Origin of the sequence: Fusicatenibacter saccharivorans (assembly GCF_015557635.1) — a bacterium.
Lineage (GTDB): Bacteria > Bacillota > Clostridia > Lachnospirales > Lachnospiraceae > Fusicatenibacter > Fusicatenibacter saccharivorans.
Window position 1 is genome coordinate 161,582 of sequence record NZ_JADNOP010000001.1, and the last position, 115,343, is coordinate 276,924.

The window sequence follows — 115,343 nt, forward strand, 5'->3', positions numbered from 1 at the left end:
ACTATTTTTGCAACCTTCTTAAAGATCTTCGGCTTGCATTGATCCTGCTACGGACAGTTGGCACACTGCTCATGCAGAGAGGAAACGGCACACTGATTGCTTGGTTTCATATAAGAACAGCTTTTCGGTGCATGGCCGGCTGGACATCGGAGGACTTTTGTTCCCTCTTCGTTGAATTCAAAATCAGCAAGGATATCCGGAGCCGGTTTCCCCGTCAGACTTGTGGTAATCAGTTCTACGTTTTTATGAGCTGCAAGTTGTGTGTTTTCTGTTCCACTATATGCTCCATCCGTGACTATAACAGTCCGTTCTTCCTGGTTATCCATCTGCGCAAGGTGCTCCTGGATAAACTGACTGTCACTATGGTTGTTTTGCTCATACTGGTACTCTGTTACAACAGAACCATTGGCTCCAACGGATTCTTCAAGATTAGCAGCATATCCTCGATGCTCTTTTCCTGCTTTATTCCGGAATGTCGCTTCAGGGTCAGAAGGATTCTGCAGCATGGTTGATTTCATGCCGCCGTCTTCTTTCGTGCGGAGTCTTCGGTTTTCATTTTCAACAATGGTCTGTTCTGACAGGCATCTGACAAACAGATCATACTCTGTTGAATCATTGTAATCAGACTCACACAGGGCAAGAAGTTTATCCGCATCCGTTAAGAGCTGCTTCATGCGCTCATCTGCATCGGTACTGCGCTGATGATAAATCACTCTGTTAAAATCGTTAGGATCGATATAATGTTTTAAATCGTCAGACAGAGCGGAACCATTGATTTTATTCACATACATCGCCAGCTTTGCAATGCAGGTGTATATCAGTTCCATTCGGCTGAGCCTGCGGACGTTGGATTCGATCATCATGGAATCCATACGCCTGACTTTACCGCTGATTCCCACCAGTTTTGCAATGGAAGCACTTAAATCTTTCACACAATCATGATAAAGATCCTTGTTGTGAAGTGTTTCATAATCATAGCACCTCTTGGGGAAACGGCTTAAGGTCTTGTCACTCAAAGACTGTTCTTCAAAACTTGTTGTGTGCAGTGCGTACTGAATTCGAAAATCCAGCATAAGATTTTCGACCATCTCGTCATCGGAATAATCAAAAAGCTCTTTGATAATGAGCGCACCAACAATCACGTTGACCGGAGTATTCGGTCTGGATGCCTTATCGCTGTATAAGACAGAAAAACGCTTTTCATCAATGGCAGGAAATATTTCATCGGCAAAGACTTTTGCCCAGGATTTTTCCAATGCTTTTTGTTCTCTGGCAGTTAATCCAGAAAAACTATCTGTAAATGACATTTGCTGGTAAGTATTTTCTTTGAATGACATAGAGATTGCCTTCTTTCCTACTAAGATATCTCTATTATACAGCAAGTAAACCATTTAGGCTTGTATTTACTACAAAATATATGAACTTTTCAAGGTACTATAGAGGGGCTTTTGACCCCAACATCATAGTTTTAAAATAATATAAAGCAAACGGATAAAAATATTTTCTCCGTCATAAACTTCAAAAAGAGAGGGAAAAACTTATGATTTTTTATTTTACCGGAACTGGTAATTCGCTTTGGGCTGCAAAAGAAATTGGAAAAGAGCTGAATCAGCCTGTTGAGAATATTATAAAACAGAAAACAGAAAGCAATTTTTTCTGCAAAGACGATATAATCGGTTTTGTCTTTCCTACCTACATGAGCGATCTGCCATGGATTGTAAAAGAATTTTTATTGAAGTTAACGGTCAATCCTGACTGCTATACTTTTGTCGTCATGACTTCTAACAATGGAAAAAGCGGAAATTCTTTTGTCAGCCTAAGTCAGGCACTTTCCCGCAGCGGTGCAAACCTGTCGGCTGTCTTTGATCTGCAGATGCCAGGCAACTGTTTAATCAGCTCAGAGCAGGAAAATCTGGAACGACTGAAAAAAGCACCGGAACGGTTAAAATCTATCATATCTTTTATAAAAGAACGAAAAACAAACTTTACATCTGACGGAAGTCTGCCAAAAGAAGATTTTGTTACTGCATCGTATTTTTATGGAGGACATTCCTGTGCAGCCTGTTATGCCTGTCTTCACTGGTGTCCCAAGAATGCTACCCTGCTTAAAGTTCCATTTTTGAAACATCGTCCGCAGTATCATCATCCAGATGTAATGCTGGCGGAAATCAAAGAATAAGTCTGTAAACGGCGCCCCGGTCCTGCATCCAAATGATCTGCAGGGCCGGGGCGCTTTGCAATTTATGTGCGTGTAAGATGTTGGCTTTTTATTTTCGCTCCGTCTCGCATACGATGATATGTTTGCTCTTCTCATACCCGGGAACTTTCCGGTCCGTGATAAAAATCGGTTTTTCAAAGTCTGCGAAGGTAACGGAACTGATGCTGTTAAATTTGCTTGCGTCACAGAGGACGTAGCACTGGCGGCACTGCTCCATGGCGGTCTTTTTGATTACTGCTTCATTGACATCCGGCGTTGTGCAGCCGCTTCTTCTTGTGACACCGTTAGTGCCGAAAAAGCCTTTGGTGAAGTGGTATTCTTGAATCGTGCGGATCGCCTGGTTTCCCACAACGGCTTCGGTGGAGCTTTTCAGCTCGCCGCCGACCAGAATGACTTTATAGCCGCGGGATGCCAGCCGCTGTGCATGGGCAACTGCGTTGGTCACGAAAACGGCGGAGGTTGTTCCGATAAAATCGATCATATGCGCTGTCGTCGTTCCCGCATCGAGAAAGACGAAATCATCCGGTTCAATCAGGGATGCCGCATACTCTGCAATTTTCCGCTTGGCGTCGCAGTTCAGCTCATTTTTCTGTGCAACGGTGTACTCATGCGCCGTCACTTTCTGACCGGCCTCCACGGCACCGCCGAATACCTTTTCCAGCTTGCCCTCCTTATCGAGCGCCGTGATATCGCGGCGTACCGTAGATTCCGAAGTGTCGAGAAGATCCCGGACTTCCGTCACGGTGATGCTTCCCTTTTCTTTTAACAGTTTCAAGATAATTTCATGTCTCTGCTGTGTTAACATTTCTTTCCTGCCTTATATTCTGCCACATTGGTTTCCAGAATGATTTTGCGGAGCGGAAGGATGTTTCCCGGGGATACGGAGAGTTCATCCACGCCCATGGCAAGGAACTCTTTTGTCAGCTCCTGATCTGCGCCGAGCTCGCCGCAGATACCTGCCCAGATGCCTGCTTTGTGTGCATTCTCCACAACCATCCGGATCATGCGCAGAATCGCCGGGTGGTGCGGATCAAAGAATGGATCCAGTTTGGTGTTCTGGCGGTCGATCGCGAGGGTGTACTGACTGAGGTCGTTCGTTCCGATACTGAAGAAATCAACCTCTTTTGCCAGCTCATCGCTGATGATGGCAGCCGCCGGGGTCTCGATCATGATACCCTGCTCTGGATTTCCGTACTCAATGCCCTGCTCAGCAAGAGAAGCTTTTACTTCCTCCACAATCGCTTTGATCTGGCGAACCTCGCCGACACTTGTGATCATTGGATACATAATGGCAATTTTTCCATATGCGCTTGCGCGGAACAGCGCGCGAAGCTGTGTCTTGAAGATCTCCGGCCGCGTCAGGCAGATGCGGATCGCACGGCAGCCAAGTGCCGGATTCTCCTCTTTTTCCATCTCGAAATAATCGCACTGTTTGTCAGCACCGATATCGAGGGTACGGATGATGACGCGTTTTCCCGCCATCGTCTCTGCTGCCTGTTTGTAGATACGGAACTGCTCCTCCTCTGTTGGATAGTGATCCTGCTCCAGATAGATAAACTCGCTTCGGAACAGGCCGATGCCGCCCGCGTCGTTCTGCATGACAGCCGCAAGGTCTTTGATGTTTCCAATATTAGCATACAGCAGAATTTTCTGTCCGTCCAGTGTAATATTTTCTTTTCCCTTTAAGGTGAGGAGCAGTTTTTTCTTTTCCTCCTCCTCGGTGCGGCGCTTCTGCATGGCAGCAAGAGTCTCCTCGTCCGGATCAACATAGATGGTTCCATCCGATCCGTCTACGATGCCGAGCTTTCCGTCTACGCTCTCATCCAGCGGAAGCGGTGTTCCGACCAGTGCCGGAATCGCCATGGTTCTTGCAAGGATAGCGGTGTGGGAATTTAAAGAACCGTGTACGGTAACAAAAGAAAGAACTTTGTCCTTATCCATCTGTACCGTCTCAGACGGCGCAAGGTCATCTGCCACGATGATCGCCGGTTCGTCGTTTAAGGATGCGTCGGTGTCGTCTCCGTTTAAGATGGAGATCAGACGCTCGGAAATATCCTTTACGTCTGCCGCGCGCTCTCTCATGTAATCATCGTCCATGGCAGAAAACATCTGCGCAAAGTTGTCGCCTGTCGTTGCAACGGCATACTCAGCGTTGACGCCCTGGCTCTTGATAATATTCTCGACGGACTCGTTGTAGCCGTCGTCCTCCATCATCATCTGATGTACCTCGAAGATCGCTGCATTGGCCTCGCCAACCTCTTTGCATGCTTTTTCATACAGAACGCCAAGCTGTGCGATTCCTTTTGCCTTTGCTTCCTCAAACCGTGCCATCTCCGCATCCGGATTTTCTACTTTCACACGTTTTACCTGACGCTCATTCTTTTTGTATACGCGGATCTTTCCGATCGCAATGCCGGAAAATACGCTTTTTCCCTGATAAATCTGCATAAGTTTTCTCCACCTTTGTTCTCGATATCCGAATTTTCTGTCCAGACAGCCGGAGCGTGTTTAAAAAGGATTTCTTAGTTTCAGAAAGTTTTTCAAACACGCTCCTGCCGATTACTATATTGTAATTCTCCAGAGCCCCATCTCAATTCCGCTTACGCTCCATTTCGATGTGGCTTCTCGCCATATGGAATTCCAGAAAAAAGCACTCATTCATGCAAGCATGATTCGCACTTTTTTCTTCCATTCCGCATGGCTCTGTAGAATTACAAGTTCTCTTTCATGAAATTGCTGATTGCTTCGTATGCAGCATCTTCATCTGCTCCATCGAAGGTCAGGGTAACTTCTTCGCCCTGTTTTACAGCCAGTCCCATGATGCCGAAGATGGCTTTGCAGTTCATGGCTTTTCCGTCTTTTGCGATCTTGATATCACAGGAAAATTCTTTGACTGCTTTTACCAGCATTCCTGCCGGACGAGCGTGGATTCCTTCTGGATCTGTTACAACATACTTAAATTCTTTCATGATTTTTTCCTCCCATAGGATCTTTGATATTTTTATTTTACTTTGTTTTCTGTCTTTTTTCTACTCTTTTATGCAACTTTTTTCTTTAAAACTCCAAGCAGAACTGCGGATACCACTGTTCCGATGACAACTGCCACCAGATAAAGCAGCGCATTTCCCATAACCGGTACAACGAAGATGCCGCCGTGCGGTGCCATTAAGGTACAGCCAAATGCCATGGAGAGCGCACCTGCGAGGCCAGAGCCGATGATGCAGGCCGGAAGAACGTGGATCGGGTCTGCTGCTGCGAATGGAATCGCACCCTCGGTGATGAAGGCGAGTCCCATGATGAAGTTGGTCGGACCGGATTCTCTTTCTTCTTTTGTAAATTTATCTTTGAACAGCAGGGTTGCAAGTGCAATCGCACACGGAGGAACCATACCGCCGATCATAACGGATGCCATAATGTCGTAGTTTCCTGCTGCGATGGCTGCTGTTCCGAATACGTAAGCTGCTTTGTTGAACGGGCCGCCCATGTCGATGGCCATCATGCCGCCGAGGATCATGCCAAGGATCAGCTTGCTGGATCCGCCCATGGAAGCAAGACCATTGTTCAGTACCGTGTTGACGGTTCCCATGATCGGCTCTACAATGAAGAGCATCAGAAGTCCCATCGCAAGGATGCCGACTACCGGGTAAATCAGAACCGGCGCAATCTTTTCGAGTGCTTCCGGAAGTTTCTCACATGCTTTGCGGAGGCCAAGGATAATGTAGCCTGCTGCAAAACCGGCAACGAGTGCTCCAAGGAAACCGGAGGTTCCGCTCGATGCCATCATACCGCCGACAAAACCAAGGGCAAGTGCCGGCCGGTCGCCGATTGCCATGGCGATGTAGCCTGCAAGAACCGGGAGCATGAAGCCGAATGCCACGCCGCCGATCTGTTTGAACATCGCTGCAGCCGGGGTAATCGTACCGAAGTTTGATCTGGCTGCGGCATCAAGGGAGTTCATATCAACAAGAAGTCCGTCGATCAGGAATGCGATTGCGATCAGAATACCGCCGCCGACAACGAACGGAAGCATATGGGAAACACCATTCATCAGCTGGGTGTACAGCTGGTGGCCGATACCGCCGCTGTTCTTCTTCGTGCTTGCTGCGGCTGTCTGCGCATTGCCGCTCTTGTAAACCGGTGCGTTTCCGGACATCGCAAGCTCGATCAGCTCATCTGCTTTGCTGATACCGTCGGATACCTGGCGCTGAATGACTTTCTTTCCGTCGAAACGATCCATCGGAACCTGTGCGTCGGCTGCAACGATGATGCAGTCCGCATCGGCGATTTCCTGTGCAGTCAGCACGTTTTTCGCTCCGCCGGAGCCTCGTGTCTCGACTTTTACGAAGCATCCTTTTGCTTTCGCTGCTTTCTCGATTCCCTCGGCTGCCATGTAAGTGTGGGCAATACCGGTCGGGCAGGAAGTAACGGCGAGAATCTTCACCTGATTTTCTTTTGCTTCCACCGGCTCTGCAAGACGCTCATCTACGCTCTTTTTCTCTTCATCGGCGCGGTCGATAATGGCAAGGAACTCTTCCGGTGTCCTTGCGTTTCGAAGGCTCTTGGTGAACTCTTCATCCATCAGCATCATGGAAAGTTTACTTAAGACATCGAGGTGAACGTTGTCTTTTGTGTTCGGCGCTGCGATGAGGAACAGCAGGGTGACCGGCTCTCCATCGAGAGAATCAAAATCAACACCGTTCGGGATAACCATGGCTGCAAGGCCCGGTTTGTTTACTGCATCACATTTTCCGTGCGGAATCGCAATTCCCTCTCCGATTCCTGTGGTGCTCTCTTCTTCTCTTGCGTAAACCTGTGCGCGGTACGCATCTTCGTCTGTGATCTTTCCGCTTTTGACCATCAGCGCTACGGCTGCGTCAAGCGTTTCCTGTTTGCTTTTCGGTGCGGCATCCAGCGCAATACTGCGGATGTCCAGCAAATCTGTGATTCTCATGAGACGTCCTCCCTTTTATTTTGTAATCTGTTCGTAGACAGATGCAATTTCCTCCCGGGTTGCAAGGTTTTCAGAAAAAGCACTTGCACTTCCCGCTGCGATTCCCATATGGAACGCATGGAGGTAATCTTCTTTTTCCATGTAGCCTGCCATGAATCCGGCTACCATCGAGTCTCCTGCGCCGACGCCGTTGATAAGCTTTCCTTTCGGGGCCGGAGCTTCAAAGACCTCACCGGATGCGGCAACGAGAACGGCTCCTTCGCCTGCCATGGAAACCAGAACGTTCTGTGCGCCCTTTTTCTGCAGCTGTTTTGCATACGGAACAACCGACTCTCTTGTCTTTAATTCCACACCGAAAATCTCGCCGAGTTCGTGATTGTTCGGTTTGATGAGGAACGGGTGGTACGGCAGAACCTTCATCAGCAGATCACGGGTCGCGTCTACGACGATGCGGATGCCCTTGCCGTCGAGCATTTCCATAATTTTCTGATAGGCATCATCTGCCATGGATGACGGGATGCTGCCTGCGAGGAAGAGAACGTCGCCCTCGCCGAGTGCGGAAAGCTGTTTCATCAGCTCTTCCACTTTTTTCTCCGGGATTTCGGGTCCCTGTCCGTTGATCTCAGTTCCGTCAATGCTCTTTAATTTGACGTTGATGCGGGAATATCCTTCTTCCAGCCAGATGCAGCCGTTTTTAATTCCCATCTGGTCGAGCCGTCCGGCGATTTCTTTTCCGGTAAAGCCTGCCAGAAATCCGAGCGCTGTGCTCTCAATTCCAAGGTTTCCAAGTACGGTCGATACGTTGATTCCTTTTCCGCCCGGAAGCATCAGCTCGGAGCTTGTGCGGTTGGTAAGGCCGAGCTTGAAGTCTTCCACCGATACAATGTAGTCCAGAGACGGATTGAATGTCACTGTGTAAATCATATTTCCCTCCTGCTTTATTTTGATCGTGTTTGCTTTGATAAGATTATCATATCGTCATATTCATTCAAAATCAATCATTAATATTTCATGAATTTTCCCTTCTCTTTTTGTCACATTTGCATAAGTTTAGAGTTTTGTGACGGATTTTCCCGGTTTATCGCCCTGTTTTGACCGACTTTGACTGATCGTCATCTTTTCTTCCCTGTCACGCATTGATCACTTTATTCTCTCCATTTCGGTCATTTTTTATCAGACACTTTCTTTCTGTTCTCATTTTTGTACTTTACTTTTTCCGGATTTGGTACTAAAGTGAAGAGAAATCAAAAAAAGAATTTCCAGAAGAGGTGATTTTATTTGAAACGATACTATATTCTTCACTATTTTGATCCCGCCAATGTGGGCAGTTTTCTGCTTGTCTCACTGCTCGGCCTGATTCTGGTGCTTGCCCTTGTGCTTCTGATTGCAAAATTGCAGATTCAGCGGCAGCTAAAAGAGGAGACAGAGGAAAAAGCGAAAAAAATACGCCGGAAGAAACACCAGCGCAGGCAGTATCAGATTGTGGAAAGCTTTTATGAGCTGGTTTTCTCCGGCACTTCGATTCTTCTCTTCCTCTCCCTCTATTACATTATCGATGAGCGTCTGCCGCAGATTTCGATGTACTGGGAGAAATATCAGGATGTGGTGCTTCTTGTCTTTATCGTGCTCTCCGTCTTTCTGACGAGCTGGCTCGATGTGGTTCTGGTAAAGCTCACGCACCTTGACCCGGAGCAGAAGGCGTCGGTGCGGCTGATTTCGGTCTTCTATATTGTACTGATTCTTCTGTACATCCGCTTTATCTACGAGGACACGAATTACGACGGCCTGATTCTCTATTTCCTGACACTGACGGTCGGCCGCTTCCTGTATTTCGACTTTACGGTCAAGAGTTTTCTTGAAACGATGCGGGGCGTGTTGGAAAATCTACCGCTTCTTGTCATCATGAGCGCCTACTCCGGTTTCGTGTGCTGGTATGGGTTCCATGTCGGCTTTCTGCTGAAATCAAATGGCGTCATTTTGAGCACCTTTCTTGCCCATCTGTTTATGGACTGCTCGATCTTTCTGCTCCACAAGACAAGAATTTTAAAGCATGTGATACGAAAAATTTAAAACCGGCATTTTTTTACCAGCCATATATCAAAAGCTCTGCAGATCAGAATTTTGCATTTTCTGTTCTGCAGAGCTTTTCTTATTTAACATTCTTTTTTACATGCCAAACAGCAGTGCAAAGCCATGTACGACAAAAGCTGCCAGCCAGGCGATCACACACTGTGAAACGACAACACCGGCTGCCCATCTGCCGCCAAGCTCCCGCTTGATGGAAGCGACTGCCGCCACACACGGCGTATAGAGGAGGCAGAAAACCAGAAGGCTTAATGCGGAAACCGGTGTCAGGATTTCGGTCAGCTGTGCGGTCGTGCCGAACAGTACGGAAAGTGTGGAGACGACACTCTCCTTTGCCATAAATCCGGTTAGAAGGGCGGTCGATACTCTCCAGTCTCCAAATCCAAGCGGCCGAAAAAACGGGGCGAGACGGCCGGAGACAACGGCGAGAATGCTGTCCTTGGAGTCCTCCACGACATTGAGATGCGTTCCAAAGGTCTGTAAAAACCAGATCACAATCGTGGCAACAAAAATGACGGTGAATGCCCGCTGCAGGAAGTCTTTTGCCTTATCCCACAAAAGCTGTCCGACATTTTTTGCCCCCGGCATGCGGTAGTTTGGAAGCTCCATGACAAACGGAACGGCTTCTCCCTGGAATAAAGTTCCCTGCATCAGCATCGCCATCAGGACAGCCATGAAGATACCACCGAAATACAGAAGAACCATCACAAGGGCACTGTATTTCGGGAAGAATGCGGCGGTAAAGAACGCGTAAATCGGAAGTTTTGCCGAACAGCTCATAAACGGAGTTAATAGGATCGTCATTTTCCGGTCACGCTCGGAAGGCAGGGTGCGGCTCGCCATGACGCCCGGCACGGTACAGCCAAAACCGACCAGCATCGGCACGATACTGCGGCCGGAGAGGCCGATTTTCCGGAGCAGCTTATCCATCACAAATGCCACGCGCGCCATATAGCCGCTGTCTTCCAGAATGGACAGGAAGAAAAACAGGGTGACGATGATCGGAAGGAAGCTTAAGACACTTCCGACGCCGTTAAAAATACCGTCAATCACAAGGGAATGAAGCACCGGATTGACGCCCCATGCTTTCATGGCGCTGTCCACGAGCTCGGTCAGTTTTCCGATCAGAACCTCCAGCACACTCTGCAGCGATGCTCCGATCACATGGAAGGTCAGGAAAAAGACAGCCGCCATAATCCCGGCAAAACATGGCAGAGCCGTATATTTTCCGGTCAGCACACGGTCAATTTCTGTGCTCCGCACATGCTCGCGGCTCTCTTTTGGTTTTACCACGGTCTCACGGCAGACTTTTTCAATAAAATTAAAACGCATATCCGCAATCGCCGCCGCGCGGTCCAGGCCGCGCTCCGTCTCCATCTGACAGACGATATGCTCGAGCATCTCTTTCTCGTTTTCATCGAGGGCCAGCTGCTCCAGGACCAGCGCATCGCCCTCTGCCAGCTTGCTCGCCGCAAACCGCACCGGAATATCCGCCCTTGTGGCGTGATCCTCGATCAGATGCATGATCGCATGCAACGCACGGTGGACGGCACCGCCGTGGTCATTCGCCTCACAGAAGTCCTTTCTGCCCGGTTTTTCCTGGTATTTGGCCACATGGACAGCATGGGCAACCAGTTCCTCGATTCCCTCGTTTTTTGCAGCGGAAATCGGGATAACCGGGATGCCAAGTCTCTCTTCCATCTGGTTCACGAGCACAGAACCGCCGTTTTCGCGTACCTCATCCATCATGTTGAGGGCCAGTACCATCGGAACGTCGAGTTCCATCAGCTGCATCGTCAGATACAGGTTTCGTTCGATATTTGTCGCATCTACAATATTGATGATGCCGCGCGGATGCTCGTTCAGAACGAAATTCCGGGTGACGATCTCTTCGCTTGAATACGGAGACATCGAATAAATGCCGGGAAGATCGGTGACCAGCGTGTTTTTCTGGCCGCGGATTTCACCGTCCTTCCGGTCTACGGTCACGCCGGGGAAGTTTCCGACGTGCTGGTTGGATCCCGTTAATTGGTTGAACAGGGTGGTCTTGCCGCAGTTCTGGTTTCCGGCCAGCGCAAAGGACAACAGCTCTCCTTCCGGCAGCGGATGCTCCTCTGCCTTATTGTGGTACTTTCCGCCCTCTCCAAAGCCGGGATGCGGAATTGCTTTCGCATCCGGCTGCTCTTTTTCTTTTACAGCGTCCCGCATCTCATCAATGGCAATCCGTCCGGCATCGGCGAGGCGGAGTGTCAGTTCATAGCTGTGAATCCGCACTTCCACAGGGTCTCCCATCGGTGCATACTTTACCATCGTCACTTCCGCCCCCGGAATGATTCCCATATCGAGGAAGTGCTGCCGCAGCGCGCCCTCTCCTCCTACCGTGCGGATGGTCGCTGTTTTGCCGATCGGCAGTTCTTTCAGTGTCATATATTTCACTCCTTATTGATTCTCATTATCAATAGTAAGTATATGACACGATTCGACTGCGGTCAAGCAATTGTCATTATTTCTCTTTTTGTTTTTCTTCGAGCTTCTTCTGTACACTCGGAAACAACTCCAGATCCGTGTGTGGGATTGCCTGGGCCGCTTTCATCATAGAGATGAAAGCGGCGACCTGGCCGAACTGGATGTAGACCATCTCGTCCAGAATGCGGTCAATATCGTCGATGCAGGTCCGATCCAGCAGGATTTTTTCTGCTCCCGCAAGCGACGTATTTCCGGCGCAGATCAGGCGGCTGCGGTCCATATCCGGGTACATGCCGATCGTGATGGCGGATTCCTTTGAAACGTGCTTTCCAAATGCACCAGCCGCGTAAAACCGGTCAATTTCTTCCATGGAAATGCCGGATTCACGCATCATGTACTCAACCATCGTGTAGGCCGCTGACTTTGTACGAAGGAATTCGGCGATATCACTCTGATAGAAGCACAGCCCTTCACTATATTCAACGCACCACTCTCCCGTCTCCGGGTCTTCCTTGATCTTTTCAGACCGCTCCGGCTGCAGGGTGCCGAACAGGTTGATCCATCCATTTAGGAATAATTCCGCGAGCAGATCGATAATGCCGGAACCGCAGATGCCCTTTGGCTTACCCTCTCCGATTACATGGCACTGGATTTTCCCGTCTTCTATTTTTACCGTATCAACAGCGCCTTCTGCCGCTCGCATGCCGGTTTTGACCACGCCGCCCTCGAGCGCCGGACCGGCAGCGCCTGCGCCGCAGAGCAGAAATTCCCGGTTTCCGACGACAAGCTCGCCGTTCGTTCCGATATCAAAAAAGACGCTGATCGTTTCTTTTTTATAGAGTTCCGTTGCGATCATGCCGCTTAATATATCACCGCCCAGGTAATTGGATTTTCCCGGCACGCAGTAGACACATCCCTTCATGGGAAATCCCATCTCTTTCGCCGGAAGGAATCCGACGCGGTCCGCGCGCACGGCGTACGGGGATGAAAAGACGCAGAACGGATCCAGTCCCAGCAGGAAATGGATCATCGTTGTGTTGCCGGATACGACCATTGAGAGAACATCCGATGGCGCAATTCCTGTCTTTTGGCGAAGTTTTTCAAAGAGCAGTGTAAATGTCTCCATCGTACACGCACGGATGTCCTGCAGTACCTCCGGTTTATCCTTACAGGCAAAGATTCTCGTCAGAATATCGGTTCCATAGGCAGTCTGGCGGTTGTATTCGCTCTCCTCGGCAAGCACGGTACCGTCGCTGCAGTTTACCAGGCGCACAACGACGGTCGTACTTCCAAGATCAGCGGCATAACCGTAATGCTCTGCTGCTGTATCGCCCGCTTCCAGATCAACCGCCTGCCAGATGCTTCCATTCCATGCGAGGGAAACCGTTATGTTATAGTCTGCCTCATCGCAGATGGGATACAGTTTCTGCAGCGCTGGAAGGGTAAATGATGCGGTGATTCCTTTCTCTTTTAATGCATCCAGTATCCGCATCTGGCTGGAGCGGGCGTCCTCCTCCGTCGGCGGGACCAACTCCAGATACTGTTTCTGTGTTATTCCTCTATTCATTATTACTTCCTCATTTCCTGATCATTTTTCTGTTTCTTATTGTAGCACTTTTCTCTTTTCCAGAGAACTTATTTTTTTCACATTTTTACTACATTTCCATCACAGATTCCCATTATACTGCAAAGCATAGAAACAAAAAAAGGAAGCAAACAAAACCGGAAGCCGGTTCCGGAACACAGTTTAAAATACAGATACCAGAAAGGAAGTATTTATTATGATGGACTACAGAAACAACTACAATAACGAAAACGAAACCAATAATGAGAACATGATGGCAGCAGAGCAGAACAGCTTCAACGGAAAGAAACCTTCTTCCAAAAATAAAAAAGCTGCTAAGCTTGCAAAGAAAATCGGAGCCATCGCCTTAAGCGCAGTTCTGTTCGGCGGTGTTGCCGGCGGTACCTTCCAGGCAGTCAACCACTTTGCCGGAAGCACGACAGCCACTGCAACAACAACCACTGCACAGCAGACGACTTCCAACAGCAGCCTCTTAAAAGCCGCTGCCACATCCTCAAGCTCCACTTCCACCGGAACGATGGATGTTTCCACGATTGCGAAAAACGCAATGCCGTCGATCGTCTCCATCACAAACCAGTCCGTACAGGAAGTACAGAACTACTTCAGCATGTTCGGTTACGGTGCCCAGACTCCGCAGACCGAGGAGACCACAAGCTGCGGTTCCGGTATCATCATCGGAAAGAATGACACCGAGCTTCTGATCGTCACCAATAACCATGTAGTAGAAGATGCCGATACTCTTTCTGTCAGTTTTGTAAACAATCAGGTCTGCAAGGCAAATATCAAAGGTACCGATGCCGATAACGATCTTGCCGTCATCGCCGTTCCGCTCTCCGAGATCCCGGATGACACGATGAGCAGCATCGCTGTTGCCACGATGGGCGATTCTGATTCCGTTGAGGTCGGCGAGCAGGTCGTTGCGATCGGCAACGCACTCGGCTACGGCCAGTCCGTTACGACCGGTATCATCAGTGCTGCAAACCGTGTGATCGACAGCGATTCCTCTTCTGACGGAAGCTCCGATGGAACAACGGCAGATACTTCTTCCACCGATACAACCGGAAAGACCTACTTACAGACCGATGCAGCCATCAACCCTGGCAACAGCGGCGGCGCTCTTCTGAACATGAACGGAGAGGTCATCGGTATCAACTCCGCAAAACTTGCTTCTACAGAGGTAGAGGGCATGGGCTATGCAATCCCGATCTCCCGTGTTTCCGATATTATTGAAAATCTGATGAATGAGCAGACCAGAACAAAGGTTGCCGCAGAAGATCAGGGAACGATCGGCATCAAATGCCTCGATGTCAGCAGCCAGATCCAGCAGGCATACAATATGCCGGCCGGCATCTATATCTCCGAAGTAACCTCCGGCGGTGCCGCTGAAAATGCAGGTCTGAAATCCGGATACGTTCTGACCAGCTTTGACGGACATTCCATCACCTCTACCAGCGAGCTGAAATCCCTGCTGCAGTATTACTCTGCCGGCGAAACCGTCGAGGTGGAAGTACAGGTTCCAGACAACGGATCCTATGAGACAAAGACCTTCTCCCTGACCCTCGGAACGAGCACCAGCTCTTCAGATGATCAGCAGAGCGATTCCCAGCAGAATGCGGGTTCATCCCGCTCTGCAGAGGGAGGAAATACCCTGACCTCCGCTACTCCTTCGATCTGACTGCCCGCTCTCCCGTGAAAGAAATCCATAAATAAAAAACATCATAAGCATGAAAGAAAGGCCTCGAAACATAACTCCAATGTTTCGGGGCCTTTCTCCTATTCTCTTAATCCATTTCTTATTTTTCTGCTCCTGCAACTGCCTCGCGGGCTGCTTTCTCTTCCGGATCTTCATCCAGAATGGAGAATGCAATATTGGTTGCATGGTCCGCGACACGCTCGAGTCCGGATACAAGATCGGAGAAGATCATGCCGGCTTCCGGCGTACATTCGTTGCGGGTCAGACGCTCTACATGCTTCTGCTGCAGATCCCGCTCCTCCTGATCAATGGAATTTTCAATATCAATGATCTCCTGCAGGTGCTGCAGATCATTCTTTGCAAACATTTCGATCGACTCATCGAGAATTTTTAATACCATATCCAGCATCTCGGAAAGATCCAGTTCGCCCTGTTTGCTGAAGGTCACATTGTCATTCGTCATCTGCACAGCAGAATCTGCGACATTCTCGGCATGATCACCAATCCGCTCGATATCATTGACCACATGGAACAGCGCACCGATGCGCATAACGTCTGATGTCGGCAGCGATGCCTGATTTAAGTGAACCAGATAGTTCGTAATCTCTTTATTCAGGAAATTAATATTTTCCTCGACACGGTAGACCTCGTCGATTTCTTTCTGATCGCGGGTCACCAGCGTATTCATCGCGCGAATCAGGTTGGTCTCTGCCATCTGTGCCATACGCTCCATCTCACGGACAACCTGCAGAACTGCAGTCGTCGGGGACATCGCATGTTTCGAGCTGATGTAGGCAAGCTCGAACTTTTTGTCTTCCTCGTCATTTCCGCGGATGATAAAGTACGTTGCCTTCACCAGAAGCGGGGTAAACGGCAGCATCAGGAGTACCTGGCATACTTTGATGATCGAGTTTGCATTTGCGATCATACGGCCTGCTTCGTTTCCGGAAATACCCATAAAGAAGTCAACTACCTGATTTCCAAACAGCAGGAAAATAATGGAGCAGACAATCGTTCCGGAGATGTTGAACAACAGGTGGACACATGCCGCACGTTTTGCATCTTTTTTGCAGCCGAAGCTGGCAAGAATAGCGGACATCGTACATCCGATGTTGCATCCAAGCATCATAAACAGACAGATCGGAAGTCCCATCAAGCCCTCTCTTGCAAGAAGCATGATGATTCCGACCGTTGCAGAGTTACTCTGCAGAATCGCGGTAGCCACCCAGCCGACTAAGAACGCAAGAAACGGATTCGTCAGGGATCCGAGGGCGTTGACGACTGCCGGGATCTCTTTTGCTTCGTTCAGGGCTCCTGAGATACCGGAGATACCCATAAACAGAATACCAAATCCCAAGATAACCTCGCCGAGACGGCTGATCGTCAGATTGTTCTTTACGAACATAACCATCAGAACACCGATGATGACAAACAGCGGCGCGATATCCGCAAGGTCAAACGCAATCAGCTGTCCGGTAACTGTCGTACCGATGTTTGCTCCGAGGATAATTCCAGGAGCCTGTGCCAGTTTCATCAGACCGGAGTTTACGAAGCTGACCACCATAACGGTTGTAGCGTTGGAGGACTGAATCAGCGCGGTAAAGAAAATACCGACCAGAAGACCGATCACACGGTTCTTCGTAAATACCTCCAGAATGCTTCTCATCTTGGATCCGGCAACCTTCTGCAGTCCTTCACTCATCAGCTTCATTCCATATAAGAAGAAGCCCAGACCGCCCATCAAAGACACTATTACACTCATATTCTTTTTTCTTCCTTGTCTTTTTCTGATGTCTTTTCAAAATCCCTGTCAAAGTATTTTCGTGTTTTGGTCTCAATATTTTACATTTACTTAACGCAGATTTTACAAGACACCTTTTTTATCATAAAAGAAATCATGACATTTGTCTATAGAAAAATTAAAAATTTCGACAAGAAATTTTCAGATTCTTTTCGTTTCTTTCTTGCATTCTACTTGATAATATTGTAACATTTAGGATGTTTCCATATTATGAGGCGACATTTCCGCCTACAAAATTCAAAAGGAGAGAAAACTATGGAAAAGTTTAGCAAGCTGATGGAAAACACATTCAAGCTGCGGGAAAATGGAACAACGGTCAAAACCGAGATCATCGCCGGTGTCACCACGTTCATGACGATGGCGTACATTCTTGCCGTCAACCCGAACATCCTTTCCTCCACCGGCATGGACCACGGCGCTGTCTTTACCGCAACGGCTCTGGCAGCCTTCCTTGGCACCCTGCTCATGGCACTTTTCGCCAATTATCCATTCGCTCTGGCACCAGGAATGGGCCTCAACGCCTATTTCGCCTACACCGTTGTTCTCGGCTACGGATATAGCTGGCAGGCAGCCCTGACCGCCGTTTTTGCAGAAGGTATCATCTTTATTGTACTTTCTCTGACCAACGTCCGTGAGGCAATCTTCAACTCCATTCCAGTCAGCCTGAAATCTGCAGTCAGCGTCGGCATCGGTCTGTTCATCGCATTCATCGGACTTCAGAATGCAAAAATTGTACTGCCGAACTCTTCAACCGTGGCAGGTCTCTATTCCCTGTCTTCCTACAATGCCAACCTGCAGTCTGCAGCCACATTAAACGGAACAGAGTATGTGGCAGGAACGTTTAACGATGTCGGAATCACCGTTCTGCTCGCAGTCATCGGTGTTATCCTCACCGCCGTTCTTGTCGTACGCAATGTAAAAGGAAACATCCTCTGGGGAATTCTTGCAACCTGGATCCTCGGCATGATCTGCCAGGCATGCGGTCTCTACGTTCCGAACCCGGCAAACGGCTTCTACAGCCTGTTCCCGGATTTTTCCAACGGACTTTCCATTCCAAGCCTTGCCCCGATTTTCGGAAAACTGGATTTCTCCATTCTGAAAACAGGCGAGTTCTTCGTGATCATGTTTGCATTCCTGTTTGTCGATATGTTTGATACCATCGGAACTCTGATCGGTGTATCTTCCAAGGCAAACATGCTCGACAAAAGCGGAAAACTTCCGCGCATCAAGGGCGCGCTGATGGCAGATGCTGTTGCTACCTGCGCAGGTGCTGTTCTTGGTACTTCTACCACAACGACTTTCGTTGAGAGTGCTTCCGGCGTTTCCGAAGGCGGCCGTACCGGTCTTACCGCTGTTACCACTGCAATCCTCTTCGGCCTCGCTCTGTTCCTCTCCCCGATCTTCCTTGCCATCCCGTCCTTTGCAACGGCTCCGGCACTGATCGTGGTAGGCTTCTACATGCTGACCAACGTAGTCAACATTGATTTCAGCGATCTTTCCGAGGCGATTCCGTGCTACATCTGCATCGGAGCTATGCCGTTCTTCTACAGCATTTCCGAAGGTATTGCCATGGGAGTTATCTCCTACGTTGCAATCCAGATCCTGAGCGGAAAAGCAAAAGAAAAAAAGATCAGCGTGATCATGTACATCCTGGCTGTTCTGTTTATCTTAAAATACCTTCTTCTGTAATGGCTTTTAACGATACAGAACCGCATAAAAAGGCTCCTGTCCCACAGATTTTATTCTGTGAAACAGGAGCTCTTTTTATGCTCTGAATCAAAAATTTCTATTCTGCCAGGGTCCGGTAAAAGCAGGTGCGGTTTCCGGTGTGGCACGCTGCGCCGACCTGTTCTACTTTGGCAAGGATTGTATCGTTGTCGCAGTCGATCAGAAGCTGTTTTACATACTGCACATGGCCGGAGCTCAGTCCCTTTATCCAGAGCTCATTGCGGCTTCTGCTCCAGTACGTCATTTTTCCAAGGCGCAGTGTCGTCTCAAACGCTTCTTCATTCATGTAGGCGAGCATCAGCACTTCGTCATTTTCCGCATCCTGTACAACAACCGGAACCATGCCGTCGCTGTTTGTCTTAAAATCCGCCCAGGTAAAATCACATTTTAATGCTTGTTTCATCTCTTGTTCTCCTCTTTTTCTGCTCTTACAGGCTGCCCTTGGTCGAGAGCACGCCGGCAATTCTCGGATCGAAGGAAGTTGCCTCATCGAGTGCCTTCGCAAATGCTTTGAACATCGCCTCGATGATGTGGTGGTTATTTCCGCCGTCAAGCACTTTGATATGCAGATTCATCTGCGCCGCATAGGAAACGGCGTAGAAGAATTCTTTTACCATCTCGGTCTCCATCTCTCCTACTTTCTCCCGCGTAAATTCTGCCTGGAAAGAGAGATACGGTCTGCCGCAGAGGTCAACGGCCGAGAGCACCAGTGTCTCGTCCATCGGAAGGATTCTGTCGCCGTAGCGGCGGATGCCCTGTTTGTCGCCGACTGCCTCGCGGATTGCAGTTCCGAGCACGATACCGGTGTCCTCGATCGTGTGGTGGCCGTCTACATCAAGATCTCCGTCTACAGAAACGGAAAGGTCGAAAAGACCGTGGCGGGCAAAGCCGTCGAGCATATGGTCAAAAAAGCCGATGCCGGTGTGGATGTCGCTCTTTCCCGTTCCATCCAGATTTAATGTCATGCGGATCTTTGTTTCTTTTGTCACGCGTTCTACGCTGGCTGTTCTGTTCTCCACTTACTCTTCCCCCTCAAAACGGACGGCAATCGAATTGGCGTGTGCCGTCAAGCTCTCTGATTTTGCAAAGCTCTCGATATCCTCGTGGATCTCGGAAAGGGCTTCTCTGGAATAATAGATGATGCTGGATTTCTTCACGAAATCGTCTACGGACAGCGGGGAGAAGAATTTTGCGGTTCCGTTCGTCGGCAGGATATGGTTCGGGCCGGCAAAATAGTCACCGAGAGGCTCGCTGGAGTTCTCGCCGAGGAAAATAGCACCGGCGTTATGTACCTTCATCATATCCTCAAACGGGTTCTTCGTCACGATCTCGAGGTGCTCCGGTGCGATGGCATCTACGGTGTCGATCGCTTCCTGATGCGAATCGGTGACAAGGATGTAGCCGAAGTTGTCCAGTGATTTGGAGATGATGTCGCTTCTGGAGAGGACTTTTAAGAAACCGTCTACCTCTTCACTTACCTTCTCTGCCAGTTCCTGGGAGGTGGTAATGAGGATCGCACTTGCAAGCTCATCATGCTCAGCCTGGCTTAAGAGATCGGCTGCCACGAACCGCGGATTTGCAGTCTCATCAGCAAGGACAAGAATCTCACTTGGGCCTGCGATGGAGTCGATGCTGACATTTCCGTATACGGCTTTCTTTGCAAGGGCAACGTAGATGTTTCCAGGTCCTACGATTTTATCGACTTTCGGAATGCTCTCGGTTCCGTAAGCAAAGGCTGCAATTGCCTGTGCACCGCCGATTTTAAAGACGCGGTCCGCACCGGCTTCTTTTGCTGCCGCAAGGACAACCGGGTTGACTTTTCCGTTTCTGCCGCACGGCGTTGTCATGCAGATTTCTTTGACCCCTGCCACTTTTGCCGGAAGAATGTTCATCAGAACGGAGGACGGATACGCTGCCTTTCCTCCCGGAACGTATACACCGACACGGTTCAGGGCGGTCAGCTTCTGGCCAAGCATCGTTCCGTTCTCGGTGGAGGTGAACCAGCTGTTCTGTTTCTGTTTTTCGTGGAACTCACGGATATTTTTCATGGATCTGCGGATGACACCGATCAGCTCTGGATCTACGATGTTGTACGCTTCATCAATCTCTTCCTGTGTTACTTCTACGGTAGAAGCATCGAGTACCGCGTGGTCGAATTTCTCGGTATATTCGAAAACAGCTGCGTCTTTTCTTGTTTTTACATTCTCAATGATCTCCTGCACGGAAGCCTCGTACGTTCCGTACTGTGTCGGGCTTCGTTTCAGCATATTCTCCAGAATATTTTCTGTGGTCTCTTTTGTCAGTTTTACGATTCTCATACCAGTGCTCCTTTCAGATCCTGAATTAATTTGGTAATTCTCTCATTTTCCATCCGCATGCTCACCTGGTTGACAACCATACGCGCAGACAGCGGGCAGACCTCCTCGAGAACGGTCAGGCCGTTTTCCCGTAAAGTGCTTCCTGTCTCTACAATATCCACAATCACTTCGGAAAGTCCGACAATCGGTGCCAGCTCGATCGAGCCGTTCAGCTTGATCATCTCAACGGTCTGGTGCTTGCGGTTGTAGAAGTAATCCTTGGCAATGTTTGGGTACTTCGTTGCCACACGGATCTGCTGGTTGTGCTGCAGCAGCTCACGCGCGGATTCCGGTCCGCAGACACACATGCGGCACTTGCCGTAGCCAAGGTCCAATACCTCGTAGAGGCGTCTTCCTTCCTCCAGAATCGTGTCCTTTCCGACGATTCCGATATCCGCTGCGCCGTACTCCACATAGGTCGGCACATCCGGACCTTTGGCGAGGAAGAAACGGAGCTTATGCTCTTCGTCCGTGAAAATCAGCTTTCTCGTATCTTTATTTTTCATTTCATCGCAGGTGATGCCGACTTTTTCCAGCAGCTCCAGCGTCTGGTACGCCAGGCGTCCTTTTGTCAGTGCAATGGTCAAATATCTCATCTTTTTCGTACCCTTCCTCTCCTACAGCTCCACCGGCTGTACTTCTCCTGTCGACAAATTGATGGCAAGCACCGAATCGCTCTTCTGAATATAGACAATGCCGCCGAACTGGTTCTTTCTGCCGTATTCTTCATAATCTGCAAGAACCTTGTCCCTTGCAAAGCAGACCAGCGCGACATCCATGCCTTTGCTTCTGTGCTCGTTGGCAAGTTTTACGGCCAGCGGCTGAAGGAAATCCGGGTAGAGCAGCATCGTTTTCGTATTGACAATCGGAAGAGAAATTTTCTGGCGCTCCAGTGCATTCATCAGAGATTCCATGACAGTACAGAATCCGATCGCCGGCGCCTTCTTTCCGAAGTGCTGCAGCAGTGCATCGTAGCGGCCGCCTTTTACGATCGGCTCGCCGGTGCCGTAGGTGTAGGCCTGGAAAATAATACCGGTGTAGTAATGGAATTTGCTTAAAAGACCGAGATCGAAGAAGACGTATTTTTCATAGCCGTAATCTTTAACGATCTCATAGATCGTAGCCAGACGATCGAGTGCCTCTCTTGCCGCCGGATTTCTTGTAAGGCCTTTTGCCTTTTCGAGAATCTCTGCATTTCCGAACAGCTGCGGAACATCACGGAGTGCTTCAAACAGATCACTTCGAAGGTTCTGTTTTGCCAGCAGCTCCTCGGCGCCAAAATGATTTTTAATGGAAATCAGTTCTTTTAATTCGTTCAGAACATCCTCGGAGAGAGCAGCTTCCTCGGCGAGCGCCTGGAAGAAACCTACGTGGCCGATGCTGATCTGGAAATCGGTAAGACCGGCATCCAGCATAACTTTTACGGTCATCGCAATGATCTCTGCGTCTGCCATTGCGGAATCATCGTTTAAGAGCTCGACGCCCATCTGGGTGGACTCTTTTAAGCGGCCCTGATAGCTGCTGCTGTTGACGAAGCTGCTTCCTCTGTAGCAAAGGCGGATCGGCATCGTCTCTTCCATGAAATACATGGAGGCTGCACGTGCAATCGACGGGGTAAAGTCCGGACGGAGCACAAGGGTGTTGCCGTCGCGGTCAAAGAATTTGTAGAGCTCGCGGGACGGTGTTGTTCCCACTTCTCTTCCGAATACATCAAAAAACTCGAACGTCGGTGTTTCAATATCCTGATATCCAAACGCATGAAATACCTGCTCAATCTGATTCTCCAGGTATAATTTTTTCGTACATTCCTGATTGTAGACATCCCGGACGCCTTCCGGTGTATGAATTAATCGATCCATGTTTTGTTGTCCTCACTTTTTCGCTTTAGTTCGCTACCATATTACCATATTAAATTTAAAACTATGGTTAGTATATCGGAAAACATTTTCCCTGTCAACCCAAAATTTTAATCCGCTTTCGAATCCCGTATCTCCAGATCCTTCTGGATTCCGTTCAGGTACGGGACGAGAACGCTGCTTCCCGTTCTGGGAAGGAAGAATGACGTTTCAAGCTCGGTGTAGGAAAAATGCTTCTTTCCGCCGTTCTGTCCGCGGTCCCAGAAGGTTTTCATCGTCTCATACCGCAGGTAATAATATTCGTCCCGCGCCGTAAAATACAGCAGCAGGAAGGAAATCCCCCCCTGCTGCTCGAAATCTTTCATAAACGTGACCTGGTGCTCGTGGATGTTTGCGAGCGGAAAGGAATCCGTTTTGCACTCTTTGGCATCGAAGCAGACGGGAATGCCCTGTACAGCGCCGATATAATCAACGGTACTCTTCTTTTCAAAATAAGCCAGCGTGATGTGTCTGCTCTCCTTATCTATTTTGATCGGGGTGATCGGCGTCGGCACCTTCTGGATCAGTGCCAGATGCTTGTCACGGTACTGCTCGTTTGTGCGGTTGATCATTTCCTCCAGCGTTGATCCGCGGAGTCCCCTCGATGTCCATGCCATAATTCCTGTCCTCGTCTTCGTTCTGTTCTTATTCAATCATAGAAATTTTGTTCAGCGGCCAGTAGCGCAGAAAGGCCTTGCCGATGATCTTGTCTTTCTCTACGTACGGATTCAGCCAGTAGCGGGAATCCTTTGATACGTTCCGGTTGTCGCCGAGCATAAAGTAGCAGCCCTCCGGCACCTCATACGGTCCGAAATCGCCGACCGGTGTTTCCGGGCAGAAATCATCGCGCAGCGACTCGGTGGAATCGTTGATATACACCTTTCCGTCGCGGATCGTAACCGTCTCTCCCGGCAGTCCGATGACACGCTTGATAAACTTCTGCTTCTCGTCGTCCGGATAATAGAAAATAACGATGTCATACCGCTGCGGATCGCTCTTTACATAAGAAAGGCGGTTACCGAAGATCTGGTCTCCGGTCATAATCGTGTTTTCCATGGAAGGAGATGGGATTCTTGCGTTGATGACAATGACCTGCTCCACAAAAACGACGACTGCCACGACAATGGCGATCATTTTTACATATTCCCAGATTTCCCGTCCGATGCTCGTCTCCTCCGTTTTTCTTGGTTTTGTTTCTTTCTTTTCGTTGTCTTTTCGGCTCATAATCCTTCTCCCGTTAAATGTTCTCCCTGTAAAATCCGGCGCACGGATGATGGCAGGGGCGCTGTAAAGGTTTTTCCGGACAGATCCGATAAGGTGCCCGTAAGCTCTGGAAATACCGCCTTCCACGAATGGAGAAGTTGGTATTTCAGTCCGTATTTTTCCCGGAAGCGGCGGTTAAACTCCGCATCCCCGTATTTCGTATCTCCCGCAAGCGGATGACCGATGCTCGTGAGATGGCTGCGGATCTGATGGCTCTTTCCGGTCACCAGCTCAACCTCCAGCAGCGTACAGCCTCTTCCGGCACAGAGCGGCCGGTATGCGGTTTCTATGTAAACAGCATCTCCCTGCTGCTCTCTCTGAATCGAAACACGGTTTGTCCTCTCATTTTTTGTGAGGTATCCGCGGATCCGCTCTGTCTCTGTCACGGTTCCTTTTACAACCGTCAGATAGTATTTTCCAACAGCCCGCTCTGCGATCAGTTCTGAAAGCTGCTGCGTCGCCGCAACGGTTTTTCCGGCAAGAATCAGACCGCTGGTGTTCCGGTCCAGACGATTGCAGAGTCCGGCGCGGAACATGGTCTCCTCCCCGGCATTTTTTTCCGAAAGATAGGCGCCGAGCGCTTCGGTAAGGCTCACATCCGTCTCTTTCGCCTTCTGTGAGAGGACACCTGCCGGCTTGTTCAGGAAAATTACTTTTTCGTCTTCATAGACGATATCCAGCTTCGGATACTTTACCTGTTTTCCAGCCGCCGGTTTTTCCGGTGTTTTCCGAAATTTTTCGATGGTCTCTTCCGCCAGATACAGCCGGATCGTATCGCCTGTTTTCAGCTTTTCACTGCCGTCCGCCTTTTTCTGGTTCAGCACAATGTTTTTCTTTCGCAGCATTTTATAGAAGAAGCTCTTTGGCGCCTCCTCCATATATTTGGACAGATATTTGATGAGCTGCTGCGCGCAGTCTTTTTCTGTCACGGTCAGTTCTCTCATAGCAATGGTCTCCTACAGTGCCAGCGCCAGCATCGTGTGTTTCACCAGTTCCGTGCGGGACAGATCCGGGTACCGCTCATCCGGTTTGAAGTTTTCACTGGCGCTCTTTTCCAGCTCATCGTAGTTGCGGTTCAGGGAATCGAGGCGCTCCAGAAACGCTTTTTCCCGCTCAAAAATCTTCACATGGCATTTGTAGCCGTTGGCACGGATGATCTTGTTCAGATACGTAGTGCAGTCCTCGATCTGTTTCTGGTCTTTGGCACGCGAGGTGTAGCAGGCGATCTCCTCACCGCAGAACGCCGCTGCTTCGATCATCAGACTCGATTTTTCCTGTGTGATATACATTTCATATCCCATCAGCAGTTTTCCTTTTTTTGCCTCAATGGCATCGTACACTGCTTTGTCCACTGGCTTTTGCATAACCATCATGATAAAACCGACGGCGGCGCGGCAGCCCGGCAGACAGCCTACTACGGCGACAACCGTAAAAATGTTGCTCTTGTTTCCGTCTGCAAGCACAAGTCCGACAATAAAAACGATGGCCGGAAGGACGAACAGTCCCAGTGTCACAAGCAGTCTTTTTTTCTTTTCCCGGCGGATATAGCCGTAATCCCCTTTTCTGATCTTCATTCTTCTGTCATTTCCCTTCTTCGATAAGATCCCCGCTCATCTTCTGCGTGTTTATTTCTTTTTGTGCACGTTGCGGAGCGTCTTTTTCGGCCGTCCGCCTGTTTTGGCTTTTCCCTGTCCGGAACGGTCATTCGCCGTCTTCTGGCCAAAGCCTTTTCCGTTGGACCCTTTTCCTCTTGACGGTTTTCCTGCCTCCCCGGCCATCTTTCTCGGCCGTACGAGACATTTCGGTCCGAATCCGATCAGATCCTCCCGGTGTGTCCGGCGCAGTGCCTCGCAGACGAGCTCATAGTTCTCCGGATTCCGGTACTGAATCAGCGCACGCTGCATCGCCTTCTCATGCGGCGATTTCGGCACGTAAACCGGATCCATCGTCCGCGGGTCAAGACCGGTATAGTACATACAGGTGGAAAGTGTGGAAGGCGTCGGATAGAAGTCCTGTGCCTGCTCCGGGATAAATCCCATATCGCGGATGTACTCGGCAAGCTCCACCGCATCCTCCAAGTCACACCCCGGATGGGACGACATAAAATACGGAAGTGCGTACTGCTGCTTCCCCGTCTTTTTGTTGCACGCATCGAAGCGGCGGATAAATTCCTGATATACTTCGTGGCGCGGTTTTCCCATATAGGAAAGCACACGGTTCGAAACGTGCTCCGGCGCAACGCGGAGCTGACCGCTGACGTGATCCTTTACCAGCTCGGAAAGGAACGTCTGGTCTTTATCGGCCAGGACATAGTCAAAACGGATGCCGGAGCGGATAAAGACTTTCTTCACGCCCGGAATGTCTTTTAATTCCCGCAGCAGCTTCACATAATCTCTGTGATCTGCCACCATATTTTTACACGGCTCCGGGAAGAGACAGTTCCGGTTCGGGCAGGCGCCTTTGGTGAGCTGCTTTTTGCATGCCGGACCGCGGAAATCCGCCGTCGGGCCGCCGACATCGTGAATATAGCCTTTAAATTCTTTTTCCTGAACCATCTGCCGCGCTTCCGCCAGAATGGATTCGTGGCTTCTTGTCTGCACAACGCGTCCCTCGTGGAACGTCAGCGCGCAGAAACTGCAGGACCCAAAGCAGCCGCGGTTGCTCGTCAGACTGTATTTGATTTCCCCAAGCGCCGGCACACCGCCGTCTTTTTCATAGCTTGGGTGATAGGCGCGCATGTATGGAAGCGCATAGACATCATCCATCTCCTGCTCTGTCAAAGGACGGGAAGGCGGATTCTGTACAATGTAGCCCTGGCCCTCATACGGCTCTGCCATCGGCTTCGCATTGATGGCATCGGTATTTTTATACTGAATCGCAAAGCTCTCCGCATACGTCCGCTTGCTCTCCCGCACCTCCTCGAATGACGGCAGCACCACCGGGTCAATCAGGTGATCCAGCGTTTTGCTCCGATAAACGGTTCCCGGAATAAAGGTGATATCATGAACGTCAATGCCAGCCGCAAGTGCATCTGCAATCGCTACGATCGAAAGTTCTCCCATTCCGTACGAAATCAGATCCGCACCGGAATCGAGAAGGACGGAGCGGCGCACCTGGTCAGACCAGTAATCGTAATGCGAAAGGCGCCGGAGCGATGCCTCGATGCCGCCGAGGATCATCGGTGTATGTTTATACGTTCTCCGGATCAGATTGCCGTACACGGTAACCGCGCGGTCCGGCCGTTTTCCCATGACACCGCCCGGCGTAAAGGCATCTGTTTTTCGGTGCTTTTTCGCCACGGTATAATGGTTGACCATGGAATCCATATTTCCGGAAGAGACAAGAAAGCCAAGACGCGGTTCACCGAAAATCGAAATGCTGTTCTCGTCCTTCCAGTCCGGCTGTGAGATGATGCCGACGGAATAGCCGTTCGCCTCGAGCACACGGCTGATGATTGCCGGTCCGAACGAGGAATGGTCCACGTAGGCATCTCCGATGACATAGACAAAGTCAAACTGTTCGATTCCCCGTTCCTTCATCTCTTCTCTTGTAATTGGTAAAAAAGGCATGCTTTACTTTCCTTTCTGTGTTTCGGCGTCCGCTATGCCAAGCGCCGCTTTTTCTTCCTGCGTCAGGCGACGGGCACTGCCCTTTGGCAGCGCCGGATCAAGTTCCAGGCTCCCCATCGACAGCCGTTTCAAATAGACGACCGTTTTTCCGATCTTCTCAAACATGCGCTTGATCTGGTGGAAGCGGCCCTCACAGATGGTAATGCGGATCCGGCTTTCAAAAATGCCAGGCTCTTTTTCTGTCGTTTCCAGAATGGTAAGCTCGGCCGGAAGTGTCGGTTTGTCGTCCCCAATGTCGAGCCCTTCGGCAAATGCCTGCCGATCTTCTTCTGTCACTTTTCCGTCAATCACGGCCTCATACACTTTCGAGACATGCGATTTCGGAGAGAGCAGCCGGTGGGAAAGGGCTCCGTCGTTCGTAATCAGCAGCAGCCCTTCGGTGTCCTTGTCGAGCCGTCCGACCGGAAAGAGGTCTTTTCTTGCCGCATCACTTAAAAGATCAAGTACGGTCCGGTCACGGCGGTCCTCCGTCGCAGAGACGACACCCGCCGGTTTGTGGAGCATCCAGTATTCCATTTTCACATAGGAAATGCTGTTTCCGTCCACAGTCACCTGCGCTTCATCCGGGTCGACTTTCAGTTCCGGGGCTTTTGCCGTAATTCCGTCTACGGCCACCCGTCCCTTCCGGATCAGGGCCTTTACTTCCTGGCGTGTTCCCACACCCATGTCCGCCAGATATTTATCGAGTCGTAATTTACTCATACCATCCGCCATCCTGCATAATATTTATTCTTTAACGTTCCGTTGTTTATTTTTCCCCAGCCAAGTGGGAAATCATCCAGGCACACAAGCACCCAGCCCTTTTTCCCCTGACACTCTTCCTCGGAAAACGAGAGTGTCTCACCCTTTAAGTAGCGCATGACACGGTCATCTCCCTTGGGAATGGTCAAACACGAAACGTATTCTTCTTTTTTCAGATACGCCGCCAGCGCCTGGGACGGCTCGAAGCGGTTTTTCTTTACGGTGCCAAGCGAAAGTCCGGTCCGCAGATAGCGCAGACCCTTTGCCGCACAGACACCTTCCGGCAGAAAATAGAGCTGGTCTTTCACAAGGGCAAACGAACCATTCTTCCAGTCCATGCGCACGCCAGCAAGAAACTCTTCCGCCTCTTTCGGCAGCTTCTTTGTCGTTTCCAAAAGTCGGGACGGCTGCCGTTTCCGGCTCTCTCCCTGCTTTTTCAGGAGCGCCACGAAATGGCCTTCTCCCTCCATCCGCTGCGGGAAAATATGAACGCACCGGGAAAGATCGCGGCCATTCACGGATACTCCCGGCGCAAACCCTTCGTAACCCGGGGTAATTTCCTGCACTTCCATATCCGGATGCGCATCCAGCAGCCCTGCGATGACCTCTTCGTTCTCCTTTACAGAAAACGTACAGGTAGAGTACAGCAGCTCTCCGCCCTCTGCAAGCATCTGATACGCCTGCTCGATCAGTTTTTTCTGGATCGGCACATAATGCTCCGGCCCATTTTCACTGTAGTAGCGCAGCATTGAGCTCTCTTTTCGGAACATGCCCTCCCCAGAGCACGGCGCGTCAAGAAGGATCTTGTCAAAAAAGACCGGATACAAGGTTACTAATTTTTCCGGATCCTCGCTCGTCACGAGAAGACGTCCCACTCCCTGGATTTCCAGGTTGCGCAGCAGCGCCTTCGCCCGCGAATTGCTGATATCGTTTGCCAGCAGCATGCCGCCCTCACCGATCCGGCTTCCCAGCTCCGTTGCCTTTCCACCCGGTGCCGCACAGAGATCGAGCACACGGTCATCCGGCTCAATTGGAAGGCGGGATGCCGGTGTCATCGCACTCGGCTCCTGCAGATAATACAGGCCCGCATAGTAATCGGCATCCTTTGCCGGATTGCAGCTCTCTTCATCGTAATAAAATCCATTGGGGATCCACGGAACCTTCTTAAGCGGAATATCGGTCCGACTAAGAAACTCTTCTGTCGAAATTTTTCCGTTGTTTACCCGCAGTCCTCTATGTACCGCCTCGTCAAATGTCTTGCGGTATGCCTCATATTCTTCCTCACCGAGCAGCTGTTTCATCTCCTGCTCAAAGGCTTCCGGCAGTGTGATCATATCCGTTTATCCCCTTTTGTTCTAAAGTTCGTCTGTAATTGCCTGTGCGCGGTATCCCTCTGCAATCAGATCCAGTTCTTTGTGGAACCGTTTTAACTCCTGCAGATCGTTCTGCGCATAGATGTGATAAAACTCATCCTGAATTTTTTCTACTTCGCGTTTGTTCGTCACCTTGTAAAGATTCTCGATATTATTCAGGATATCCGTGATCAGATTCCGCTGCATCTGGGAGGAATTCTGTGCATCCATAATCTCACTCCGCACAGAGGACATCTCATTATCCAGCACAATGATCGCCTTTGCAGCTGCGCTTAAGCGCTCCCGGATGTGATCCGGAATATTTGCCTTATATTTGTACTGCAGCGAGTGCTCAATCGTCGCCCAGAAATCCATCGCCATCGTGCGGATCTGGATTTCCACCTGGATGCGCTTCGGGCCGTTCATCGTCTCCACGGTATAGTAGACAATGAGGTGATAGCTCCGGTAACCGCTGTCCTTCATGTGGCGGATGTAGTCTTTCTCGCTCTTAATCTCAATATCCGACCGCTTCTGGATCAGGTCGGCAACCTTTTCGATATCTTCAACGAACTGACAGATGATGCGGATGCCCGCGATATCCTCCACCTGCTCCTCCATCTCTTCGGGCGCAATGCCCTTTCTCTGCATTTTTTCCAGAATACTGGAAACACTCTTCACACGGCCGCTCACACTCTCGATCGGTGAGTACAGCCCTTTTCCGTGGTGCTCCTTGATCAGATGCCGGAATTTCACCTGTAATTCCTTGACAGCCAGCTCGTATGGTTCCAGAATCTCATGCCATAACAGTATATCCATGTCCCCTAATCTCCTTTTTTGCTCCTGCTTTCAGCCATTTTTCTTATCGGATGGTAAACGCTTTGGAAATTCAATCCCCACCCTGTTACTTTATGCCTGTCTTTTCTGTTTTATGACTGTTTTTCAGAAACTTTTTTGAAATAGACACGGGCAGTTTTTTATGCCTGCCGTTTCGAAAGCTGCTCCAGAACGCGGCACAGGTACTGATACGTTCTCTCCACGGAGGAAATCGAAAGCCGCTCCTCGGTCGTGTGGATTGCTTTCATGTTCGGGCCGAAAGATACACAGTCAAGACCGGAAAGCTTTTCATAGAACAAACCGCATTCCAGTCCGGCATGAATCGCTTCCACTGCCGGTTTCTGTCCATACATGGCTTCATATTCCGCCACCATCAGATCGCGGAGGGCAGAATCCTCTTTATACTCCCATGCCGGGTACGCGCCCTCTACGTGGAACTCACCGCCCAGGAAACCGATCAGATACTCCAGCTTGTCGGAAAGGGCTTCTTTTGCACTTCCCACGGAGCTCCGCACACTCGCACACGCATGCAGGTGATCCGGCTCTAATTTCAGAATGCCGAGGTTCAGGGATGTTTCCACCAGTCCCGGGATCTGGCCGCTCATCTTCTGTACCCCGTTCGGAAGATTCATCAGGAAAAAGACGGTTTTCTGCAGGCTGACCGGATGAAGCGCCGGTGCAGCGCCCTCGCCTGTTTTCTCTACCGTAACGGTAATACCGTCATCTGTTCCGCTGTACTCTCTGCGAAGATTTTCGGTGAAGCGTGATGCTTCCTCTTTTAAGATCTCTTTCTCTCCGCCGTCGATGGCAAGAAGCATGCGGGTTGTCCGCGGAATAGCGTTGTCTTTTAAGCCGCCCTCCAGCTCGATCAGGGCATAATCCATCTTTCCTGCCAGTTCGTACAGGAAACGGCCCGCCAGAATGTTGGAGTTGGCACGGTTTTTGTGGATTTCCGTACCGGAATGGCCACCGGCAAGACCGGAAATCGTCACTTCCATCTGCTCACCCATCACTTCGCTTCTGCGCACCGGCAGATCCATCATGGCTGTCATACCGCCTGCGCACGATACGGTGAGAATGCCTTCCTCTTCAGAATCCATATTTAACAGTGTTCTTCCCTTTAATTCATTCCCGTTTAATGCTGCTGCGCCGAGCAGTCCGATCTCTTCATCCGTCGTAATCAGTGCCTCGATGGACGGAAGCTGCAGATCATCCGATTCCAGCACAGCCAGCATATAGGCAACGGCAATTCCGTCGTCTCCGCCAAGCGTCGTGTCCCTGGCATAAATCTCATCGCCGTCGATGTGAAGCTCAAGTCCGTCCTTCGTAAAATCGTGGCTGCTGCCCGGCTTCTTCTCGCAGACCATATCGCAGTGGCCCTGCAGAATCACGGTCGGAGCCAATTCACATCCCTTCGATGCCGGGCGGCGGATGATCACGTTGTTGGACGCATCCTGATACCAGGATAATTCATGGTCCCTTGCAAACTGAACCAGATAGTCGCTCACTTCTTTTGTGTTTCCGGAGCCGTGCGGAATGCGGCAGAGCTCTTCAAAATAATAAAATACCCGTTCCGGTTTTAATCCTGCTAATACGCTCATTTTTTCTTCTCCCATCTTCTTTTTTTCAAAGCTTCGTCATACTCTATTTTAGAAAGCGGGAGGAGGTTCGAACGTCATGAAAAAATCACTTTTATTTCTCTCTTCCCTGCTTCTTTTTTTCTGTCTTCTTATCTTTCCCGCGCGGACTTTTTTCTATGCCTGCGAGGGTGTCAATCTCTGGTTTCATACCATTCTTCCGTCACTTCTGCCGTTTCTGATTCTGACATCTCTTCTTCTGGAAACAGGAGCCGCGCGGCGGATCTCTGCCCGTGCAGAAGTTTTTTTTCAAACGGTTTTCGGTCTTTCCCCGGCTGGGTTTTATGCACTTTTTCTCGGTCTTTTCTGCGGTTTTCCCATGGGAGCGCGCATCACTGCCCAGCTCTATGAGGCAGAAGAAATTGACCGGAACGAAGCATGCTATCTTTTAACCTTCTGCAGCAGTCCGAGTCCTGCTTTTCTGTCTTCCTATGTTATCTTAACTGCGTTTTCCGGACAGATCCATCCCGGCTTCGTCTTCGGCGTGCTCTACGGTTCCAATTTTCTAACTGGTTTTCTGTTCCGGCTTGTTTTCCGCCGCTTCCGCCTGCACCGGCACACCGCCCATCGGACACATTCCGTGGAAAAAAAAGAGATGTCAAAACAGACTTCCAAAGGAAACCTGCTGGACACCTCTATCATGAACGGATTTGAAATCATTACACAGCTTGGCGGATACATCATCCTGTTTTCCATTCTGTCCGGACTTCTGATGGATCTGCATCCGTTTGGTTCCGCCTCGCCCCTGCTCTGCGGCGTGCTGGAAATCACGACGGGAATCGCACAGCTTGCCGCGTCCTCTCTTCCTTACGCCGGAAAAGTCTCTGCTGTCCTTACCTGCGCCGCCTTCGGCGGTCTCTCTGTCGCTGCCCAGACAAACTGTATGATCCATAACAGCGGTCTGCCCCTCTGGCCTTATCTTGCCGGGAAGCTCTGCTGTGCTGCTTTCGCAGGAACGCTTGGTTTATTCCTCTTCGCTTTCCTCTTCTGATGCCGGATCATATTCCGGTACGACAACTTCTTCCTCTGGCTGCTCTTCTTCCGGAGCACCCTGCGGGGAGAGCTCACTTCTGTTCTGAACAACGGTATTGTAGCAGCTTGTCAGGGATTCTACAAAGCTGTTGTATTTCTCTCCTGCATCGTTTAATGCAGTCGTCATAATATTGCTTAAGTTGGCAAGCATATCATCGGTATATCCAATGGCACCGAGACGGATGCTGTTGGCATCGTTGGTTGCAGCATCCAGGATTTCCTGTGCCTGCTGGTTTGCATTGTTGACGGTCTCATTTGCCTGTGCGTATGCTGACTGCATCACTTCACTCTGCTCTACCATCTCTCTTGCCTTTGCCTGTGCCTCTGCAATGATGGCATCTGCCTTGTTCTGTGCATCTGCCAGAATCGCATCTTTGTTGCTGATGATCTTCTGGTACCGTTTGATCTCGTCCGGTGTTTTCAGACGGAGCTCACGGAGAAGCTCTTCTAATTCTTCTTTATTTACAACGATTTTGGTGGTAGACAGCGGCTGATATTTACAGCTCTCTACATACTCCTCAATTTCTTCGATGATCTGTTCAATTCTGCTGCTCATTTTAATTCTCCTTATCTTTTATCCTGCGGCATTCCTTCTGAATTTCGGGCGGCATACTTTGCGCGGATTTCTTTTTCCACAAAATCCGGAACAAATTTGTGAATGTCGCCGCCAAAAGCAGCTACTTCTTTTACTACCGTGGAGCTGAGGTACGCATACTCCAGCGAGGTAATCAGAAACGTGGTATCTACTTCCGGTTCCAGAACGCGGTTCGTCTGTGCCATCTGCAGTTCATATTCAAAGTCTGTGATCGCGCGGAGTCCGCGGACGATCGTATGCGCCTGGCATTCCTTCGCAAAATCAACAGCGAGCCCGCTGAAAGAACGGACTTCGACATTTGGAATGTCCTGGGTCGCTTTCTTTAGTATATTAACACGTTCTTCCACAGAAAACAACGGAGATTTTGAGGAATTATGTAAAACTCCCACGATTACGCGGTCAAAAAGCTTGGATGCACGCAGAATGACATCCAGATGACCATACGTTACAGGGTCAAAAGTTCCCGGGTATACGGCTGTCTTCATGATTCTTTTACTCCTTCGTGTTTGCTTTTCGGGGTAAGGAATACATGGACATTTGTCTTATAGATTTTTTTCTTCAGAATTTCGTATCCGGCATCCTCCGCCCAGTCGAAATCAGTATTCAGCGATGCTTCTACAATAATTAAGGTATCCTCACCGATAAAAGAGGCGTCGCGGAACGCATACAGCACGTCCTTTTCCAGTCCCTTATCGTATGGCGGGTCCATAAAAATGCAGTCAAAAGGCTCCTGTCCCTGAAGCGACTGCAGAGCTGCATGCGCTTCCATGGGCAGGAGCACTGCCTGCTGTTCCAGCTTCGTAAATTTTAAATTCTGCCGGATACAGTCTGCTGCAGCTTTGTTCTGCTCTACGAACCACGCGCGCTCGGCGCCGCGGCTCAACGCCTCGATTCCGATCGCCCCGCTTCCGGCGAACAGGTCGAGAAAACGCGCATCCGGCAGATACGGCTGAAGCATATTAAATAAGGTTTCTTTGATCCGGTCCGTCGTCGGCCGGGTCTGTCTGCCGGGAACCGTCTTTAATGGAAGACTCCGGCATTTTCCTGCTATTACTCTCATGTTGGTCTTATTTTCGTCCTTACTGTTTTTGTTTGATGGATCAGTCGGCTTTCAACTGCTCTCTCCAGTCCAAATCTCCTCTTGCAAGTCCCAAAATCAGAGACTCCGCAGTTCCGATATTTGTTGCAATCGGGATATTGTACTGGTCGCAGGTACGGATAATTTTGTAGACATCCGGCTCTTTCGGATTGATCATCGTCGGATTGTAAAAGAAAATTACCATATCCATATCGCCGCGTTCAATCATCTCGGTAAACTGTTTGTCTCCGCCTACGCTTCCAGGCAGAAATTTGTGTACATGAAGGTTCGTCACCTCTTCAATCCGCCGTCCGGTGGTTCCGGTGGCGTACACCTCATGTTTCATGAGGATTCCCTTGTATGCAATACAGAAATCCTCGATCAGACTCTTCTTGCTGTTGTGTGCTATGATTCCAATATTCATTACTGCAAACCGCCCCTTCTCCTGTTTTTACTACCATGTACAGCAATTATAACAAATTTATTTTCAAAACGCAATTCTTTTTGTGAATTTTTTACACAGTTTTTATATTTTTTCTGCCGTTCCATTTTTCCTTCTTCTTTTACTTTCTCCGCTTTTCCGGAAAAAATACAGAATCTGGAAGTTTATTTTTGTTTTCTTTCCACATACTATGACCGTAGCAGAACAGATGAAAAACACATCCGGATCTGCTTCACAGCAGCTTTTAACAAGCACAAAGATAAAGGAGGGAATGAACATGGCGAATCGTTCATCGAATACCGCAGCAGTACCAGAAGCAAAAGGCGCTCTGGACAAATTCAAATTTGAGGTGGCAAGCGAACTCGGCGTGCCGCTCAGTGATGGCTACAACGGTAACCTGACTTCCAAACAGAATGGTTCTGTCGGAGGTTATATGGTCAAAAAGATGATTGAGCAGCAGGAACGCCAGATGTCCGGCGGTTCTTCTGGCCAGTACTAATCATCCCGGTATAACATCCTGATGCCGGAACAGGCATCAAAAAGCGTGAGCTCTTTTCTTTTCGGAAAAGCTCACGCTTTTTTCTTGCTCCTGCAGAGCTGTACATAATACTTACAGATCAATGCTTCCGGTTACATCATCATTGATTACGTAGTAAGCAGTAAATTCCTCCGGTTTTACATAAACCTTCAGGCTCTTTAATTCCTCTGCTTTCTTGCCATATCCTTCGATCCAGATCTGCTGGATTCTCTCGTACAGATCTTTCTCCTTGATTTCTCTTCCGCCGAACTGCAGAATCATCTCCTGCTCCGCTTCTTTCTTTGCTGCTTTTGCAGGTGCTTTTTTCTCTGCCGGCTTTTTCGCTGCTGCTGGTTTTTTCGGTGCAGCCGCTTTCTTTGTCGTTGTTTTCTTCGCTGTTGTGCGGGTTGTTTTTGCAGCTTTTGCTGCCGGTTTTTCTTCTGCTTTTGCAGGTGCTTCCTCTGCTGCTGCAGTTTCCTTTACAACTTCTTTTGCAACTTCTTTTACAGCTTCTTTCTCTGCTGCGGTTGTTTTTTCTGCTGCTTTGGTCTCTACTTTTACTGTCTCGTTCTCTGCTGTCTTAGCCTGGGCAGCTGGTTTTTTCTTTACCATATCTGTTTCCTCCCATTTAGACCGGCCCTGTATATTTTGGAAGAGCCGTCCTGCGAACTATCATTCAGGCGAACGCTTGACACTCACGGTCCGCACATTTTTTGATTCCTTGTTTATGATACATGAATTTTTTTGTCATTTCAAGTAATATCTGATTTCGCACGAATTTTCCACGAAATTGTACAGTCATTTTCCATACTATCCAATCAGGCTGTTATTTTTATCCGATTTTGCATTTTAAAGCCGGATTTTTTTGTAATTTTTCACAATCCAATGTCGTGGTTTTCCAGATCAAGATACGATTTCATTACCTTTTTCAGCAGTTCATGCTCCGGTTTTTCAAAATAAGGATCGTCGGCAAGCAGTTCTGAAGCCGCCTCACTCGCTTTCTGCAGGATATCGGCATCCCGGAAAATATCTGCCATCTGGAATTCCATATCCCCGCTCTGGCGCGTTCCCAGCAGATCGCCGCTGCCGCGCAGTTTCAAATCTTCCGAAGCAATATAAAACCCGTCGTTCGAATGGTTCAGGATTTCCAGACGTTTGGCGGTCTCCTGATCTTTGTTTCCGCGGATGAAAATACAGTAGGACTGATGCTCTCCTCTTCCGACACGTCCGCGGAGCTGATGGAGCTGTGCAAGGCCGAACCGTTCGGCATTTTCCACCATCATCACCGTCGCATTCGGCACGTTGACACCGACCTCCACGACTGTCGTCGAGACGAGTACCTGGATTTCTCCGCTGGCGAACCGCTCCATGATCTCGTTTTTCTGCGCCGCCTTCATCTGTCCGTGCAGCATCTCTACTGTGATGCCCGGCAGCTCTTTTTTCAGGAGCTGTGTATAGTCGGTGACGTTTTCCGCTTCCAGACCCTCGCTCTCCTCCACCATCGGGCAGATCACATACGCCTGACGGCCCAGTTCGACCTGACGCGTGATAAAGCGGTAAGCTTTTGGACGGTAAGACGTATCCACCACACAGTTTTTGATCGGCAGACGCTTCGCCGGAAGTTCATCAATCACAGAAATCGAAAGATCTCCGTACAGAATGATAGCCAGGGTTCTTGGAATCGGCGTTGCACTCATAACGAGAACATTCGGCGGTTCCCCTTTTTCAGCAAGTGCCGTTCTCTGCCGGACACCGAAGCGGTGCTGTTCGTCTGTGATGACAAGCGCCAGATTTTTGTACTGTACCTTTTCCTGAATCAGTGCATGTGTGCCGATCACCATTTTGCAGCTTCCGTCTTCCAGACTGGCATAAATTTCCCGGCGTTCTTTTGCTTTCGTGGATCCAGTCAGAAGGCGGGGATTGTATTCCGTCAGATTGTTTTCTTTTAACAGAGTGCAGAGCGATTCATAATGCTGCCGCGCCAGGACCTCCGTCGGAACCATCAGCGCCGACTGGTAGCCGTTCTCGGCTGTCATAATCATTGCAAGGAATGCCAGAATTGTCTTTCCGCTTCCGACATCTCCCTGTACCAGCCGCGCCATGCGGGTATGGCCTTTTAAGTCCCGCTCCAGTTCGCCCCACACGCGCATCTGTGCATTCGTGAGACGGTACGGCATATTTTCGATGACTTCCTCCGTCTTCCAGACGGCGCGGATCGGGAACGCATTGGTAATTCCCTCCGTCTGCTCTTTTAACTGCCGCAGGGACAGGATGAAGAGAAAAAACTCTTCGAACACAATTCTGCGCCGCGCCGTTGCCAGATGCTCCTGGTCTTTTGGGAAATGAACCTCATGGAGGGCATAATTGATTTCACAGAGTTCATACCGGGCACGGATTTTCTCCGGCAGATAGTCCTGCGCAGGTGCGCATCGTTCCAGCACCTGTGCGACGGCCTTGCTCACCATCTTGTTCGTGAGACCGGCTGTCAGCCCATAAACCGGCTGAAGACTTGCCAGAAGCTCATGGTATGCGGCAGGAGTGAAGATTTCCGGCTGCTCCATCACGAGACGGCCTGATTTTTCCTGTATCTTTCCGCGGAAGATAAAAACACTGCCTTTCTTCAGCGTGCTCCGCAGAAACGGCATATTAAACCAGGTAAGCTGCAGCCGCACCGGCTCCTCGTAGAGTTCCAGGACGACGACGCTCTTTCTCTGGTTTCCTTTTACCGACGGACTGTGGACAATTCTTCCGTATACCGCATTCTTTTCCTCTTGTCTGCATTCGCGAAGGGGAACCGGCTCTGCATAGCAGTCATAATCTCTTGGATAATAATGCAGAAGCTGCTGCAAATTGTAGATTCCTACTTTTGCAAACAGCTTCTCCGTTTTTTCACCGATCCCCTTCAGTGTTGTCAGGGGTTCCGTATTCATATTTTTCTTTCCTTACTCTTATTCAACCGAAACGACACAGTAGTAAATCGGCTGTCCGCCATAGTTTACTTCCACATCGCAGTCCGGATATGCCTGCTCGATTTTTTCGCCAAGGCTTTCGGCATCTTCCTCACTCATATCTTCACCGTAGTAGATGCTGATCAGCTCGCTGTCCTCATCGACCATGGCGCGGATGGTTTCTTCTGCAACGGTAAGAATATCCTGTCCGACAGCGAGAAGTCCGTGATCGCCAAGTCCCATGATGTCACCCTGATGGATCTCTTTCTCATCGATGTGGGTATCACGTACCGCGTACGTTACCTGACCGGTTTTTACCATCTGGATGCCCTCTGTCATGGCCTCCTCGTTCTCTTCTGCAGATTTCTCCGGCACATAGCTGATCATGGCTGTGATGCCCTGCGGAACGGTTTTGGTCGGAACAACGATGATATTTTTGTCCTCAGTCATGGCTTTTGCCTGATTTGCTGCGAGGATGATATTTTTGTTGTTCGGCAGAATAAAGATATTCTTTGCATTGACCTTCTCAATTGCAGTCAGCATATCCTCGGTGCTCGGGTTCATGGTCTGACCGCCCTCGATCAGGTAATCAACACCGAGTCCCTGGAAGATCTCTTTGATTCCCTCTCCGATGGACACGGCGATGAATCCGTTCTCCTTCGGCGGCTGTTTTGCTGCTTCTTTTCTCTTCTTATCTTCCTCTGCCTGCTGTGCTGCGATCTTTTCTGCGTTCTTGATCAGGCGCTCCTGATGCTCCTCACGCATGTTGTCGATCTTCATTCTGGTCAGCTGTCCGTACGTCAGCGCCTTGGAAATTGCTTTTCCAGGATCGTTGGTATGTACGTGTACCTTAACCAACTCGTCGTCTGCAACGAGAACGATCGAATCTCCGATTCCGTTCAGGAAATCTTTGAATGCATAAACCTCTTCATCCGGAAGCGGGTTTTCCAGCATAATGATAAACTCGGTGCAGTAGCCGAATTTGATTTCTTTTTCTGTCTCTTTGGACGGTCTGACAAATTCTGTCTTTGCTTCCGGCATCTCGAAATTCAGATCAATCTCTTTCCCGAGGAACGCGTCATATGCGCCCTGCAGTACGGTTAAGAGACCCTGTCCGCCGGAATCCACAACGCCTGCCTCTTTTAATACCGGCAGCATCTCTGGTGTCTGGGAGAGCACGTACTCTGCATGCGCGAGAACGTCCTCGATGAATGCGTTCAGATCTTCGCTTTCCGGTGCAAGCTCTGCTGCTTTCTCTGCTGCTCCCTTTGCCACGGTCAGGATGGTACCTTCTTTTGGCTTCATAACGGCTTTGTATGCAGTCTCGACTGCTTTTTCCATTGCCTCTGCAAGAATCTCTGCATTCAGCTCTTCATAGTCGCGGATCTTCTTGGTAAAGCCACGAAGGAGCTGGGAAAGAATAACGCCGGAGTTACCTCTGGCACCGCGCAGAGAACCGGAAGAGATTGCCTTGGAAAGGTTGTACATGTTCACTTCTGTGAGCGAGTTTACTTCCTTGACTGCGGACATGATCGTCAGCGTCATGTTGGTACCTGTGTCGCCGTCCGGTACCGGGAACACGTTCAGCTCATTGATCCACTCTTTCTTTACTTCCAGATTTTTTGCACCAGCCAGAAACATTTTTGCCAGTAAGCCGGCATCAATTGTATTTGTAGCCACTTTCTTCATTTCCTCCTATTACCATCAGTCGATGACGCGAACGCCTTCAACCAGGATGTTGATTTTTTCAATTTCCATTCCGGTGAACTCTTCCACCTTGTATTTCACATTATTGATCAGGTTATCTGTTACGGCAGAAATACTGACTCCGTAAGAAACAATCACGTGGAAATCCAGGGAAATTTTATTTTCCGAAATCGATACATTAATTCCGTGTGTCAGACTCTCTTTTTTCAGAAGTTTGACCAGTCCATCTTTCATGTTTACCGCTGCCATTCCGACAATGCCGAAGCACTCCACAGCAACGCTGCCCGCATACAGGGCGATTACATCCGGATTGATTACGATTTCTCCCAAGCCTGTATTCATACGACCTTTCATGCCTTGTATCCTCCAATTCCATCATACTATTCAAAACACATGGAGACAGGAATAACTGACTCCACTCTACGATACATTATAACCGCTTTTCCGCAAAAAAGAAAGTTTAAAATGAAAAACCTTCAAAATTCATATAATTTTTTCATTTTTTACTTGCAAAACCGGTATAGATCTGTTAGAATGACTTATGTTGTGAGTCTAAAATGCGTTTTGACTCAAGTACGTATGTCAAGGAGGTGCAATCATGGCAAAGTGTGCAATTTGTGAGAAGGGTGCTCATTTCGGAAACAACGTAAGTCATTCACATAGAAGAAGCAATAAAATGTGGAAATCTAACGTAAAATCTGTCAAAGTTAAAGTTGACGGTGTACCGCAGAAAATGTACGTATGTACTTCCTGCTTAAGATCCGGAAAAGTAGAGCGTGCATAAGTTGAATGGTTAAAAGGCCTTTCCAGTCCGGGAAGGCTTTTTTGCTGTTCAAAATAGAACTAAGATTTTTAAAAAGTTCTAGGAAGAGCAAACAGGACATAAGTTTTCGCTTATGCCCTGTTGTGCTCTATTTTTTATATTTTAAAAGGGAGAAAAAAATAGCGTGGTCTCTTAAGCTGAACCTGCCAACGATCCATATGCTTAGCAAAAGAAAAAGAGCATCCTACCGAAACTTTCGTTCTGGTAAGACGCCCTCGTCTTGATCTATGATATTAGTATAGTTGGCTGATTCATTTAAGATGGACTTATTATAGCGCAGCTTTCTTCATTTTGCAAGTATTTCTCTGTACAAATCAGCCAGTTCATTTCCGATCTTTTTGTGCATCTTTCACTATTCCCCTGTATTGCAGAACAGATGATATCCCACGCACAGCAGCAGAGCGGCCGCAAGAACCGTAAGAAATGAGCTGCGGATCATCAGGCTGATGAGAAGCCCGACCCCCATCCAGAACAGCAGAAAACCTAAAATTCTGCACAAACGAGCTTACTCCTTATCCGCCTCTTGGTTTATTATATGCTCTACTTTCTCTGCGGTATACCCGTCCTCTTCCTTTTTGCCGGTAAAGCGGCTGATCAGATCCGGAGCCATGTCAATGATTTTGGTGACAGCATCCTGGTTTTTGATGTTGACCAGACGTGTTCCGTTTTTGCTGATGACAAGAACGGCGCTCGGAGAAATTTTTCCGCCCATACCGCCTCCTGCATTGTTCTTTGCATTTTCTGCGAATGCACCCGCTCCCACGCCGAAGGAAACGTCTACCAGCGGCAGAAGAATCGTATCATCAATGTGGATCGCCTCACCTACGACCGTCTTTGTTGTGATAAAGCTGTCCATTCCGCGGAACAGTGCTTCTACAGTATTCTGAAATGTGTTGTCCTTTTCTGCCATCTTTTAGGCCTCCTTGTGTTTGAAATGTCGTATGGTTTTCCGAAGATTCTGATCCCGGAATAATCGAAGTGCAATGCCGGCTGCTGTCACAGCCTGAAAACTTCCTTTCATCCGGACATCGCCCCGGAGAATTTCCTGTTCGAAATCCGGCTGGACGGAAAGGTCTTTCGGCAGTTTTCCATAAATCATACCCAGAATGCCGAGTGTCTCTCCGGTCAGTGCCGGATCGTCAAATCCGAACCGGACTGTGCCGGTTACTTTTTTCGGTGCTGCTTTCTTCAGGAAATAAAGCACTTCTTTCTTTGCATGGAGCAGTGCCTCACGGAACATCTTCGAACGGAAGAATTTTTTCACACTCTCCCACTTTCTTTTTAACCGTCTGCCTGCCTGGATTTTCTGCTCCAGTTTTTCAAGCAGACGGAACGGAAGTTCCAACAGCCGGAAAGCTGTCTGCAGCAGACGGCTGACAAGATTCAGCAGTTTTTCCGGAAGATATTCGATCCTTCCGAAAAACCGTTCCAGAATGCTTTTTTTCGGCGCATCCGGTTCCTGCTCTTGCTCTGGCTGCTCCTTCTGTGCTGTCACCTTCTGCTGCTTTTCTTTCTGGTCCGGTGCTTTCTGCTCTGCTGTTTTTTCTGCTTCCAGCGCATTTTCTGTCTCATTTTCCTCCGTCCGGGACACGGACGCTTCTCCCCGGCGGATCTTTTTCAGCCGCCGTTTCCATGTTTCCAGTGATGCCCCGAAAAGCAAAATCTGCGCCTCCGGCTTCTGTTCCTCATACGAGGCCGTCAGCGCGACAGCTCCGAAAAGCCACGATACTCTTCCGCTCGCTTTTACGCAGGCAAATCCCTCTTCTTCTTTCAGAACCTGCGCCCGGTAGCAAAAAGGAAGAAACAGGACGGTGCAGACGATAAGAAGCACGAGAAACAGTAAAACAAGGAGTAAAATCCCCAGTGCCTTCAAAATCATGAATAGTATATGTATCATTCACATCCCTCAATCCGGTTCAGCAGCCATTCCCGGATTTTTACTTCTCCGGTTTCCCGATAAGTTTCCAATGCGATCGCCTCCACAAGCTCAAAAGCTTCCTCGCGCGACACGGCAAGTCCGACAATCATCGGACAGTTTCTCCGCACGGCCGGCTGCAAAAGCAGATCCGCCGGAATTACATCCAGATTGTTCTGCTGATTGGAAGGCAGTGTGAGGAGCCAGACTCCCGGAACTGCTTTTTTGTTCTCAATCCGGCGCATCCATTTTTTCTGTTTCTTTTTTGCAGTATCCCCGACGTACAGATTTTTATACCAGTTTACCATATTTTCCCTGAGCCTGTGGCTGAACCTTCCATAAATTTGCTCTCTTCAGTTCCAGATACTCCTGATAGGCCTTTTCCAGAATCTGCCGTTCATTGGAAAACTTCAGCAGATGATATGCTTCGTGATACTTGTAATAGCCCGAATCCACAAAGTATTCTTCTCTCTGTGGACGGCTGTAGTAGCCGGATGAGGCCATCAGATACCAGTGCACCTCTTTTTCCACGGTGTCCTCCGGAATGCTGAAACTGTACTGGCTTTTTCCCACGTACTTGATGATGGTTCCGTGCACGCCGGATTCCTCATACACCTCGCGGACAGCAGTCTGTTCATGGGTTTCTCCCGGCTCAACGGTTCCTTTCGGCAGAACCCAGCCTTCATATTTGTTGCGGTAGCTTTTGTAAAGCGTCAATATTTTTCCACGGTAGATTACGATACCTCCGCAGCTAACTGCTTCGATCATACGTTTTAAGCTCCTTCTGGCTTTTTTCCATTCTCTGACAGCTCTTTTCTTCCCGCTTGCCGCCAGATCTTCTGTTAAAAAGTATACCTCTTTTCCCGCCCCCGCGCAACCTTAAAACCGCATCCTTTTTCTAACATTTTTCTAAAAATTCAGAAAACGCGCCCGAACCCATCCTTTCCGGTTCGAACGCGTTTTTTCATCGTTTACTGCTGTGCATAATATGCTTCGATTACCTGTCTTGCAATCGGTACAGCGACTTCACTCGAATATCCGCCGTTTTCTGCCACAACAGCAATGACAATATCAGGATCATCCGCATTGGAGAATCCGACAAACCAGGAATGCGGTGTCTCTCCGTCGCTTCCGTGTTCTGCGGTTCCTGTTTTACCGGCGATATTGTACGGCAGATCCGAAAGTGAAACTGCAGTTCCGCTCTGGACAACGCCTTTCATCAGCTCTGTCAGCGTATTGGCTTCGCTCTCGGACATTACCGTGCCAAGAGACTCTTTGTAAAAGGTTTTGACTGCCTGTCCGTCCGCAGACACAATGTTGTCCACATAACGCGGTTTGATCATTTCTCCGTCATTTGCAACCGCGGAGGCGATCAGCGCCATCTCCATCGGTGTTACCAGCGTATCGCCCTGGCCAATGGAGGTCTGCATCACAAGAGCATCCGCCGTTGTCGAATCAAGGTCGAAAGAACTTTTGCTGGTCGGAAGCTCCAGATCCAGACGGCTGTTCAGATACAGGGAATCCGCCAGCGAGCGGAAGGCATCTTTATCCAGCCCAAGGCCAATCTGTGCAAAGGCAGAGTTGCACGAATGTGCAAACGCACCTGCAAAATCTTCCGGTCCATGCACTTCACCGCCGGAGCAGTGAATCGTATAGTTTCCTGCTGTCAGCTCACCGTCACAGTCGAACGAAAAACCGTCCAGTGTGCCGTTCTGACGGAGATACGCAAGCGAAGTAACAATCTTGAACGTAGATCCCGGCGGATATCTTCCCTGCAGACCGCGGTTCAGAAACACGCCGCTCTCATCGTCTGCGTTCAGTGCCTCCCAGTCCTCATCAATCGTATTGGGATTAAAAACCGGATTGCTCACATTGGCAAGTACACGGCCCGTTTTTGCCTCCATCACGACAACTGCACCGCGGTATCCGTCCAGTGCATCGGCCGCGGCCTGCTGGAGTGTTGTATTCAGCGTTGTATAGAGACTGTCTCCCGGGTTCTTCGCATCGCTGAATTCATTCTTTACCTGCTTTAACTTACTTGTATGGGACTCCATCAGCATATAGTTGTAGGAAGATTCGAGGCCGCTGTTTCCTTTTCCCGTGTAGCCAACCACCTGCGCAAACAGGCTGCCGAACGGATACGTTCTTACCTCATCCCCGTTTTCATCTGTCGTCGTCTTTGCCAGTTCCTGGCCGTCCGCAGAATAGATTGTTCCGCGGATCACGCGCTCTGCATAGTTATTCTGTCTCGTATTGTAAGAACTATTCAGAAATTCTTCTTTCCGCACGACATTAAAGTAAACGAGATACGCGATCAGCCCAAGAAACATGGCCACGAACAGGAACGAAACGATCAGATACGGCCCTGCGCCGTTGTTTGCCGCCTTACCAGTGGAGGCTGTTCTCGGTCTGCTCTTCGATCCGCCGTTCGAATTCATCCGGCTGCTCGCGGTACTTCTGGCGGGTTCCCTGTCCGTCGTTCCGGCCGCCGCTCTTCTTTCGTCTTTCGGTCTCTTCGTCCGGGCGTCGTTTTTTCTTGGCGCCTGGGTCGTTTTTCTGCTGGTTTCGTTTCTTCTTGTTTCGTCTTTTCTCAAGCTCCTCACCTTCGTCTTCCCTTAAGATGTACAATCCCTGAATGATCGACAGCATCAGCACCGTGGAGAACATGGAGCTTCCTCCATAGCTGACCAGCGGCAGCGTGATACCTGTCATAGGAATAAATTTAATGGTTCCTCCGATGGTGAGGAACACCTGTGTCGCATATTCCGTTCCAAGACCCATGGCAATCAGTTTGTAGAACCGTTTGCTCATCTTCATGGAAATATTGATAATCAGAAGGAATGTGGACATGCACAGCAGAATCAGGCAGATTCCGAAGATAATGCCCATCTCCTCACAGATCGCACAGAAAATAAAGTCTTTCGTTGCAACCGGGATAATGTCAGGCCGTCCCTCGAAAAGGCCGGTTCCGAACCATCCGCCGGAGCACATGCCGAAGAGGCCCTGTGCTAACTGGCTGCTGATATCCCAGTTTCCGATCGGATCCTGCCAGAGTGCCACACGGTTCCGTACATGGGAAAACAGGAAATACGCCACAACGCAGGCGGCACTCATTCCCGCAAGTCCCAAAAGCGGATATCTGGCTTTTCTCGTTGCCACATAGATTACAACCACGTACGCCATAAAGAAGACGAACGCAGTTCCAAGGTCGGTGGATGCAACAAGGATCAGCACATGAACTGCCGCAATGACCGTTGCTTTCACAACGTTTCCAAAGGAATTATCCTCGCGCAGCATGCCTGCCATAAAGAACACGAGTGTGATCTTGGCAATCTCAGAGAGCTGGAACGTAATGCCGTGAATTTCGATCGACAGCTTCGCACCGCCGGAAGTAAAGCCAAGCACCATAACGACGGAAAGCATGGCAATTCCGAGCACAGCGTAAATCCAGGTCAGATTTTTCAGGAACTTGCCCTTTCGGACAATGACCGGAATGATGAAGCAGAGCAGTGTGGATGCCGCCAGAATTTTGTACTGGGACATCGCCTTTGACACGCTCAGTCTCGTCAGAATAATCATGCTGATCGAGAGCAGCATACACATGTTGTTTACCAGGATCATCGATGCCTTCCGGTAAATCAGGCGGTACAGGATCTGTACGCCCAGGATATACGCCATCGTGAGCAGAAACATCTGAATCGTTGATACTTCGCCCTCCTGGAGGAACATCACGAAGAAACAGATGAAATTCATCAGAATGATCATGATGATCTGCCGCATCAGAATGTAATGGCGCTCATCCTCATCCCGCTCTTTGAGTGCAGCAAACGACTGCACGGTAAAACAGATCATGAGGAAGGTAATCACATATTTTGATAACTGAACAATGGTATTTTCCATAAATTCCCCTTATTTTTTCTCACCGTTTACTCTACTTTCCGGCGGAAATGGCCTTTGGTATATTCCTGTTCGGCCGGAACTGCGATTCCTTTACAATACGTTCCAGCAAACGCAGCGGCGATTTCTTTTGTCTCCTCCAGTGTCTCGATGGTAAAATTCAGCCGCACCGCAGCCGGATGCATGGACCGGATCTCATCGGCTTCTTTTACCAGGCCGAGCGGAAGGCTGTTGTAGATCACACTGTAGCACGAGGTGCAGTAACTCTTCACTGGGAAGTATTTTCCCATCCGGTCTTTTAAGCGTACCAGAGAATAACTGTGATTGCAGCCGTTCAGGTTCTTCTGGACACACTGGGCGGAAATCATCATCGGAAGGTAGCCGTAGACCACCATTTCGCTGTTCGTATTGTCACGTTTTCCGATTTCCCGCTCGTTCAGCTCATACGGAACGGTATCACGCTGCACGCCCTGCTCCTGCCAGAATGCCTGCGCACGGCTGTTGTACGTGTAAACGCTGTAATCGAGCCGGATATCCTTTTCCATTCCCATCTCTTTCAAAAACGAAAAGCTTTCGAGATTGCGGATCAGGAAACCGCCAAGACCGATTTCCTTCAGACAGCGGAACGTGTCGCGGTATTCCTTCAGATCGCCTTCACGCACAACGTGCGGCAGCATCAGATAAACCTGTTTTCCCAGTTCTTTCGCCTGCAGGATGCCTTTTTCCGCCTGCTCTTCGAAGATTTCCCGTTTGAAGCATCCCATGCCGGCGTAGATCGTCGTGATCTCCGGAATCTCGAGCAGCGCATTCCACTGGGCTCTCGTCTCAGCAGATGCGGTCAGCTCCATTTTCTTTTCTGCCCTGCTCTCCTGGTCTGGTTTTCCAGATGCTTTTGCTTCCTGTTCCGGCTTTTCCGCTGCTTTTCTGCGGTATGGCTCTGTCATCTCCTTCACCAGCTGGTCCGAAACGCCTCTCCGCAACTCGTTTAACGTCTGCATCGGCACGAAACAGTTGTCATCCATACAGACATCGAGTTCTTTGAAATAGAATGGTGTCTCGCCTGTCTTTTCCAGCTGTGTTTTTGCGCGTTCCTCGGTCAGCGGCTGCTTCTTTGCCGGTTCTACCATGCCCGCCTCTGCTGTTACACTGTATTTTCCGCTTTCTGCACTTAAGAACGCCGGCTGGCCCGGATACAGGGTCAGAAAGCCGGAAATCGGCTCTTTTGCCTCAGTCTCGATATAATCTCTCTGGATCTCATAAAAGAGCTGCTCATTTCTGCGCTGTTTCTTTTTATTTTCCTGCTCTTTTTCGTTCTTCAGCGCCATCATATCGCGTCCGTTTCTTACGGTATAATAGCTTTTGTTGAAACCGTCACGGTTATACAGCTCATACAGCTTTTTCATGTCCTCCGGCAGAACGTGGAAACGGGACGGCTTTTTTTCGTACAGATCGAGGTATTTGCGGTAAATGCTGACAACGCCCGCTGTATACTCCGGCTTTTTCATTCTGCCTTCGATTTTGAGGGACATAATCCCGGATTTTACAATCTCCGGCAGCAGTTCTACCGTACACATATCCTTCGGGCTTAACGGATAGCGGTCGCCCGGCTCCCCCATGCGGTGGTTGTCTTTATCGTACGCTTCGTACGGCAGACGGCACGGCTGCGCGCATCTTCCGCGGTTTCCGCTTCTTCCGCCGATCAGGCTGGAAAAAAGGCACTGTCCCGAATAGCAGTAGCAGAGCGCCCCGTGGACGAAGCATTCAATTTCAAGGTTGGTCGTCCGGTGGATTTTCTGGATCTCCGCAAACGAAAGCTCACGGGCCGGTACCACACGCGTCGCGCCAAGGCTCTCCAGGAAACGCGCTCCCGCAGATCCTGTCACTGTCATCTGTGTGCTCGCATGAATGTCGAGATCCGGGAACCAGGAGCGGACCGCCTTTAAAACGCCCATATCCTGGACAATCACGGCATCCAGTCCCTGCTCATAGTACGGACGCAGATACGGATACAGTTTCTCTTCCAGTTCCTCCTCTTTTAAGAGGGTGTTGACCGTCAGATACAGTTTCCGGTTCCGCAGATGGACGTAATCGATGGCTGAGAGAATCTCCTGCTCATCCAGATTTTTTGCATACGCTCTTGCGCCGAATGCGGCTCCGCCGAGATAGACGGCATCCGCACCGGCGGAAACCGCTGCTTTTAACGCTTCCATCGAACCGGCTGGTGCTAATAATTCTGTCTTCATCTTTATCTCCTAAAAACGGGCGATTACCTGTTCCGCAATCCCCCGTTTTTCCTTCTTTTACGCTTTTAATAAATCTTCCAGATCCTTATTTGCCTTATCAAGCTGCCGCTGCAGTTCTTCCCTCTCGCCGCGCACATGTTCCAGCTCGATTCGTTTCTCTTCCAGTTCTTTTTTCAGATCGCCGGCCTGGATTTCCGCTGCGATCAGATCGTGCTTCATATCGTAGGTTTCCCGGTCTTTGGCTTCCATATCCTCTTCGAGGGTATCTACCTGGCTTTTTGCTTTGAAATAGTCGTCTGCAATGTTCAGTGCAAGCAGTGTGTGCTTCGTATCCACCGACAGGCGGTTGTATCCGGCTGACTGGGAAAGTTCGCTGATCTTCTGATTCAGATAAGCAGCTACTTTCTGCAGATATTCCGGGCTCTCATAGCCTCCCAGTGTGATAATTTTTCCATCTATTAAAACCTGTGTTGTATTTTTTACAGCCATTCTTTTGCTTTTCCTCCACTGAATTTAACCGGACCAAACTCCCGGCTAATATAACCTATCATATACCGAAAATGGAAGAAAAACAACCTTTTTCTGCAAAAAGCGACAGAAAATGAAAGATTCAGGGCTTTTACTCTTCGATCTTACGCGGTGCCTCCAGCCCCAGGTGGTGCCAGGCAAATTCCGTTGCCACTCTTCCGCGCGGAGTGCGGTTGATAAATCCGGATTTGATCAGGAACGGCTCGTAGACATCCTCGATGGTGCCGGCATCTTCTCCAATCGATGCAGCCAGGGTATCGAGTCCCACCGGACCGCCCTGGAACTTTTCCATAATGGTGGTAAGAAGCAGCCGGTCAGTCTGATCCAGTCCGTAACGGTCTACTTCCAGCAGATCAAGAGCAAATGATGCGACCTCTTTTGTGATTCTTCCATCGTATTTCACCTGGGCAAAGTCGCGGACACGCTTTAAAATCCGGTTTGCCAGACGCGGTGTTCCCCTGGAACGGCGCGCCATCTCAAGCGCTCCCTGCGGGTCCACCTCCACATTCAGTACTTTTGAGGAGTGCAGAATAATGTTGGCCAATTCTTCCTCCGTGTAAAATTCCAGATGGTGGATGACACCGAACCGGTCGCGGAGCGGGGCAGTCAAAAGACCTGCACGCGTTGTTGCGCCGACCAGCGTAAACTTCGGCAGATCCAGGCGGATCGAGCGCGCCGAAGAGCCTTTTCCGATCATGATATCAATCGCAAAATCCTCCATCGCTGGGTAAAGAACCTCCTCGACCTGGCGGTTCAGGCGGTGGATCTCATCAACAAACAGGACGTCGCCCTCCTGCAGATTGTTGAGGATCGCTGCCATCTCACCCGGTTTTTCGATCGCCGGGCCGCTCGTTACCTTCATATGGGTTCCCATCTCATTTGCAATGATGCCCGCCAGCGTTGTTTTTCCAAGTCCCGGAGGGCCGTAAAACAGCACATGATCGAGAACATCACTTCGCTGTTTTGCTGCTTCAATATATACTTTCAGGTTCTTTTTCGTCTTTTCCTGTCCGATGTAGTCGTCCAGGCGCTGGGGACGGAGCGAACCTTCGATTTTCACGTCCTCCTCGAGAACGTCAGTTGTGATAATTCTTCTTTCCATCGTTATAAGGTTTCCTTCTTCCACAATTTAGGACCATCTGCTAAAACATATGCTTCAATGCCGCTTTCAGCACAGCCTCGCTGTCCATGCCTTCGGTGATTTCGACTTTCTTTACTGCCTGCAGTGCTTCCGTTCCGGAGTAGCCAAGCGCAGTCAGCGCCTGTACCGCATCCTGGAAGGCATCCGGTTCGCCTGCCTGCCGTACCGCCGCAGCCGCCTGATTTCCTGCCAGCTTCTGCTCGAACGCTTCCTGCAGGTCGAATTTGTCTTTTAATTCCAGAATCAGCTTCTGCGCGGTCTTCTTTCCGATGCCCGGTGTTTTGGCAATCGCCTGGACATCTTCCGAGAGGACGGCAAAGCGCAGATTGTCTGCAGTAAGCGTGGACAGCACCGCAAGCGCCGCTTTTGGTCCGATGCCGCTTACGCCGATCAGCATACGGTATATTTCAAGATCTTCACGGGACAGAAAGCCGAATAGGGAAATTCCGTCTTCCCGCACACTCATATGGGTATATATCTTTAACTCTTCTCCCTCCCGGATGCCTGCGTCGAACATACTCGCTGGAATATTCAGCTCATAGCCGATTCCATGGCTTTCGAGAATCATTTTTCCTTCCGAAAGAGAATCTACAGTTCCTTTGATAAATGCAATCATGTTTTTCCTCCAAAGCGCCGTTTTCTTTTTTCGAAAGCGAACGCACATTCTATTATAGCAGAACTTTTCTCATCACGCAACGATTAGTCGCTGTCTTTCTTGCATGTCAGATTTTTTCGTCTTATAATATCTTTAGATTCAAAAAAGTTTTTCAAAGGAGACAAAAAACCTTATGCAGATCATAGATTCTACCCCCGCCGCTCTCTCTGCCGATCTTCAGATGTATCTGAGAAACGGCGATGTCTTTTTCGATATTGAGACGACCGGCCTTTCCTGGCGTACCTCGCATCTCTATCTGATTGGTGCGCTGTTCTTTGACCCGGCCGCGGATACTTTCACACTGCGCCAGTGGTTTCTTGATCGACCGACCGAAGAAAAAGAGATGCTTGTCTCTTTTTTCACGTTTCTTTCCGACGTGAAGCAGCTGGTGCATTTTAATGGAACGACATTTGATCTTCCTTACCTCACACACAAAGCACTGTTTTATCAGATGGAAGATCCGCTTTCGTCAATCGCATCCCTGGATCTTTATCAGGCACTCCGCCCGTTTCAGTCAATCCTGGGACTTTCTTCAATGAAACAGAAAAATGTGGAACAGTATCTCTCATTCCCACGGAAGGATCAACTTAACGGAAAACAGTTGATTTCTGTTTACCACGACTATCTTCAGACACTGGATGAAAAGAAACTGGAACTGCTTTTCCTTCACAATTATGAGGATGTCCTCGGCATGGGTTCTGTTCTGGAACTGCTCGCGCTTCCTGCTCTGTTTCACGGCGATTTTTCTGTCCAGTCGTGTCGTTTTACCGGACAGACACTGGAAGTTTCACTGCAGCCCGAGCGGGAAGTTCCGGTTTTCCTCTCCCGTGTCTGCGCGGATGGTTCTCTTACAGCCTTTGGTTCACGGGTTTCTCTCTCCCTGCAGACGCATACGGCGGAGCTGAAATATTTCTTCCCGGACTATAAGAATTACTATTATCTTCCGCTGGAGGATCAGGCTGTTCACAAGAGCGTTGGCGCGTTTGTCGATCCGGAACACCGTCAGAAAGCAAAGGCTGCCAACTGCTATCAGCGGCGGACCGGTACATTTCTTCCGCAGCAGAAAGAGTTTTTCACCCCGGCCTTCCGCGAGGATTTCAAAAGCCGCCCTTACTATTTTGAGTGGTCCGATGCCTTTCTTTCGCAGGAAGATCTCCTGAAAGAGTATCTCTGTTCCGAGCTTCAGCTCTTTTTCAAAGACGATAGCAAAACCAGAAAATAAAACAGCCGTACACATTTTTGCATGCACGGCCGTTTTTCCGGGACTGTCCTTTCCAAGCAGTCCTTTATTTTTTCTCTTCTTTCTCTTCTACCTTTTTTTCTTCCTTTTTCAGAGAAGCATGATGCGTTCCCTGCAGATGCGGATAGGCGCGCAGATAACGTTTCGTTGTCAGGCGCATCAGCCAGTTGGTCGGAAGCTGCGGTTTTGTCATCTGGTCAAAGCGCTCCAGCAGCTCTTTAAGATCCGGCATCTTATCACTGCGCACATCAAATCCAAGTGCCGCAAACCGTTCTTTCTGCTCTGCTCCGAACTCGGTCAGGCGTTCCTTCTGCTCTGCTCCGAACTCCATCAGGCGGTTCTTCGACTCGAAAAGCGGATTTCTTCTTCCCTCGGCTTCTTTCCGCTCCTTCTCCAGCTTCTGCATCTGCTCCATTGCCTCAGACAGTGTCTGGCGCTTCTCGGCCAGATATTCTTTCATCTTATCTCTGGAATACTCTGCACGATACTGCTGTACTTTCGCATTCATCTCCTCGGCAAGCTGGTTAAAGCGGGATTTCTGCAGATATTTCAGAAATTCTCCCCACGTTTTCTCCAGACTGCGCATCTTCTGTCCCAGCTGGAATGCTGCGGCTGCGGAAAATCCAAAATCTACCAGATAGCAGACGGTAACAACGGAAACAATGATCTCTCCTGTAGTATCCGAAACAAGATTCACTACTTTCACGGCAATCGGCTGCAGAATATAGAACAGCCCCAGTGTAAAGAATCCCCAGGCAATCGAACTGCTGAGGCAGATCTTTCCCTGAAAATTAAACTTCTGATTGCTGTAGTCCCACCAGTGCGCATGAAAAATGGTCTCCATCAGCACGCCGGTTACATATTCCAGAACCGTCGCTACAATGACACCTCCGAAATACAGTGCCCAGACGTTCGCTTCAAACGGGCGCAGGATCAAGTATACCATAACAGCGCCGGTGCCGTACAGTGTCAGCAGCGGACCATTGACAAAACCGCGGTTGACCAGTTTTTTCTGCCGGATCGATACATAGGAACTCTCCCAGATCCATCCGCAGAAGCTGTACAGCCAGAACCATGCTAGAACGTGGTACAGATCCACACCCAGAATCTTCGTCTCCCACATAAACTTTCATCCCCTTTTTCTTTTCTGGTGCCAAAAACAGGATGATAAGAAAATACCGCAGGCAACAGGTTTCCTGTCTGTTCAGGAAACCCGGTTGTCTACGGCATTCTAATCATCCAACTGCAGCACCTGCAAGTTAAATTATTCTTACTCTTCTACTGGCTCTTCGTTTTCCAGAGCTTTCATGCTCAGAGAGATTTTTTTGTCTTCCTCGTTGAAATCAACTACTTTTGCAGTGATTTCCTGTCCGATTTTCAGTGCATCAGACGGTTTCTCAACATGCTCTCTGGAAATCTGGGAAACATGAAGCAGAGCATCTACGCCCGGCTCAAGCTCAACGAATGCACCAAAGTCAGTCATACGGGCAACACAGCCTTCTACTACGTTGCCTACAGCGTATTTGTCAGCAGCGTTCAGCCACGGATTCTCTTCCGGGAATTTTAAGGAAAGAGCAATCTTGTCGCCGTTGATGTCTTTGATCAGAACTTTTACAGTCTCACCAACTTTGAATACTTTTTTCGGGTTCTCTACGCGGCCCCAGGACATCTCAGAGATGTGAAGCAGTCCGTCAGCTCCGCCCAGATCGATGAATGCGCCGAAATCGGTAACATTCTTAACAGTTCCCTCTACAACATCGCCAACTGCGATGCGTGCGAACAGTTCTTCCTGCAGTTTCTTCTTCTCAGCAACGATGAGCTGTTTGCGGTCACCGATGATGCGTCTTCTTCTCGGGTTGAACTCGGTAATAACGAATTCAATTTCCTGATCTGCATATTTAGACAGATCTTTTTCATATACATCAGATACAAGGCTGGCCGGAATGAATACTCTGGTCTCCTCAACAACTACGGATAATCCTCCGTTCAGTACCTGTGTTACTTTTGCTTTCAGAACTTCATGATTCTCGAATGCTTCCTCGAGTCTCTTGTTGCCTTTTTCAGCAGCAAGTCTCTTGTAAGTAAGAAGGACCTGTCCCTCTCCATCATTTACTTTCAGAACTTTGACTTCCATTTTGTCACCTGGCTGTGCAACGGTGTGAAGATCGATGGAAGAATCGTTGGAATATTCGTTTTTGGTAAGAATACCATCGGCTTTGTATCCGATATTCAGGATAATCTGATCGTCTTTGACATCGATTACAGTACCCTCAACGACTTCTCCGTTTCTGATTGTTTTAAATGATTCATCCAGCATTTGTTCAAAACTCATTTCTGACATTTTTTGAACCTCCTCAATTATTTTATTCGGGGTGGATGCCCCAGCTGTAATACCTACGCGACCAAATGATTGAAAAGGCTTAGATTCCAAATCAACGAGTGTCTCTATAAAGTAAGTATTTTTACATTCTTCTTTACATATCTCATACAGCTTTTGCGTGTTTGAACTATGTCTGCCTCCCACGACAAACATGGCATCAACCTTCCTGGCAATTGCTCTCGCTTCCGTCTGTCTTTCCTCGGTAGCGTTGCAGATAGTCTTTAAAACAGTACTATCATAACTCTTTTTCAAAAAAATTTCAACTAAATCTTTAAATTTGTTGTAATTAAATGTCGTCTGTGCCACAATAGATATTGGTTTTCCGTTTTCCGGCACAAACTGCTCTGCTTCTTCGGAGGTATGGATCACGGTAACCGGGCCGCTCGCCCATCCCATGATGCCCTGCACCTCCGGATGATCCGCGCTTCCGATGATAACAACATGGCGGCCTTTTCTTCCCTCTTCATCCACAATCCGGTGGATCTTCTTGACGAACGGACATGTCGCATCTACAATTTTCATGCCGCGCGCTTCGATCTTTTCGCAGACATCACGCGATACGCCATGGGAACGGATCACAACGGTTCCGCCAGAAAGCCCCTCTAGTTCATCTTCCGAAAGGATCACCTGCACACCGCGGTTTTCGAGATCCTCCACAACCTGTTCGTTGTGAATAATCGGCCCGAAGGTGTAGACCGGCTTTTCACCGCTCTCAATTTCACGGTATACCGTATCGACCGCCCGTTTGACGCCGAAGCAGAAGCCTGCACTTTTTGCAACAGTTACTTCCATCTGTTTTTCTTCTCCTCTTTTCTCTGCCGCGTTTACATGCGCTCGCGGGCAAGGCTTAAGATCTTTTCCACAACCTCATCGATCGTCATTTCAGAGCTGTCAACGAGTACGGCGTCTTCTGCCTGTACCAGCGGGGAATGCTCTCTGTGCATGTCCTGATAATCACGCTCATTGATATCTTCCTCGATTTTCGCAAGATCGGCTGTCTGTCCCTTTTCGGTCAGCTCTTTCCAGCGGCGCAGTGCGCGGACATGGGCACTTGCTGTCAGATAGACTTTCAACGGTGCGTTCGGCAGAACGGCAGTTCCGATATCGCGGCCGTCCATCACAAGATCCGTATTCTCCGCCATCTCCTGCTGCAGCTCCACGAGTTTTTTTCGTACTTCCAGATAGGCGCTTGTCGCGGATGCCATCTTTCCAGCCTCCTCGGTGCGCAGTCTTCCGGTGACATTGACGCCGTTTAAATAAACCTGCTGCTCTCCGTTTTCGTAGGAAATGGAAATTTTCACATCTTTGCAGGCTGCCTCAATTTTTTCCTGCTCTTCCGGTGCAATGCCAAGATCCGAAAAATAGATGCCCATGGCACGGTACATTGCTCCTGTATCAACGTAGACAAACGAAAGCTCCTTTGCCACACGTTTTGCGATTGTACTTTTGCCAGCGCCTGCCGGTCCGTCAATTGCAAGATTAAATCTCATCTTCTCTCTTCCTCCTGAAAATTCTAAAATCTGTGATCCATATTTTATTCCTGTTCTTCCTTTGCCCGGATCTCTTCGGCTGCAGCGTGGGCACTTGCCCAGGCAATCTGCAGATTGAAGCCGCCGGTCAGTGCATCGAGATCGAGCACTTCTCCTACGAAGTACAGACCTTCTTTTTTCTTTGCCTCCATCGTGCCCGGACGGATCTCTTTCACGGAAACACCACCCTGTGTGATAATTGCTTCACGGAAGCCCCGTGTTCCGGTTACTGTAAACGGGAAATGCGTGATCAGCTCTTCAAAGTGCTGACGCTCCGCTTTCGATACGGCATTGACCTGTTTGTACGGGTCGATCCCGCCAAGAGAGAGCATCACCGGAAGCAGTTTCGCCGGGAACAGACTGTTGATCACGTTGCGGAACTGTTTGTTTCGGTTTTCTTCAAATTCACGCAGGATCCGCGCATCCAGCTGTTCTTCCGTGAGTGCCGGCTTCAGGTTCAGATATCCTTTCAGCGGCTGCTGTTCCAGTGCTTTTCCGATGTAGGAGCTCGCAGAAAGCCCCAGCGGGCCGGAAATTCCAAAATGTGTAAACAGCATCTCGCCGAATCCATCGAACAGCGTCTTTTTGCCGTTTTTAATCGTCATCGTCACATTTTTCAGGGAGAGTCCCTGCAGCTCACGGATGTACGCTTCCTCTGTTTCCAGCGGCACCAGCGCCGGGCGGAGCGGAGTGACGGCAAGTCCTGCCTCTTCTGCGAAACGGTAGCCGTCTCCATCCGACCCCGTCGTCTGGTACGACATACCGCCGGTTGCGACAACGACATCATCGTAAAAAAGCTCTTTCCCGTTTTCCAGGCGGATTCCTTTCACGCGGTCTCCTTCGAAAAGAAGCTCTTTTACTTTTGTATTCTTATGCACCTGCACATTTTTCCGTTTCAGTTCCGTCTCCAGCGCGCGGATAATATCCGAGGAGTGATCTGACTCCGGGAATACACGGTTTCCGCGCTCCACTTTTAAGCGGACACCTGCCGCTTCGAAAAACTCCTGCACCTGGGCGCTGTCAAAGCTGTAGGCGGAGCTGTACAGAAATTTCGGGTTTGTCACCACATTCGTGAAGAACTCTTCTGTCGGGCAGTCGTTTGTCACATTGCAGCGGCCCTTTCCTGTGATAAACAGCTTCTTTCCCAGCTTTTCATTTTTTTCATAGAGATGAATCTCTGTCTTTTCGCCGGCGGCAAGCACGGCGGTCATCATTCCGGCGGCGCCTCCGCCGATTACTGCTGCTTTTCTCATGCTTTCTCCTTTACCGGCAGAGCTGCCTTTTTTCCGCCCATGGGACGTGCATCGTCCAGCCCGTTGATTTCATCGTTGCTGTAAACCTGGTACTCATCCCACAGTTTTTCCATGCTCTCAAGTGTCTTTTTCACATCCGCCTGGCGTTTCATGCAGAGCGCCACGACAAGCGCATTGATTACACTCAAAGGGGCCACCAGAGAATCGACGATCGATGCCATATCGCTCTTGGCAATCAGCGTACAGGCTGCATAAACATTCATCGGTGAATGCACACTGTCTGTGATCGTAATTACCTTCGCTTTGCGGCTGTTCGCAAATTCCAGTGCCTTCATCGTACGCATCGAATACCGCGGGAAGCTGATGCCGATCACCACATCATCCTCCGTGATGCGGATCATCTGCTCGAAAATCTCGCTGGAACTGTTTGTCTGTACCTGGCGCACATCCGGGAAAATCATATGGAGATAGAACGCCAGAAAGCTCGCAAGCGGCGCGCAGCTCCGAATGCCGACAATGTAGATTGTCCGCGCAGAAAGAATCGTATCCGCAGCGCGCTCAAAGGCGCTCCGGTCCACTTCTTCCAGCGTCATCTTGATTTTTTCAATATCCGACTGCAGGACGGTCTCCAGAATTTCTCCCTGCGGCACGCGGCCATACGTAAACTGCATCCGCTGCACTGAATTCAGACGATTCATCACCATCTCCTCCAGTGCGCGCTGGAACTCCGGATATCCCGCGTAGCCAAGCTGCATCGCAAAGCGAACCGTTGTCGATTCGCTGACGCCGACCTGCTGTCCCAGGCGCGCTGCCGTCATCGATACGGCCTGGTCATAATGTGCCGTAATAAAATCTGCCAGCCTCTTCTGTCCTTTGCTCAACTTTCCGTAATTTTGATTCAGACGAATGAGGAGATTCTCGTTCGCTGCCTTCTGCTCTTCTGAAGAAGACTGTTCTTTTTCTTTTTTCATGTTATTTTCTTCCTGATTTGTTTTTCCGATCTGCAAATGCCGTTCGGCATCCACATTTCTTCTTTTGGGGGCATCCTGATTCTTTTTCGGACACACCTCAATCTTTTGAATTATAACACGAATAAATTACTGGCGCAATGGCTGAAAAGCTGAAAAGGAAAGCCGGTGTTCTGCATTCCCTTTTTACGGGGAACACAGAACACCGGCTGATTTTTTTTACTCAGATTTTATTTAGACCGGATATGCGCCGTCTTTTTTGTCAGCGGCTGCCGGATCTACTTTTGTCTGCTGTGCTTCACGATATTTGAAGAAGTCTACAGCTACCTGCGGGAACAGAGCATAGGTTAATACATCCTCATCCTGCTGTTTCCACTGCTCGATCTCTTTCTCCAGTTTTGGAAGCTCCGGCTCAAGCAGGTCTGCGTAGCGGCAGGTGATCGGCTCGGTATCGCCGATGCATTTCTTCTGTACTTCCGGATTGAACGGTTTTACAGTTGCACCGTATTTTCCGGCAAGAACGTCTTTTGTCTCTTTCGTTACCATCTTGTAACGCTCGCCCATCAGGACATTGAATACAGCCTGGGTACCAACGATCTGGGAAGACGGAGTAACCAGCGGGCACTCGCCGAGGTCTTTTCTTACGCGCGGTACTTCTTCGAGTACATCGTAGTATTTGTCCTCTGCGTGCTGCTCTTTTAACTGGCTTGTCAGGTTGGAGAGCATACCGCCCGGTACCTGATACAGAAGAGTCTTGATATTTACGCCAAGGTTCTTCGGATTTAAGAGGCCTGTATCGAGCGCTTCGTCTCTCATCGGACGGAAGTAATCTGCGATCTCAGCCAGTTTGTTCTGATCCAGACCAGTATCGTATGGAGTGCCTTTGAAGGTTTCAACCATAACCTCAGTTGCCGGCTGTGAAGTACCCATAGCGAATGGAGACATTGCGGTATCGATGATATCAACACCAGCCTCTACTGCTTTCAGGTACGTCATGGATGCAACACCGGAAGTATAGTGGGTGTGCAGCTGAATCGGAAGATCGGTTGCTTCTTTCAGCGCGGTTACCAGCTCAGTTGCCTTGTACGGAACGAGCAGGCCTGCCATATCTTTAATACAGATGGAATCTGCACCCATCTCTTCGATTCTCTTTGCCATGGTGGTCCAGTAATCCAGGGTGTAAGCATCTCCTAAAGTATAGGAAAGTGCTACCTGTGCGTGGCCTTTTTCTTTGTTTGCTGCGCTGACAGCGGTCTGCAGGTTGCGCAGATCGTTCATACAGTCAAAAATACGGATGATGTCGATTCCGTTTGCAATGGATTTCTGTACGAAATACTCTACTACGTCGTCTGCGTACGGACGATATCCCAGGATATTCTGTCCACGGAACAGCATCTGCAGTTTTGTATTTTTGAATCCGTCACGGAGTTTTCTCAGTCTCATCCATGGATCTTCATGCAGAAAACGTAAGGAAGCATCGAAAGTTGCACCTCCCCAGCACTCTACTGCGTGATATCCGACTTTATCCATTTTATCGATGATCGGAAGCATCTGTTCTGTTGTCATTCTCGTCGCGATCAGGGACTGATGTGCATCACGCAGAACAGTTTCCATAATCTTGACAGGTTTCTTTTCTACTGCCATTTCTATCCTCCTAAATGAAGTGTTTTTCACTTTTGTTTGTCTTAAGAAGTTATACACCAAAGATCGCCATGAAGGTACCGGCCGCTACTGCTGTACCGATAACACCGGCTACGTTCGGTCCCATCGCATGCATCAGCAGGAAGTTCGTCGGATCTGCCTCAGCGCCAACCTTCTGGGATACACGGGCTGCCATCGGAACCGCAGATACACCTGCAGAACCGATCAACGGGTTGATTCTTCCATGTGTTGCCTTGCACAGTATTTTTCCTAACAGGACACCGCCTGCGGTGCCGAATACGAATGCGATCAGACCCAGGGCAACGATCTTTAAGGTGCTGACATTTAAGAATGCCTCAGCACTTGTGGATGCACCAACGGAAGTACCAAGAAGGATAACTACGATGTACATCATGGCATTGGAAGCTGTCTCCTGGAGCTGTTTTACAACGCCGCACTCACGGAACAGGTTACCAAGCATCAGCATACCTACCAGCGGAGCGGTAGATGGAAGGATCATGCAGACAACGATGGTGATAACAATCGGGAACAGGATCTTCTCGAGTTTGGATACGGAACGAAGCTGCTCCATTTTGATTTTACGCTCTTTCTCTGTAGTCAGAAGCTTCATGACCGGCGGCTGGATGATCGGCACCAGTGACATATAGGAATATGCTGCTACGGCAATCGGTCCCATCAGGTGCTGCTGTCCGAGCTTATTCAGAAGGAAGATAGAAGTCGGGCCGTCGGCACCGCCGATGATGGAGATAGCTGCTGCCTCTCTTCCGTTGAATCCCATGAAAATAGCGAAGAAGTATGCCAGATAGATACCAAGCTGTGCTGCAGCTCCCATGATGAAGCTGATCGGGTTTGCAATCAGCGGACCGAAGTCTGTCATCGCACCTACACCCATGAAGATCAGGGATGGGAGGATACTCCACTCGTCCAGAGTAAAGAAATAGTAGAACAGACCGCCCGCATGCTCAAGACCCTGTACGTCGGTATAAGGCTCAGCCATGATGTCCGGGTAAATGTTTACAAGCAGCATACCGAATGCGATCGGTACAAGAAGCAACGGCTCAAATTCATGCTTAATCGCAAGATACAAAAAGAAGCAAGCCACTGCGATCATAACGTAATTGCCCCAGTCCAGATTAAAAAACGCCGTCTGGTGAAGCAGGTTGTTTAAAGTTTCAGTAATCATTTTTTCACCTCCGGTTTTTTCTTACAACGGGCATTAGTTCATGGTTGCAAGAACGTCACCGGATTCTACTGCATCGCCTACTGCTACATTGATGGTTGCTACTGTGCCATCCTGCGGTGCTACAACCGGGATTTCCATCTTCATGGCTTCCAGTACAAGAACCGTATCGCCTGCTTTTACAGCTGCGCCTACGTTTGCTTCGATTTTGCAGATTTTACCAGGTACAGAAGCAGTAACCTCTACGCTGCCTGCTGCGCCTGCCGGAGCTGCTGCTTTCGGTGCTTCCGGAGCTGCTTTTGGTGCCGGAGCTGCTTTTGCTGCGCTGACAACTGGAGCTGCGCCTGCTGTGGTTCCTTCTTCTACAGTTACGTTATATACATTTCCGTTTACGGTAATGGTGTAGTTTTTCATTGAAAATTTCCTCCTTAAGCTCTTTTGCCTTTTCTGCGGATCGGACGTGCAACATAAGCATCTCCGGATGCAGAAGCCATATCGTCTTCATACATGGCGATTGCAGCTGTAATAACAGCCTGCAGCTCCATATCGTCTGCTTCCGGTGCTGTCTCTTCAACAACCGGTGCTGCGACAGCCTTCGGTACTTCCTGTAAAGGTGCTGCCGGTGCTTTTTTCTTCTTCTTGTCTCCCAAAATGTAATCAAACGAAGAAATAACGAAAATCAGGAAAATCAGCATAACAAATACGGTACCGATTCCGATGATGGTGTTCATGCCGGCCTGGCCGATCAGAACGCCCTTTGACTCCTCAACGGTGATGGTGAGGTCGGTCGGAACTGGTGTTCCGGTGCTGATGTTCCAGAATACGCGGACAATACCAGGATTTTTTTCAAATTCACCCGGAATTGTGCAGGTTACAAAATCTCCGTCTACTTCGAGAGTACCGTCTTCCAGGCTTTTTACCTCTCCGAGGTCAGCCTTTGCCTCTTCCCATGCCTCAGCTGCTCTTGCATAGAACTGCTGGTCGGAAGCTTCCATATTGACAAGATCGTCATCGCTGTAGGTCATCAGGCTCTGTCCTACCCACTGAACACTGGAGGAGAGCAGAGAATCTACCGTAGATGTCTCAACCGGTGAATAAGCCGGTGTAGATGCCGCATCCGCAAAAACAGGAGCTACGGTCACAACCATGGTGCAGGCTGCGGTAAGGACGAGACTTACTAATTTTTTCCAGTTCTTTCTCATCGTATGCCACCTTCCTTAGACTGTTCCGTGTTTTCTGTCCGGTCTGTCTTCTCTCTTGGTATACAGCATCTCGAATGCGCCGATAACATATTTTCTGGTGTCTTCCGGCTCGATGATGGTGTCCACATAGCCTCTTCTGGCTGCGGAAGTTACATTGTTCTGAAGGGTTGCATATTCAGCTGCTTTCTCGTTGATGGTAGCAGCGTCAGATCCTTCGTACATGATCTTTGCTGCAGATTTTGCATCCATCATTCCGATTTCTGCGTTCGGCCATGCAAATACCATGTCTGCTCCGATGGATTTGCTGTTCATGACAACGTATGCGCTTCCGTATGCTTTGCCGACAACAACGTTTACTTTCGGAACGGTTGCGTTTGCGAAAGCTGCGGTCAGGGCTGCTGCGTTCTTAGCCATGGTTCTCTCAGAGCATTTGGTTGCCTTGAATCCGGTTACGTTTGTGATGGTAAGTACCGGGATGCAGAAAGCATCGCAGAAGTTTACGAAATCTGCTGCTTTTTTGGCTCCTCTTGCGCTTAAGGTTCCATCCATTTTCTCTTTTACAGTTCCGTCCTCGCCGTAGATTTCAGAGCGGTTTGCAACTGCTCCTACGGTTGCTCCGTTTAACTGGATGAATGCGGTTACAACATCTTTTCCGTAAGCGGCTTTGGTCTCAAAATAGATGCCGTTGTCGCTGAGCTGGGAAAGAAGGATTCCGGTATCGCCTGCGCAGTTTGCAAGGTCTGCACATGCACGGTTCAGATCATCCTCGCACTCGGTGTATGCTTCGTCCTCATTGTTTGCCGGAAGCATAGATACCAGGTTTCTGATCTGTCCGAGGATTTCTTCCTCGGTTCCAGCAAAGTCAACAAGACCTGCTTCTTCGCCCTGGAAATCTGCGGATGCGGTATCACATTTGGATACGTGGTTTCCGTCCAGTGCGTTCGGGGAGTTTACGAAAAGTTTTCCGTTTTTAGACTCCATGAACGTGAAGTCTGTCATAGCCGGGATGAGTGCCATACCGCCGCCGCAGGTACCAAATACTGCTGTGATCTGTGGAATCACGCCGGATGCCATTGCCTGCGCCATATAGATTTCGCCGAAACCGTTCAGAGCATCAGTTGCCTCCTGCAGACGCATACCGGCACAGTCTACCAGTCCGATGACCGGAGCACCTGTTTTCTGTGCAAACTCATACAGTCTCGCGATTTTTTTTGCATGCATTTCGCCGATGGTACCGCCCATCACAGACGCATCCTGGCTGTATACGTATACCAGGCTGCCGTTGATCACACCGTAACCAGTAATTACACCATCGGATGGTGTCTCCATGCCGGCCATGTTGAAATCTGTGCTTCTGGCAGTAACCTGTCCGCCGATTTCCACAAAGCTGTTTTCATCCAGCAAAGAGGCGATTCTTGTGCTCGCTAAACTTTGTGCTGTGTTACTCATTCTTCAAACCTCCATCTTTCTATTTTCATTATAAAATTTTAAACAAATTTTATACAAGTCTATCATATCTGTTTTTTCGTTTTTTTTCAATACTTTTTCTCACCTTTTTGACAGAAAATAGACAGAAAGATTTCAGATTTTTCCTATTATAAATGGAAGGTCAAACTTGATTTTTCCCGGCCTTTCCTTTTTCAAAAAGTCCTGTTTTCTTTCCGCATCGTACAAAAAAGCCGCCCGGCGGCGGCTTTTCTTACACGTTTTTCCTTCGGTTTAATATAGTTCAATGTGAACCGGAATTCCATTCTCATACTGCATCGCCGGTTCGCCAAGAATCAGCGGACGAAGATACGCCATCATCTCCTCGGTCACATCATGACCATCTTCTGTAATCCAGGAAAGCGGCACTTTCTTTTCTTTATTTGCCACTTCCGATACCGGAACGGAGGTATACTCCACGCGGTAAGGATCCGCGGAGATTCTTCGGATCGATGCCATCTGTCCTCCCTGTTTTTCCAGTGCACACTGGCAGGCTTTCATGCCGAGCATACGGGACTCCTCAAGATCGGTCGCACTCGCAAGATGAGCCGCGCACCGCTGCATCAGGTTCAGTTCAATCGATCTTACCTTACAGCCGATACGGTCACGCACCAGCTCTTCGAGTACTTTTGCAGAACCTGCAATGTAGCTGTGCCCAAACTGATCCTGTGCATCGCTCTGCACCTGCTCAGAAACATAGCGGCCCTCGCTGTCATGGATGCCCTCGCTGATTGCAACCAGAACACTGTCCTTCTGTTCCAGTTTTTCCTGCACATCCTTTAAAAACTGTTCGGTGTCAAAGACCGGCTCGCAAAGATAGATCAGGCTCGGCCCTTCTCCGCCGTTGACACGGGACAGTGCAGACGCTGCCGTCAGCCATCCTGCGTTTCTTCCCATGACCTCCACGATGGTCACAGCCTTCTTTTCATATACATGGCAGTCTCTCTCCAGCTCTGCAAAGGTTGCTGCCAGATATTTTGCCGCAGATCCAAAGCCCGGGCAGTGATCCGTTTCGACAAGATCATTGTCAATCGTCTTTGGCGCCCCGACAACAAACACATCGTCCACACCGTTTTCTTTGCAGTACTTTGACATCTTGTCTACGGTATCCATCGAATCATTTCCGCCGATATAAATAAAATAACGGATCTCATGTCTGCGAAAAATTTGAAGTATTTCTTCAAAATCCTCCTTGTTTTCTTCCGGATCGCCCAGTTTATAACGACAGGAGCCAAGCGCTGCTGCCGGGGTCTGCATCAGAAGAGAGATTTTTTCTGCTGAATCCAGTTTTTTTCCAAGATCAAGAAATTTTTCTGCAAGCACGCCTTCAATTCCATTTACCGCACCATAAATATGATCTACTTTTCCGGACAGTACAGCACAGGAAACAACTCCTGCCACCGTTGCATTGATCGCCGCGGTCGGTCCGCCAGACTGCGCTACTAACAGATTTCGCATATGATTTTCCTCCATCTATTCCCACTACTTTCTAAAAGTTTTTCACGAAATCACTTTCGCTTCGTCCTATAGCGTACCATATTTTTTTTCTTCCGTACACCCTGTTTTGCGTTTCCGGGAAAAGCCTGTAGACTTTCACAACGGATTGCAAAGTTTTTCGTTTTTTTCTTGCAGGATTGCCCTTAAAAAGCTATAATAGAAGCAATGTCCACGAAAAGGACGCAGAAAAATATACGTTTCATCAACAAAAAAACTGGAGGTTTTTTTCATGCAGACCAAGCAAGATGGCCGTCTCGGCACCGAAAAAATCGGGAAACTGATGCTCGAACTAGCCCTTCCCTCTGTCCTCGCACAGATTGTAAATGTACTATATAACATTGTAGACCGCATTTATATCGGCCGGATTCCTGATGTTGGTTCCCTGGCACTGACCGGTGTCGGCGTCACGTTTCCGATTATCACAATCATCTCCGCCTTTGCCGGATTCGCAAGTGGAGGCGGTGCTCCTCTTGCCGCCATCGCACTCGGACAGAAAAACCGGGACCGCGCAGAAAAAATTCTTGGAAGCTCCACTTCCCTGCTGCTCTTTTTCTCCGTGTGTCTGATGGCGTTTTTCTTTTTCTTTCAGACACCGCTTCTGTACCTCTTTGGTGCAAGCAGCAACACAATCCGATACGCTTCCACGTATATTTCCATTTATCTTGTCGGAACCGTATTTGTCGAGCTGGCTGTCGGATTGAATACTTTTATCAGCTGTCAGGGACACGCACGCACGGCCATGTGCTCCGTTCTCATTGGCGCTGTTATCAACATTGGTCTTGACCCGGTTTTCATCTTCGTTCTTCATATGGGTGTTTCCGGGGCCGCACTTGCTACCATTCTCTCCCAGGCTTTAAGTGCTGCATGGGTTCTTCGGTTTCTTACCTCAAAAAAATCAGGTGTCCGCCTTTCTCTTCGCACCATGAAACCGGATTTTTCCATTTTAGGCTCTGTCATGGCACTCGGCATCTCACCATTTATCATGTCTGCAACGGAAAGTGCCATCACAATCGTCATGAACCACGGGCTACAGACGTACGGCGGCGACCTCTATGTCGGCTCGATGACAATTCTCCAGTCGGTGCTGCAGCTGATTTTCGTACCGGTCAACGGCTTTACGAACGGTGTACAGCCGATCATCAGCTACAACTTTGGTGCAGGCCAGTTTGACCGTGTCCGCCAGACAATCCGGCGCATGATCGCCATTACTTTTACTGCCGCTTTCGTCTACGTTGTATTCGCAATGCTTCGTCCGGCTCTTTTTGCCGGTCTTTTCACGACTGACCCGGAACTGATTGTCATCGTAGAGAAGGTACTTCCGGTTTACATTGCCGGCATGGCAATTTTCGGACTGCAGAGCGGCGTACAGAGTTCCTTCCTCGGTCTTGGCCAGGCGAAGATTTCTCTTTTTATTGCACTGCTTCGAAAAGTCATCCTTCTGATTCCGCTTGCACTCATTCTGCCGCATTTCTTCGGTGTCATGGGCGTTTACTATGCAGAACCGATCGCTGATGTATGTTCTGTTATCACTGCCGTTACGCTGTTTCTCTGCAATATCCGGAAAATTCTTTCAACAGAAACACTTGCAAAAGTGACTCATACCGAAGAATGACAAAAGAGGCGCTCTGCGACCTTTTCCATGCACCACCCATAATCAATTTTCTCGATCGTTTCGGCTGCATAGACGGGATATTCCGCGAGAAGAATCCCGTCGATCGAATACGTAACCGAACCGACCTTTTCTCCTTTCTTTACCGGGGCTTTCAAAAGCTCCGGTAAAAAAATGTCTTTTTCCGGTATTTCTGTCTCTTTCAGAAGAGCGGGAAGCGAGCGCGCCGGATCAAGCGCTGGGCTTGTAAGGGTAAGGCGGGCGCTGCTTTTTACCTGCAGCATCCCGTCGTAAACACCGTCTGCTACTTCAATCTGCCCTGGGTTCCAGCTATGGTCCAGCACGTCACGATACATATACGATTCCAGCCCGTAGTTTAAAAGCTTTGCGGCATCCGCCCATTTATAGTTTTTATGGCTGGGCCATCCGCACGCAAGCAACGACACAATCAGACGCTTTCCATCCCGCTCCAGCGCACCGGTATAACAGTAACCGGCTTTTGCCGTGAAGCCGGTTTTTCCCGAAACAGCTCCATCCATCTGATCCAGCAGTGCGTTGTGATTATAGCAGTTGAACATGTTTTTCTTTTCCAGATCCCAGAAGGTATAGGACCGCGTCTGCGTCACTGCGAGAAACTGGGCGGCTTTCGGTGAAATCCAGACACAGTATCGCATGATCCGTGCCAGATCAGCTGCTGTCGTGTGGTGATCTCCGCCTGCGTCAGAAGCATCGAGACCGTTCGGCGTCACAAAATGCGTATCTGTACAGCCGATTGCTGCGGCTTTTTCATTCATAAGCGATGCAAATTCCTCTACACTTCCGCCGATGGTCTCTGCAATCATTACCGCCGCGTCGTTATGCGATTCCAGCATCAGGGAATACAGAAGATCGCCAAGCAGAAACTGTTCTCCCTCCCTCACACCGAGATGTACTTTCGGCGCTGCGGCTGCTTTAGCCGATGCAGTTGCGACCGTCTGCTCTTGTCCGTTTTCCAGTGCCAGAATGCATGTCATGATTTTCGTTGTGCTCGCCATTGCCATAGGATCTGTCTCGCGTTTTCCGAACAGCACACGGCCGGTATCGCCATCCATCAGGCATGCCGCCGTTGCAAACAGCTGATTCGGCTCGCTCTCCTGCTCTGTCGCAGTCACGGACACACTTCCCAAAAACAGAAGCAGGATTCCCAGGAAAAAACCTGTCTTGTTTCTTCTTTTTCTGTTCAAAATCAGATCCCCCTTGTGTTTTTTCTCTTTAAAAACGGAAAAGCCGGACGCTCTTTTGGGACCGGCTTTTTGTCTGCTTCTTCTTCATTATATGAGGTTTCCTGTAAAATCATGGTAAAATTTCACAAAGTTATTGACACTGCGATCCATATCATGTATAATTCCCCATGTTTGTATAGAATTACTAAACTTTTTGTTTATTTTTACTGAGATTTCCTGAGAATCCGTATTCAGCAAAAGGATCCCGGGAAAGACTTTGGATGCAGAAAGGATTTTTTATGGAAATCGGAAAAAAAATCAGGGAACTGCGGATGTGGAAAGGGCTGACGCAGGAGGAACTGGCAGATCGGAGCGAGCTGTCAAAGGGATTTATTTCCCAGCTTGAAAACGATGTGACCTCTCCCTCGATCGCCACGCTGGTTGATGTTCTTACCTGCCTTGGAACGGATCTAAAAACGTTTTTCGGCGAAGAGCAGGACAATCAGGTTGTCTTTTGCGAAGAAGATTACTTTGTAAAGACCGCTGAAGCGCAGGGCAACGAGATCGCATGGATCGTTCCGAATGCACAGAAAAACAGGATGGAGCCAATCCGGCTGACGCTGCAAAGCGGCGCGTGCACCGAGATTGATTCACCGCATGAAGGCGAGGAATTCGGCTATGTACTTTCCGGCCGTATTCTCCTTCATCTTGGAGATGAATGCCACAAAGTGAAGAAAGGGGAAAGCTTCTACTATCCCGCTTCCTGTAATCACTATCTGGAAAATCCGGGTAAAACGCCGGCCATCATTCTCTGGGTCAGTTCACCGCCTTATTTTTAGATTTTTTACACCGCGTGATTTTCACGAGAAACGGTGTTCCAAATTTCACAACCCGAAAGGAGCATATTACACATGAGTACCAAATTACTTGATCTGGTCAACATCACAAAATCGTACGACGGAGTTACCATTCTGGATGATCTGAATCTTTATATCCGTGAAAACGAATTTCTTACCCTCCTTGGCCCGAGCGGCTGCGGAAAAACAACTACATTACGTATCCTCGGCGGTTTTGAGACACCGGATACCGGAAAGGTTTTATTTAACGGACAGGATATCACCCAGCTTCCGCCAAACAAACGCCAGCTAAACACGGTGTTCCAGAAATATGCTCTTTTCACGCATATGACAATTGCGGAAAACATTGCTTTCGGGCTGAAAATCAAAGGAAAATCCAAAGCATATATCAATGACAAAATCAAATACGCATTAAAACTTGTTAACCTTGAGGGTTACGAAAACCGCTCCCCGGCGCTTCTCTCCGGCGGCCAGCAGCAGCGAATCGCCATTGCGCGCGCGATTGTCAACGAACCGAAAGTTCTCCTTCTGGATGAGCCGCTCGGCGCACTTGACTTAAAGCTCCGCCAGGACATGCAGTACGAGTTGATCCGTCTGAAAAACGAACTTGGCATCACCTTTGTCTATGTCACCCACGATCAGGAAGAGGCGCTTACCATGTCGGACACGATCGTTGTCATGAACCAGGGTTATATCCAGCAGATCGGCACACCGGAAGACATCTACAATGAACCGCAGAACGCATTCGTTGCAGACTTCATCGGTGACAGCAACATTCTCGACGGCATCATGATTGAGGACCGTCTCGTCGAGATTCTCGGTGCGAAGTTCGAGTGCGTTGATGTCGGATTCGGCAAAAACAAACCGGTCGACGTTGTGATCCGCCCGGAGGATATTGATCTTGTGAAACCGGAGGAAGGTACCATCCGCGGACGTGTCACCCATCTGATTTTCAAAGGTGTTCACTATGAGATGGAGGTTACGGTGAACGGTTTTGAGCTTCTCGTTCACTCCACCGATCTGTTCCCGGTCGGACAGGAAGTCGGCATTCACGTCGATCCGTTCGATATCCAGATTATGAACAAACCGGAATCCGAAGATGAGGAGGCGGCAGCCATTGAAGAGTAATAAATTAAAGAAATGGCTGGCAGCACCGTATGCCGTCTGGGCTGCCGGTTTCATCATCATTCCGCTGATCCTGATTCTCTACTATGCGTTCACCGGGGAAGAAGGCGGCTTTACCCTTTCGAATTTCGCCTACGTTGCGACGAAGGAAAACATCAAGGCACTCGGCCTGGCGCTGTGGCTGTCGCTTCTTAGCACCGCGCTCTGTCTTTTGCTTGCCTATCCGCTTGCCATGATTCTGGCAAACCGGAATGTCAATCAGACCAGCTTTATCGTGCTGATCTTCATTCTCCCGATGTGGATGAATTTTCTGCTCCGTACGCTTGCATGGCAGACACTGCTTGAGAAAAACGGCGTCATCAACAGCATCCTCGCGTTTTTCCATCTGCCCGGCATTTCCATCATCAATACGCCGGGAGCGATCATTCTCGGTATGGTGTACAACTTCCTGCCGTTTATGGTTCTGCCGATCTACAATGTTCTGATTAAGATCGACCGTGATGTCATCAACGCAGCAAGGGACCTCGGAGCAAACAGTGTGCAGACGTTTCTGAAAGTAACGCTGCCGCTCACCACGCCGGGTATCGTAAGCGGTATTACCATGGTATTCATCCCGGCGCTTACAACCTTTGTTATTTCCGACCTGCTCGGCGGAAGCAAGATCCTTCTGATCGGAAACGTCATCGAGCAGGAGTTCAAACAGACCAACAACTGGAATGCCGGAAGTGCACTCTCCACAGTCCTGATGATCTTCATCATCCTGTCGATGGTTCTGATGAATAAATACGATAAAGACGGGGAGGGAACGGCATTTTGAGAAAGAAACTGGAAAAAATTTACATGGCGCTCATTTTTATTCTTCTGTATGCGCCGATTGTCACCCTTGTGGTGCTCTCCTTTAATGCTTCAAAAACGCGTGCCAAATGGGGCGGCTTCACCCTGCACTGGTACCGCTCACTGTTTGCCAATACAGAGATCATGAATGCGCTGTATACGACCCTGATCATCGCGCTTCTTGCCTCTGCGATTGCGACTGTGCTTGGAACGCTTGCGTGCATCGGCATCAACAGCATGTCGAAAAAGAGCCGGACGGTTTTCATGGGCATCACCAATATTCCGATGCTGAACGGTGAGATCGTCATGGGTATCTCGCTGATGCTGCTCTTTATCATCTGCCGCATTCAGCTTGGATTCGGTACCATTCTGATGGCACATATTACGTTCAATGTTCCTTACGTTATCTTGAGCGTTATGCCGAAATTAAAGCAGACGAACAAATCGACGTACGAGGCAGCTCTCGATCTTGGTGCCTCTCCGCTGCATGCATTCTGGAAAGTTATCTTCCCGGACATCATGCCGGGCGTTGTTTCGGGCTTTCTGCTCTCCTTTACGATGTCCCTCGATGATTTCGTTATCACCTACTTCACCAAGGGACCGGGCGTTGATACGCTCTCCACAAAGATTTATGCCGAAGTCCGCAAGGGAATCAAGCCGGAGATGTACTCGCTCTCCACGATTCTTTTTGTCACCGTACTGCTTCTGCTGCTCCTTGTGAATGTGAATCCTTCTCCGAAGGAAGAAAAAGAGGAGGCAAAAGAGCGCGAGGCTATGGCGAAGAAGGGCATCCGTTTCCGCATCACGAAACGGGTGGTCTTCCGCCGGATTCTTCCGATCGCCATGGTGCTTGTCATCGGCGGCGGCGGTATTTACTACGGAAGCCAGAATGCTTCAGCCGGCGGCTCCCAGCAGCTGATTGTGTACAACTGGGGCGAATATATGGATTCTGATGTCATCGATATCTTTGAGGAAGAAACCGGTATCCACGTTGTTTACGAGGAGTATGAGACGAACGAAATCATGTATCCGAAGATCAAATCCGGTGCGATTTCCTACGATCTTGTCTGCCCGTCCGACTATATGATTCAGAAGATGATCCAGAACGATCTGCTGCAGCCGATCAACTTTGACCATATTCCGAACGCTTCCAACATTGGAGATATGTACTACGAGACTTCCGAGCAGTTCGACCCGGGCAATCTCTACTCGATCCCGTACTGCTGGGGAACAGTTGGTATTCTGTACAACAAAAAAATGGTAACCGAGCCGATCGACTCCTGGTCTGTTCTGTGGGATACCAATTACCGCGACAGCATTCTGATGCAGGACAGCGTGCGCGATGCGTTTGCTGTTGCTTTAAAGGATCTGGGATACTCCTTAAACTCCACCAATATCAAGGAGCTGACGGAGGCGAAGGATCTGCTTGTGACACAGAAACCTCTCGTGCAGGCGTACGTTGTGGATCAGGTGCGTGACAAGATGATCGGAAATGAGGCGGCTATCGGCGTTATTTACTCCGGTGAAGCTATCTACACGAAGCGTGAAAACCCGGATCTGGAATACGTTGTTCCAAAAGAAGGCTCCAACGTCTGGATCGATTCCTGGTGCATTCCAAAAGATGCGCAGCATGTCGAGAACGCAGAGAAATTCCTGAATTTCCTCTGCCGGCCGGACATCGCACTGAAAAACTTTAAGTATATTACCTACTCTACGCCGAATGATGCGGCGCGTGAACTGATTGAGGATGACGATATCCGAAACAGTGAAATCGCCTTCCCGGATGAGGAAACGCTTGCACGGTGCGAAACCTTTACGTATCTTGGCGATGATGCCGATGAGGTTTACAACCAGCTGTGGCGTGAAGTAAAATCAAATTAAAGATCTGCTTTCGGGTAAAAAAAGATCCCGGTCAGGAATTCTTAGGAAAGATTCCTGCCGGGATTTTTCTGTTCTTACTGTTGCTCTCAAAAGTCTGTTTTAATCAAAATTGTGGTCAAAGCGCGGGGAAAGCGTTCCGTTTCCATGGAGCACTTCATCCAGCTTTACAAGCTCCTGCGGCGCCTCTGCAAGCGCTCTTTCGTACAGGTGGACAAGATTCCGTGTGCCCGCTTCGCATTCCTTCTGCGGCCTTCCAGGCATCACACGGCCGCCCATCGAATCGTAGCAGCCGACCAGTTTCATCGCTCCAAGAAGAAGGCTTCTTACCGCACTGCTGCGGCAGATCGTGATTCTCGTCCAGAGCTTCATGCCCTTCAGGCATTCGACAATTTCTGTTTCCCCGATTTCCGGAAAACAGCGGTGGATGACCTTGTTGCCGTCGGTGTGCGGGCAGATCGGCGATGCCGGACGGTATACGAGCGGATCGAGGCCGTCCTCCAGCATGAAGTACTGGTCAAGGCTCGTCTCAATCTTTGCATGGGAAATTCCAGTGTGATCCACAAATTTCCCGATATACGGATGACACGTCGAATCGAGAAGGTAATGGCAGGCAAAGCCTAACAGATACGCTTCCATCGCCTCTGACGGGCTCTGCTGATACTTTTTCACCTCATCCTCGAACAGAACGGAAGCCGTCTGCTCATGCAGAAGCGTTCCGTAATCAGACACACGGTTTTTCGAGAACGGATGGTAATAAAAGAAGATATCCGGCCCGTGCAGTCCGATCAGATACAATTTTTTGTTTTCTCGAATGATCTTTTTCAAATTTGCCGGAAGCTGTTCATAGACTTCTCTTCCGAACCTGTCGTGTGCGTACGTAGTAGGCATATCGGTATCTCCCTTCTTTTTTCTCCTGCCGGATCAGACATCCAGCTTGATCTGCATTTCCTCTTCCACTTCTGCGCGGAAGTCCTCCATCTTGACCGGACTGATCTCCGGCAGATTGTCGGTGGAATCGACGCCGAAGTTCCGCAGGAATTCTTCGGTCGTGCCGAACACAATCGGGCGGCCCGGCGCGTCGAGGCGGCCAAGCTCCTGCACCAGATTGTACTCCACCAGTTTGTTGACCGCGTGATCGCTCTTGACGCCGCGGATCTTGTCGATCTCCTGCTTCGTGACCGGCTGCTTGTAGGCAATGATCGAGAGAGTCTCCATCATGACGTCGGTCAGAACCGCCTTCTTCGGCTGCATGGCGATGTTGACAAGATAATCATAATATTCCTGTTTCGTGCACATCTGATACGCATTTTCAAGCTCCACGATATGGATGCCGCGGTCTTTCGTATTATATTTTTCCATCATATGGTTCAGAATCCTGCGGGTCGTCTCCGTGTCATGGCCGATCGCTTTTGCAATCCTTCCCAGCTCCACGGAATCTCCCATCGCAAAAAGGACTGCCTCGATGGCTGCTTCCGCCTCCTCGACCGAAGAGGGGCGTCTTGCCTCACCCAGGGCAGTTTCTTTATTCCTGTTCTGTTCTTCCATCTGTCTTGTCCTCACTGTCTGTCTCGTCTGTATACGGCACAACTACGGTGTCTTCATCCTCCAGGGATTCAATCAGGATATCCCCGAAAAGCTCCTCCTGGCTGATCCGGATTTTGCCGGTTTTCATCAGCTCCAGGATTGCAAGGAAGGTGACAATCACATGCGCCTTGCCCGGCTGGGATTCCAAAAGGTCGCGGAAGCTGAAGCGGCGTTTTTTAACAGCAAACTGCTCGACATACGTCATCTTGTCCGGCAGGCTGACCTCTTCTTTTTCGATCTTTCCGAACTTGCTTCGGATCGGGTCGATCTTGTCCTCCTGGCGCTTTAAAATCATTTTATAGATCGTATGGAGCTTCGCGAGAGAAATCTGCGAGAGAAGCTCGGAGGTGTCGACCGGCGTCCTGTACTCCAGCACTTCTCTTGGAAGCGTCGGCTCCTTGTACACGGAACGGCTCGCCTCGTTCATGCGGTCACGCAGCTCGTACGACATGTACTTGTACATTTTGTACTCTAAAAGCTGCTGCACCAGCTCGGCTCTCGGGTCCTCTTCCTCGCCTTCCTCATTCACTTCTTTCGGAAGCAGCATGCGGCATTTGATATCCAGAAGCGTCGCCGCCATGACCATGAACTCGCTCATGATGTCGAGGTCTTCCCGCTCCATCTGATGAATGTATTCCAGATACTGGTCCGTAATCTCTACAATGGGGATATCGTAAATATCTATTTTATTTTTATCGATCAGGTGAAGAAGAAGGTCCAGCGGTCCTTCAAACACCGGAAGCTTTACTGGTATCGCCATGTGCTCTGTTCTCCCTTACGGTTTCCCGATATCTGTAATAATCAATTCTCTTCTGTTCCAGATGTGGACCGGAATGGTGTGTTCGCCCGTTCCTGCACTGATGATCTGGCAGGTGCCACCCGTCAGGAACAGCCCGCGGCAGTTTTTCGAAAAAAGGCGGAAATCCGGCGTCACAAGCCCCCGGTGCGCGCCAAGGCCCACCACGCCGCCGTGATAATGGCCGGAAAGCGTCAGATCGGCTCCATATGATGCATAGGAGCTGCGGTAGGCAGGGTGATGTGCCAGCAGAATGCCGTAACGCGCCGGATCCGGTTTTCCAAGGTGGTCCGTCAGTTCCGAAACCGGCAGCGGTCCGCGGTAAAAGCGGTTGTAATAGGTGCGGTCCATGGCATAGCCGTAGATCCGGACCGGACAGCCGCTGATGGTAAGATCCGCCGTCTCATTTTCCAGATAGCAGATTCCTGCCTTTTTCAGGCGCTCCCGGAGCTTTTCATACAGATCGCCGTACTGTTCCGGATACAGCTTCAGACGGTATTCGTGGTTTCCGCAGCCATAGATTACCTGGTATTCCTCCGCAAGACGTTCCGCGAAACTCAGACCCGGGTCGAGGTTCTCCCCCGGCTTTGCCACAATCTGGTCCCCGCCGATGATGACAAGATCCGGAGCCGCCTCATCGATGACTGCCTTTAACACCGTGTTATCCGGGCCAAACTCCATATTGTGAAGATCACTGATAAACGCCAGACGAAAACCGTTTCCTTCCAGAAATTTTCCATTTGACGAAAGTTTGTAATAGGTCGTTGTAAATTTTCTCATACCGTTCATTATACTTGATTTTTCGGTGTATGACAACCCGTTTTCCCTGCTGTTTATAAGCCCAATGCCTGTTTTGCCAGCTGATCGGCTTTTTCGTTGTAGGTGACGCCGGTGTGGCCCTTTACTTTGCAGAAGCGGATCGCAACTTTGGCCGATGCCAGATCGTAAAAATTCCGGTAATCGATGGTTCCCTGTTTTTTCGCCTGCCATTCTCTCGTACACCAGCTTGCGATTCCCTGGTAATCGTGATAGATGGCCAGCTCCGGAATATCATGTGTCAGGCAGTAAGCCATGGCCAGCTCTGCGCCCTTGATCTCGCCTGCCACATTCCGCATGGAGACGAGATCCGGGTCGCTGTATTCTTCTGCAAGATTCAACTCTTTTCCGTCCAGGAAGAGGACCACACCGCAGGAGAACTTTCCGAGCGCATGCTGATAGCTTCCATCCACGTATGCGACGGCGCTCCTGCCGACACCGGCGTATTCCGGGTCTTCGCATGGTTTTTCTGCCAGAATCAGGTGTTCCCAGTCCCAAGAAGAAGGATCGGGTGCTGCCGTGCTCTGTACTGCCTTTCGTTCCGGGGCAGCGGAATACGTTCCTTTTGTTTCCCGCAGCAATGGTTCCGGCATTTTACCGCCGCCCAGAAAGGCCTCTGCCTCCTCCAGACGCTCAAATCCCTTGTAAATTGCGCCAGGATAACCGTGTACCTGCGCTTTGCACGCATCCCATGTCCGGTAGATGCCCGGAACCTTTCCCTGTTTTACCGCATAGTAATTTTTCTTTGCCATGTTTTTCTCCTTTTCGCGCATGATACTCCGGCTTTATGCCGTCCCAAGAAAATATTGTTTCATCGTACATCCGAACAGGTCCCACATGCCGGCTCTTGCCACGTCTGCTCCATATAAAATCGCAACGGAACCAAGTTCCTCACCGTCTGCTTTGTAAACAACTCTTCCGGCACACTCGCCTTTCTGGATAGGGGCCTGCACCTCTTCCGGCAGTTCTATCGTTTTTTCCACTTCACCGATCACCGTCCCGCCCGTCACAAGATAGCGGAATTCTTCCGCATATTCCAGTTCTGCCGTATCCTGCTTTCCATAAACAACCGAAAGTTCCGGCAGGGGATCGCGTTCCCGGTCTATGTAGATGCTGCAGGACGAAAACCCATACTGGAACAGTGACGCCGCATCTGCAAACCGCACCTTGTAGTCCGGTGCTCCCATCACGACTGCCAGCATTGTCAGATCATTTTTCTTCGCCACTGCCGAGACGCAGTACTTCGCCTTCGAGGTGCTTCCTGTTTTCAGTCCCACACAGCCCTCATAGCCGCGGATCAGCTTATTTGTATTGGTGAGGGTGAATGGTTTGCTTCCCTTCTGTGTGACATGCGTAATCTCTTCCATCCAGATAGAGGAATAGTTCAGGATCTGCGGAAAGCGCTCGATCAGCTCCCGAGACATTTTCGCCACATCTGCCGCTGTCGTGTAATGGCCGTCGGAATCCGTGAGGCCGCAGCAGTCCTCAAACTTCGTGTCGTTCATGCCGAGTTCTTTTGCTTTCTGGTTCATCCGGCTGACAAACTCGCTTTCTGTCCCCGCAATATGCTCTGCCATCGCTACAGATGCATCGTTTCCCGAAGCAACGACAATACACTTGATCATCGTCTCAACGGTCTGCTTTTCGCCCTCTTCCAGAAAAACCTGGGACCCGCCCATACTTCTGGCGTGCGCACTCGTCGTCACTTCGTCGGTCAGCTGGAGCGTCCCTTTTTCGAGCTCTTCAAAAATCAGCAGCAGCGTCATGATTTTTGTGATGCTCGCCGGGCTTCGCTGTTCCGACGCATTTTTCTCGTACAGAACAGTTCCGGTCTGTGCCTCCATCAAAAGAACAGACGGCGAAGTCAGCCCAAAGTCCGGTGTCATCTCCGGTGCTGTCTCCTCCGTCTCTTCTGTTTTCTGTTCCGTTGTTTCGTTCTGCTGCTTGTCGGAAGATTCTCCATTCTGCTCTGCCGCAATCACTTTCAAGGGCGCTGCAAGAAGCGCCAGGATCATCAGCAGGCTCCAGACGATATTTCGTGTTCTTCTCTTCATATTCCCCCGAAACATCTGCTCTTTCTTCCCTACAGGCTATGCAGACGACCGCAGAACTATGCTGTCTGTTCCGTTTACAGCAGCGGTGCCAGAAACTTCAGCGCACCGCGGAGTGCACGGACTGCAAAATTTTTCTTTCGGCAGTAGTCCATATTGATCTGCTCACACTGTTCAAACGTGATCAGCGCATCCTCTTTTACCTGGGCAACCGCACTGCTGCCGTACATCCAGACACCGCACTCAAAATGCAGGTACATGCTCCGGTAATCCATGTTGATCGTTCCGACCGTCGCAACTTCATCATCACAGACAAAGCTCTTGGAATGGATAAAGCCTGGCGTATACTGGTAAATCTGAACGCCGGATTCCAGCAGGATCTCGTAATTGGCCTGCGTCAGAATATAGACAATCTTCTTATCCGGGATGCCCGGCGTTACAATCCGCACATCGACTCCGCGCTTTGCCGCCATGCAGAGAGCGGTCAGCGTCTCGTTGTCCGGAATCAGATACGGGGTAAAAATATAAAGATATTTTTTCGCCTGTGAAATAATGTTCAGATAAACATGCTCGCCTACTGTCTCTCCATCCAGCGGGGAATCGCCGTACGGCTGCACAAAACCGTCTTTTTTAAACGCTTCCTTGTGATAGATTTCCGGCCGGTATGATTCGAAATCGCATTCCATACCGGTGATTGTGCTCCACATCTGCAGAAACATCACCGTAAAACTCCATACCGCCTCACCATGCAGACAAATTCCGGAATCCTTCCAGTGGCCGAACCGCTCCTTGCGGTTAATGTATTCGTCCGCAAGATTAATGCCGCCCGTGAAAGCCGTATGACCGTCGATCACGGCAATTTTCCGGTGGTCACGGTTATTTAAAATGACATTCAGCACCGGTCGGAACTGATTGAACGCCGCACACTTGATGCCCATCTGCTGCAGCGATTTATAATACTGATACGGCAGTGTCGTCACGCAGCCGAAATCATCGTAAATCAGCCGCACATCCACACCGGCGGCCGCTTTTTCCTTCAGAATCTCCAGCACCGTATCCCACAGATACCCCTCGCTGATGATGAAATATTCCATAAAAATGTAGTGTTCTGCCTTTTTGAGTTCCTCAATAAAGTGCTCAAACCATACATCTCCCAGCGGGTAATACTCTGTTTCTGTATTTTCATAAACAGGATAATGCGCATAATTGGTCAGATAGGAAGACTGCCCCGCTGCCAGGATATTTTCTTCCTCGAGCTTTTTACGCGTCTCTTCTTCCTCTCCAAGAACGCCTCCCTGCGAAAGCAGAACTGTATCGTAATGTGTACGGAATTTTCTTGCCACACTGGAATGGCCGAGAATGCCGTACAGGCAGATTCCGGTTACCGGAAGCGCCAGGATACAGACTGCCCACATCAGTTTGTAGCCGGGATTCATTTTCGGATTATTGATAATCGAAAGCACTGCAATCAGGGAAAGGATCGTGACCGCATAGTTGATGTAGACAGATTTTTCATTGAGCTGCATCACAATTCCGGCCAGCCAGCAAAATTCCAGAAGAAGTGCAACACCGATAATGACCATACGGCTGGTAAGCAGCTTCAGAATCTTTTTCACGATACGAAACAGCTTGTTTGCTATTTTGTACAAAATTCTCATTTGTCACCGCCTTGCTGTTTTGTCAAAACCTGCGACTTTAAGTTACAAGTATAAAAATCCCCGGCAAAACAGATCGCCGGGGATTTTTTGCACATTAATTATACTTACGTTTTCTGGCAGCTTCAGATTTCTTTTTACGACGAACACTTGGTTTCTCGTAATGCTCTCTTTTACGAATCTCCTGCTGAATGCCAGCTTTTGCACAGCTACGCTTAAATCTGCGTAAAGCGCTGTCCAACGTTTCGTTTTCTTTAACGATTACATTTGACATAGTCTCACACCTAACCTCCCTCCAGTTGTAGATTGTGCATAATACAACTGTATGGGTATTTTTTGCACTGTTCTTATTATACCAGAAAAATCTCGTACGTCAACAAGTTTTTTCATTTTTTTGCAAAATTTTTCCCTGCCGCCTGCCTGGCTCCTTTTTCTGCCCTGCAGGCGGCAGGATTTTGTGCTGTTTTTCCTGCTTATTGTTATGCGATCTGGCCTTCCAGTACCTCAGCAGCTTTTGCAACTGCTTCGTCGATCTTCTCCGGATTCTTTCCGCCGGCCTGTGCCATGTTCGGACGTCCACCGCCGCCGCCGCCGACAACGGCTGCCACTTCTTTGATCAGTTTTCCGGCATGTGCACCTTTCTTCATCGCATCATCGGTTACCATGGCAAGAAGGCTTACTTTACCGTCCTTTGCAGATGCCAGAACAACAACGCCGCTTCCCAGTTTTTCTTTCAGCTGGTCGCCAAGGTCACGCAGTCCGTTCATATCGACATCCGGTACGGATGCAGCGAGAAGTTTTACACCTTTGACTTCGGTTACTTTATCCATAACATCGCCGAGCGCTTCTTTTGCCAGTTTGCTCTTTAAGGACTCATTCTCTGCCTGGAGTGCTTTTGCCTCTGCCTGCAGATGAGCGATCTTCTCGAGGAGATCCGCCGGTGTTGTCTTTAAGAGAGCTGCTGCCTCATGTATTTTCTCTTCCTGTGCTTTATAATATGCAGTAACAGACGGTCCGGTCAGAGCTTCGATTCTGCGGACACCTGCTGCAACGCCTGCCTCAGAAACAAGTTTGAACAGTCCGATTTCAGCGGTATTCTTTACATGGGTACCACCGCAGAGCTCTTTGGAGAAGTCTCCCATGGAAACGACACGTACTTTGTCGCCGTATTTCTCACCGAACAGAGCCATCGCGCCGGATTTCTTTGCTTCCTCAGTATCCATGATGTCGGTTACAACCGGGATCTGCTCCTGAATCTTTTCATTTACCAGATTCTCAACTTTTTCCAGTTCTTCCGGTGTCATAGCCTGGAAGTGGGCAAAGTCGAAACGGAGTCTGGTCGGGGTTACGAGAGAACCTTTCTGCTCTACGTGTGCACCGAGAACAGTCTTTAATGCCTTCTGCAGAAGGTGTGTTGCGCTGTGGTTCTTCTCGATATTTTTTCTTGCCTCTTCGTTGACCTGAAGTGTAACTTCCTCGCCGTTTGAAATCATACCGGATTTCATGACACCGACGTGGCCGTATTTTCCGCCGCGGAGTTTGATGGTATCTTCTACTTCGAATACACCATTTGCTCCTTTGATGATACCGCAGTCGCCTTCCTGACCGCCCATGGTAGCGTAGAACGGAGTTTTCTCTACGAAAATGGTTCCCTTCTGGCCTTCCATCAGAGATTCTGCAATCTCAGTCTCTGTCGTCAGAACGGTTACTTTGGAGGTATCCTCCAGATGATCGTATCCGGTAAACTCAGTTGTTACGGACGGGTCGATCTCATCGTAAACGGTTGCATCAGCACCCATGTAGTTTGTTACTTCACGGCTCGATCTTGCACGCTCTCTCTGCTCTTCCATTGCTGCATGGAAACCGTCCTCGTCGATGCCGTAGCCCTTCTCCTCGAGGATCTCTTTGGTCAGATCCAGCGGGAATCCGTAGGTATCGTACAGTTTGAATGCATCCTGTCCGTCCAGAACTTTTTTGCCTTCGCTCTGCATTTTTTCTTCGAGCTCGGAGAGGATACGAAGTCCCTGGTCGATGGTTTTGTTGAACTGGGTCTCCTCGTTGTTCAGAACGTTGAAGATGAAATCTTTTTTCTCTTCAAGTTCCGGATATCCGTCTTTAGAGCCTTCGATTACGCTTGCGGAAAGGCGGGCAAGGAACAGTCCGTCAATGCCAAGCAGACGGCCATGACGTGCTGCACGGCGGATCAGACGGCGCAGTACGTAGCCTCTTCCTTCGTTGGTCGGCATGATTCCATCGGAAATCATGAATGTTGCGGAACGGATATGGTCTGTGATAAGGCGGATGGAAACATCGGTCTCATGATCTTTATCATACTCTTTTCCGGAGATTTCGCATACTTTGTTGCGGAGTGCCTGAATGGTGTCGACATCGAAGATGGAATCTACATCCTGTACGACAACGGCCAGACGCTCAAGTCCCATACCGGTATCAATGTTCTTCTGGATCAGGTCGGTGTAGTGGCCCTCGCCGTCGTTGTTGAACTGGCTGAATACGTTGTTCCATACTTCCATGTAACGGTCACACTCGCAGCCAACGGTACATCCCGGTTTGCCGCAGCCGTATTTTTCTCCGCGGTCATAATAAATCTCAGAACACGGACCGCACGGACCTGCGCCATGCTCCCAGAAGTTGTCCTCTTTTCCAAAACGGAAAATACGGTCTGCCGGGATGCCGATCTCTTTGTTCCAGATATCAAATGCTTCATCATCGTCCTGATAGATGGATGGGTACAGACGATTCGGATCGAGCCCTACTACCTGTGTTAAAAACTCCCAGGACCATGCGATTGCTTCGTGTTTGAAATAATCACCGAAGGAAAAGTTTCCGAGCATCTCAAAGAAGGTGCCGTGACGGGCTGTTTTTCCTACATTTTCAATATCGCCGGTACGGATACATTTCTGGCATGTTGTTACTCTTCTTCTCGGCGGAATCTCTGCGCCTGTGAAGTAAGGTTTCAGCGGAGCCATACCGGAGTTGATCAGTAAAAGACTTTTATCGTTGTGTGGAATCAACGAAAAACTCTTCATAGCAAGATGTCCTTTGCTCTCGAAGAACTCAAGAAACATCTTTCGTAATTCGTTTACGCCATATTTTTCCATGACTGTTTGTCCTCCAAATAATTCAGTGTGTCCCGGAATTTCTTCCGGGAATCCATTCTTTTATAATAGCACACTTAATTATTTAACGCAAATTTTTTTGAAATTCTTCTTTCCTTTTTTCAGAACGATACCGTCCTCGCCGAAGGCTGCTTTTTCTACGGCATATTTCGGATCTGTGATTTTCTCACCGTCTACGGATACACCGCCCTGCTCTACGGCACGGCGTCCTTCGTTTCTGGTCTTTGCAAGCTCTGCTTTGACAAGAAGGGTTACGATATCGATTTTATCGTCCGTGAAATCCTCTGCAGAAATTTCACTGGTCGGCATATGCTCGGAGCTTCCGGTAGAGAATACGGCACGTGCGCCTTCCTGCGCTTTCTTTGCTTCTTCCTCGCCGTGTACCATGGAGGTCAGCTCATAGGCCAGGATCTCTTTTGCCTCGTTCAGCTTGCTTCCTTCCCAGGAATCCATCTCGTCGATCTGCTCCAGCGGCAGGAAGGTCAGCATACGGATACATTTTAAGACATCGGCATCGTCCACGTTTCTCCAGTACTGGTAGAAATCGAACGGGCTGGTCTTGTTCGGGTCAAGCCATACAGCGTTTCCTGCGGTTTTACCCATCTTCTTGCCCTGAGAGTCGGTCAGAAGGGTGATGGTCATTGCATAGGCATCTTTTCCAAGTTTACGGCGGATCAGTTCGGTTCCTCCCAGCATGTTGGACCACTGGTCATCGCCGCCGAACTGCATATTGCAGCCGTATTTCTGGAACATGTGATAGAAGTCGTAGCTCTGCATAATCATATAGTTGAACTCCAGGAAGGAAAGACCTTTTTCCATACGCTGTTTGTAGCACTCTGCACGGAGCATGTTGTTGACGCTGAAGCATGCACCTACCTCACGGAGCAGTTCTACATAGTTCAGGTTCAGCAGCCAGTCTGCGTTGTTGAGCATCATAGCTTTTCCCTCGCCAAACTCGATGAAACGCTCCATCTGACGTTTGAAGCACTCTGCGTTGTGGTCGATCTCCTCGCGGGTCAGCATTTTTCTCATATCGGTTCTTCCGGACGGGTCACCGATCATGGTGGTGCCGCCGCCGATCAGGGCGATCGGTTTGTTTCCTGCCATCTGCATCCGTTTCATCAGGGTCAGTGCCATGAAGTGACCTGCGGTCAGACTGTCTGCGGTGCAGTCGAATCCGATATAGAACGTTGCTTTTCCATTGTTTACCAGGTCTCTGATTTCATCTTCGTCGGTTACCTGTGCCAGAAGGCCTCTGGCGATCAGTTCGTCATAAATCTGCATTTTGTTTTTCTCCTTTTTTCGGTTGACTTTCGGGTATGTGTTACCGTCTGGGACCAAAGTTTTTTATACAAAAAGACTCCCGTCCTTTCCGATTCAAAGGACGAGAGCCCGTATCTCCCGTGTTACCACCTTACTTCACAGCTGTCTCACGGCAGCTGCCTTTGTCGGTATCCAAAACCTCTGAATACCCTGACGCTGTAACGTTCGTCTCTTACGTCGCAGCCTACTAAAAACGTGCATCATAGTTCGTTCTTCTGCCGCCCGTTTTATTCGGTGCGCAACTCCGGGATGTATTCGAATCGTACAGAACCTGCATGCGCCTCTCATCTGCCGGCTGCTTTCTGTCCGCGTTTTTGTACGTCTACTTGTTCCCTTCCAAGCCTTTTTCCATGTTCCATAGTATAAACGGTGATTCGAAATCTGTCAAGACTTCTGCTTTCCGTTTTTTCATCTATTTTTAATATCCGCGGTCCTGATCCATCATATACAGGAGTGCGTTGCAGATGCACGCCGCGATATTGCTGCCGCCTTTTCGTCCGCGTGCCACGATATACGGGATATTGGTCTGCATAATCAGTTCTTTGGACTGTACCACATTGACAAAGCCGACCGGAACTCCGATGATCAGCGCCGGTTTTATTTTTCCTTCCCCGATCAGTTCATAGAGGCGGACCAGTGCCGTCGGCGCATTTCCAACCGCAATAATCAGCTTTTTATCCAGCTCCGCCGCTTTTTCCATGCAGGCTGCCGCGCGGGTGCTTCCGGTTTCTTTTGCTCTTGCCGCAACATCTTCGTCTGACATAAAGCAGAGCGCTTCACCGCCGTGGCGCGCAAGCACCTTTTTGTTGATGCCGGATCTTGCCATCTGCGTATCCGTCACAATGCAGGCTCCCTCCCGGATCGCCTCGATGCCTTTTGCCACCGCATGCTCCGAAAAGCAGAGATTATCCGCATAATCAAAATCCGCACTTGTGTGGATACACCGCTTTACAACCAGTTCCTGATCCTCTGGAAACGTTCTTCCGTTTAATTCTTCCGTGATAATTTCAAAGCTTCTCTTTTCAATCTCGTGCGGGCTTACCTGCTCCAGTTCTATCTTCATCTTTATGCCCCTTCTTCCAGAATTTGATAAATCTTCTTCATGTCGAGATGCTCGCGCAGCGCATCTGCGAGAATATCGTACTGTGTCTCTTTGAATGTCTGGTAATCGACACCGTGAATCTGCTCCATGGCAATTCCCTTATTCTTTGCAAGTGCTTCCACGATCCGCTCGGCAACTTCTTCTTTGTCGAAAATGCCATGCACATACGTACCGTACACATTTCCTTTCTGTGCACCGTCCAGCTTATCCGAATCAGCACGGTTCTGATCATCGATGAACGTGAATGCTTCTGTTTCTTCTTTCCGCACCGTTTCTCCCATATGGATTTCATAGCCCTCGATCCGGGTTCCCTCGATCCCGGCAAGAACGCCTTCTGTTTTTCCAAAAGCGCCCTCCGCGCGGGTTCTCGTCTTCTCACCGGCAAATACGGTATCCATCGGCAGGAGTCCCATTCCTTTGATCGTTCCGCCGGCTTCGACACGCAGCGGATCGCTCAGCGTATCTCCGAGCATCTGGAAGCCGCCGCAGACACCGAAAATTACTTTTCCGGCCGCAGCCGCCTTCAGTACGGCCGCTTCCAGACCATTCTGACGCATCCAGAGCAGATCCTCCATCGTGTTTTTCGTTCCCGGAAGCAGAATCATATCCGGATTTTTCAGTTCGGAGACAGAGCTTACGTAGCGGAGTGATACGCCTTCGATCCGCTCGAACGGGTTGAAATCGGTGAAGTTTGAAATACGCGGGAGACGGATGACCGCAAGGTCAATGAGACCGATCTCCTCTTTTCTGGTGAATCGCTCGGTCAGACTGTCCTCGTCTTCCACTTCGATGTGGAGATACGGCGCCACGCCGACCACCGGGATGTGTGTTTTTTCTTCCAGCATCACAACGCCCGGGTCCAGGATGGTTTTGTCCCCGCGGAATTTGTTGATAATCAGACCCTTGATGCGGTCGCGCTCATCCGGCTCTAAAAGCTCTACGGTACCGTAAAGCTGAGCAAAAACGCCGCCGCGGTCAATATCTCCGACGAGGAGCACCGGTGCATCCACAAGCTTTGCCATTCCCATATTGACGATATCATCGGCTTTCAGGTTGATCTCCGCCGGACTTCCGGCTCCCTCGATCACAATGATATCATACTGTTCTTCCAGTGCATGGTACGCTTTCATGATGTCCGGGATCAGCTCTTTTTTGTGGGAAAAATATTCCCGCGCACTCATGTTTCCCAGTACCTCACCGTTTACAATCACCTGCGAACCGGTGTCATTCGTCGGCTTTAACAGAATCGGGTTCATCAAAACGGACGGTTCGATCCCGGCCGCTTCCGCCTGCATGACCTGTGCACGTCCCATCTCAAGGCCTTCTCTCGTAATAAACGAATTCAGCGCCATATTCTGTGATTTGAACGGCGCCACACGGTATCCGTCCTGATGGAAAATCCGGCATAAGCCCGCCGCAAGCAGACTTTTTCCCGCATTTGACATCGTTCCCTGTATCATAATTACTTTCGCCATCGTTTTTCCTCCTAAAACCACTGCAGAATCTGTGAAACGGCTTCTGTCAGAATCTGGTTTTCTTCATGTGTGCGTACGGCTGCACGGTAATATCCGTCGGCAAGGCCCGGGTAGTTGGAACAGTCGCGGATCAGAATGCCGCCTTTTTCCAGTCGTGCGGCAAGTCCTTTCGGTCCCTCAAAGAACAGATAATTTGCACAGGAATCCCATACGGTAAGACCTGCTTTTTCCAGTTCTGCTTTCATCCAGGCGCGTTCTTTTCCGATCAGTTCCCGTGCTTCTTTGACGTAAGCATCCTCGTTCAGGGCGGCAAGGCCTGCCATCTGCGCCGGAATCGAAACATTCCACGACTGCATGCTGCGGCTGATCCGATCCAGCAGATCCTCGTCGCTGCAGAGCAGATAGCCAAGACGCAGACCCGGCATTGCGTAAATCTTTGTGAACGCACGCAGAATCAGCAGATTCGGATATTCGTCCAGTTTTCCCTGCATCGTCACTTTTTCCGGCTCCGGCAGAAATTCTATGAAACACTCATCCAGCACCAGATAGATGTTACGCTCCCGGCAGTTATCCAGGATCTTTAAAAGAAGCTCCTGCGGAATCGTAAGGCCGGTTGGATTATTTGGATTACATAAAAAGACAAGATCCAGATCGTCGGTCAGATCATCGCAGAAATCGTCCTGTAAAAGAAAGCCTTTTTCCTTTTGCAGCGGATACATACGGATAAAACACCCTGCCGCTGAAAGTGCTGCTTCATACTCTGCAAATCCCGGCGCTGCAATCAGCGCTTTTTTCGGGCGGAGAGCCTGTGTCAGGGCAAAAATAAGCTCCGCGGCGCCGTTTGCAAACAGGATATTTTCTTCTGGAAGCTGCTCCTTTTCCGACAGTGCCCGGGTCAGGTCCCGGCACAGTGCGTCAGGATACTGTTCCACCGATTCCGCGCTCTTTCTCACCGCCTCTTTCACACTTTCCGGAGTTCCAAGAGGATTGACATTCACAGAAAAATCGACTCTGCATTTTTTCGTGTAAATGTCTCCTCCATGTGGATTTTGTCTCATACCATATGCCTTCCTTTCTCTTTTCCGTTGTGTTTCTATCTTCTCTTTTTACAGAAATAAAAAGAACGCGCGGATTCCCGCAAAGAACACCAGTCCGAGGAACGAGGTCAGATACATCAGATGATTTGCTCTTTTGATATCTTCCGCCTCGACCGGGCGGATGTCATCGCCGATCGTTGGTTTCTTTACGACTTTGCCGAAATACACGGCATCTCCGGCAAGCTGTACTTCCAGCGCCCCTGCCATAACTGCTTCTGTCTGCGCAGAATTTGGGCTGGCGTGGCAGTAACGGTCGCGTTTGTAAATTTTTTCTGCATTTTTCCAGTTCATGCGCTCGCATGCAGACGCAAGAATCATCAGCCATGCGCTGATTCTCGCCGGTATGTAATTGACGACATCGTCCAGCTTTGCCGCACACCGTCCAAAATACAGATATTTGTCATTTTTGTATCCCACCATGGAATCCATGGTATTGATGGACTTATACAGAAAGCCCACTGCCGGTCCGCCGATGGCAAGAAAGAGGAGCGGTGCAATGACACCGTCCGACGTATTCTCCGCGATCGTTTCCACGGCAGCTTTTGTCACTCCTGTTTCCGAAAGATTTTCCGTATCACGTCCTACGATCATGGAAACCGCATAGCGCGCCCCCGGAAGATCGTTTTCTTTTAATTTCTGATAGACCTTCATGCTCTCATCCTTCAGGCATTTCGTTGCCGGAATCTGCCAGCACCAGAGAACCTCCAAAAGGAAGCCGATGACCGGATGAATTTTAAATGCCGCAAAGAGCAGCAGTGCCGGAACACCGTATCCCGCCAGACAGACGAGGATCACGAGAAAAACTCCTCCGGCAAGCTCTCCCTTTGGCGTTTTCGGAAATACCTTCCGCAGCCATTTTTCCAGCAGGGCAATGAGATTTCCGATCACACGGATCGGATGATACAAAAAGGAGGGATCTCCAAGCAGCAGGTCCAATCCATAGCCCACAATCAGGGCTGCTAATGCTGTTTTCATCTTGTTTTCTCCTGTTCTTTCCGGTAAGAGACACACTGCTCCAGAAATTCCAGTGCGAGGTGCGGACTTGCCATATAGTAAAGATGCGGGAATCCCGCCATCATCCGTTTTGTCGCATGAATGCATTCCCAGTTCCGCTTCCGCAGCGGTTTTGCCGCATGCCATGCACTTCCGCAGTCTGTGCTGTCAAAGTAATGGAACTCATGGCCGCGCACCGGATTTCCGCCGTTCCGAAAGGTATCCTTCGTGTTTGGCGTGAGGGTGATATAGCCGAATCTTCCCAGCTTTTTTGTCCGATAAACATTTCCCGGAACAGCCTGTACCATAGGATACACATTTCCATCCATATCCTCCATGGATTCTGACAGGTACATATAACCGCCGCATTCTGCAAGAACCGGCATTCCCTGACGGATGTTATCGCGGATCTTCGTTCTCATGGTCTGGTTTTCCGAAAGCTCTTCTGCGTGCAGCTCCGGGTAGCCGCCGCAGAACAGAAATCCGTCTGTATTCTTTGGCGGCTCCGCATCGGAAAGCGGCGAAAAATATTCGATTTTGGCTCCAAGCGACGCGAGAAGCTCCAGATTATCCCGATAAAAGAAACAGAATGCTTCATCCTTTGCAACGGCAAGAATCGGCTTCGCAGCACGCACCTTGGCGGCTGCTTCGCTTTCTGTCACCTTACGCAGGGCTTCCGGCATTTTTCCCGAGAGCTCTTCTGCCCCTTCTGCAATCGCAAGAATTTTTTCAAAATCCAGTGTCTTCTGCAGTGTTTCTGCAAGCAGATTGACCTGCTCCCGCAGATTTTCCACCTCATCCGGCATCACAAGGCCGAGGTGGCGGCTTTCTAAGTGGCATTCCTTCAGTTCCGGCACAAAGCCGACACAGGAAATGCCAAGTTCTTTTTCCGCCATCGGCGCGATCTCCCGGTACAGCATCTCTGACATCCGGTTAAAGATTACACCGGCGATCCTGCTGTCCTCTTTGTACTGCAGGTATCCCTTGATAAAGGCAAGCGCTGAAACGCTCATGCCTTTGGCATCGACAACCAGAAGAACCGGCGTTTTTGTCATACCGGCGAGATCGTAGGCGCTGCCTTTGGTAGAAATTCCGCCAAGACCGTCGTAATACCCCATAACGCCTTCCAATACGGAAATGTCATGACCCGCTGCATGTTTGCAGAACAGATACTGTGTTGTTTCTTCCTCTGTGAAAAACGGATCCAGATTACACGACGGGGCGCCGATTACCTGTTCGTGAAACATCGGATCGATATAATCCGGGCCGCATTTAAACGCTGCGGGCTGCTTTCCCATCTGCTGCAGTGCACGGAGCAGTCCGCAGGTGATCATCGTTTTCCCGCTTCCGCTCCTTCCTGCTGCCAGCATGATTCTTGGTGCTTTCATTCTTTGGCACCTCCCTGGGCTGTAAAGATATAAACCGGATTCTGGGCAATCATCAGATGGCTTCTTCCGGCCTTTTTCGCATTGGAAGCCTGCAGGCAGACGATTTCCGGCTCTTCAAACGCAAGTTTTTTGAAACACGATGCTGCCTCCGCTAATGTTTCCACGGTTACTGTATTTAATACCACGCGGATGTTCGGATTCTTCCGCAGGAGCAGTTCCAGAATCTCTTTTAAGTTTCCGGCAGACCCGCCGATAAATGCATGCGTCGGAACCGGGAGTGCTTCGAGTGCTTCCGGTGCAGTTCCCTCAATAATTTCCAGATGATCCACTGCAAATTTCTTTTTATTTTCCTGCAGAAGTGCAACGGCTGCCGGATTTTTTTCTATCGCATATACCTTTCCCTGTGCTGCACGAAGCGCCATCTCAATCGAAACAGAACCTGTGCCCGATCCAATATCATAGACAACAGAATTCGAAGAAAGCTGCAGATGTGAAAGAGACGCATTGCGCACTTCCCGCTTGGTCATCGGTACTTTGTCACGCAGAAATACTTCATCTGCCATGCCGGCTGTAAACTCTGGTTCCGGATTCGGATTTTCAAACAGAAGAACCGCAAGCGGAGCAAACTCCATTTTAGCAAGTTCGAATGGGGTTCCTGTCACAATCTGTTCTTCCGGATACGACAGATCCGTTCCCACATACAGCACAATCTGCTCCCAGCCGTACGAACTTAACGTCTGGCAGATTTCCCTGACACTGCCCTTTCCGCCGGCGATCGCCAGAGTTTTCCGGTTTCGGCGGACCGTCTCCAGAAAGTTGCAGTGCTGTCCGTGCAGGCTCACAAATGCTGCATCCTCCCAGGACACTCCGATTTTGGCACAGAAATAAACCAGCGAAGAAATTCCCGGCTCTACACGGACAGAAAAATCCGCATCTTCCGCAAGGACGGCCTGAAGTTTCTTTGCTCCGCTGTAAAAGCCGACATCACCCGACTGCAGAAGAACAATCTTTTCATATTCCGGGTGCGCCTTCAGATACTCGTAAATCTTTTCCGGGCTGTATTCTGCAAGCATTGGCTTCTGATATTTTTCTACTGCTTTTGTCATGCGTCCCGCACCGATCAGCACATCCGCCTGCTCACACGCGTCTACGAGCGCCAGCGTCATCTGTGCTTCTGCACCAGGTCCGATTCCGGCGATCACGACGTCCCGTTTCACGGACAGATCAAATTTTTCAACGAGATACCTCTTGACCTCGTCCTCCGAGAGTCCTTCTTCCTCTTTCGGACGGCCGATCAGAACGACACGGACACCGGCCTTTTTTGCTGCCTCAATTTTTTCTTCAAAGCCGCCGTTTCTTCCGGATTCCTTCGTTACCATCCATTCGGCATGGAACGACTGCAGCATTGCAACGTTCATGTCCATAGAAAACGGTCCCTGCATGCCTATGGTATGTGCGGCATCAAATCCAAGTTCCGCGCAGGATGCAATTACGCCTGGCAACGGCAGCACCCGGGCATACACACGGTTTTTATAATCCGGAAGCTCTGCAAATTTTGCGAGTTCCTTGCTTCCTGTTGTCACCAGAATCTTTCCCTCTGTGCCCGCCAGATACGATACCGCTTCTTCTGTCGTGTCGACCATGACGCAGGATGGATCTGCCGCAAGCGACGGCCGCAGCAGCCGAAGGTACGTTTTTCCTGCTTTTTCACATGCAGACCGGATATTTTCCGACACAAGATCGGCATACGGATGGGTTGCATCGATAACCATTTCCGGCTGTTCTTCGCCAAAAAGCTGTTCCATCTCTTCTTCTGTCAGTCTTCCGCTTCGAACCGTCAGGGCACCGCCCTCCTCGATCCGGCACTTGCCGTATTCTGTCGCCGTACAGGCAAGGGATGCAATCTCATATTTCTTCAGAAAACTGCAGATCTCCCGGCCTTCCGTCGTTCCGGCAAAGACGATTACTTTATTCATAGCGATATCCCCTCGGCGTTACCATGTGATCCCGGATTTCCTTTGTCTGACTGTTTCCGATAAATACCGTCGTAAACATATCCACTTTTGTATTGCGAAGTTCTGCAAGCGTCATGGTCCGGCTCGTCTCCCCGTCTCTTCCGATCTGGCTTACGATTCCGCAGACGGTTTCCGGCGCTTTGTAACGAAGCATCAGATCACACGCTTTTTCCAGATAATCCGCTCTCTTATGGCTTCCCGGGTTATAAAGACAGATGACAAAATCCGCTTCCGATGCCAGCAGAAGACGTTTTTCAATTTTCTCCCACGGTGTCAGAAGATCGCTCAGGCTGATCAGGGCGAAGTCGTGGATCAACGGTGCACCAAGAACGGCAGCGCCTCCCGTTGCGGCGGTCACGCCTGGAATTACCTTAATTTCAATATCAGGCCATTCTTCCGAAAGCTCATACATCAGACCTGCCATACCGTAAACGCCGGCATCTCCGCTGCAGATCATAGCAACCTGTTTTCCCTCTGCCGCAGTTTCAAATGCTAGACGGCAGCGCTCCACCTCTTTCCGCATCGGTGTCGTCAGAAATTCTTTTCCTGCAAAATGTTCTTTTACCAGATCCACATAGACGGTATAGCCGATGATCACATCGCAGTTCCGCAGCGCATCCGCCGCCTCGATCGTCATTTTTTCATATGCTCCGGGGCCGATGCCCACGACAAAAATTGTACTCAAAATACTGCCCTCCAGTCCGCCGCAGCCAGTGCAACTGTTACACCGTCCGCTGCCTTTTTTTTCTTTATCAGTCTGCCGCCGGCGAGAACTGCGCTGCGCTCACAGACATTGTCAATTCCTGTAATCTTCTTCACAAACGGAGACGGCGTAAATTCCCCCTCCGCTGTTTCCAGTTCTTCTGCAGAAAAGGTCCGGTACTGCCAGCCATACTTTTCCACCAGCTGCAGAATTCCCGGCTCCTGCGCTTTCAGATCAATACTTGCCGCCTGTCGAACTGCTTTTGGAGAAATCCCGGCCGCCGCAAGTGCCGCAAGAACCTTTTCTTCAATCCGGCCGGCCGGTGTATTCTTCTTACAGCCGATGCCGACGGTGATCACCTTCGGGATCAGGTGAAGTGTTCTCTCATATGGCGAATCCTCTTCCGATGTGGTAATGCAGATTCCCATCGACGGTTTTGCCGCCTCTTCCGGGATCAGTTCCTCCGGTTTTGTTCCCTCCACCGGAAAACGACTGCAGAATCCAACCGTTTTTCCGTCCACCAGAAGCGCCGCTGCCTCTTTTGCCAGCTCCATCTCACAAATTTCACAATGATTTTTTACAGCAAAGACATCGACCGCAAACTTGTGATTGACATCCGTTGCCGTTGTAATGACCGGAACCGCACCCGTTACAGCTGCAACTTCTTCCGTCAGCTCGTTTGCCCCGCCGATATGGCCGGAAAGTAATGAAATCACGAACTTTCCCTGTTCATCCATACACAGAACCGCCGGATCTGTCTTTTTACTTTTCACGTACGGTGCAATACTGCGCACCGCAATCCCGCACGCCCCGATAAACAAAATCGCATCCATTTCCTGAAACATGCGCTCTGTCCATGCAGGAAGCGACGGTGCAATCGCAGGAATTCCCGCTTCTTTCCCGTACTTTTCCAGTGCATATCCTTCACAGCTGTGTTTTTTCAGTGCCGCACAGAGTTTTTGATTCCAGACGCATCCGTTTCTTGTAAAACTTGCTATGGCTATTTTCATCTTATTTTTCTGCCTCTCGGAATTCGGTGGTAAACGCCGGATTGTACAGATCACTTCTGCGGTAATTTCCCTGGGAAACGGCATTTCCGATGATCATCAGCGCTGTCTTGGTGATCTGGTTCTTTTTCGCCGTCTCGGCAAGTGTTCCAACGGTGCAGACGAACGTCTTCTCCTCCGGCCAGGTTGCTTTGTAAACGATCGCTGCCGGAGTATCTGCCGTATAGCCGCCTGCAATCAGCTCACGGGAAAGTTCCTCTAAGAGTCCCGTGCTTAAGAATACAACCATCGTTGCCTGATGTGCCGCAAAAGACGCAATGCTCTCCCGCTCCGGAACCGGTGTTCTTCCGGCCATTCTGGTGATGACAACACTCTGGGAGATATCCGGCAGCGTATATTCCATTTCAAGGGCAGCAGCCGCTCCGCAGAAAGAGCTGACACCCGGACAGTCATCGTGAGCGATTCCAAGGGCATCGAGCGCATCAATCTGTTCGCGGATTGCACCGTACAGGCACGGATCTCCCGTGTGGAGTCTTGCCACAGTCTGGCCTTTGCTTTCGGCCTCTTTCATAACATCAATCACCTGCTCCAGCGTCATGGTTGCACTGTTATATACCACACAGCCCTCTTTTTTCAGATCCAGCAGTGCCGGATTGACAAGAGAACCTGCATAAATGATAATGTCCGCCTCACCAAGCAGCTTCTGTCCTCTTACCGTAATCAGATCCGGGGCTCCAGGGCCCGCTCCAATAAAATGTACCATCTATTTTTTCCTCTTTTCTTTTACAATAATCAGTGAATAGTAACTTGCCTGGTCCGGGATTTCTTCCGCGCTGAAATACTTCTGTTCCGTATCCATGCCGCAGTTTTCTACCATCACCGCCCGGCAGTTCTTTTCCTTCAGGAACTGTTTCACAGCCGGCATCTTTTTACCCGCTTTCATCAGAACCTTTGTTCCTGAAAGTTCCAGTGCATCTTCAATCTGGTAAGACGCCGGAATCACATGCAGTTCTTCGGAATTTTCCACCAGTCCCTCGGAAAGAGATGCTGCTGCCGCGCAGAACGATGTAACACCGCTTACAATTCTCGCATCGTAACCGTCTTCCAGTACCCGTCTGTGTACATAAAGGTAGGTAGAATACACAGTTGGATCTCCGAGTGTCAGAAATACTACGTTTTTTCCTGCATCCAGCAGCTCCTCTATTTTTTCTGCACCGCGCCGGTGATTTTCCTCCAGTTCTTTGGCATTCTTTGTCATCGGCATTGGAATAGCAACGAGCTCTTTTTCTGCCAGTTCCGGCACTGCCTGAACAGCAATCTGGTAGGCAATGCTCTCTTCCGGTTTCTCTCCTGGTACTGCAATCGTATCATTTTCCCGGATCAGACGGACGGCCTTTAACGTCATAAGCTCCGGGTCTCCCGGTCCGATTCCTGTTCCAAATAAAATTCCTGTCATTTTGTTTTTACTCTTTTCTGTTTTCTTTTTCTTCCTGCTCCCGCAGGCGCTCCAGAAGTTCTCCCGCTCCCGGGGTTTCCCCGAGCAGGCCCTCATTGCTTGAAAAAACAATCGCCTCCGTCTGCACTCTGCCCTCAATATGGTAATTCATGTAAAAAGCAATTTTTTCTGTCACTTTTTCCATGGTCTCTTTCAGGCATCCTGCTTCCTTTAAAATCTGCACCGCTTCTTCCGTCGTTCCGGTCTCCAGCAGTTTTTTTGCCAGTGCAAGATCCGCCCCTGCACGCACCGCCTGCGCCGTAAGAAGCTCCGCACGGCAGTCTGCCTCGTGGGAATGGGTATTCATAATTCCGCCGGACACCTTGACAAATTTTCCAAGATGTGCCACAAAAAGGATGGCGTCAAAGCCGAGCTCAGCTGCAAATTCCAGTGTTTTTCCGACGTAATTACTGCACTTAACGGAATGGTCTGCACGGACCCACGGATACGTTTTTAAGAAGTCCTGTCCGTAATTTCCCGGTGTTACCAGAAGGACGCGGTCACCCTGTGCTTTCCGCATTTCCATCTCGACGCGGATCGTGGAAATCAGCGCCTCCTCGCTCATCGGCACTACAATCCCGCTCGTTCCAAGGATTGAAATGCCGCCGGTGATGCCAAGTCTCGGATTGAATGTATGCTTTGCCAGTTCTTCCCCTTCCGGTACGGAGATGATAACCTGCAGTGCGCGGAAATCATCGAGTTTTTTCTGAATCTCCTCCACATTCTCGCGGATCATCTGGCGCGGTACATGGTTGATCGCCGCGTTTCCGACCGGCTGATCCAGCCCCGGCTTTGTCACACGCCCGACGCCGAATCCTCCATCGATTACAATTCCCTCTTCTGTTCCAAACGTCACTTCCGCGTAAATCAATGCTTTATCTGTCACATCCGGATCATCCCCGCCGTCTTTTCGGACGGCACAGCTTACTTTTTCGGCACTTCTCCGGATATCCAGCAATTCCAGATTCAGAACAATGCCCTTTGGCGTATGGATTTTCACTTCCTGTATTTCTTTCCCGGAAAGCAGCATAAACGCCGCTCCCCGCGCTGCCGCTGCAGCGCAGGAACCCGTCGTATATCCCATGCGGAGTTTCTTGCTGCCGCGCATAATATATGCATCTTCTAAGCCTGTCCTGCTCATGTTTTTCTCCTTAACAGATCCGGCGGTTTTTCTGCCGGATCACGCTATCTGTTTTATCATAACACACAATGAAAAAATGCTGAACCATTTTCGCATATTTTTTCAAAAAAGATCAATTTTTCCCGGCTGTTTTTCTATCTCAGAAACTTATTCTTTTCCCAGCTTCCTGTTGTTTCAAACTCCGCGGCTCTTCTTTCTGCCTGTTTTACAATTTTTTCATCAATTCCCATATTTCCAAGCAGCGCAATCGCATTCTTTCCTCTTGCCGGCCCCTGTTCCAGGCGATACGGGAAGGAAATACTCTGCGCGGTAATCTGCTCTTCAAAATGATAATTGGTGTAGAGATCTTCCAGCAGATACGTCAGTTCAGTATCATGTGTTGCTGCAAGACAGAGCACATTTGCACGGCGCAGGGCAGCAAGCACACTCTCTGACGCTGCAATCCGCTCCGTCGTGTTTGTTCCCCGCAGCACCTCATCAATGACGCACAGAAGCGGTGTTTTTTCACGGCTTGCCTCCAGAATCCGTTTTAAAGATTTTACTTCCACAACAAAGTAACTCTCTCCCTGTGCCAGATTATCGCGGAGTGCCATGGATGTCATGATCCGGCACACAACACCGCGATACCGCTTCGAAAGACTCGTGTTCAGTGCCTGTGCCAGAATCGCATTCACTGCCATGTTTTTCATAAATGTGGATTTTCCCGACGCATTCGAGCCGGTCAGCAGAATTCCGCCCTCCGCATACAGACTGTTTGCCACCGGATGTGTCAGAAGCGGATGATAAAGCTCCTCCGCATCGATCCGACAGCCCGCCTTTTTCTCATCCAGGAATTCCGGCCGGCAGTAATACGAAAGGCTCTCCCGGTACGATGCTGCAGACAGTGCAAAGTCCAGGAGTCCAAGATCCTCTGCCATCTGCAGAATCGCTTTTTCATACGATTTCACTCCGGAAACAACCGAAGAATACTCGATCAGATCCAGCAGAAAGAACGTGTGAAAGTATGCAAAAATCATGTTTGCTGCACCGCCCTGCGATTCTTTCGTATTCACAAGTGTTCTGCATTTTCTTGTAATCGGACGGAGTTGTTTTTCCTGTTCTTCCAGACGCTTCTGATACATTTCCAATCCGGAAATTTTTTCTTTTCCAAGTTCCCTGGCTGTCCGCTGCAGCCGCAGGATACAGCCAAACGCTTTTAATGCACTCTCCAGCTTTTTGCTCTCCCTTCCATGCATCAGTCCGTTGCCGACCATAGAAGCAAACAGAACAGCCACACCCAGCGGAGGCAGTACAAACAGCAGTCCAATTCCAAGCACAGCAATACCGGCCATCAGAAGATATTTCCCCTTCTCTCCCGGCTCCGCCTCCATCAGTACGGCTATTTCTTCTGTCGGCGGATTCATCTTTTCTTTTCCCATCAAAAGAAGTGCTTTCTGCACTGCTTCTCTGGCTTTTTGGTTCTCTGCAAAAAGCTTCATCAGCCGTTCCCGCTCTTCCCTGATTTCTGTTGTTGTGACCGGCATCCGAAGCGCCGTGTACAGATATTCTTCCCCGCACACCGACACTGTGTGGTCAACTGTGTCAAAAACCGCATCGAGATCCAGGTCATTCCAGGTAATCGCGTCCACGCAGAAGCTTTCCCCTGCTTTTCGTCTCAGACACGCTTCCAGTTTTTCTTTCTTTTCCCGTGCCGTCCGTTTCTCCTGCTTTTTTCCCCATTTCTTCCGCAGTTGTACCAGCTTCTTTTCCTGTTCATTTCTGTTATTCTGTACCATCCAAACTCCCAGCAGTATCAGAACCACAAAAATTCCTGCCGTCGTGTACAGTTCTTTCATGTCTTATCGCCATCCTTTTTCCTGCTCTGTATCATAAATCTTTTGATTCTGTCTTATTCTAGCACAGAACCCTCTTCCCTTCCAGATTTTGTTGCAAAAACCATCTCCACCGCCGCATGTACAGCCAGTCTCTGTGAACTGCTGCCGTCACCAATGCAGGTGGAAAGGGTAAGTATCTTTTGAACTTCCTTTTCCTCACCGCTGCCAAAGATAATGCTGTTTTCCTTTCTTTCCTGTACCCATGCATTCCAGTCCGCATCGCTCCATGCTCCCAGCCGGTAAACATCACTTTTGGCATCCGTCTCCTCCACACTCCAAATACGGCACTGCCATGCTTCACCCGGCAAATACAGGTACAGATACGGAAATTCCTGTTCCCACGACGCCTCACGATACTTTTTCAATCCTCCGAACATCGTTCCATCCCGCATATTATGCCCATATAAAATCGTGTGACGTTCAGAAAAATCCTCCGGTGTATCACACGGTGCAAAAATACTGCCGTAAATCCGCTCCCTGCAAAACGCATCGTGTGTCAGATAATATGCGTTATCCTGCCCGTGCGCAACCGGAACATCTAAGGCGCAGCCCGGAATCCAGAGCCACGCGCAGATTTCTCTATTTTTTGATCGAAGTCCTGCAAAATCAATTGTCCGAAACAGATTTTGATCTGTACTGCCCGGTTCCTGCTCCTGCACTTCTTCGCTTTTTTCGTTTTCCTCTTTGTTCTCTTCTTTTTCTTCTCTGACATACATCTCCACCGCTTCTTCCTGTTCTTTTCGAATCTGCCGGTTTACCTGAATCTGCGGCAGATACCAGAAAAAAAGCGCCGCCAATGTCAGAACTGCAATCCCTCTTCTTTTTCTGCTGATTTTTTCTCTCTCCATTTTGTTTTCATTCCACCACCCGAACCGATGGTGGAATGTTTTTCCGTTTTGTTATTCAACCGGAATCCGGTTTTTTACAATACTGTTGTGTCCATAATCATCCCAGCGGTATTTCTGATTTTCAAATACAACCTCACTTTCTTTGGGATGTCCGCAAAGATTTACCGATACCGAAAAGACGCGCGCAGGATCTTTTCCATATGCCGGCTCTTCTAGTTTTTTCACGGTAACATTCTTCGTACCTGTCACCTGCATAAGCGAATACCGCAGCACCTTCTTCTCCTGTACCCGGTAATCGTTTCCTGCCGGAATTCCCCGGATCTGTACCGACTGTTCCGTGTAGCCGTCCTGATCTGTCGTTTTCTCCACCTGTGTTTTTGTAAACGTAAGATAGCATTGGTATGTATGCTCTTTTCCATACAGATCCTTTCCCTTCACGGAAAACAGAAACGTTGGATTTCCATGCGCCCATGTAATCTCATCCGCCTTGATCTTCTTTGTAATCGTCAAGGTTTCACATGCAAGATCCTTCATCGTCACGGTCTGCACTTCCTGTTTTGCCTCCAGCACAAACGAAACCGGTTCTGCCGCAAGGTATCCATCCGGCGCGGCCTCCTCCACAATGACATAAGAACCCGGCTTTAATTTTTCCAGTTCATGCGGGCCGCTTCCTCCTGAAATCCAGCTGTCCACACGGTTTCCATCCATATCTTTTAATACCAGCTTTGCGCCGGAAATTCGTTTTCCGCTCTCTGCATCTATTTTTTCAATTGTCAGATGTGTTCCATCATTTTCGACCGTCACCGACAGTTCCGATTTACCGTCAATTTTTCCGTTTTCTACCACAAATTCCCGGCATGTGCTGTCCAGCAGATAGCCCTCCGGAGATGCTGTCTCCTGATAGTACCAGACACCGTCCAAAAGTCCCGTCAGCTCAATTTTTCCATTTGCATCCGTCTTTTTTGTCTCATCAAAACTTCCATCTTTCGTCCAGATATGAAAGGCTGCTCCCTGAAGCACTTTTCCGTCTCCCTGACTTACTTTCTGCAGAACAAAACGGTTCTTCCAGTTTGTAAACGTCAGTGTGATCTGTGCGTTTTGTTCCCCGATCGTTATTTTCTTTTCCGTCGGATCCAGCACATATCCATTTGGAGCCGCCGTTTCCCGCACAAGATACGTTCCGTACTCCAGCCCGTCTTTGAACGCCTCTCCATTTTCATCCGTTTTCAGCACAGCTGCTACCGCCTGATCCGGAAACAGCACTGTTCCGTTTACCGTTGTAATTGCTCCGCTCGCAATCACCTGATATGTTGCACCAGAAAGTGCTTTCCCTGAGTTTTCTTCCGTCTTTTTTATCTTCAGTGAGCCTGTTTTTCTTGTGTTTTCTGCCTCCAGATGGATCGTCTGCATGCCTTCCTTGTCAATGGAAAATTCCTGCTCCCAGCTTCCTGCATAACCAGCTGGATTCTTTGTCTCCACAACACGGAATTTTCCATTTTCACTGTCTGTATCCAGAATTCCCTCCAACAGATAAGAACCCGTTTTTTTCACCCAGTTCATCTTTTTGAATTCACTCCAGGTGTTGTTTTTCCAGCGGTACACGGTAAATTCTGCACCCGAAATAGCTTCTTTTGTCTCTGCATCCATTTTTTTCACTACAAGATCTCCTACTTTCGACAGATGACAGGGAACGTTCGCTGTGTAACCAAATTCCGAAGTATTCCACGGCACAACAGTTATTCCCGTTTCCCGGGATGCTCCATGCCAGTTGTTGTACGTACTGGAAGTATCGTTTACAAAATTATCCGGCCATTTTTTCGGTGCTTTCACTCCGCCGCCGGGACCAGTTACCGCGTCGTTAGTGCCTCCATCATAGAAAATCATCGTCTGGGAATTTCCTTCAAAGGTAACTGTAACCCAGCCTTCCGAATTTTCTGGAGTTGTTCCACCGTCCGGCTCAGAGCCGCGTCTTGCCGACCAGATCGCTTCTGTTCTGGCATCGTAGACGATTCTGGCATCTGCCTCCTTCGTCAGATAGATATGTTCTGTCTCATCAGCCAGATAAAAGCCCTGCTTAAAGTCCAGATCTGAAAGTGTAAAATACCCTTTCACATTCAGCGGATTTCCTTTACTGTCGTAATAAGCAAACCGTACCTTGATCCAGAGCAGACCTTTAATATCAATGACCGGCTTATTGTGGTCAATCGCCACGACTACCGCATCCACGTCCTCATACCCTGATGGTACAACCGTGTTCTGCCAGTCTTCCAGCCAGATCCGCATCGTTATATTTTCCCCGTGGCACTCTCCAACATTCGTATATTCCGCATACATTTTTCCTTTTTTCGACTCCAGCGGCGTGAAGGAACGGAGATTACTCCATCCCTTCACATCGGCCGCCGGCCACCATGTGGAACAGCATTTCGAATGGCTCTCTCCGTTTTTGCAGAACAGATTGTCCCAGGTACTTCCATCTGTACTTCCAAAACGGATTTTTGTCTCACTTCCGATCAGCGGGGTAAAATCATATCGGCCGTCAATAACAGAGTCCGATGATACAACTTCTCCGATTCCGGCTTTCGAAAGAGAAGGAAGACTCGTAAGACTCGAAGCCAGAACATCTTCCCGAAAACAAAATCCCAACAACAGCAGAATTCCTGCGAGAAACCAGAAGCTTTTCTTTGCTCTTTTCATTCTTTCCTCCTTTCAGACCGGCCCGCGGCAAGAAACAGGAAGGCTCCTGTCACGGCAATTCCAATGGGGACCGCTGCTGACGGATCGCGCAGACCTGTTTTTGGCGCGCTGTGCCAGATAGAGGGGCCTTCTTCCTGCGGCAGATCTTCTCCTTCGACAGAAAAAATCCATTTTACCCCGCTTTTCCGAAGTGCCCATTCATTTCCAAGTTCTGACGGCACACGGATTGAAAAACAGATTTCTTTCCGTTCATCTGGACTGCATATTCCAAGACTTTTTGCTGCCCATAGTCCCTCACTCTCTAAATCACCTTCATAAATCACGCTGTCTCCCTCTCGTATTTCCAGTTTCACCTTGGAAAGCAGTTCTTTTTCTGTTTCACTGAGTTCTTCCGGAAGTTCCGTCCGCAGAAAAAATTCTGCACGGCTTGCTGTCGTGTTCACCAGTGTGAACGTATCTTCCCATTCATCTCCCGGCATCAGCACTGGAAAGTTCCGAAAGAAATTGTCGGGTGCCAAGATCAGATTCCGCGCTGCTCCTTCGTACGAAACGGTGAGGAAGCTCTGCTGCGAAACCTCCGAAACGGTATTATCCGCCTCGTGGACACACTGTTCAATTTCCAGTTCTTCTCCCCACGGAGCTTCTGCCGTAAAATCCGGCATCACATTCGCTGCCTGTACGGCCTCCGCCTGGATTTCAACGGACAGCACCTGTCCCTCCGCCTCACTGGTCCACGCAGATGGAATGGTGATTGTACGGAAAAAATCGACAGATTCCTGCTTTCCCAGCACTTTGGGATAATAATAATACTCTCCTGCTTTCAGCCAGACGTCCTCGATTCCCCCAAGGTCCTCTTCCCCCAGACGGTAATCCTGCGTTTCTTCCTCATCAAACACAGGCTTTACCCGGACATAGCATGGTTCAGCATAATTGGTGATCCGCGGAATTTTTGAAATCACCTGGGAAGGCAGTACAATGCCGTTTTCCGGTCCCTCATACTTCTTTTCTCCATCCCCGTCTTCCTCATATTCCCAGATTCCAATATTTACATCTCCGACAGCTATTTTGTTAATGGTCTCAACACTGCTCCGGTAATATGCATACGTTCCGCTGATTCCCATCAGAAGACTTGCCGCCGCACATCCGATCCTGACGCGTTTTCCTTTCATGTCTGACCACCTCTCTCATAAGCATCCCATGCCTCCCGATAGCCGTGAAATACCATATTCCCCTTCTGGATCTGCACCGATTCCTCATAGACCGAAACCTCAAGTTCTTTCTGTTCCATTTCTTTTGCAACGCGGATTCCGGTAAACAATTCCGTCGTGCTTTCGCCTTCTGAAACCGGTTTTTTGTAATAATAGTAGTCATCTTCTCCTTTTACCCAGTTTTCCGTATCAAGTCCCTCAATCGCTTCAATTGGTTCACTGAATATAAGTGCCGCTCGAATATAGCAGGCAACGGAACCTTCATTTCTGATTTTTACTCTCTTTACCACACTTTTCCCTGGCGGTACGGGCGTCGGTGTCGGAAATTCTTCATCGATAGTACTTGTATTATGTCCGAACACCATACGATTCCAGACACTCTCGTGATCTGTAAAATACGCCGAAGTTCCCGGCAGCAGCCAAATGGCTGCCGCCATCGTACACCCGGCCGCACCCGCAAGGAAAAACAGCCGTTTCGTCTTTTTCTTCATCTTTTGTCCCCCAGAAAACTGCTTAAATTCCAGGTGCTTCTGTCTGTTCCGGCTCCGACTGCGGTGCCGTTACCTGCCCCTTCTGCCCATTATTCTGATTTACATACTTCTCCCAGGCCTTTGCTGCCCGCTCGGCAGCCGTACTTCCCTCACCGGTATTCAGCGCCTGGATTGCATAATAATTGATCGGAATATCGACCTCTTTTTCATCCAGCTGCCCTTCCACGATATTAGCTGCTGTCACGCTCGTAAATAAAGGATCCGTCGCTTTGCCAGCTGCGAGCACTTCATTGTAGAGATATGTATATACCATCGAATTGTTCTGTTTTTTCTTGTACATCAGCACCCATTTTTTCGAAAGCTGATTCATCGAAAACAGTTCCGTATCGACGGCTGCCCCGCCGTTTAAACGGTTTCCGGATGTATCTGCAACGATCACTTTTGCGATTGGTATGGAAACATCCATATAAACGTAAGAATCATTTTTACCTTTATTTTTGATACGCGGGTCCTTCGGAATCACCTGGGTCGGCACGATATGATTGGTCTTTCCGTCCGGATCTGGTGCGTACGATGGTTCATTTCCTTCGATATCTACTTTTCCCACAACAAACTGGTTCGTCACAGAATCCTTATCCGTCAGATACGCCAGTGTTCCGCCCGCTGCCAGGGCTCCTGTCAGAAGCAGTGATGCTGCCCAGAATACGATTTTCCGCTGTTTTTTCATAGATCAATTCCTCCTGTTTTCCTAAATAATTTTGCTAATTCTTTTTATAACTTGTTTTCCTGCATGATTTTTCTACCGTGCCAAAGCTGCCGGATTGTAAAAAGCATCACCGCTCCCACGGCCAGAAAAAAGAGTGTTCCTCTCTGCCGGAGCCAGACGATACCAAAGCCAAGCCAGGGAAGAGCTACGATCACATTCCCGATCACCTGTTTTTCCAAAACGATGCCTGCATCTTCCTCCGCGTTGGCATCCCCCTTAGTACAGTATCCTTCCTCGCTCTTTTCCACGATCCGGTGTGTCACCACCATATTTCCTCTCCGGTAGGTAATCACATCCCCCGGATTCCATTCCTTCTTCCGTCCATCCACAACCACAACAGATCCCGTCGGGATCTCCGGTTCCATGGACCCGGACAGTACGACATAGGCGCAGAAATACTGCATCAGATACCATCCCGCCGCCAGAAAAAGGAAGGAAAGAAAGCCCTGCAGCCCCAGTTTTCCTTTTGCTTTCATTTGCTCCCTTCCGTCGATGCGGACATCCAGACTGTCATTTTTGCACGCAAAAAACAGAGGATAGCATTTACCCTCTGTCTCAGAATATCCCTGTTTCATTTTCTCTAAAGTTCTTGTAAAAGTGATTTAAACTTACCATAGTCCGGGCGAAAGCGCAAGCATTGTCTGCCCGTTTAATTCTAAATTTTTTCTAAAGCCTGAAACGCAGAAAATTTTCAGAACTTTTCCCGGATCTTTTTTTCTCCAAACGCAAGCCGCTTTTCCAGCTCCTGCCCATTTTCTGCCCCAAGGATTTTTCGCATTACACTCTCTTCTTCCCGGATTCCTTTTCCGTGAAGTACGCCGTATGCGCCGGCATCACTTCCCGCCGCAAGCACAACGTCCTTTTCAAATGCGAGCTGCAGACCTTTTTTCTGCGTCTCAAAAATCCACGCCAGCGTTTCAGCCGGATATCTGCCGTTCTCCAGAAGATTCGAAACCGTCACAATTGTCGGCACCCAGATTGTTGCATGCTCTGCCATACAGCAGATGCTCTCTTCATTCTGAAAGTTCCCGTGCTCAACCGAGTCCACGCCTGCCTCTGCCGCATCCATCACAGCCTGTGCGCCGTTCACATGCGCCATCACAGAAAGCCCCGCATCATGCGCCGCAGCTGTCATTGCAAAAACCTCTTCCCTGGAAAGCGGCTCACTGGTCACATGCCCCTTTGTCGCGAAATCCAGGATTCCCGTCGTCATGATCTTGATAAAATCTCCGCCCGCACGGCGTACTTCACGCACAAGCGCGCAATACTCTTTCCCGTCTGAAAATGCGCGTCCGACAATTTTTCCATAACGGCCCGCCCTGTGAATCGCAAAAACCGGTGTGCGGTATGTGATCCCGTACTCCGGCGCAAGGCTCCGTGCAAGAACACCCGCCCCGTACGGATCTCCGCCGTCACGCACATAGGAAATCCCTGCCTTCTGATACGCCGCCAGATGTTCCCGGATCAGATCCTCCCGCGGGCCGTTTTCATGCGCTGCCGCCGCCTTTTTGTAATCCACACCGTCCATAAAAATATGGGCATGGCATTCTGCTGTCACCATTTTTGTTTACCGCCTTATCTCCGATTCCACCACAGCTTCTCTGCGGCCCATTTTCCAGTTCTGCTCCGAGAGATACAGATGATATCCACAGCCGTTTTCTACTCGCCAGTCATAGTAACTCTTCTGTGGCACGCCGTACTGCTCAAGGATACTCATGATCGTGCCTCCGTGCACCACCATCGCCACGTTACGGTAATGGCGGCGGATACACGTATCCACCATCTTGTCAAAGCCGGCGATGCAGCGGTCCTTGAACTGCTGCGGGCTCTCACCGCCCGGAAAGGCAAGCGTCGCCATGGAATCAATCCACTCCTGGTATTTCGGATTATCTTTTAATTCCTGATAATTTTTGTTCTCAAACTCACCAAAATTGCACTCTGCAAATTCCGGGATTTTGACCTGTTTGGCGTACGGATACAGAATGTCTGCCGTTTCCAGACACCGTTTCAGCGGGCTGACGAACAGAAGCTCAACGGTATCCATCGTCCGCTGTTCCAGCTCTTTTTTCCCTTCCTCACACAGTGGTTCATCCGTCACGCCGATATACCGTCCTAATGTATTGCCATAGGTTTTTCCATGGCGGATCATTGCAATTTTAATCATGTTTTTCCTCACCTTTCAGCAGGATTCCGATTCCGCACACCACACGGGTTACCGAATCAGCCTTTGCTGCCAGCTCCGTACAGATGCGCCCCGTCTTTTCCCGCCATTTCCGGTCGAAGGGTTCGATCGGAACCACTCCGTAACCGAGTTCATTCGTAACAATGCAGATTTCCGGATTTTTCTGCAGCAGTTCTTCCAGTTCTGCTTCCGGTGCAGTCCCGGTCTCCTCTTCCAGAAGGAGCCATCTGCGGACCAGTTCCTGAAAATCATATACGCCGGAACATGCCGACAGCTCCTCTTTCGAAACTGCTGCCCCATCGGCCCATCCTGTTTCTTTTCCGGTCATCTTCTTTGCAAAGTCAAGCTTTCCCTGAAAAGCCCCTCCAATTACTAATTTCATTTCCAGTTCTCCATTCCAAGAGAAAGTACCACAAGAGACAGGAGCTGTGCCAGCTCACAGAGCGAAAGGAAATAGCCTGCGAGATCTCCTGTAATTCCTCCAAAATACTTACTGCTTTTCCATTTATAATAACAGAATACCAGTGCCGATACAACCAGTACATCCAGTGCCGCCCAGACGCAGAACGAAGCTGAGAGCGCCGTCACGGCAAAAATCGTCACAACAAGCACCGCCGCCGTTCTTTTTTTCTCTGCGCTCATGCCAAACGCTGCCGCTGTTCCTTTCGGATTGGCATTTGGAAAAAACGCGATCGAAAGACCGCTGAACGATCTCGAAACTGCGAAGCCAAATGCATACGCCGGAAAAATCTTCCAGACAAGTTCTCCGGCTGCGCCCGCGTACAGTACAAAATACAGACATCCCATAATAATCGCAAATGCTCCGGCGTGCGGGTCTTTTAAGATTTCCAGTCGGCGCTGTTTTTCTCTCCAGGAACTTAACGCATCCATCGTATCCAGATAGCCGTCGAGGTGAATGCCGCCCGTCACCAGAACCGGAACTGCCGTCAGCACTGCAGCCCGCAGCATGCTTCCCGCGCCAATCTGCTGCAGCAGCCAGAAAAGCACCGCCGAAACTGCACCGACAGCCAGTCCGACCCACGGAAAGAAACACAACGCATATTTCATGTTCTCTTTTTCCCAGTCTGCCGGCGGCATCGGGATTTTCGAGTACATGGCAAACGCCACTTTAAAATTATTCCATATCGTTTTCATCTTATTCTTTTTTTATTCTGACGGGAATCCCATACACAACCTCGGTCACACAGTCCGCCATCTCTGCCAGACGTACATTAATGTTTCCCAGGATCCGCTGGTATTCCATCGTCTCCTCCTCATATCGGTATCCGTCCGAAAAAATTTCATTCGTCACCAGAACCAGATTCCGCGCCTGATTGGCCAGACGGGAAACGCCCGCAAGAATTTCCTCCTCCGTCCGCGCTTTTCCCGCCCCGGATGGATCAAATATTTCATTTGCCGTGAGATTCGACATACATTCGAGCAGCACATCGCTTCCCGGTTCCAGCTCCACTTCTTTTAAATTCGTATAACACTCAATCGTCGAAAACTTCTTTGCCGCGCGCATCTTCCGGTGGCGTGCAATACGCGCCTGCCCTTCCGCACCGAACGGCTGCATCGTTGCGATATAAACCCTCCGTGTTCCGCCAAAATCCAGAATACACTGCTCCGCATACGCCGATTTTCCGCTGCCGCTGCCGCCTGTAACCAGATGTATCATCGTTTCACCTGCCTTTTTTAAGTCAGCGGCACATACGTTTCGATCTGTGCCTCGTCAAATGTCGCCATGCCGCGGTATACGGCATTTGCCTGATCCAGAATCGGGAAAATCATGATGGCGCCCGTTCCCTCGCCCAGACACATATCGCAGTGCAGAAAGGCTTCTTTTCCAAGCTCTGCAAGCAGCAGATGCGCCGCCGGCTCCTTCGATACGTGCGAAGCAATCATATAGTCCTTTGCAAACGGTGCAATCCGTGCAGCAAGAAGCGCTGCCACACAGGAAATAAAGCCGTCCATCACAACCGGAACGCCATGTGCGGCCCCTGCAAGAAAGACACCCGCCATGCCGGCAATGTCAAAACCGCCGACCTTTGCCAGCACATCGATGGGATCGGACGGATCCGGCTGATTGATGGCAATCGCTTTTTCAATCGCTGCAATTTTCCGCGCAAGACCTTCACTCGAAAGCCCGGCGCCCCGTCCCGTCAGTTCCGGAACCGGCTGATTCAGGAAAACGGCTGCCATTGCACTGCTCGTCGTCGTATTTCCAATGCCCATCTCACCGGTTGCCATCAGCTGATAGCCCGCCGCAATTTTTTCTTCCGCCACGGCGATTCCTGTTTCAAGCGCACGAACGGCCTCTTCCCTTGTCATCGCCGGGCCTTTTGCCATATTTTTTGTTCCATACGCAACTTTATACCGCGGAACCTTCGTATCGCGCGCCATTCCGATATCAATCGGAAACAGATCCGCATGCGCACCGCGGCAGAGAATGGCTGCTGTCGCCTTCTCCTGCAGAAAATTTTCCGCAACTGTCGCTGTCACTTCCTGACCGCTCTGCGTCACGTTTTCTTCCACAACGCCATTGTCCGCACAGAACGTCAGAAGTGCTCTTTTTTCAATCGAAATCTCCTCTTTTCCGGTGATTCCGGCAATCTGGATGAGCACGTCCTCCAGCTTTCCGAGGCTGTGGAGCGGCTTTGCAATGCCGTCCCAGTGAGCCTTGGCACGATCCATCGCCTCTTTCGAAAGCGGATGGATCTGTTCGATTGTTTCCTGTAATGTCATCTTTTGTTCGCCCCTTCTTTCGATATGACGTCCGATCAGCTCTGTTTTTTCACCCAGTTCACAAAGAAAATATGGGAATCTTCCCGCGCTGTTCCGCTGGAAGTTGTCCATTTATAGGTGTATGTATATGTCACACATTTTTCTTTATCCATATTCAGATTTTTAAATGCTTTCGGAGTCATGAAATATAGATAATCAAAATCATCTCTCGTATCGCCAAAGCCCGGGATCACACGCTTTGTGCCGTTCTTCAGATATGCATCCATGATCGACTGGGATTCATCCACTGCACCGTAGGCTCCATTATTTTTCAGCTGATTGATAATCGAACTGCTCTGCTCCGCAATTCCCGTCAGATAGTTTGTCAGACTTCCGTTCCGCGCCGGTTCAAACTGCTGCTGTTTATAAATCGCGGTGCGGAGCGAAATATTCTGTGCCGCCATCCGGTTCCGGATGACCATCGCAACTGCCGTCATACCTGTTTTTCTCTGGACACCCGCCTCCGCACTGCAGATAGCCGCAAAGAAATCACGGTCACTCACAGACGGATCCGTGTAATACTGATGCTCCATCGTATAATATTTTCCGCTTACGCTGTCCTTTGCACGCACATACTGGCTCGAGCCGAGAATGCACACTCCGTTTTCGTCAAAGCTGTAGTACCAGTTGCTGCTGTTCTTTTTCAGCAGAGCGTAATACGATTTTACCATCTTTCCGTCGCTTCCAAAGTAATACCAGCCCGTCTGCGGATCACCGCTTACCATCCGTTTCTGTGCATTGAGCCACTGGTTCTTTGCCATGCCTCCCCAGTCTTTAAAGTAATAGGAAGCGCCGTTAATAGTCCGCTCTCCCGTCACCATCACGCCGTTGGCATCGGCATAGTAACTGTTGTTTAAATGCGTAAAGAAGGTATTGCGGTACATCGCACCATTTTCCCGGAAGTAATACCACTGGTTCTCTTTCGAAAGCCAGCCCGTCACCATCTTTCCATCCGCATCGGCATAATACGTTTCACCGCCAAGCTGGAAAAAGGTACTACGGTACATGCCGCCCCAGCCCCGGAAATAATAATACGTACCATTGATTTTCTGCCAGCCGGTTACCATCTTTCCATCTGCATTCACACGATATGTATTGTTGTCATATTCAAAAAAGCGGTCAAAATACTGCTCTCCGGTTTCATCAAAATAGTAATATGTACTGCCCTGCTGCAGCCAGCCGACGGTCAGTTTTCCATCTGCAGCCGCATGGCAGACACTCGTTCCGTTTTTGATGAATGCATTCTGATACATGCCGCCCCAGTCCTTGAAATAGTACCAGTCACCGTCGATCTGTTTTTTTCCGACAGCCATCTTTCCGTTCTCATCGGCATAGTAAAGTGCACTTCCTGTCGGTGCTTTGAAAAAGGTGCTGCGGTACATGCCGCCCCAGCTTCGGAAATAATACCAGGTTCCATCCTGCAGCAGCCAGCCGGTCGTCATCTTTCCATCCGTATCAACATGATAAATATTATTTTTATGCGTCAGAAAGGTGTTTTGTGCCATGCCGCCCCAGCTTCGGAAGTAATACCAGATCCCGTCAATCTGTTCGAACCCGGATGCCATTTTTCCATCCGCATCAACATAATACGTATTCTTGTCATACTCAAAAAAACGATTCCGGTACATCGCGCCCTGATCATCAAAATAATAATACACATCATCGATCAGTTTCCAGCCGGTCGCCATTTTTCCGTCCGCATCAGAATAATACGGTACATTTTTCACGGTGTAAAAGGCATCCCGGTAAACACCGCCCCAGCTTTGGAAATAATACCAGGCTCCATCAAGTTTTTTCCAGCCGACCGCCATTTTTCCGTCATTATTCAGGTAGTAACGGTTCTTGTCGTACTCTCTCCAGGCTCCTTTGACAATGGTACCATCCGGATCCTTAAAATACCAGATCCCGTTCTCATTCACCCATGGGTAATAGCTTCCAGCCTGCACGGATACCGCCGTCTCTTCGGGATTTCCGCTCTGTACTTCTGCCGCCGGAAGATCCGAGGCGGCATTTTCCGCTGTCGAATCCGGCGTCTCCGTTTCTGTCATCTCCGGCGTATTTTCGTCTGTGGTTTCCGCCTCCGATGTTTCTTCTGTTTCTTCCTGTGTAACAGCAGAAGCCTCATTTACCAGACTCTGCTCTGTGCCTGCTCCAAATACGTTCGCAGCACTGACAGCGGTTGTCACGCAGGTTGCCGCCAGTACTCCCCTGATTACTTTATTTTTCATTATTTATTCTTCTCTCCCTGCAAAAACAGGCAAAGCCTGCTGTGTGCTCTGCCTGTTTTAAAATTCTGCTCCTGCTTTATCTTATTTCAAAAACGCCCGAACAGTCTCCGGCATCTGATCTACATCACACTCTGTCGTATGAAGCACCGGTGCAGTACGGATTTCTTCGATCGCACGCGGAATCTCGGTATTGGCAAGTGCAGACAGCTTGTCTACCTGCTCCAGTACTGGAAGGGTGTCATACTCCGGTGCAATCGCTGCAAGAACGCTGCTTGTAAATTTATACGGGCTTGCGGTAGATGCGATGACGGTCTTAGTTTCGTCATAGGTTTCCTCGCGGTATTTTCCGTATACAGCCGCTGCAACCGCGGTATGGGTATCAATCACATATCCGGTATCGCTGTACAGTTTTGCAATCGCGTCTGCTGTCTCCTGTTCGGATGCATAATTGCCGTAGAAGTCTGCCAGCTCTTTTTTCATCGCATCGGTGATCTCATATTTTCCGTCCTTTGCAAGATCCTGCATCAGCTCGCGGTCTGCTGCTTCGCTGTTTCCGGCGATGCGGTAGATCAGACGCTCCAGATTGCTCGAGATCAGGATATCCATGGACGGTGATGTTGTCAGAATAAAGTCTCTGTTTCTGTCGTAAACGCCGGTGCGGAAGAAGTCAAACAGAACTTTGTTCTCATTGGAAGCGCAGATCAGTTTTGCGATCGGCAGTCCCATCTGTTTTGCATAGAATGCAGCGAGAATATTTCCGAAGTTTCCGGTCGGAACGGTTACATTGATCTTTTCTCCGTCTGCAATCTCTCCGTTTTTCACCAGGTTTGCGTAAGCATATACGTAGTAGACGACCTGCGGAACGAGTCTTCCGATGTTGATCGAGTTTGCAGAGCTGAACTGGAAACCTTTATCTGCCAGCTCTTTTCCAAGCTCTTTGTCGTTAAACATTTTCTTCACGCCGGTCTGTGCGTCGTCGAAGTTTCCGTGGATGGCAACAACGTGGGTATTTTTGCCCTTCTGTGTTACCATCTGTTTTTCCTGAATCGGGCTTACGCCGTTCTTCGGGTAAAATACAATAATTCTGGTGCCCGGCACATCTGCAAAGCCTGCCATTGCTGCTTTTCCGGTATCTCCAGATGTAGCAGTTAAGATAACGATCTCATTTTTCACGCCGTTTTTCTTTGCGGCGGTCGTCATCAGATGCGGCAGAATGGAAAGTGCCATGTCCTTGAACGCGATCGTTGCGCCGTGGAACAGCTCCAGATAGTAAACACCGTCTGCTTTTGTCAGCGGTGCAATTTCCTCTGTGTCAAATTTTGCATCGTATGCGTTTGCAATACAGTTTTTCAGTTCATCTTCTGTAAAGTCGGTAAGAAAACGGCTCATTACCTCGTATGCCACTTCCTGATAGCTCATAGCCGCAAGTTTTTCCATGGGAACATCCAGTGCTGGAATGGAGGTCGGTACAAATAATCCGCCGTCGTCGGACAGACCCTTTAAGATTGCCTGGGATGCAGTTACGGTTTCTCCATTGCCTCTGGTACTTTTGTATAATACTTCCATGCTCTTTCTCTCCTTCACTTTGACTCCCGGCAGAGCCTCTCTAACTCCCGGCCGGATACGTTTCAGATTAGTTTTACCTGTACGCTTCCTCTTATTATAATGGATGAAGTATGAAAAAACAACAAAAATATACAAAAAATGACTGTGCACAAAAATGCACAGCCATTTTCCACCATTCTGCCAAAATATTTTTTGTCAGAATGTATGATTTAATTTTCGTCGGACTCCTCCGTTTTTGCTTCGCCGTCTTCTAACGCCGGAGCTTCCCTTTCTGTCTCCTCGAGTGCGAGTGCCTCTTCCTCTTTTTCCGCATTCTCTGCGATTTTATCTTCCGCCCAGGTCACAAACGCTGCCGCGTCTCCGATTTCAAAGCGTTTCTTATCGAGAAAGGTGCTTCTGCCTCCGATGGTGATGCGGATAAAGTTGTCAAACTCCGTCACCTTTGTCAGCTCTTCGAGCGGAATATCAGTGCTTCTGCCCTCTTTTTCGTATGTCATTGTGAGCACCTGCTCAGTAAAACGAAGGGTACGTTCTCCAAGGAGTCCTCTCTTTTTGCATTTTTTCATCTGTGAACGTGCCATCAGATTCGGCAGAAACGTACACAGAAGTGCCATCAGAATGGAGATTCCAAGATTGAAGAAGTCTCCCGGCATGATAAATCCCCGCGCTGCTGCACCGTAGATCATAAAAGCGATCGCAGCCACAACAGCAATCCCTGTAATGATCCGCAGTACCAGACGTACTTTTTTTATCTCGGTGCCGTAAATCTCCACAAACATTCCTTTGGTGTATTCAATTTTGTTTTTAAACAGCATATGCTCTCTCTTTTCTTATCGGTTGTTGATTGCAGTTACCAGCGCGTCGATGGAAGCGCGGATGATATCCGGATCTACGCCTGCGCCCCAGGAAAGGATTCCGTCCGGCTTTTTGATGCCGACGTAGGCAATTGCCTGTGCACTTGAGCTCTGCTCCAGCGCGTGCTCCGTATAGCTGACCAGATCATACTGCAGATTGTACTGCTGTTTCAGCGCGTTGCTGACAGCATTCAGACGGCCGTTTCCTTCTGCATATACAGTTGCATACTCACCGCCCTCGTAATTGGAGGTAACCTGTGCTTCAATTCTGCCCTCATCGAGCTGTTTAAAGTGAACGCCGTTGATGTTGTACGGTGTCGTTACGTTCTCGAAGGTATCTTTAAAGAGTTCAAAGATCTCATCCGGACGCAGCTCTTTATGCAGATGATCGGAAACGGATTTTGCGGTAT

The 115,343-nt window shown here is 49.4% G+C and carries 105 protein-coding genes and 1 pseudogene (1 of these 106 cut by a window edge); 13 read left to right on the forward strand and 93 right to left on the reverse strand.

Annotated features, from left to right (window positions below):
* Positions 1 to 47: 47 nt before the first annotated feature.
* The gene (locus I2G42_RS16305; protein ID WP_243277105.1) at positions 48 to 1,337 is read right to left on the reverse strand and encodes a transposase; all 1,290 of its coding nucleotides are present in this window, start codon (positions 1,335 to 1,337) and stop codon (positions 48 to 50) included.
* A gap of 203 nt (positions 1,338 to 1,540) precedes the next feature.
* Here I2G42_RS16305 and I2G42_RS00745 point away from each other — a divergent pair, with 203 nt between their 5' ends.
* The gene (locus I2G42_RS00745) at positions 1,541 to 2,179 is read left to right on the forward strand and encodes an EFR1 family ferrodoxin (RefSeq protein ID WP_055226341.1); all 639 of its coding nucleotides are present in this window, start codon (positions 1,541 to 1,543) and stop codon (positions 2,177 to 2,179) included.
* Between the two features lie 88 nt (positions 2,180 to 2,267).
* Here the strand turns inward: I2G42_RS00745 and I2G42_RS00750 are convergent, their stop codons facing one another.
* The 5 genes from I2G42_RS00750 to pfkB all read right to left on the reverse strand — a co-directional run bounded on the left by I2G42_RS00750 (position 2,268) and on the right by pfkB (position 8,093).
* On the reverse strand, positions 2,268 to 3,023 hold the full coding sequence (locus tag I2G42_RS00750) for a DeoR/GlpR family DNA-binding transcription regulator (protein ID WP_055226343.1): 756 nt from the start codon (positions 3,021 to 3,023) through the stop codon (positions 2,268 to 2,270).
* Positions 3,017 to 4,666 carry a phosphoenolpyruvate--protein phosphotransferase gene (gene ptsP / locus I2G42_RS00755; protein ID WP_055226347.1) on the reverse strand — a complete coding sequence of 550 codons (1,650 nt, stop codon included), beginning with the start codon at positions 4,664 to 4,666 and terminating at the stop codon, positions 3,017 to 3,019. Before ptsP ends, I2G42_RS00750 begins: the two co-directional genes overlap by 7 nt.
* Positions 4,667 to 4,929: 263 nt before the next feature.
* Positions 4,930 to 5,187, reverse strand: a complete 258-nt coding sequence (locus I2G42_RS00760) for an HPr family phosphocarrier protein (RefSeq protein WP_022463097.1) — start codon at positions 5,185 to 5,187, stop codon at positions 4,930 to 4,932.
* Positions 5,188 to 5,255: 68 nt separating this feature from the next.
* Positions 5,256 to 7,169, reverse strand: coding sequence for a PTS fructose transporter subunit IIABC (locus tag I2G42_RS00765; RefSeq protein ID WP_055226349.1), 1,914 nt, complete (start codon positions 7,167 to 7,169; stop codon positions 5,256 to 5,258).
* Positions 7,170 to 7,184: 15 nt separating this feature from the next.
* Positions 7,185 to 8,093: a 1-phosphofructokinase gene (gene pfkB, locus I2G42_RS00770; RefSeq protein ID WP_055226351.1), complete on the reverse strand. Its 909-nt coding sequence runs from the start codon at positions 8,091 to 8,093 to the stop codon at positions 7,185 to 7,187.
* Positions 8,094 to 8,447: 354 nt separating this feature from the next.
* On the opposite strand from pfkB, the gene I2G42_RS00775 reads away from it, so the two are divergent.
* The gene (locus I2G42_RS00775) at positions 8,448 to 9,239 is read left to right on the forward strand and encodes a hypothetical protein (protein WP_055226353.1); all 792 of its coding nucleotides are present in this window, start codon (positions 8,448 to 8,450) and stop codon (positions 9,237 to 9,239) included.
* A gap of 96 nt (positions 9,240 to 9,335) precedes the next feature.
* Here I2G42_RS00775 and feoB read toward each other — a convergent pair whose 3' ends face one another.
* Both feoB and I2G42_RS00785 read right to left on the reverse strand, forming a co-directional pair.
* The gene (gene feoB, locus I2G42_RS00780; protein WP_195530624.1) at positions 9,336 to 11,681 is read right to left on the reverse strand and encodes a ferrous iron transport protein B; all 2,346 of its coding nucleotides are present in this window, start codon (positions 11,679 to 11,681) and stop codon (positions 9,336 to 9,338) included.
* Between the two features lie 76 nt (positions 11,682 to 11,757).
* Positions 11,758 to 13,287, reverse strand: a complete 1,530-nt coding sequence (locus I2G42_RS00785) for an ASKHA domain-containing protein (protein ID WP_195530625.1) — start codon at positions 13,285 to 13,287, stop codon at positions 11,758 to 11,760.
* Between the two features lie 214 nt (positions 13,288 to 13,501).
* On the opposite strand from I2G42_RS00785, the gene I2G42_RS00790 reads away from it, so the two are divergent.
* A complete protein-coding gene (locus I2G42_RS00790; RefSeq protein WP_022461869.1) occupies positions 13,502 to 14,980 on the forward strand; it encodes a S1C family serine protease in 1,479 nt (492 codons plus the stop codon).
* Positions 14,981 to 15,098: 118 nt separating this feature from the next.
* On the opposite strand, the gene I2G42_RS00795 is transcribed toward I2G42_RS00790, so the two are convergent.
* On the reverse strand, positions 15,099 to 16,760 hold the full coding sequence (locus I2G42_RS00795; RefSeq protein WP_022461870.1) for a Na/Pi cotransporter family protein: 1,662 nt from the start codon (positions 16,758 to 16,760) through the stop codon (positions 15,099 to 15,101).
* Positions 16,761 to 17,072: 312 nt separating this feature from the next.
* Here I2G42_RS00795 and I2G42_RS00800 point away from each other — a divergent pair, with 312 nt between their 5' ends.
* Positions 17,073 to 18,488, forward strand: a complete 1,416-nt coding sequence (locus I2G42_RS00800) for an NCS2 family permease (RefSeq protein WP_195530661.1) — start codon at positions 17,073 to 17,075, stop codon at positions 18,486 to 18,488.
* 97 nt (positions 18,489 to 18,585) lie between these two features.
* Here I2G42_RS00800 and hisI read toward each other — a convergent pair.
* From hisI to I2G42_RS00870, 14 genes and pseudogenes are all read right to left on the reverse strand, one after another.
* Positions 18,586 to 18,900 (reverse strand): annotated as a pseudogene (hisI, locus tag I2G42_RS00805) (phosphoribosyl-AMP cyclohydrolase); the annotation flags it as partial.
* A 55-nt stretch (positions 18,901 to 18,955) separates the two neighbouring features.
* Positions 18,956 to 19,546, reverse strand: coding sequence for an imidazoleglycerol-phosphate dehydratase HisB (hisB, locus tag I2G42_RS00810; protein WP_022461873.1), 591 nt, complete (start codon positions 19,544 to 19,546; stop codon positions 18,956 to 18,958).
* Positions 19,547 to 20,845, reverse strand: coding sequence for a histidinol dehydrogenase (hisD, locus tag I2G42_RS00815; RefSeq protein WP_195530626.1), 1,299 nt, complete (start codon positions 20,843 to 20,845; stop codon positions 19,547 to 19,549). It abuts the gene before it with no gap.
* Positions 20,842 to 21,480: an ATP phosphoribosyltransferase gene (gene hisG, locus I2G42_RS00820; protein ID WP_022461875.1), complete on the reverse strand. Its 639-nt coding sequence runs from the start codon at positions 21,478 to 21,480 to the stop codon at positions 20,842 to 20,844. The genes hisD and hisG overlap by 4 nt, the downstream gene beginning before the upstream one ends.
* A gap of 21 nt (positions 21,481 to 21,501) precedes the next feature.
* Positions 21,502 to 22,743, reverse strand: a complete 1,242-nt coding sequence (hisZ, locus tag I2G42_RS00825; RefSeq protein ID WP_195530627.1) for an ATP phosphoribosyltransferase regulatory subunit — start codon at positions 22,741 to 22,743, stop codon at positions 21,502 to 21,504.
* A 107-nt stretch (positions 22,744 to 22,850) separates the two neighbouring features.
* Positions 22,851 to 23,399, reverse strand: coding sequence for a Holliday junction resolvase RecU (locus I2G42_RS00830; RefSeq protein WP_117509155.1), 549 nt, complete (start codon positions 23,397 to 23,399; stop codon positions 22,851 to 22,853).
* A 25-nt stretch (positions 23,400 to 23,424) separates the two neighbouring features.
* Positions 23,425 to 24,003 (reverse strand): signal peptidase I, encoded by a 579-nt coding sequence (lepB, locus tag I2G42_RS00835; protein WP_173858934.1) that lies wholly within the window; start codon positions 24,001 to 24,003, stop codon positions 23,425 to 23,427.
* Positions 24,000 to 24,986, reverse strand: coding sequence for an RluA family pseudouridine synthase (locus tag I2G42_RS00840; RefSeq protein ID WP_173858932.1), 987 nt, complete (start codon positions 24,984 to 24,986; stop codon positions 24,000 to 24,002). The genes lepB and I2G42_RS00840 overlap by 4 nt, the downstream gene beginning before the upstream one ends.
* A gap of 12 nt (positions 24,987 to 24,998) precedes the next feature.
* Positions 24,999 to 25,616, reverse strand: a complete 618-nt coding sequence (locus I2G42_RS00845) for a DUF4191 family protein (protein ID WP_173858930.1) — start codon at positions 25,614 to 25,616, stop codon at positions 24,999 to 25,001.
* Between the two features lie 51 nt (positions 25,617 to 25,667).
* A complete protein-coding gene (locus tag I2G42_RS00850) occupies positions 25,668 to 27,611 on the reverse strand; it encodes a YgiQ family radical SAM protein (RefSeq protein ID WP_055218016.1) in 1,944 nt (647 codons plus the stop codon).
* Positions 27,612 to 27,614: 3 nt separating this feature from the next.
* Entirely contained in the window at positions 27,615 to 28,373 is a 759-nt protein-coding gene (locus tag I2G42_RS00855) for a pseudouridine synthase (protein WP_195530628.1), read from the reverse strand.
* Positions 28,370 to 29,743, reverse strand: coding sequence for an RsmB/NOP family class I SAM-dependent RNA methyltransferase (locus I2G42_RS00860; protein ID WP_195530662.1), 1,374 nt, complete (start codon positions 29,741 to 29,743; stop codon positions 28,370 to 28,372). Before I2G42_RS00860 ends, I2G42_RS00855 begins: the two co-directional genes overlap by 4 nt.
* Positions 29,744 to 29,767: 24 nt before the next feature.
* A complete protein-coding gene (locus I2G42_RS00865) occupies positions 29,768 to 30,580 on the reverse strand; it encodes a GTP pyrophosphokinase (RefSeq protein WP_022461884.1) in 813 nt (270 codons plus the stop codon).
* 158 nt (positions 30,581 to 30,738) lie between these two features.
* Positions 30,739 to 32,199: an aminoacyl-histidine dipeptidase gene (locus I2G42_RS00870; protein WP_195530629.1), complete on the reverse strand. Its 1,461-nt coding sequence runs from the start codon at positions 32,197 to 32,199 to the stop codon at positions 30,739 to 30,741.
* A 76-nt stretch (positions 32,200 to 32,275) separates the two neighbouring features.
* Here I2G42_RS00870 and I2G42_RS00875 point away from each other — a divergent pair, with 76 nt between their 5' ends.
* Positions 32,276 to 33,226 (forward strand): nucleoside recognition domain-containing protein, encoded by a 951-nt coding sequence (locus I2G42_RS00875; protein WP_117801039.1) that lies wholly within the window; start codon positions 32,276 to 32,278, stop codon positions 33,224 to 33,226.
* Here I2G42_RS00875 and I2G42_RS00880 read toward each other — a convergent pair.
* The 5 genes from I2G42_RS00880 to I2G42_RS16560 are packed head-to-tail and all read right to left on the reverse strand — an operon-like array spanning position 33,200 to position 35,489.
* Positions 33,200 to 33,823, reverse strand: a complete 624-nt coding sequence (locus I2G42_RS00880) for a hypothetical protein (RefSeq protein ID WP_055265193.1) — start codon at positions 33,821 to 33,823, stop codon at positions 33,200 to 33,202. The genes I2G42_RS00875 and I2G42_RS00880 overlap by 27 nt on opposite strands.
* 11 nt (positions 33,824 to 33,834) lie before the next feature.
* Complete coding sequence (gene coaD, locus I2G42_RS00885; RefSeq protein ID WP_055265195.1) at positions 33,835 to 34,347, reverse strand: pantetheine-phosphate adenylyltransferase; 513 nt, start codon at positions 34,345 to 34,347, stop codon at positions 33,835 to 33,837.
* Entirely contained in the window at positions 34,344 to 34,922 is a 579-nt protein-coding gene (gene rsmD / locus I2G42_RS00890; RefSeq protein WP_022461889.1) for a 16S rRNA (guanine(966)-N(2))-methyltransferase RsmD, read from the reverse strand. Before rsmD ends, coaD begins: the two co-directional genes overlap by 4 nt.
* Before the next feature lie 40 nt (positions 34,923 to 34,962).
* Complete coding sequence (locus I2G42_RS00895) at positions 34,963 to 35,364, reverse strand: methylglyoxal synthase (RefSeq protein ID WP_022461890.1); 402 nt, start codon at positions 35,362 to 35,364, stop codon at positions 34,963 to 34,965.
* Positions 35,364 to 35,489: a hypothetical protein gene (locus I2G42_RS16560; protein ID WP_273693202.1), complete on the reverse strand. Its 126-nt coding sequence runs from the start codon at positions 35,487 to 35,489 to the stop codon at positions 35,364 to 35,366. Before I2G42_RS16560 ends, I2G42_RS00895 begins: the two co-directional genes overlap by 1 nt.
* Before the next feature lie 170 nt (positions 35,490 to 35,659).
* Here I2G42_RS16560 and I2G42_RS00900 point away from each other — a divergent pair, with 170 nt between their 5' ends.
* Positions 35,660 to 35,881 carry an alpha/beta-type small acid-soluble spore protein gene (locus I2G42_RS00900; RefSeq protein ID WP_022461891.1) on the forward strand — a complete coding sequence of 74 codons (222 nt, stop codon included), beginning with the start codon at positions 35,660 to 35,662 and terminating at the stop codon, positions 35,879 to 35,881.
* 111 nt (positions 35,882 to 35,992) lie between these two features.
* On the opposite strand, the gene I2G42_RS00905 is transcribed toward I2G42_RS00900, so the two are convergent.
* The 4 genes from I2G42_RS00905 to I2G42_RS00920 all read right to left on the reverse strand — a co-directional run bounded on the left by I2G42_RS00905 (position 35,993) and on the right by I2G42_RS00920 (position 40,908).
* Positions 35,993 to 36,511 (reverse strand): DUF6465 family protein, encoded by a 519-nt coding sequence (locus tag I2G42_RS00905; protein ID WP_022461892.1) that lies wholly within the window; start codon positions 36,509 to 36,511, stop codon positions 35,993 to 35,995.
* Positions 36,512 to 36,774: 263 nt separating this feature from the next.
* Entirely contained in the window at positions 36,775 to 38,829 is a 2,055-nt protein-coding gene (gene recG, locus I2G42_RS00910) for an ATP-dependent DNA helicase RecG (RefSeq protein ID WP_055265201.1), read from the reverse strand.
* A gap of 18 nt (positions 38,830 to 38,847) precedes the next feature.
* Positions 38,848 to 40,527, reverse strand: coding sequence for a DAK2 domain-containing protein (locus I2G42_RS00915; RefSeq protein WP_055226532.1), 1,680 nt, complete (start codon positions 40,525 to 40,527; stop codon positions 38,848 to 38,850).
* Between the two features lie 24 nt (positions 40,528 to 40,551).
* A complete protein-coding gene (locus I2G42_RS00920; RefSeq protein ID WP_022461895.1) occupies positions 40,552 to 40,908 on the reverse strand; it encodes an Asp23/Gls24 family envelope stress response protein in 357 nt (118 codons plus the stop codon).
* Between the two features lie 244 nt (positions 40,909 to 41,152).
* On the opposite strand from I2G42_RS00920, the gene rpmB reads away from it, so the two are divergent.
* Positions 41,153 to 41,338, forward strand: a complete 186-nt coding sequence (rpmB, locus tag I2G42_RS00925) for a 50S ribosomal protein L28 (protein WP_022461896.1) — start codon at positions 41,153 to 41,155, stop codon at positions 41,336 to 41,338.
* A gap of 391 nt (positions 41,339 to 41,729) precedes the next feature.
* Here the strand turns inward: rpmB and I2G42_RS00930 are convergent, their stop codons facing one another.
* From I2G42_RS00930 to ruvA, 11 genes are all read right to left on the reverse strand, one after another.
* Entirely contained in the window at positions 41,730 to 41,876 is a 147-nt protein-coding gene (locus I2G42_RS00930) for a hypothetical protein (RefSeq protein WP_167622772.1), read from the reverse strand.
* Between the two features lie 6 nt (positions 41,877 to 41,882).
* Positions 41,883 to 42,287 carry a GerW family sporulation protein gene (locus I2G42_RS00935; RefSeq protein ID WP_022461897.1) on the reverse strand — a complete coding sequence of 135 codons (405 nt, stop codon included), beginning with the start codon at positions 42,285 to 42,287 and terminating at the stop codon, positions 41,883 to 41,885.
* Between the two features lie 3 nt (positions 42,288 to 42,290).
* Complete coding sequence (locus tag I2G42_RS00940; RefSeq protein ID WP_082424863.1) at positions 42,291 to 43,274, reverse strand: DUF2953 domain-containing protein; 984 nt, start codon at positions 43,272 to 43,274, stop codon at positions 42,291 to 42,293.
* A complete protein-coding gene (locus I2G42_RS00945) occupies positions 43,271 to 43,600 on the reverse strand; it encodes a hypothetical protein (protein WP_022461899.1) in 330 nt (109 codons plus the stop codon). Before I2G42_RS00945 ends, I2G42_RS00940 begins: the two co-directional genes overlap by 4 nt.
* Positions 43,584 to 44,060, reverse strand: coding sequence for an NUDIX hydrolase (locus I2G42_RS00950; protein ID WP_022461900.1), 477 nt, complete (start codon positions 44,058 to 44,060; stop codon positions 43,584 to 43,586). Before I2G42_RS00950 ends, I2G42_RS00945 begins: the two co-directional genes overlap by 17 nt.
* 203 nt (positions 44,061 to 44,263) lie before the next feature.
* Complete coding sequence (locus I2G42_RS00955; protein WP_070100776.1) at positions 44,264 to 45,730, reverse strand: peptidoglycan D,D-transpeptidase FtsI family protein; 1,467 nt, start codon at positions 45,728 to 45,730, stop codon at positions 44,264 to 44,266.
* Positions 45,678 to 47,192 (reverse strand): FtsW/RodA/SpoVE family cell cycle protein, encoded by a 1,515-nt coding sequence (locus I2G42_RS00960; protein WP_070100777.1) that lies wholly within the window; start codon positions 47,190 to 47,192, stop codon positions 45,678 to 45,680. Before I2G42_RS00960 ends, I2G42_RS00955 begins: the two co-directional genes overlap by 53 nt.
* 26 nt (positions 47,193 to 47,218) lie before the next feature.
* Complete coding sequence (locus tag I2G42_RS00965) at positions 47,219 to 49,432, reverse strand: U32 family peptidase (protein WP_195530630.1); 2,214 nt, start codon at positions 49,430 to 49,432, stop codon at positions 47,219 to 47,221.
* A gap of 57 nt (positions 49,433 to 49,489) precedes the next feature.
* Positions 49,490 to 49,921 carry a cell division protein ZapA gene (locus I2G42_RS00970; RefSeq protein WP_022461904.1) on the reverse strand — a complete coding sequence of 144 codons (432 nt, stop codon included), beginning with the start codon at positions 49,919 to 49,921 and terminating at the stop codon, positions 49,490 to 49,492.
* Between the two features lie 130 nt (positions 49,922 to 50,051).
* A complete protein-coding gene (gene ruvB, locus I2G42_RS00975) occupies positions 50,052 to 51,062 on the reverse strand; it encodes a Holliday junction branch migration DNA helicase RuvB (RefSeq protein WP_117760325.1) in 1,011 nt (336 codons plus the stop codon).
* A 40-nt stretch (positions 51,063 to 51,102) separates the two neighbouring features.
* The gene (ruvA, locus tag I2G42_RS00980) at positions 51,103 to 51,717 is read right to left on the reverse strand and encodes a Holliday junction branch migration protein RuvA (RefSeq protein ID WP_022461906.1); all 615 of its coding nucleotides are present in this window, start codon (positions 51,715 to 51,717) and stop codon (positions 51,103 to 51,105) included.
* Between the two features lie 172 nt (positions 51,718 to 51,889).
* Between ruvA and I2G42_RS00985 the strand changes: the two genes are divergently transcribed.
* Entirely contained in the window at positions 51,890 to 52,978 is a 1,089-nt protein-coding gene (locus I2G42_RS00985; protein WP_173815674.1) for a ribonuclease H-like domain-containing protein, read from the forward strand.
* Between the two features lie 64 nt (positions 52,979 to 53,042).
* Here the strand turns inward: I2G42_RS00985 and I2G42_RS00990 are convergent, their stop codons facing one another.
* From I2G42_RS00990 to I2G42_RS01040, 11 genes are all read right to left on the reverse strand, one after another.
* A complete protein-coding gene (locus I2G42_RS00990) occupies positions 53,043 to 54,119 on the reverse strand; it encodes a putative ABC transporter permease (protein ID WP_055226378.1) in 1,077 nt (358 codons plus the stop codon).
* A gap of 147 nt (positions 54,120 to 54,266) precedes the next feature.
* Positions 54,267 to 56,168, reverse strand: a complete 1,902-nt coding sequence (locus I2G42_RS00995; protein ID WP_055226380.1) for a bifunctional 4-hydroxy-3-methylbut-2-enyl diphosphate reductase/30S ribosomal protein S1 — start codon at positions 56,166 to 56,168, stop codon at positions 54,267 to 54,269.
* A gap of 32 nt (positions 56,169 to 56,200) precedes the next feature.
* Positions 56,201 to 56,866 (reverse strand): (d)CMP kinase, encoded by a 666-nt coding sequence (gene cmk, locus I2G42_RS01000; protein ID WP_022462337.1) that lies wholly within the window; start codon positions 56,864 to 56,866, stop codon positions 56,201 to 56,203.
* A 44-nt stretch (positions 56,867 to 56,910) separates the two neighbouring features.
* Complete coding sequence (locus tag I2G42_RS01005; RefSeq protein ID WP_022462336.1) at positions 56,911 to 58,158, reverse strand: BaiN/RdsA family NAD(P)/FAD-dependent oxidoreductase; 1,248 nt, start codon at positions 58,156 to 58,158, stop codon at positions 56,911 to 56,913.
* Positions 58,155 to 59,129, reverse strand: a complete 975-nt coding sequence (locus I2G42_RS01010) for a MurR/RpiR family transcriptional regulator (RefSeq protein WP_022462335.1) — start codon at positions 59,127 to 59,129, stop codon at positions 58,155 to 58,157. Before I2G42_RS01010 ends, I2G42_RS01005 begins: the two co-directional genes overlap by 4 nt.
* A gap of 231 nt (positions 59,130 to 59,360) precedes the next feature.
* Positions 59,361 to 60,770 carry an oxaloacetate decarboxylase subunit alpha gene (locus tag I2G42_RS01015; protein WP_022462334.1) on the reverse strand — a complete coding sequence of 470 codons (1,410 nt, stop codon included), beginning with the start codon at positions 60,768 to 60,770 and terminating at the stop codon, positions 59,361 to 59,363.
* 49 nt (positions 60,771 to 60,819) lie between these two features.
* The gene (locus tag I2G42_RS01020) at positions 60,820 to 61,971 is read right to left on the reverse strand and encodes a sodium ion-translocating decarboxylase subunit beta (protein ID WP_055226382.1); all 1,152 of its coding nucleotides are present in this window, start codon (positions 61,969 to 61,971) and stop codon (positions 60,820 to 60,822) included.
* A gap of 33 nt (positions 61,972 to 62,004) precedes the next feature.
* On the reverse strand, positions 62,005 to 62,382 hold the full coding sequence (locus I2G42_RS01025) for a biotin/lipoyl-containing protein (protein WP_055226384.1): 378 nt from the start codon (positions 62,380 to 62,382) through the stop codon (positions 62,005 to 62,007).
* Positions 62,383 to 62,396: 14 nt separating this feature from the next.
* The gene (locus I2G42_RS01030) at positions 62,397 to 63,170 is read right to left on the reverse strand and encodes an OadG family protein (RefSeq protein ID WP_195530631.1); all 774 of its coding nucleotides are present in this window, start codon (positions 63,168 to 63,170) and stop codon (positions 62,397 to 62,399) included.
* A gap of 15 nt (positions 63,171 to 63,185) precedes the next feature.
* Positions 63,186 to 64,619: an acyl-CoA carboxylase subunit beta gene (locus tag I2G42_RS01035; protein ID WP_022462330.1), complete on the reverse strand. Its 1,434-nt coding sequence runs from the start codon at positions 64,617 to 64,619 to the stop codon at positions 63,186 to 63,188.
* A gap of 270 nt (positions 64,620 to 64,889) precedes the next feature.
* Positions 64,890 to 66,113: a 6-phosphofructokinase gene (locus I2G42_RS01040; protein WP_055226388.1), complete on the reverse strand. Its 1,224-nt coding sequence runs from the start codon at positions 66,111 to 66,113 to the stop codon at positions 64,890 to 64,892.
* 268 nt (positions 66,114 to 66,381) lie between these two features.
* Between I2G42_RS01040 and I2G42_RS01045 the strand changes: the two genes are divergently transcribed.
* Positions 66,382 to 67,764, forward strand: a complete 1,383-nt coding sequence (locus tag I2G42_RS01045) for an MATE family efflux transporter (RefSeq protein WP_055226390.1) — start codon at positions 66,382 to 66,384, stop codon at positions 67,762 to 67,764.
* Here I2G42_RS01045 and I2G42_RS01050 read toward each other — a convergent pair.
* A complete protein-coding gene (locus tag I2G42_RS01050) occupies positions 67,749 to 68,984 on the reverse strand; it encodes a D-alanyl-D-alanine carboxypeptidase family protein (protein WP_226906314.1) in 1,236 nt (411 codons plus the stop codon). The two genes, I2G42_RS01045 and I2G42_RS01050, sit on opposite strands and share 16 nt — an antisense overlap.
* Before the next feature lie 278 nt (positions 68,985 to 69,262).
* Here I2G42_RS01050 and I2G42_RS01055 point away from each other — a divergent pair, with 278 nt between their 5' ends.
* The 4 genes from I2G42_RS01055 to I2G42_RS01070 all read left to right on the forward strand — a co-directional run bounded on the left by I2G42_RS01055 (position 69,263) and on the right by I2G42_RS01070 (position 73,660).
* On the forward strand, positions 69,263 to 69,802 hold the full coding sequence (locus tag I2G42_RS01055; RefSeq protein ID WP_055226534.1) for a cupin domain-containing protein: 540 nt from the start codon (positions 69,263 to 69,265) through the stop codon (positions 69,800 to 69,802).
* Between the two features lie 72 nt (positions 69,803 to 69,874).
* On the forward strand, positions 69,875 to 70,948 hold the full coding sequence (locus I2G42_RS01060) for an ABC transporter ATP-binding protein (RefSeq protein WP_055226392.1): 1,074 nt from the start codon (positions 69,875 to 69,877) through the stop codon (positions 70,946 to 70,948).
* Positions 70,920 to 71,762, forward strand: coding sequence for an ABC transporter permease (locus I2G42_RS01065; RefSeq protein WP_055218051.1), 843 nt, complete (start codon positions 70,920 to 70,922; stop codon positions 71,760 to 71,762). Before I2G42_RS01060 ends, I2G42_RS01065 begins: the two co-directional genes overlap by 29 nt.
* A 23-nt stretch (positions 71,763 to 71,785) precedes the next feature.
* Positions 71,786 to 73,660, forward strand: a complete 1,875-nt coding sequence (locus I2G42_RS01070; RefSeq protein WP_179962732.1) for an extracellular solute-binding protein — start codon at positions 71,786 to 71,788, stop codon at positions 73,658 to 73,660.
* 99 nt (positions 73,661 to 73,759) lie between these two features.
* On the opposite strand, the gene I2G42_RS01075 is transcribed toward I2G42_RS01070, so the two are convergent.
* From I2G42_RS01075 to I2G42_RS01260, 38 genes are all read right to left on the reverse strand, one after another.
* A complete protein-coding gene (locus tag I2G42_RS01075; RefSeq protein ID WP_055226396.1) occupies positions 73,760 to 74,548 on the reverse strand; it encodes a zinc dependent phospholipase C family protein in 789 nt (262 codons plus the stop codon).
* A gap of 33 nt (positions 74,549 to 74,581) precedes the next feature.
* Positions 74,582 to 75,205, reverse strand: coding sequence for an SMC-Scp complex subunit ScpB (gene scpB / locus I2G42_RS01080; protein WP_055226398.1), 624 nt, complete (start codon positions 75,203 to 75,205; stop codon positions 74,582 to 74,584).
* The gene (locus I2G42_RS01085) at positions 75,183 to 76,004 is read right to left on the reverse strand and encodes a segregation and condensation protein A (protein WP_055226400.1); all 822 of its coding nucleotides are present in this window, start codon (positions 76,002 to 76,004) and stop codon (positions 75,183 to 75,185) included. Before I2G42_RS01085 ends, scpB begins: the two co-directional genes overlap by 23 nt.
* 15 nt (positions 76,005 to 76,019) lie before the next feature.
* The gene (locus I2G42_RS01090) at positions 76,020 to 76,820 is read right to left on the reverse strand and encodes a metallophosphoesterase (RefSeq protein ID WP_195530632.1); all 801 of its coding nucleotides are present in this window, start codon (positions 76,818 to 76,820) and stop codon (positions 76,020 to 76,022) included.
* 53 nt (positions 76,821 to 76,873) lie between these two features.
* Positions 76,874 to 77,608 carry a ribonuclease H1 domain-containing protein gene (locus I2G42_RS01095; protein WP_055218059.1) on the reverse strand — a complete coding sequence of 245 codons (735 nt, stop codon included), beginning with the start codon at positions 77,606 to 77,608 and terminating at the stop codon, positions 76,874 to 76,876.
* A gap of 33 nt (positions 77,609 to 77,641) precedes the next feature.
* Positions 77,642 to 78,910: a D-alanyl-D-alanine carboxypeptidase family protein gene (locus I2G42_RS01100; protein WP_242856670.1), complete on the reverse strand. Its 1,269-nt coding sequence runs from the start codon at positions 78,908 to 78,910 to the stop codon at positions 77,642 to 77,644.
* A gap of 74 nt (positions 78,911 to 78,984) precedes the next feature.
* Positions 78,985 to 80,565 carry a cardiolipin synthase gene (gene cls / locus I2G42_RS01105; protein WP_055226404.1) on the reverse strand — a complete coding sequence of 527 codons (1,581 nt, stop codon included), beginning with the start codon at positions 80,563 to 80,565 and terminating at the stop codon, positions 78,985 to 78,987.
* A 94-nt stretch (positions 80,566 to 80,659) separates the two neighbouring features.
* Entirely contained in the window at positions 80,660 to 80,836 is a 177-nt protein-coding gene (gene rpsU / locus I2G42_RS01110; protein WP_004222305.1) for a 30S ribosomal protein S21, read from the reverse strand.
* 205 nt (positions 80,837 to 81,041) lie between these two features.
* The gene (alaS, locus tag I2G42_RS01115) at positions 81,042 to 83,681 is read right to left on the reverse strand and encodes an alanine--tRNA ligase (RefSeq protein WP_118719012.1); all 2,640 of its coding nucleotides are present in this window, start codon (positions 83,679 to 83,681) and stop codon (positions 81,042 to 81,044) included.
* Between the two features lie 78 nt (positions 83,682 to 83,759).
* On the reverse strand, positions 83,760 to 84,983 hold the full coding sequence (gene tyrS, locus I2G42_RS01120) for a tyrosine--tRNA ligase (RefSeq protein WP_055218066.1): 1,224 nt from the start codon (positions 84,981 to 84,983) through the stop codon (positions 83,760 to 83,762).
* A 457-nt stretch (positions 84,984 to 85,440) separates the two neighbouring features.
* Positions 85,441 to 86,085, reverse strand: a complete 645-nt coding sequence (locus I2G42_RS01125) for a precorrin-8X methylmutase (protein ID WP_055218068.1) — start codon at positions 86,083 to 86,085, stop codon at positions 85,441 to 85,443.
* A gap of 2 nt (positions 86,086 to 86,087) precedes the next feature.
* Positions 86,088 to 87,599 (reverse strand): cobyric acid synthase, encoded by a 1,512-nt coding sequence (locus I2G42_RS01130; RefSeq protein ID WP_195530633.1) that lies wholly within the window; start codon positions 87,597 to 87,599, stop codon positions 86,088 to 86,090.
* Between the two features lie 11 nt (positions 87,600 to 87,610).
* On the reverse strand, positions 87,611 to 88,657 hold the full coding sequence (gene cobD / locus I2G42_RS01135; protein WP_022462311.1) for a threonine-phosphate decarboxylase CobD: 1,047 nt from the start codon (positions 88,655 to 88,657) through the stop codon (positions 87,611 to 87,613).
* 48 nt (positions 88,658 to 88,705) lie between these two features.
* Positions 88,706 to 89,671 (reverse strand): adenosylcobinamide-phosphate synthase CbiB, encoded by a 966-nt coding sequence (cbiB, locus tag I2G42_RS01140; protein ID WP_022462310.1) that lies wholly within the window; start codon positions 89,669 to 89,671, stop codon positions 88,706 to 88,708.
* Complete coding sequence (locus tag I2G42_RS01145) at positions 89,668 to 91,077, reverse strand: cobyrinate a,c-diamide synthase (RefSeq protein ID WP_195530634.1); 1,410 nt, start codon at positions 91,075 to 91,077, stop codon at positions 89,668 to 89,670. The genes cbiB and I2G42_RS01145 overlap by 4 nt, the downstream gene beginning before the upstream one ends.
* Positions 91,074 to 93,053, reverse strand: a complete 1,980-nt coding sequence (locus I2G42_RS01150; RefSeq protein ID WP_055226414.1) for a bifunctional cobalt-precorrin-7 (C(5))-methyltransferase/cobalt-precorrin-6B (C(15))-methyltransferase — start codon at positions 93,051 to 93,053, stop codon at positions 91,074 to 91,076. The genes I2G42_RS01145 and I2G42_RS01150 overlap by 4 nt, the downstream gene beginning before the upstream one ends.
* On the reverse strand, positions 93,046 to 93,777 hold the full coding sequence (cobJ, locus tag I2G42_RS01155) for a precorrin-3B C(17)-methyltransferase (protein WP_022462307.1): 732 nt from the start codon (positions 93,775 to 93,777) through the stop codon (positions 93,046 to 93,048). The genes I2G42_RS01150 and cobJ overlap by 8 nt, the downstream gene beginning before the upstream one ends.
* Positions 93,774 to 94,805, reverse strand: coding sequence for a cobalt-precorrin 5A hydrolase (locus tag I2G42_RS01160; RefSeq protein WP_055218071.1), 1,032 nt, complete (start codon positions 94,803 to 94,805; stop codon positions 93,774 to 93,776). Before I2G42_RS01160 ends, cobJ begins: the two co-directional genes overlap by 4 nt.
* A gap of 1 nt (position 94,806) precedes the next feature.
* Positions 94,807 to 95,565: a precorrin-4 C(11)-methyltransferase gene (cobM, locus tag I2G42_RS01165; RefSeq protein ID WP_022462305.1), complete on the reverse strand. Its 759-nt coding sequence runs from the start codon at positions 95,563 to 95,565 to the stop codon at positions 94,807 to 94,809.
* Positions 95,566 to 96,258, reverse strand: a complete 693-nt coding sequence (gene cobI / locus I2G42_RS01170) for a precorrin-2 C(20)-methyltransferase (RefSeq protein ID WP_022462304.1) — start codon at positions 96,256 to 96,258, stop codon at positions 95,566 to 95,568.
* 7 nt (positions 96,259 to 96,265) lie between these two features.
* Positions 96,266 to 97,438: a cobalt-precorrin-5B (C(1))-methyltransferase CbiD gene (gene cbiD, locus I2G42_RS01175; RefSeq protein WP_055226415.1), complete on the reverse strand. Its 1,173-nt coding sequence runs from the start codon at positions 97,436 to 97,438 to the stop codon at positions 96,266 to 96,268.
* 134 nt (positions 97,439 to 97,572) lie between these two features.
* Positions 97,573 to 99,273: a MutS-related protein gene (locus I2G42_RS01180; protein WP_022462302.1), complete on the reverse strand. Its 1,701-nt coding sequence runs from the start codon at positions 99,271 to 99,273 to the stop codon at positions 97,573 to 97,575.
* A 53-nt stretch (positions 99,274 to 99,326) separates the two neighbouring features.
* Positions 99,327 to 100,160: a class B sortase gene (locus I2G42_RS01185; RefSeq protein WP_022462301.1), complete on the reverse strand. Its 834-nt coding sequence runs from the start codon at positions 100,158 to 100,160 to the stop codon at positions 99,327 to 99,329.
* Positions 100,161 to 100,211: 51 nt separating this feature from the next.
* Positions 100,212 to 102,854, reverse strand: coding sequence for a SpaA isopeptide-forming pilin-related protein (locus I2G42_RS01190; RefSeq protein WP_195530635.1), 2,643 nt, complete (start codon positions 102,852 to 102,854; stop codon positions 100,212 to 100,214).
* Entirely contained in the window at positions 102,851 to 104,023 is a 1,173-nt protein-coding gene (locus I2G42_RS01195) for a hypothetical protein (protein ID WP_195530636.1), read from the reverse strand. The genes I2G42_RS01190 and I2G42_RS01195 overlap by 4 nt, the downstream gene beginning before the upstream one ends.
* Positions 104,020 to 104,553, reverse strand: a complete 534-nt coding sequence (locus I2G42_RS01200; RefSeq protein WP_022462298.1) for a hypothetical protein — start codon at positions 104,551 to 104,553, stop codon at positions 104,020 to 104,022. Before I2G42_RS01200 ends, I2G42_RS01195 begins: the two co-directional genes overlap by 4 nt.
* Positions 104,554 to 104,575: 22 nt before the next feature.
* Positions 104,576 to 105,280 (reverse strand): SipW-dependent-type signal peptide-containing protein, encoded by a 705-nt coding sequence (locus tag I2G42_RS01205; protein WP_117760344.1) that lies wholly within the window; start codon positions 105,278 to 105,280, stop codon positions 104,576 to 104,578.
* 44 nt (positions 105,281 to 105,324) lie between these two features.
* The gene (locus I2G42_RS01210; RefSeq protein WP_117760345.1) at positions 105,325 to 105,894 is read right to left on the reverse strand and encodes a signal peptidase I; all 570 of its coding nucleotides are present in this window, start codon (positions 105,892 to 105,894) and stop codon (positions 105,325 to 105,327) included.
* 116 nt (positions 105,895 to 106,010) lie between these two features.
* Positions 106,011 to 106,880 carry an amidohydrolase family protein gene (locus I2G42_RS01215; protein ID WP_207741833.1) on the reverse strand — a complete coding sequence of 290 codons (870 nt, stop codon included), beginning with the start codon at positions 106,878 to 106,880 and terminating at the stop codon, positions 106,011 to 106,013.
* Positions 106,881 to 106,886: 6 nt separating this feature from the next.
* Positions 106,887 to 107,483: a histidine phosphatase family protein gene (locus tag I2G42_RS01220; RefSeq protein ID WP_022462294.1), complete on the reverse strand. Its 597-nt coding sequence runs from the start codon at positions 107,481 to 107,483 to the stop codon at positions 106,887 to 106,889.
* Entirely contained in the window at positions 107,476 to 107,883 is a 408-nt protein-coding gene (locus I2G42_RS01225; RefSeq protein WP_022462293.1) for a bifunctional adenosylcobinamide kinase/adenosylcobinamide-phosphate guanylyltransferase, read from the reverse strand. Before I2G42_RS01225 ends, I2G42_RS01220 begins: the two co-directional genes overlap by 8 nt.
* The gene (locus tag I2G42_RS01230) at positions 107,880 to 108,656 is read right to left on the reverse strand and encodes an adenosylcobinamide-GDP ribazoletransferase (protein WP_055226435.1); all 777 of its coding nucleotides are present in this window, start codon (positions 108,654 to 108,656) and stop codon (positions 107,880 to 107,882) included. Before I2G42_RS01230 ends, I2G42_RS01225 begins: the two co-directional genes overlap by 4 nt.
* 1 nt (position 108,657) lies before the next feature.
* Positions 108,658 to 109,179, reverse strand: a complete 522-nt coding sequence (locus tag I2G42_RS01235) for a bifunctional adenosylcobinamide kinase/adenosylcobinamide-phosphate guanylyltransferase (protein WP_117509027.1) — start codon at positions 109,177 to 109,179, stop codon at positions 108,658 to 108,660.
* A gap of 17 nt (positions 109,180 to 109,196) precedes the next feature.
* Positions 109,197 to 110,246, reverse strand: a complete 1,050-nt coding sequence (gene cobT / locus I2G42_RS01240; protein WP_117509028.1) for a nicotinate-nucleotide--dimethylbenzimidazole phosphoribosyltransferase — start codon at positions 110,244 to 110,246, stop codon at positions 109,197 to 109,199.
* A 35-nt stretch (positions 110,247 to 110,281) separates the two neighbouring features.
* A complete protein-coding gene (locus tag I2G42_RS01245; RefSeq protein WP_117509029.1) occupies positions 110,282 to 112,513 on the reverse strand; it encodes a cell wall hydrolase in 2,232 nt (743 codons plus the stop codon).
* Positions 112,514 to 112,594: 81 nt separating this feature from the next.
* On the reverse strand, positions 112,595 to 114,079 hold the full coding sequence (thrC, locus tag I2G42_RS01250) for a threonine synthase (protein WP_117760348.1): 1,485 nt from the start codon (positions 114,077 to 114,079) through the stop codon (positions 112,595 to 112,597).
* A 209-nt stretch (positions 114,080 to 114,288) separates the two neighbouring features.
* Complete coding sequence (locus I2G42_RS01255) at positions 114,289 to 114,894, reverse strand: hypothetical protein (RefSeq protein WP_055218094.1); 606 nt, start codon at positions 114,892 to 114,894, stop codon at positions 114,289 to 114,291.
* A gap of 15 nt (positions 114,895 to 114,909) precedes the next feature.
* Positions 114,910 to 115,343, reverse strand: the 3' portion of a protein-coding gene (locus I2G42_RS01260) for a 2-isopropylmalate synthase (RefSeq protein ID WP_195530637.1). It continues 1,228 nt past the right edge of the window; the window shows 434 of its 1,662 coding nt (coding positions 1,229-1,662); its start codon lies beyond the right edge, outside the window; the stop codon is at positions 114,910 to 114,912.

Bases quoted from the DNA above. Each gene is read 5' to 3' on its own strand.
- I2G42_RS16305 (WP_243277105.1), bottom strand. From the start codon at position 1,337: ATGTCATTCAAAGAAAATACTTACCAGCAAATGTCATTTACAGATAGT.
- I2G42_RS00745 (WP_055226341.1), top strand. From the start codon at position 1,541: ATGATTTTTTATTTTACCGGAACTGGTAATTCGCTTTGGGCTGCAAAA.
- I2G42_RS00750 (WP_055226343.1), bottom strand. From the start codon at position 3,023: ATGTTAACACAGCAGAGACATGAAATTATCTTGAAACTGTTAAAAGAA.
- ptsP (WP_055226347.1), bottom strand. From the start codon at position 4,666: ATGCAGATTTATCAGGGAAAAAGCGTATTTTCCGGCATTGCGATCGGA.
- I2G42_RS00760 (WP_022463097.1), bottom strand. From the start codon at position 5,187: ATGAAAGAATTTAAGTATGTTGTAACAGATCCAGAAGGAATCCACGCT.
- I2G42_RS00765 (WP_055226349.1), bottom strand. From the start codon at position 7,169: ATGAGAATCACAGATTTGCTGGACATCCGCAGTATTGCGCTGGATGCC.
- pfkB (WP_055226351.1), bottom strand. From the start codon at position 8,093: ATGATTTACACAGTGACATTCAATCCGTCTCTGGACTACATTGTATCG.
- feoB (WP_195530624.1), bottom strand. From the start codon at position 11,681: ATGACACTGAAAGAACTGCCGATCGGCAAAACAGCGACCATCCGCACG.
- I2G42_RS00785 (WP_195530625.1), bottom strand. From the start codon at position 13,287: ATGAATAGAGGAATAACACAGAAACAGTATCTGGAGTTGGTCCCGCCG.
- I2G42_RS00790 (WP_022461869.1), top strand. From the start codon at position 13,502: ATGATGGACTACAGAAACAACTACAATAACGAAAACGAAACCAATAAT.
- I2G42_RS00795 (WP_022461870.1), bottom strand. From the start codon at position 16,760: ATGAGTGTAATAGTGTCTTTGATGGGCGGTCTGGGCTTCTTCTTATAT.
- hisD (WP_195530626.1), bottom strand. From the start codon at position 20,845: ATGAGAATCGTAAAACTGACAAAAGAGACCACAGAAAATATTCTGGAG.
- hisG (WP_022461875.1), bottom strand. From the start codon at position 21,480: ATGAGATATTTGACCATTGCACTGACAAAAGGACGCCTGGCGTACCAG.
- hisZ (WP_195530627.1), bottom strand. From the start codon at position 22,743: ATGGATCGATTAATTCATACACCGGAAGGCGTCCGGGATGTCTACAAT.
- lepB (WP_173858934.1), bottom strand. From the start codon at position 24,003: ATGAGCCGAAAAGACAACGAAAAGAAAGAAACAAAACCAAGAAAAACG.
- I2G42_RS00840 (WP_173858932.1), bottom strand. From the start codon at position 24,986: ATGAGAGAACTGACCGTGACAGAAAAAGACTGCGCGCAGCAGCTCATC.
- I2G42_RS00845 (WP_173858930.1), bottom strand. From the start codon at position 25,616: ATGAAGATCAGAAAAGGGGATTACGGCTATATCCGCCGGGAAAAGAAA.
- I2G42_RS00850 (WP_055218016.1), bottom strand. From the start codon at position 27,611: ATGCCTTTTTTACCAATTACAAGAGAAGAGATGAAGGAACGGGGAATC.
- I2G42_RS00855 (WP_195530628.1), bottom strand. From the start codon at position 28,373: ATGAGTAAATTACGACTCGATAAATATCTGGCGGACATGGGTGTGGGA.
- I2G42_RS00865 (WP_022461884.1), bottom strand. From the start codon at position 30,580: ATGGATATACTGTTATGGCATGAGATTCTGGAACCATACGAGCTGGCT.
- I2G42_RS00870 (WP_195530629.1), bottom strand. From the start codon at position 32,199: ATGAGCGTATTAGCAGGATTAAAACCGGAACGGGTATTTTATTATTTT.
- I2G42_RS00875 (WP_117801039.1), top strand. From the start codon at position 32,276: ATGAAAAAATCACTTTTATTTCTCTCTTCCCTGCTTCTTTTTTTCTGT.
- I2G42_RS00880 (WP_055265193.1), bottom strand. From the start codon at position 33,823: ATGAGCAGCAGAATTGAACAGATCATCGAAGAAATTGAGGAGTATGTA.
- coaD (WP_055265195.1), bottom strand. From the start codon at position 34,347: ATGAAGACAGCCGTATACCCGGGAACTTTTGACCCTGTAACGTATGGT.
- rsmD (WP_022461889.1), bottom strand. From the start codon at position 34,922: ATGAGAGTAATAGCAGGAAAATGCCGGAGTCTTCCATTAAAGACGGTT.
- I2G42_RS00895 (WP_022461890.1), bottom strand. From the start codon at position 35,364: ATGAATATTGGAATCATAGCACACAACAGCAAGAAGAGTCTGATCGAG.
- I2G42_RS16560 (WP_273693202.1), bottom strand. From the start codon at position 35,489: ATGGAACGGCAGAAAAAATATAAAAACTGTGTAAAAAATTCACAAAAA.
- I2G42_RS00900 (WP_022461891.1), top strand. From the start codon at position 35,660: ATGGCGAATCGTTCATCGAATACCGCAGCAGTACCAGAAGCAAAAGGC.
- I2G42_RS00905 (WP_022461892.1), bottom strand. From the start codon at position 36,511: ATGGTAAAGAAAAAACCAGCTGCCCAGGCTAAGACAGCAGAGAACGAG.
- recG (WP_055265201.1), bottom strand. From the start codon at position 38,829: ATGAATACGGAACCCCTGACAACACTGAAGGGGATCGGTGAAAAAACG.
- I2G42_RS00920 (WP_022461895.1), bottom strand. From the start codon at position 40,908: ATGAAAGGTCGTATGAATACAGGCTTGGGAGAAATCGTAATCAATCCG.
- rpmB (WP_022461896.1), top strand. From the start codon at position 41,153: ATGGCAAAGTGTGCAATTTGTGAGAAGGGTGCTCATTTCGGAAACAAC.
- I2G42_RS00935 (WP_022461897.1), bottom strand. From the start codon at position 42,287: ATGGCAGAAAAGGACAACACATTTCAGAATACTGTAGAAGCACTGTTC.
- I2G42_RS00940 (WP_082424863.1), bottom strand. From the start codon at position 43,274: ATGATACATATACTATTCATGATTTTGAAGGCACTGGGGATTTTACTC.
- I2G42_RS00945 (WP_022461899.1), bottom strand. From the start codon at position 43,600: ATGGTAAACTGGTATAAAAATCTGTACGTCGGGGATACTGCAAAAAAG.
- I2G42_RS00950 (WP_022461900.1), bottom strand. From the start codon at position 44,060: ATGATCGAAGCAGTTAGCTGCGGAGGTATCGTAATCTACCGTGGAAAA.
- I2G42_RS00955 (WP_070100776.1), bottom strand. From the start codon at position 45,730: ATGAATTCGAACGGCGGATCGAAGAGCAGACCGAGAACAGCCTCCACT.
- I2G42_RS00960 (WP_070100777.1), bottom strand. From the start codon at position 47,192: ATGGAAAATACCATTGTTCAGTTATCAAAATATGTGATTACCTTCCTC.
- I2G42_RS00965 (WP_195530630.1), bottom strand. From the start codon at position 49,432: ATGAAGACAGAATTATTAGCACCAGCCGGTTCGATGGAAGCGTTAAAA.
- I2G42_RS00970 (WP_022461904.1), bottom strand. From the start codon at position 49,921: ATGGCTGTAAAAAATACAACACAGGTTTTAATAGATGGAAAAATTATC.
- ruvB (WP_117760325.1), bottom strand. From the start codon at position 51,062: ATGGAAAGAAGAATTATCACAACTGACGTTCTCGAGGAGGACGTGAAA.
- ruvA (WP_022461906.1), bottom strand. From the start codon at position 51,717: ATGATTGCATTTATCAAAGGAACTGTAGATTCTCTTTCGGAAGGAAAA.
- I2G42_RS00985 (WP_173815674.1), top strand. From the start codon at position 51,890: ATGCAGATCATAGATTCTACCCCCGCCGCTCTCTCTGCCGATCTTCAG.
- I2G42_RS00990 (WP_055226378.1), bottom strand. From the start codon at position 54,119: ATGTGGGAGACGAAGATTCTGGGTGTGGATCTGTACCACGTTCTAGCA.
- I2G42_RS00995 (WP_055226380.1), bottom strand. From the start codon at position 56,168: ATGGAAGTAACTGTTGCAAAAAGTGCAGGCTTCTGCTTCGGCGTCAAA.
- cmk (WP_022462337.1), bottom strand. From the start codon at position 56,866: ATGAGATTTAATCTTGCAATTGACGGACCGGCAGGCGCTGGCAAAAGT.
- I2G42_RS01005 (WP_022462336.1), bottom strand. From the start codon at position 58,158: ATGAGAAAAGCAGCAGTAATCGGCGGAGGCGCCGCCGGAATGATGACC.
- I2G42_RS01010 (WP_022462335.1), bottom strand. From the start codon at position 59,129: ATGAAAAAAGAAAAAGAACAGTCTTCTTCAGAAGAGCAGAAGGCAGCG.
- I2G42_RS01015 (WP_022462334.1), bottom strand. From the start codon at position 60,770: ATGGCAGTAGAAAAGAAACCTGTCAAGATTATGGAAACTGTTCTGCGT.
- I2G42_RS01020 (WP_055226382.1), bottom strand. From the start codon at position 61,971: ATGATTACTGAAACTTTAAACAACCTGCTTCACCAGACGGCGTTTTTT.
- I2G42_RS01025 (WP_055226384.1), bottom strand. From the start codon at position 62,382: ATGAAAAACTACACCATTACCGTAAACGGAAATGTATATAACGTAACT.
- I2G42_RS01030 (WP_195530631.1), bottom strand. From the start codon at position 63,170: ATGAGAAAGAACTGGAAAAAATTAGTAAGTCTCGTCCTTACCGCAGCC.
- I2G42_RS01035 (WP_022462330.1), bottom strand. From the start codon at position 64,619: ATGAGTAACACAGCACAAAGTTTAGCGAGCACAAGAATCGCCTCTTTG.
- I2G42_RS01040 (WP_055226388.1), bottom strand. From the start codon at position 66,113: ATGCGAAATCTGTTAGTAGCGCAGTCTGGCGGACCGACCGCGGCGATC.
- I2G42_RS01045 (WP_055226390.1), top strand. From the start codon at position 66,382: ATGCAGACCAAGCAAGATGGCCGTCTCGGCACCGAAAAAATCGGGAAA.
- I2G42_RS01055 (WP_055226534.1), top strand. From the start codon at position 69,263: ATGGAAATCGGAAAAAAAATCAGGGAACTGCGGATGTGGAAAGGGCTG.
- I2G42_RS01060 (WP_055226392.1), top strand. From the start codon at position 69,875: ATGAGTACCAAATTACTTGATCTGGTCAACATCACAAAATCGTACGAC.
- I2G42_RS01065 (WP_055218051.1), top strand. From the start codon at position 70,920: ATGAGGAGGCGGCAGCCATTGAAGAGTAATAAATTAAAGAAATGGCTG.
- I2G42_RS01070 (WP_179962732.1), top strand. From the start codon at position 71,786: ATGGCGCTCATTTTTATTCTTCTGTATGCGCCGATTGTCACCCTTGTG.
- I2G42_RS01075 (WP_055226396.1), bottom strand. From the start codon at position 74,548: ATGCCTACTACGTACGCACACGACAGGTTCGGAAGAGAAGTCTATGAA.
- scpB (WP_055226398.1), bottom strand. From the start codon at position 75,205: ATGGAAGAACAGAACAGGAATAAAGAAACTGCCCTGGGTGAGGCAAGA.
- I2G42_RS01085 (WP_055226400.1), bottom strand. From the start codon at position 76,004: ATGGCGATACCAGTAAAGCTTCCGGTGTTTGAAGGACCGCTGGACCTT.
- I2G42_RS01090 (WP_195530632.1), bottom strand. From the start codon at position 76,820: ATGAGAAAATTTACAACGACCTATTACAAACTTTCGTCAAATGGAAAA.
- I2G42_RS01095 (WP_055218059.1), bottom strand. From the start codon at position 77,608: ATGGCAAAGAAAAATTACTATGCGGTAAAACAGGGAAAGGTTCCGGGC.
- I2G42_RS01100 (WP_242856670.1), bottom strand. From the start codon at position 78,910: ATGAAGAGAAGAACACGAAATATCGTCTGGAGCCTGCTGATGATCCTG.
- cls (WP_055226404.1), bottom strand. From the start codon at position 80,565: ATGAGAATTTTGTACAAAATAGCAAACAAGCTGTTTCGTATCGTGAAA.
- rpsU (WP_004222305.1), bottom strand. From the start codon at position 80,836: ATGTCAAATGTAATCGTTAAAGAAAACGAAACGTTGGACAGCGCTTTA.
- alaS (WP_118719012.1), bottom strand. From the start codon at position 83,681: ATGGAAAAATATGGCGTAAACGAATTACGAAAGATGTTTCTTGAGTTC.
- tyrS (WP_055218066.1), bottom strand. From the start codon at position 84,983: ATGCAGATTTATGACGAACTGATCGCCAGAGGCCTTCTGGCACAGGTA.
- I2G42_RS01125 (WP_055218068.1), bottom strand. From the start codon at position 86,085: ATGAAGATAGAACTGGAGCAGGTAAGCCCGCACGAGATTGAAAAGAGA.
- I2G42_RS01130 (WP_195530633.1), bottom strand. From the start codon at position 87,599: ATGGCGAAAGTAATTATGATACAGGGAACGATGTCAAATGCGGGAAAA.
- cobD (WP_022462311.1), bottom strand. From the start codon at position 88,657: ATGAGACAAAATCCACATGGAGGAGACATTTACACGAAAAAATGCAGA.
- cbiB (WP_022462310.1), bottom strand. From the start codon at position 89,671: ATGAAAACAGCATTAGCAGCCCTGATTGTGGGCTATGGATTGGACCTG.
- I2G42_RS01145 (WP_195530634.1), bottom strand. From the start codon at position 91,077: ATGAAAGCACCAAGAATCATGCTGGCAGCAGGAAGGAGCGGAAGCGGG.
- I2G42_RS01150 (WP_055226414.1), bottom strand. From the start codon at position 93,053: ATGAATAAAGTAATCGTCTTTGCCGGAACGACGGAAGGCCGGGAGATC.
- I2G42_RS01160 (WP_055218071.1), bottom strand. From the start codon at position 94,805: ATGAAAATAGCCATAGCAAGTTTTACAAGAAACGGATGCGTCTGGAAT.
- cobM (WP_022462305.1), bottom strand. From the start codon at position 95,565: ATGGTACATTTTATTGGAGCGGGCCCTGGAGCCCCGGATCTGATTACG.
- cobI (WP_022462304.1), bottom strand. From the start codon at position 96,258: ATGACAGGAATTTTATTTGGAACAGGAATCGGACCGGGAGACCCGGAG.
- cbiD (WP_055226415.1), bottom strand. From the start codon at position 97,438: ATGAGCAGGACAGGCTTAGAAGATGCATATATTATGCGCGGCAGCAAG.
- I2G42_RS01180 (WP_022462302.1), bottom strand. From the start codon at position 99,273: ATGAAAGAACTGTACACGACGGCAGGAATTTTTGTGGTTCTGATACTG.
- I2G42_RS01185 (WP_022462301.1), bottom strand. From the start codon at position 100,160: ATGGAGAGAGAAAAAATCAGCAGAAAAAGAAGAGGGATTGCAGTTCTG.
- I2G42_RS01190 (WP_195530635.1), bottom strand. From the start codon at position 102,854: ATGAAAAGAGCAAAGAAAAGCTTCTGGTTTCTCGCAGGAATTCTGCTG.
- I2G42_RS01195 (WP_195530636.1), bottom strand. From the start codon at position 104,023: ATGAAAGGAAAACGCGTCAGGATCGGATGTGCGGCGGCAAGTCTTCTG.
- I2G42_RS01200 (WP_022462298.1), bottom strand. From the start codon at position 104,553: ATGAAGAAAAAGACGAAACGGCTGTTTTTCCTTGCGGGTGCGGCCGGG.
- I2G42_RS01205 (WP_117760344.1), bottom strand. From the start codon at position 105,280: ATGAAAAAACAGCGGAAAATCGTATTCTGGGCAGCATCACTGCTTCTG.
- I2G42_RS01210 (WP_117760345.1), bottom strand. From the start codon at position 105,894: ATGAAACAGGGATATTCTGAGACAGAGGGTAAATGCTATCCTCTGTTT.
- I2G42_RS01215 (WP_207741833.1), bottom strand. From the start codon at position 106,880: ATGGTGACAGCAGAATGCCATGCCCATATTTTTATGGACGGTGTGGAT.
- I2G42_RS01220 (WP_022462294.1), bottom strand. From the start codon at position 107,483: ATGATTAAAATTGCAATGATCCGCCATGGAAAAACCTATGGCAATACA.
- I2G42_RS01225 (WP_022462293.1), bottom strand. From the start codon at position 107,883: ATGAAATTAGTAATTGGAGGGGCTTTTCAGGGAAAGCTTGACTTTGCA.
- I2G42_RS01230 (WP_055226435.1), bottom strand. From the start codon at position 108,656: ATGAAAACGATATGGAATAATTTTAAAGTGGCGTTTGCCATGTACTCG.
- I2G42_RS01235 (WP_117509027.1), bottom strand. From the start codon at position 109,179: ATGATACATCTGGTTACAGGCGGCAGCGGCAGCGGAAAATCGGCGTAT.
- cobT (WP_117509028.1), bottom strand. From the start codon at position 110,246: ATGACATTACAGGAAACAATCGAACAGATCCATCCGCTTTCGAAAGAG.
- I2G42_RS01245 (WP_117509029.1), bottom strand. From the start codon at position 112,513: ATGAAAAATAAAGTAATCAGGGGAGTACTGGCGGCAACCTGCGTGACA.
- thrC (WP_117760348.1), bottom strand. From the start codon at position 114,079: ATGGAAGTATTATACAAAAGTACCAGAGGCAATGGAGAAACCGTAACT.
- I2G42_RS01255 (WP_055218094.1), bottom strand. From the start codon at position 114,894: ATGCTGTTTAAAAACAAAATTGAATACACCAAAGGAATGTTTGTGGAG.